General features: G+C 64.2%; 122 protein-coding genes and 2 pseudogenes (1 of these 124 cut by a window edge). 71 read left to right on the top strand and 53 right to left on the bottom strand.

What is annotated here, in order from left to right; all coding sequences use genetic code 11:
* The 5 genes in view from CK227_RS26875 to CK227_RS26855 are tightly spaced (at most 58 nt apart) and all read left to right on the top strand, a layout consistent with a single transcriptional unit that may run on beyond the window.
* Positions 1-13, top strand: the final stretch of a protein-coding gene (locus tag CK227_RS26875) for a branched-chain amino acid ABC transporter permease (protein WP_095774987.1). It extends 1,013 nt beyond the left edge of the window; the window shows 13 of its 1,026 coding nt (coding positions 1,014-1,026); its start codon lies beyond the left edge, outside the window; its stop codon occupies positions 11-13.
* A gap of 13 nt (positions 14-26) precedes the next feature.
* Entirely contained in the window at positions 27-1,043 is a 1,017-nt protein-coding gene (locus CK227_RS26870; RefSeq protein WP_095774986.1) for an alcohol dehydrogenase catalytic domain-containing protein, read from the top strand.
* 12 nt (positions 1,044-1,055) lie between these two features.
* A complete protein-coding gene (locus CK227_RS26865; protein ID WP_095774985.1) occupies positions 1,056-1,844 on the top strand; it encodes an alpha/beta hydrolase in 789 nt (262 codons plus the stop codon).
* A gap of 28 nt (positions 1,845-1,872) precedes the next feature.
* Complete coding sequence (locus tag CK227_RS26860; RefSeq protein ID WP_095774984.1) at positions 1,873-3,093, top strand: acyl-CoA dehydrogenase family protein; 1,221 nt, start codon at positions 1,873-1,875, stop codon at positions 3,091-3,093.
* Between the two features lie 58 nt (positions 3,094-3,151).
* The gene (locus tag CK227_RS26855; RefSeq protein ID WP_245318270.1) at positions 3,152-3,706 is read left to right on the top strand and encodes a flavin reductase family protein; all 555 of its coding nucleotides are present in this window, start codon (positions 3,152-3,154) and stop codon (positions 3,704-3,706) included.
* A gap of 102 nt (positions 3,707-3,808) precedes the next feature.
* On the opposite strand, the gene CK227_RS26850 is transcribed toward CK227_RS26855, so the two are convergent.
* The 6 genes from CK227_RS26850 to CK227_RS26825 form a co-directional block, all read right to left on the bottom strand.
* Positions 3,809-4,558: a ribonuclease activity regulator RraA gene (locus CK227_RS26850; protein WP_095774983.1), complete on the bottom strand. Its 750-nt coding sequence runs from the start codon at positions 4,556-4,558 to the stop codon at positions 3,809-3,811.
* Positions 4,559-4,581: 23 nt separating this feature from the next.
* Entirely contained in the window at positions 4,582-5,745 is a 1,164-nt protein-coding gene (locus CK227_RS26845; protein ID WP_095774982.1) for a mandelate racemase/muconate lactonizing enzyme family protein, read from the bottom strand.
* 26 nt (positions 5,746-5,771) lie between these two features.
* Positions 5,772-6,869 (bottom strand): ABC transporter ATP-binding protein, encoded by a 1,098-nt coding sequence (locus CK227_RS26840; protein ID WP_095774981.1) that lies wholly within the window; start codon positions 6,867-6,869, stop codon positions 5,772-5,774.
* A 10-nt stretch (positions 6,870-6,879) separates the two neighbouring features.
* Positions 6,880-7,770 carry a carbohydrate ABC transporter permease gene (locus tag CK227_RS26835; protein WP_095774980.1) on the bottom strand — a complete coding sequence of 297 codons (891 nt, stop codon included), beginning with the start codon at positions 7,768-7,770 and terminating at the stop codon, positions 6,880-6,882.
* Positions 7,767-8,726 carry a sugar ABC transporter permease gene (locus CK227_RS26830; protein WP_095774979.1) on the bottom strand — a complete coding sequence of 320 codons (960 nt, stop codon included), beginning with the start codon at positions 8,724-8,726 and terminating at the stop codon, positions 7,767-7,769. The genes CK227_RS26835 and CK227_RS26830 overlap by 4 nt, the downstream gene beginning before the upstream one ends.
* 77 nt (positions 8,727-8,803) lie before the next feature.
* Positions 8,804-10,282, bottom strand: coding sequence for a sugar ABC transporter substrate-binding protein (locus CK227_RS26825; RefSeq protein WP_095774978.1), 1,479 nt, complete (start codon positions 10,280-10,282; stop codon positions 8,804-8,806).
* 213 nt (positions 10,283-10,495) lie between these two features.
* Between CK227_RS26825 and CK227_RS26820 the strand changes: the two genes are divergently transcribed.
* The 7 genes from CK227_RS26820 to CK227_RS26790 all read left to right on the top strand — a co-directional run bounded on the left by CK227_RS26820 (position 10,496) and on the right by CK227_RS26790 (position 17,517).
* Positions 10,496-11,206, top strand: coding sequence for a GntR family transcriptional regulator (locus CK227_RS26820; protein ID WP_095775052.1), 711 nt, complete (start codon positions 10,496-10,498; stop codon positions 11,204-11,206).
* Between the two features lie 55 nt (positions 11,207-11,261).
* Positions 11,262-12,428: a mandelate racemase/muconate lactonizing enzyme family protein gene (locus tag CK227_RS26815; RefSeq protein ID WP_095774977.1), complete on the top strand. Its 1,167-nt coding sequence runs from the start codon at positions 11,262-11,264 to the stop codon at positions 12,426-12,428.
* 61 nt (positions 12,429-12,489) lie between these two features.
* Positions 12,490-13,848: a mandelate racemase/muconate lactonizing enzyme family protein gene (locus CK227_RS26810; protein ID WP_095774976.1), complete on the top strand. Its 1,359-nt coding sequence runs from the start codon at positions 12,490-12,492 to the stop codon at positions 13,846-13,848.
* Between the two features lie 104 nt (positions 13,849-13,952).
* Positions 13,953-14,279, top strand: coding sequence for an NIPSNAP family protein (locus tag CK227_RS26805; RefSeq protein WP_095775051.1), 327 nt, complete (start codon positions 13,953-13,955; stop codon positions 14,277-14,279).
* 9 nt (positions 14,280-14,288) lie between these two features.
* Positions 14,289-15,488, top strand: a complete 1,200-nt coding sequence (locus CK227_RS26800; protein ID WP_095774975.1) for a mandelate racemase/muconate lactonizing enzyme family protein — start codon at positions 14,289-14,291, stop codon at positions 15,486-15,488.
* Between the two features lie 112 nt (positions 15,489-15,600).
* The gene (locus CK227_RS26795) at positions 15,601-17,097 is read left to right on the top strand and encodes an aldehyde dehydrogenase family protein (protein ID WP_095774974.1); all 1,497 of its coding nucleotides are present in this window, start codon (positions 15,601-15,603) and stop codon (positions 17,095-17,097) included.
* A gap of 144 nt (positions 17,098-17,241) precedes the next feature.
* Positions 17,242-17,517, top strand: coding sequence for a hypothetical protein (locus CK227_RS26790; RefSeq protein WP_095775050.1), 276 nt, complete (start codon positions 17,242-17,244; stop codon positions 17,515-17,517).
* A gap of 80 nt (positions 17,518-17,597) precedes the next feature.
* Here the strand turns inward: CK227_RS26790 and CK227_RS26785 are convergent, their stop codons facing one another.
* Entirely contained in the window at positions 17,598-18,695 is a 1,098-nt protein-coding gene (locus CK227_RS26785) for a CaiB/BaiF CoA-transferase family protein (protein WP_095774973.1), read from the bottom strand.
* Positions 18,696-18,800: 105 nt separating this feature from the next.
* Here CK227_RS26785 and CK227_RS26780 point away from each other — a divergent pair, with 105 nt between their 5' ends.
* The 4 genes and pseudogenes from CK227_RS26780 to CK227_RS37460 all read left to right on the top strand — a co-directional run.
* Positions 18,801-19,823 carry an LLM class flavin-dependent oxidoreductase gene (locus CK227_RS26780; RefSeq protein WP_095774972.1) on the top strand — a complete coding sequence of 341 codons (1,023 nt, stop codon included), beginning with the start codon at positions 18,801-18,803 and terminating at the stop codon, positions 19,821-19,823.
* A 53-nt stretch (positions 19,824-19,876) separates the two neighbouring features.
* A complete protein-coding gene (locus CK227_RS26775; protein WP_095774971.1) occupies positions 19,877-20,524 on the top strand; it encodes a ThuA domain-containing protein in 648 nt (215 codons plus the stop codon).
* Between the two features lie 62 nt (positions 20,525-20,586).
* Positions 20,587-20,934, top strand: coding sequence for a hypothetical protein (locus tag CK227_RS26770; RefSeq protein WP_095774970.1), 348 nt, complete (start codon positions 20,587-20,589; stop codon positions 20,932-20,934).
* A 324-nt stretch (positions 20,935-21,258) separates the two neighbouring features.
* A pseudogene (locus CK227_RS37460) lies at positions 21,259-21,558 on the top strand (CatB-related O-acetyltransferase); the annotation flags it as partial.
* 66 nt (positions 21,559-21,624) lie between these two features.
* Here the strand turns inward: CK227_RS37460 and CK227_RS26760 are convergent.
* The 5 genes from CK227_RS26760 to CK227_RS26740 all read right to left on the bottom strand — a co-directional run bounded on the left by CK227_RS26760 (position 21,625) and on the right by CK227_RS26740 (position 27,662).
* The gene (locus CK227_RS26760) at positions 21,625-23,652 is read right to left on the bottom strand and encodes an amidase (RefSeq protein WP_095774968.1); all 2,028 of its coding nucleotides are present in this window, start codon (positions 23,650-23,652) and stop codon (positions 21,625-21,627) included.
* 114 nt (positions 23,653-23,766) lie between these two features.
* Positions 23,767-24,852, bottom strand: a complete 1,086-nt coding sequence (locus CK227_RS26755) for a Gfo/Idh/MocA family oxidoreductase (RefSeq protein WP_095774967.1) — start codon at positions 24,850-24,852, stop codon at positions 23,767-23,769.
* Positions 24,853-24,916: 64 nt separating this feature from the next.
* On the bottom strand, positions 24,917-25,681 hold the full coding sequence (locus CK227_RS26750) for an ATP-binding cassette domain-containing protein (protein WP_095774966.1): 765 nt from the start codon (positions 25,679-25,681) through the stop codon (positions 24,917-24,919).
* Complete coding sequence (locus CK227_RS26745) at positions 25,678-26,682, bottom strand: ABC transporter permease (RefSeq protein WP_095774965.1); 1,005 nt, start codon at positions 26,680-26,682, stop codon at positions 25,678-25,680. Before CK227_RS26745 ends, CK227_RS26750 begins: the two co-directional genes overlap by 4 nt.
* On the bottom strand, positions 26,679-27,662 hold the full coding sequence (locus CK227_RS26740; RefSeq protein ID WP_095774964.1) for a substrate-binding domain-containing protein: 984 nt from the start codon (positions 27,660-27,662) through the stop codon (positions 26,679-26,681). The genes CK227_RS26745 and CK227_RS26740 overlap by 4 nt, the downstream gene beginning before the upstream one ends.
* Positions 27,663-28,214: 552 nt before the next feature.
* On the opposite strand from CK227_RS26740, the gene CK227_RS26735 reads away from it, so the two are divergent.
* Positions 28,215-28,415 carry a hypothetical protein gene (locus CK227_RS26735; protein ID WP_095774963.1) on the top strand — a complete coding sequence of 67 codons (201 nt, stop codon included), beginning with the start codon at positions 28,215-28,217 and terminating at the stop codon, positions 28,413-28,415.
* A gap of 70 nt (positions 28,416-28,485) precedes the next feature.
* Here the strand turns inward: CK227_RS26735 and CK227_RS26730 are convergent, their stop codons facing one another.
* The 3 genes from CK227_RS26730 to CK227_RS26715 all read right to left on the bottom strand — a co-directional run bounded on the left by CK227_RS26730 (position 28,486) and on the right by CK227_RS26715 (position 32,095).
* A complete protein-coding gene (locus CK227_RS26730) occupies positions 28,486-29,712 on the bottom strand; it encodes an alpha-D-ribose 1-methylphosphonate 5-triphosphate diphosphatase (RefSeq protein ID WP_095774962.1) in 1,227 nt (408 codons plus the stop codon).
* A 224-nt stretch (positions 29,713-29,936) separates the two neighbouring features.
* Complete coding sequence (locus CK227_RS26725) at positions 29,937-30,914, bottom strand: PfkB family carbohydrate kinase (RefSeq protein WP_245433494.1); 978 nt, start codon at positions 30,912-30,914, stop codon at positions 29,937-29,939.
* 146 nt (positions 30,915-31,060) lie between these two features.
* Positions 31,061-32,095 (bottom strand): class I SAM-dependent methyltransferase, encoded by a 1,035-nt coding sequence (locus CK227_RS26715; RefSeq protein ID WP_095774959.1) that lies wholly within the window; start codon positions 32,093-32,095, stop codon positions 31,061-31,063.
* Positions 32,096-32,413: 318 nt separating this feature from the next.
* On the opposite strand from CK227_RS26715, the gene CK227_RS26710 reads away from it, so the two are divergent.
* Positions 32,414-34,378: an EAL domain-containing protein gene (locus tag CK227_RS26710; protein WP_245318281.1), complete on the top strand. Its 1,965-nt coding sequence runs from the start codon at positions 32,414-32,416 to the stop codon at positions 34,376-34,378.
* A gap of 13 nt (positions 34,379-34,391) precedes the next feature.
* Here CK227_RS26710 and CK227_RS26705 read toward each other — a convergent pair whose 3' ends face one another.
* The 3 genes from CK227_RS26705 to CK227_RS26695 all read right to left on the bottom strand — a co-directional run bounded on the left by CK227_RS26705 (position 34,392) and on the right by CK227_RS26695 (position 36,609).
* Positions 34,392-35,540, bottom strand: coding sequence for an amidohydrolase (locus CK227_RS26705; protein ID WP_095774957.1), 1,149 nt, complete (start codon positions 35,538-35,540; stop codon positions 34,392-34,394).
* Positions 35,541-35,588: 48 nt separating this feature from the next.
* Positions 35,589-36,044, bottom strand: coding sequence for a hypothetical protein (locus CK227_RS26700; RefSeq protein ID WP_095774956.1), 456 nt, complete (start codon positions 36,042-36,044; stop codon positions 35,589-35,591).
* A gap of 121 nt (positions 36,045-36,165) precedes the next feature.
* Positions 36,166-36,609, bottom strand: a complete 444-nt coding sequence (locus CK227_RS26695; protein WP_095774955.1) for an SRPBCC family protein — start codon at positions 36,607-36,609, stop codon at positions 36,166-36,168.
* Positions 36,610-36,905: 296 nt separating this feature from the next.
* Here CK227_RS26695 and CK227_RS26690 point away from each other — a divergent pair, with 296 nt between their 5' ends.
* The 4 genes from CK227_RS26690 to CK227_RS26675 are packed head-to-tail and all read left to right on the top strand — an operon-like array spanning position 36,906 to position 40,764.
* Positions 36,906-37,766 carry a xanthine dehydrogenase family protein subunit M gene (locus CK227_RS26690; RefSeq protein WP_010910806.1) on the top strand — a complete coding sequence of 287 codons (861 nt, stop codon included), beginning with the start codon at positions 36,906-36,908 and terminating at the stop codon, positions 37,764-37,766.
* Positions 37,766-38,242 carry a (2Fe-2S)-binding protein gene (locus tag CK227_RS26685; RefSeq protein ID WP_095200690.1) on the top strand — a complete coding sequence of 159 codons (477 nt, stop codon included), beginning with the start codon at positions 37,766-37,768 and terminating at the stop codon, positions 38,240-38,242. The genes CK227_RS26690 and CK227_RS26685 overlap by 1 nt, the downstream gene beginning before the upstream one ends.
* Before the next feature lie 2 nt (positions 38,243-38,244).
* Entirely contained in the window at positions 38,245-40,509 is a 2,265-nt protein-coding gene (locus tag CK227_RS26680) for a xanthine dehydrogenase family protein molybdopterin-binding subunit (protein WP_095774954.1), read from the top strand.
* Positions 40,510-40,518: 9 nt separating this feature from the next.
* The gene (locus tag CK227_RS26675) at positions 40,519-40,764 is read left to right on the top strand and encodes a MoaD/ThiS family protein (RefSeq protein ID WP_019859698.1); all 246 of its coding nucleotides are present in this window, start codon (positions 40,519-40,521) and stop codon (positions 40,762-40,764) included.
* A gap of 86 nt (positions 40,765-40,850) precedes the next feature.
* Here the strand turns inward: CK227_RS26675 and CK227_RS26670 are convergent, their stop codons facing one another.
* A complete protein-coding gene (locus CK227_RS26670; protein ID WP_179296527.1) occupies positions 40,851-41,156 on the bottom strand; it encodes a helix-turn-helix transcriptional regulator in 306 nt (101 codons plus the stop codon).
* Positions 41,157-41,181: 25 nt separating this feature from the next.
* On the opposite strand from CK227_RS26670, the gene CK227_RS26665 reads away from it, so the two are divergent.
* The 7 genes from CK227_RS26665 to CK227_RS26640 all read left to right on the top strand — a co-directional run bounded on the left by CK227_RS26665 (position 41,182) and on the right by CK227_RS26640 (position 46,739).
* Positions 41,182-41,892: a hypothetical protein gene (locus CK227_RS26665; protein ID WP_245318268.1), complete on the top strand. Its 711-nt coding sequence runs from the start codon at positions 41,182-41,184 to the stop codon at positions 41,890-41,892.
* A 532-nt stretch (positions 41,893-42,424) separates the two neighbouring features.
* The gene (locus CK227_RS26660; protein ID WP_245318266.1) at positions 42,425-43,522 is read left to right on the top strand and encodes a PfkB family carbohydrate kinase; all 1,098 of its coding nucleotides are present in this window, start codon (positions 42,425-42,427) and stop codon (positions 43,520-43,522) included.
* Positions 43,519-44,118, top strand: coding sequence for a 7-cyano-7-deazaguanine synthase (locus CK227_RS26655; RefSeq protein WP_095774952.1), 600 nt, complete (start codon positions 43,519-43,521; stop codon positions 44,116-44,118). Before CK227_RS26660 ends, CK227_RS26655 begins: the two co-directional genes overlap by 4 nt.
* Positions 44,118-44,462, top strand: a complete 345-nt coding sequence (locus CK227_RS36370) for a hypothetical protein (protein WP_143750534.1) — start codon at positions 44,118-44,120, stop codon at positions 44,460-44,462. The genes CK227_RS26655 and CK227_RS36370 overlap by 1 nt, the downstream gene beginning before the upstream one ends.
* Positions 44,459-45,625, top strand: a complete 1,167-nt coding sequence (locus CK227_RS26650; protein WP_095774951.1) for a hypothetical protein — start codon at positions 44,459-44,461, stop codon at positions 45,623-45,625. Before CK227_RS36370 ends, CK227_RS26650 begins: the two co-directional genes overlap by 4 nt.
* A gap of 119 nt (positions 45,626-45,744) precedes the next feature.
* Positions 45,745-46,398: an FRG domain-containing protein gene (locus tag CK227_RS26645; RefSeq protein ID WP_245318264.1), complete on the top strand. Its 654-nt coding sequence runs from the start codon at positions 45,745-45,747 to the stop codon at positions 46,396-46,398.
* A gap of 5 nt (positions 46,399-46,403) precedes the next feature.
* On the top strand, positions 46,404-46,739 hold the full coding sequence (locus tag CK227_RS26640; RefSeq protein WP_095774949.1) for a hypothetical protein: 336 nt from the start codon (positions 46,404-46,406) through the stop codon (positions 46,737-46,739).
* A gap of 61 nt (positions 46,740-46,800) precedes the next feature.
* Here CK227_RS26640 and CK227_RS26635 read toward each other — a convergent pair whose 3' ends face one another.
* Both CK227_RS26635 and CK227_RS26630 read right to left on the bottom strand, forming a co-directional pair.
* Positions 46,801-47,076, bottom strand: coding sequence for a hypothetical protein (locus CK227_RS26635; protein WP_095774948.1), 276 nt, complete (start codon positions 47,074-47,076; stop codon positions 46,801-46,803).
* 68 nt (positions 47,077-47,144) lie between these two features.
* The gene (locus tag CK227_RS26630; RefSeq protein WP_095774947.1) at positions 47,145-48,098 is read right to left on the bottom strand and encodes an ornithine cyclodeaminase family protein; all 954 of its coding nucleotides are present in this window, start codon (positions 48,096-48,098) and stop codon (positions 47,145-47,147) included.
* 201 nt (positions 48,099-48,299) lie between these two features.
* On the opposite strand from CK227_RS26630, the gene CK227_RS26625 reads away from it, so the two are divergent.
* Both CK227_RS26625 and CK227_RS26620 read left to right on the top strand, forming a co-directional pair.
* Complete coding sequence (locus CK227_RS26625) at positions 48,300-48,713, top strand: DOPA 4,5-dioxygenase family protein (protein ID WP_095774946.1); 414 nt, start codon at positions 48,300-48,302, stop codon at positions 48,711-48,713.
* A gap of 81 nt (positions 48,714-48,794) precedes the next feature.
* The gene (locus CK227_RS26620) at positions 48,795-49,628 is read left to right on the top strand and encodes a methyltransferase domain-containing protein (protein WP_245318262.1); all 834 of its coding nucleotides are present in this window, start codon (positions 48,795-48,797) and stop codon (positions 49,626-49,628) included.
* 64 nt (positions 49,629-49,692) lie between these two features.
* Here CK227_RS26620 and CK227_RS26615 read toward each other — a convergent pair whose 3' ends face one another.
* The gene (locus tag CK227_RS26615) at positions 49,693-51,513 is read right to left on the bottom strand and encodes an ABC transporter ATP-binding protein (RefSeq protein WP_095775047.1); all 1,821 of its coding nucleotides are present in this window, start codon (positions 51,511-51,513) and stop codon (positions 49,693-49,695) included.
* A 238-nt stretch (positions 51,514-51,751) separates the two neighbouring features.
* Here CK227_RS26615 and CK227_RS26610 point away from each other — a divergent pair, with 238 nt between their 5' ends.
* The 8 genes from CK227_RS26610 to CK227_RS26575 all read left to right on the top strand — a co-directional run bounded on the left by CK227_RS26610 (position 51,752) and on the right by CK227_RS26575 (position 59,711).
* Complete coding sequence (locus CK227_RS26610) at positions 51,752-53,104, top strand: LLM class flavin-dependent oxidoreductase (protein ID WP_095774944.1); 1,353 nt, start codon at positions 51,752-51,754, stop codon at positions 53,102-53,104.
* Positions 53,105-53,114: 10 nt separating this feature from the next.
* The gene (locus CK227_RS26605) at positions 53,115-53,888 is read left to right on the top strand and encodes a DUF427 domain-containing protein (protein ID WP_095774943.1); all 774 of its coding nucleotides are present in this window, start codon (positions 53,115-53,117) and stop codon (positions 53,886-53,888) included.
* Positions 53,889-53,934: 46 nt separating this feature from the next.
* Positions 53,935-55,587 (top strand): ABC transporter substrate-binding protein, encoded by a 1,653-nt coding sequence (locus CK227_RS26600; RefSeq protein ID WP_095774942.1) that lies wholly within the window; start codon positions 53,935-53,937, stop codon positions 55,585-55,587.
* 14 nt (positions 55,588-55,601) lie between these two features.
* The gene (locus CK227_RS26595) at positions 55,602-56,555 is read left to right on the top strand and encodes an ABC transporter permease (protein WP_095775046.1); all 954 of its coding nucleotides are present in this window, start codon (positions 55,602-55,604) and stop codon (positions 56,553-56,555) included.
* Entirely contained in the window at positions 56,552-57,433 is an 882-nt protein-coding gene (locus tag CK227_RS26590) for an ABC transporter permease (RefSeq protein WP_095774941.1), read from the top strand. Before CK227_RS26595 ends, CK227_RS26590 begins: the two co-directional genes overlap by 4 nt.
* Positions 57,434-57,523: 90 nt before the next feature.
* Positions 57,524-58,282, top strand: a complete 759-nt coding sequence (locus CK227_RS26585; RefSeq protein ID WP_095774940.1) for an SDR family NAD(P)-dependent oxidoreductase — start codon at positions 57,524-57,526, stop codon at positions 58,280-58,282.
* The gene (locus CK227_RS26580; RefSeq protein WP_095774939.1) at positions 58,279-59,214 is read left to right on the top strand and encodes a sigma-70 family RNA polymerase sigma factor; all 936 of its coding nucleotides are present in this window, start codon (positions 58,279-58,281) and stop codon (positions 59,212-59,214) included. Before CK227_RS26585 ends, CK227_RS26580 begins: the two co-directional genes overlap by 4 nt.
* 353 nt (positions 59,215-59,567) lie before the next feature.
* Positions 59,568-59,711: a hypothetical protein gene (locus CK227_RS26575; protein WP_095774938.1), complete on the top strand. Its 144-nt coding sequence runs from the start codon at positions 59,568-59,570 to the stop codon at positions 59,709-59,711.
* A gap of 24 nt (positions 59,712-59,735) precedes the next feature.
* Here CK227_RS26575 and CK227_RS26570 read toward each other — a convergent pair whose 3' ends face one another.
* The 3 genes from CK227_RS26570 to CK227_RS26560 form a co-directional block, all read right to left on the bottom strand.
* Positions 59,736-62,069, bottom strand: coding sequence for a cation:proton antiporter (locus CK227_RS26570; RefSeq protein ID WP_245318260.1), 2,334 nt, complete (start codon positions 62,067-62,069; stop codon positions 59,736-59,738).
* Positions 62,070-62,167: 98 nt separating this feature from the next.
* Positions 62,168-62,860 (bottom strand): DUF2270 domain-containing protein, encoded by a 693-nt coding sequence (locus CK227_RS26565; RefSeq protein ID WP_095774937.1) that lies wholly within the window; start codon positions 62,858-62,860, stop codon positions 62,168-62,170.
* Between the two features lie 82 nt (positions 62,861-62,942).
* Complete coding sequence (locus tag CK227_RS26560) at positions 62,943-64,166, bottom strand: MFS transporter (protein WP_095774936.1); 1,224 nt, start codon at positions 64,164-64,166, stop codon at positions 62,943-62,945.
* Between the two features lie 98 nt (positions 64,167-64,264).
* Between CK227_RS26560 and CK227_RS26555 the strand changes: the two genes are divergently transcribed.
* The 3 genes from CK227_RS26555 (at position 64,265) to CK227_RS26540 (ending at position 67,166) form a co-directional block, all read left to right on the top strand.
* A complete protein-coding gene (locus CK227_RS26555; protein ID WP_095774935.1) occupies positions 64,265-65,173 on the top strand; it encodes a LysR family transcriptional regulator in 909 nt (302 codons plus the stop codon).
* 633 nt (positions 65,174-65,806) lie between these two features.
* Positions 65,807-66,328 carry an Hsp20/alpha crystallin family protein gene (locus CK227_RS26545; RefSeq protein WP_095774933.1) on the top strand — a complete coding sequence of 174 codons (522 nt, stop codon included), beginning with the start codon at positions 65,807-65,809 and terminating at the stop codon, positions 66,326-66,328.
* Positions 66,329-66,449: 121 nt separating this feature from the next.
* Positions 66,450-67,166 (top strand): gamma-glutamylcyclotransferase, encoded by a 717-nt coding sequence (locus CK227_RS26540; protein ID WP_095774932.1) that lies wholly within the window; start codon positions 66,450-66,452, stop codon positions 67,164-67,166.
* Here CK227_RS26540 and CK227_RS26535 read toward each other — a convergent pair.
* Entirely contained in the window at positions 67,163-68,026 is an 864-nt protein-coding gene (locus CK227_RS26535; RefSeq protein WP_095774931.1) for an NAD(P)H-binding protein, read from the bottom strand. The two genes, CK227_RS26540 and CK227_RS26535, sit on opposite strands and share 4 nt — an antisense overlap.
* Positions 68,027-68,126: 100 nt before the next feature.
* On the opposite strand from CK227_RS26535, the gene CK227_RS26530 reads away from it, so the two are divergent.
* The 7 genes from CK227_RS26530 to CK227_RS26500 all read left to right on the top strand — a co-directional run bounded on the left by CK227_RS26530 (position 68,127) and on the right by CK227_RS26500 (position 72,010).
* Entirely contained in the window at positions 68,127-68,450 is a 324-nt protein-coding gene (locus tag CK227_RS26530; protein WP_095774930.1) for a metalloregulator ArsR/SmtB family transcription factor, read from the top strand.
* Complete coding sequence (locus tag CK227_RS26525) at positions 68,447-68,878, top strand: SRPBCC domain-containing protein (protein WP_095774929.1); 432 nt, start codon at positions 68,447-68,449, stop codon at positions 68,876-68,878. The genes CK227_RS26530 and CK227_RS26525 overlap by 4 nt, the downstream gene beginning before the upstream one ends.
* Positions 68,879-69,011: 133 nt before the next feature.
* Positions 69,012-69,404, top strand: a complete 393-nt coding sequence (locus CK227_RS26520) for a VOC family protein (RefSeq protein ID WP_095774928.1) — start codon at positions 69,012-69,014, stop codon at positions 69,402-69,404.
* A 35-nt stretch (positions 69,405-69,439) separates the two neighbouring features.
* Positions 69,440-69,661, top strand: coding sequence for a hypothetical protein (locus tag CK227_RS26515; RefSeq protein ID WP_095774927.1), 222 nt, complete (start codon positions 69,440-69,442; stop codon positions 69,659-69,661).
* Between the two features lie 11 nt (positions 69,662-69,672).
* Positions 69,673-70,101, top strand: a complete 429-nt coding sequence (locus CK227_RS26510) for a DUF1801 domain-containing protein (protein ID WP_095774926.1) — start codon at positions 69,673-69,675, stop codon at positions 70,099-70,101.
* A 33-nt stretch (positions 70,102-70,134) separates the two neighbouring features.
* The gene (locus tag CK227_RS26505) at positions 70,135-70,527 is read left to right on the top strand and encodes a DUF1801 domain-containing protein (RefSeq protein ID WP_095774925.1); all 393 of its coding nucleotides are present in this window, start codon (positions 70,135-70,137) and stop codon (positions 70,525-70,527) included.
* 388 nt (positions 70,528-70,915) lie between these two features.
* Positions 70,916-72,010 carry an acyltransferase family protein gene (locus tag CK227_RS26500; RefSeq protein ID WP_095774924.1) on the top strand — a complete coding sequence of 365 codons (1,095 nt, stop codon included), beginning with the start codon at positions 70,916-70,918 and terminating at the stop codon, positions 72,008-72,010.
* Positions 72,011-72,027: 17 nt separating this feature from the next.
* Here the strand turns inward: CK227_RS26500 and CK227_RS26495 are convergent, their stop codons facing one another.
* From CK227_RS26495 to CK227_RS26475, 5 genes are all read right to left on the bottom strand, one after another.
* Positions 72,028-74,016, bottom strand: a complete 1,989-nt coding sequence (locus tag CK227_RS26495; RefSeq protein WP_095774923.1) for a glycoside hydrolase family 127 protein — start codon at positions 74,014-74,016, stop codon at positions 72,028-72,030.
* Between the two features lie 21 nt (positions 74,017-74,037).
* On the bottom strand, positions 74,038-74,895 hold the full coding sequence (locus CK227_RS26490; RefSeq protein WP_095774922.1) for a carbohydrate ABC transporter permease: 858 nt from the start codon (positions 74,893-74,895) through the stop codon (positions 74,038-74,040).
* Positions 74,895-75,824 (bottom strand): sugar ABC transporter permease, encoded by a 930-nt coding sequence (locus tag CK227_RS26485; protein WP_095774921.1) that lies wholly within the window; start codon positions 75,822-75,824, stop codon positions 74,895-74,897. The genes CK227_RS26490 and CK227_RS26485 overlap by 1 nt, the downstream gene beginning before the upstream one ends.
* 116 nt (positions 75,825-75,940) lie before the next feature.
* Complete coding sequence (locus tag CK227_RS26480; RefSeq protein WP_095774920.1) at positions 75,941-77,188, bottom strand: sugar ABC transporter substrate-binding protein; 1,248 nt, start codon at positions 77,186-77,188, stop codon at positions 75,941-75,943.
* A 64-nt stretch (positions 77,189-77,252) separates the two neighbouring features.
* Positions 77,253-78,296, bottom strand: a complete 1,044-nt coding sequence (locus tag CK227_RS26475; RefSeq protein ID WP_095774919.1) for a LacI family DNA-binding transcriptional regulator — start codon at positions 78,294-78,296, stop codon at positions 77,253-77,255.
* Between the two features lie 610 nt (positions 78,297-78,906).
* Here CK227_RS26475 and CK227_RS26465 point away from each other — a divergent pair.
* Complete coding sequence (locus CK227_RS26465) at positions 78,907-79,131, top strand: DUF6500 family protein (RefSeq protein WP_095774918.1); 225 nt, start codon at positions 78,907-78,909, stop codon at positions 79,129-79,131.
* On the opposite strand, the gene CK227_RS26460 is transcribed toward CK227_RS26465, so the two are convergent.
* Entirely contained in the window at positions 79,132-79,398 is a 267-nt protein-coding gene (locus CK227_RS26460; protein WP_095774917.1) for a DUF1488 domain-containing protein, read from the bottom strand.
* Positions 79,395-79,649: a hypothetical protein gene (locus tag CK227_RS26455; protein ID WP_095774916.1), complete on the bottom strand. Its 255-nt coding sequence runs from the start codon at positions 79,647-79,649 to the stop codon at positions 79,395-79,397. The genes CK227_RS26460 and CK227_RS26455 overlap by 4 nt, the downstream gene beginning before the upstream one ends.
* Before the next feature lie 245 nt (positions 79,650-79,894).
* Here CK227_RS26455 and CK227_RS26450 point away from each other — a divergent pair, with 245 nt between their 5' ends.
* The 5 genes from CK227_RS26450 to CK227_RS26435 all read left to right on the top strand — a co-directional run bounded on the left by CK227_RS26450 (position 79,895) and on the right by CK227_RS26435 (position 83,473).
* On the top strand, positions 79,895-80,209 hold the full coding sequence (locus tag CK227_RS26450; RefSeq protein WP_095774915.1) for a co-chaperone GroES: 315 nt from the start codon (positions 79,895-79,897) through the stop codon (positions 80,207-80,209).
* A 61-nt stretch (positions 80,210-80,270) separates the two neighbouring features.
* The gene (gene groL, locus CK227_RS26445; protein ID WP_095774914.1) at positions 80,271-81,899 is read left to right on the top strand and encodes a chaperonin GroEL; all 1,629 of its coding nucleotides are present in this window, start codon (positions 80,271-80,273) and stop codon (positions 81,897-81,899) included.
* 140 nt (positions 81,900-82,039) lie between these two features.
* Positions 82,040-82,198: a hypothetical protein gene (locus CK227_RS36890; RefSeq protein WP_179296114.1), complete on the top strand. Its 159-nt coding sequence runs from the start codon at positions 82,040-82,042 to the stop codon at positions 82,196-82,198.
* A gap of 286 nt (positions 82,199-82,484) precedes the next feature.
* Positions 82,485-82,799, top strand: coding sequence for a GYD domain-containing protein (locus CK227_RS26440; RefSeq protein ID WP_095774913.1), 315 nt, complete (start codon positions 82,485-82,487; stop codon positions 82,797-82,799).
* 176 nt (positions 82,800-82,975) lie between these two features.
* A complete protein-coding gene (locus tag CK227_RS26435; RefSeq protein ID WP_095774912.1) occupies positions 82,976-83,473 on the top strand; it encodes a GAF domain-containing protein in 498 nt (165 codons plus the stop codon).
* Between the two features lie 27 nt (positions 83,474-83,500).
* Here the strand turns inward: CK227_RS26435 and CK227_RS26430 are convergent, their stop codons facing one another.
* From CK227_RS26430 to CK227_RS26415, 4 genes are all read right to left on the bottom strand, one after another.
* Entirely contained in the window at positions 83,501-83,935 is a 435-nt protein-coding gene (locus CK227_RS26430; protein ID WP_095774911.1) for a group III truncated hemoglobin, read from the bottom strand.
* Positions 83,936-83,960: 25 nt separating this feature from the next.
* On the bottom strand, positions 83,961-84,830 hold the full coding sequence (locus CK227_RS26425) for an SUMF1/EgtB/PvdO family nonheme iron enzyme (RefSeq protein ID WP_095774910.1): 870 nt from the start codon (positions 84,828-84,830) through the stop codon (positions 83,961-83,963).
* A gap of 73 nt (positions 84,831-84,903) precedes the next feature.
* Complete coding sequence (gene nirK, locus CK227_RS26420) at positions 84,904-86,007, bottom strand: copper-containing nitrite reductase (protein ID WP_095775044.1); 1,104 nt, start codon at positions 86,005-86,007, stop codon at positions 84,904-84,906.
* Between the two features lie 285 nt (positions 86,008-86,292).
* Positions 86,293-86,733, bottom strand: a complete 441-nt coding sequence (locus CK227_RS26415; protein WP_095774909.1) for a pseudoazurin — start codon at positions 86,731-86,733, stop codon at positions 86,293-86,295.
* A 153-nt stretch (positions 86,734-86,886) separates the two neighbouring features.
* On the opposite strand from CK227_RS26415, the gene CK227_RS26410 reads away from it, so the two are divergent.
* Positions 86,887-87,582: a Crp/Fnr family transcriptional regulator gene (locus CK227_RS26410; protein WP_095774908.1), complete on the top strand. Its 696-nt coding sequence runs from the start codon at positions 86,887-86,889 to the stop codon at positions 87,580-87,582.
* On the opposite strand, the gene CK227_RS26405 is transcribed toward CK227_RS26410, so the two are convergent.
* The 4 genes from CK227_RS26405 to CK227_RS26390 all read right to left on the bottom strand — a co-directional run bounded on the left by CK227_RS26405 (position 87,533) and on the right by CK227_RS26390 (position 90,607).
* On the bottom strand, positions 87,533-87,784 hold the full coding sequence (locus CK227_RS26405) for a DUF1858 domain-containing protein (protein ID WP_095774907.1): 252 nt from the start codon (positions 87,782-87,784) through the stop codon (positions 87,533-87,535). The two genes, CK227_RS26410 and CK227_RS26405, sit on opposite strands and share 50 nt — an antisense overlap.
* Positions 87,785-87,958: 174 nt before the next feature.
* Positions 87,959-89,020 (bottom strand): YeiH family protein, encoded by a 1,062-nt coding sequence (locus tag CK227_RS26400; RefSeq protein ID WP_095774906.1) that lies wholly within the window; start codon positions 89,018-89,020, stop codon positions 87,959-87,961.
* A gap of 241 nt (positions 89,021-89,261) precedes the next feature.
* Positions 89,262-89,639 (bottom strand): ester cyclase, encoded by a 378-nt coding sequence (locus tag CK227_RS26395; protein ID WP_095790457.1) that lies wholly within the window; start codon positions 89,637-89,639, stop codon positions 89,262-89,264.
* Between the two features lie 74 nt (positions 89,640-89,713).
* The gene (locus tag CK227_RS26390; protein ID WP_095774905.1) at positions 89,714-90,607 is read right to left on the bottom strand and encodes a LysR family transcriptional regulator; all 894 of its coding nucleotides are present in this window, start codon (positions 90,605-90,607) and stop codon (positions 89,714-89,716) included.
* Between the two features lie 152 nt (positions 90,608-90,759).
* Here CK227_RS26390 and CK227_RS26385 point away from each other — a divergent pair, with 152 nt between their 5' ends.
* The 12 genes and pseudogenes from CK227_RS26385 to CK227_RS26330 all read left to right on the top strand — a co-directional run bounded on the left by CK227_RS26385 (position 90,760) and on the right by CK227_RS26330 (position 98,756).
* Positions 90,760-91,155 (top strand): cupin domain-containing protein, encoded by a 396-nt coding sequence (locus CK227_RS26385; protein WP_095774904.1) that lies wholly within the window; start codon positions 90,760-90,762, stop codon positions 91,153-91,155.
* Positions 91,156-91,203: 48 nt separating this feature from the next.
* Entirely contained in the window at positions 91,204-91,542 is a 339-nt protein-coding gene (locus tag CK227_RS26380) for a carboxymuconolactone decarboxylase family protein (protein ID WP_095774903.1), read from the top strand.
* 3 nt (positions 91,543-91,545) lie between these two features.
* Positions 91,546-91,920 (top strand): DUF2255 family protein, encoded by a 375-nt coding sequence (locus tag CK227_RS26375; protein WP_095774902.1) that lies wholly within the window; start codon positions 91,546-91,548, stop codon positions 91,918-91,920.
* A gap of 2 nt (positions 91,921-91,922) precedes the next feature.
* A complete protein-coding gene (locus CK227_RS26370) occupies positions 91,923-92,912 on the top strand; it encodes an aldo/keto reductase (protein WP_095774901.1) in 990 nt (329 codons plus the stop codon).
* Between the two features lie 35 nt (positions 92,913-92,947).
* Positions 92,948-93,043 (top strand): annotated as a pseudogene (locus CK227_RS37455) (oxidoreductase); the annotation flags it as partial.
* Positions 93,044-93,266: 223 nt separating this feature from the next.
* On the top strand, positions 93,267-93,734 hold the full coding sequence (locus CK227_RS26360) for a GNAT family N-acetyltransferase (RefSeq protein ID WP_095774900.1): 468 nt from the start codon (positions 93,267-93,269) through the stop codon (positions 93,732-93,734).
* A 28-nt stretch (positions 93,735-93,762) separates the two neighbouring features.
* Positions 93,763-94,146 (top strand): ACT domain-containing protein, encoded by a 384-nt coding sequence (locus tag CK227_RS26355; protein ID WP_095775042.1) that lies wholly within the window; start codon positions 93,763-93,765, stop codon positions 94,144-94,146.
* 174 nt (positions 94,147-94,320) lie between these two features.
* Entirely contained in the window at positions 94,321-95,754 is a 1,434-nt protein-coding gene (locus CK227_RS26350) for an aldehyde dehydrogenase family protein (protein WP_095775041.1), read from the top strand.
* 269 nt (positions 95,755-96,023) lie between these two features.
* Positions 96,024-96,452, top strand: a complete 429-nt coding sequence (locus CK227_RS26345; protein ID WP_095775040.1) for an MbcA/ParS/Xre antitoxin family protein — start codon at positions 96,024-96,026, stop codon at positions 96,450-96,452.
* Positions 96,446-97,144 (top strand): RES family NAD+ phosphorylase, encoded by a 699-nt coding sequence (locus CK227_RS26340; RefSeq protein ID WP_095774899.1) that lies wholly within the window; start codon positions 96,446-96,448, stop codon positions 97,142-97,144. The genes CK227_RS26345 and CK227_RS26340 overlap by 7 nt, the downstream gene beginning before the upstream one ends.
* Positions 97,145-97,314: 170 nt before the next feature.
* Positions 97,315-97,605 carry a helix-turn-helix domain-containing protein gene (locus CK227_RS26335; protein ID WP_179296526.1) on the top strand — a complete coding sequence of 97 codons (291 nt, stop codon included), beginning with the start codon at positions 97,315-97,317 and terminating at the stop codon, positions 97,603-97,605.
* A gap of 35 nt (positions 97,606-97,640) precedes the next feature.
* Positions 97,641-98,756 carry an alkene reductase gene (locus tag CK227_RS26330; protein ID WP_095774897.1) on the top strand — a complete coding sequence of 372 codons (1,116 nt, stop codon included), beginning with the start codon at positions 97,641-97,643 and terminating at the stop codon, positions 98,754-98,756.
* A gap of 118 nt (positions 98,757-98,874) precedes the next feature.
* Here the strand turns inward: CK227_RS26330 and CK227_RS26325 are convergent, their stop codons facing one another.
* The 7 genes from CK227_RS26325 to CK227_RS26295 form a co-directional block, all read right to left on the bottom strand.
* Positions 98,875-99,633 (bottom strand): amino acid ABC transporter ATP-binding protein, encoded by a 759-nt coding sequence (locus tag CK227_RS26325; RefSeq protein ID WP_095775039.1) that lies wholly within the window; start codon positions 99,631-99,633, stop codon positions 98,875-98,877.
* A gap of 41 nt (positions 99,634-99,674) precedes the next feature.
* Positions 99,675-100,349, bottom strand: coding sequence for an amino acid ABC transporter permease (locus CK227_RS26320; protein ID WP_095774896.1), 675 nt, complete (start codon positions 100,347-100,349; stop codon positions 99,675-99,677).
* Positions 100,346-101,017 carry an amino acid ABC transporter permease gene (locus tag CK227_RS26315; RefSeq protein ID WP_095774895.1) on the bottom strand — a complete coding sequence of 224 codons (672 nt, stop codon included), beginning with the start codon at positions 101,015-101,017 and terminating at the stop codon, positions 100,346-100,348. The genes CK227_RS26320 and CK227_RS26315 overlap by 4 nt, the downstream gene beginning before the upstream one ends.
* Before the next feature lie 106 nt (positions 101,018-101,123).
* Complete coding sequence (locus CK227_RS26310; protein ID WP_095774894.1) at positions 101,124-101,930, bottom strand: ABC transporter substrate-binding protein; 807 nt, start codon at positions 101,928-101,930, stop codon at positions 101,124-101,126.
* Positions 101,931-102,025: 95 nt separating this feature from the next.
* Positions 102,026-103,186, bottom strand: coding sequence for a saccharopine dehydrogenase family protein (locus CK227_RS26305; RefSeq protein ID WP_095774893.1), 1,161 nt, complete (start codon positions 103,184-103,186; stop codon positions 102,026-102,028).
* Positions 103,183-103,683, bottom strand: a complete 501-nt coding sequence (locus CK227_RS26300; RefSeq protein WP_010910740.1) for an Lrp/AsnC family transcriptional regulator — start codon at positions 103,681-103,683, stop codon at positions 103,183-103,185. The genes CK227_RS26305 and CK227_RS26300 overlap by 4 nt, the downstream gene beginning before the upstream one ends.
* A 95-nt stretch (positions 103,684-103,778) precedes the next feature.
* Positions 103,779-104,696: a LysR substrate-binding domain-containing protein gene (locus CK227_RS26295; protein ID WP_095774892.1), complete on the bottom strand. Its 918-nt coding sequence runs from the start codon at positions 104,694-104,696 to the stop codon at positions 103,779-103,781.
* A gap of 125 nt (positions 104,697-104,821) precedes the next feature.
* On the opposite strand from CK227_RS26295, the gene CK227_RS26290 reads away from it, so the two are divergent.
* Positions 104,822-105,016: a hypothetical protein gene (locus CK227_RS26290; protein ID WP_095774891.1), complete on the top strand. Its 195-nt coding sequence runs from the start codon at positions 104,822-104,824 to the stop codon at positions 105,014-105,016.
* A gap of 10 nt (positions 105,017-105,026) precedes the next feature.
* Entirely contained in the window at positions 105,027-105,776 is a 750-nt protein-coding gene (locus CK227_RS26285) for a sulfite exporter TauE/SafE family protein (RefSeq protein WP_095774890.1), read from the top strand.
* 7 nt (positions 105,777-105,783) lie between these two features.
* On the opposite strand, the gene CK227_RS26280 is transcribed toward CK227_RS26285, so the two are convergent.
* From CK227_RS26280 to CK227_RS26265, 4 genes are all read right to left on the bottom strand, one after another.
* On the bottom strand, positions 105,784-106,341 hold the full coding sequence (locus tag CK227_RS26280) for a sugar O-acetyltransferase (RefSeq protein ID WP_095774889.1): 558 nt from the start codon (positions 106,339-106,341) through the stop codon (positions 105,784-105,786).
* A gap of 100 nt (positions 106,342-106,441) precedes the next feature.
* Positions 106,442-106,960 (bottom strand): GNAT family N-acetyltransferase, encoded by a 519-nt coding sequence (locus CK227_RS26275; RefSeq protein ID WP_095774888.1) that lies wholly within the window; start codon positions 106,958-106,960, stop codon positions 106,442-106,444.
* On the bottom strand, positions 106,957-107,232 hold the full coding sequence (locus CK227_RS26270) for a DUF1778 domain-containing protein (protein WP_095774887.1): 276 nt from the start codon (positions 107,230-107,232) through the stop codon (positions 106,957-106,959). Before CK227_RS26270 ends, CK227_RS26275 begins: the two co-directional genes overlap by 4 nt.
* Positions 107,233-107,330: 98 nt before the next feature.
* Positions 107,331-107,780 (bottom strand): universal stress protein, encoded by a 450-nt coding sequence (locus CK227_RS26265; RefSeq protein WP_095774886.1) that lies wholly within the window; start codon positions 107,778-107,780, stop codon positions 107,331-107,333.
* Between the two features lie 271 nt (positions 107,781-108,051).
* Here CK227_RS26265 and CK227_RS26260 point away from each other — a divergent pair, with 271 nt between their 5' ends.
* Positions 108,052-108,633, top strand: a complete 582-nt coding sequence (locus tag CK227_RS26260; protein ID WP_095774885.1) for a histidine phosphatase family protein — start codon at positions 108,052-108,054, stop codon at positions 108,631-108,633.
* Between the two features lie 232 nt (positions 108,634-108,865).
* On the opposite strand, the gene CK227_RS37050 is transcribed toward CK227_RS26260, so the two are convergent.
* A partial coding sequence (locus CK227_RS37050; RefSeq protein ID WP_210421438.1) for a hypothetical protein occupies positions 108,866-109,072 on the bottom strand: 207 nt, incomplete at its 5' end.

The raw sequence follows: 109,072 nt of genomic DNA, 5'->3' as shown, positions 1-109,072 counted from the left end.
TCCGGACCGCTGAGAGGGAGGTTCTTATGAAAGCAGCCATCTTTGATACGGTCGGCAGTCCGCTGCGCGTCGGCACGGTGCCGGACCCGACGCCGGCGCCCGACGAGGTCGTCCTGCGTGTCGCCGCTTGCGGCATCTGCGGCAGCGACCTGCACATCACCGAGGATCCGGTGCCTTTCGGCATCGGCGGAGGCTTCGTTCTCGGTCATGAATTCGCCGGTGACATCATCGCGCTGGGATCACGCGTGGCGGGCCTTGGGGTCGGTGATCGTGTCGCCGTCGTGCCGATGCGCGGCTGCGGGCACTGCCAGGCCTGCAGGCGCGGCGATCCAGGCCGCTGCCCCGACATGGTGCTGATTGGTGGCGGCTATGCGCAATACGCGGCCGTCACCGCGCGCCAGTGCCATGTCTTGCCCGAAGAGGTGGCACTGGAGGACGGCGCGCTGGCCGAGCCGCTCTCGGTCGCGCTGCACTGCATCGTGCGCTCGGGCATGAAACCGGGAGACCGGGTCGTGATCCTGGGTGCCGGACCGATCGGCCTGCTCGTCGCCTTCTGGGCGCGGCGGATGGGGGCGTCGTGCGTGGTCGTGGCCGATATCCACAGCCATCAGCGCGACCGCGCGCTGGCGCTTGGCGCGACCGGGTTCGCGCTATCGGGCAACAGGCTGGCCGAGAACCTTGCCGATCTCTGCGGCGGTGCGCCCGATATCGTCTTCGAATGCGTCGGCAAGCGCGGTCTCATCGACGCGGCGGTCAAGGCGGTCCGGCTGCAGGGCACGGTGGTCGGCGTCGGGCTGTGCATCGGCGGCGACGAATGGGACCCGTTCGTCGCGCTGACCAAGGAAGTAAACCTGCTGTTCTCGGTCTTCTTCCATCAGCGCAACGAGTTCGGCGTCGCCCTCGATGCGCTGCGCGGCGGACCTTTCGCGCCGCAGGCGCTGATCACCGATCGGATCGACCTCTCGCCGGTTCCGCAGGTTTTCGAGAGCCTTCGCCGCCGTACCACGCAGTGCAAAGTGCTGATCCAGCCCGACCTTGTCTGAGGAGGAATAAGAATGACCGTTCAGTTCGAAACGCTCGACTACGATGTCGGCGGCATAAAAACGGTGGTGAAGGCCATCGGCAAGGGCAAGCCCGTGCTGTTCCTGCACGGCGCCTCGACGCTGGAAGGTTTCGACTTTGCAGCAGGTCTCGCCGACCGGTTCCGCGTTCTGTGCCCCAGCCATCCGGGCTTCGGCTTTTCGGGTGCCGCGCCGCATGTGGCTGGGATGTCCGACATGGTTCTACACTATCTGAACCTGCTCGATGCCCTGAAACTGTCGGAAAAACCTCATCTCATCGGCTTTTCCATGGGCGGCTGGATGGCGACGGAGCTGGCCGGCCTTGCCCGCGAGCGCTTCGACAAGGTGGTGCTGGTCGCGCCGGCAGGGCTCAACGATCCCGCGCACCCGGCCACCGATCTGGGCGCGGTCGCGCCGCAGGAACTGCCGGCCTTTCTGTCGCATGACGTCTCGGTGGCGTTGCGCTATTTCCCCGACGGCTCCGACCCGGCCTTTGCGGAGGCCTTCGGCGCCGACCGCGCCCGCGAAGGCGGGACGCTGGGCCGCCTGCTGGCGCCATTCGGCATGGGCCACCCCAATCTGCGCCGCTTCCTGGCGCGCATCACCAATCCGGCACTGGTCGTCTGGGGCACCAAGGACCGTCTGCTGCCGGCCAGCCAGGCGCCACTCTTCGTCGAGGCGCTCCCGGATGCACGCCTGATCCTGGTCGAGGATGCCGGCCATTTCGTCATGCAGGAAAAACCAGAAACGCTGAACAAGATCGGCGACTTCCTCGCCGGCTGATCACAACTCAAACAAGGAGGAGAAAACGATGAACAAACCCATCAAGCATGGCTCATGGGGAACGACCGTCGACCATCGCGACCTGCTGGAGAAGATCGCCGAGATCGGGCCGATCCTGGAAGCCAATGCCGCCGCCGACGAGGAGAGCGGCGAACTGACCCAGGCTACGTTCGAGGCGCTGAAGCCGCTGCGCATGTCGCATATCTTCGCCGCCGAGAGCCTTGGCGGCGCGCAGTTGCCACCCACGCAGGGCCTTGAGCTGATCGAGGCGATCACCTGGCATTCGGGATCGGCGGGCTGGGTTTCGATGGTGCATTGCTGCATCGGCGCGATGTCGGCGGCCTTCCTGCCGGACAGCGCGGTCGCGCGGCTTTTCGCGCCGGGCACCGACAACCGTTTCTCGGGGCAGGGCGCGCCGCTGGGCATGCTGAAGAAGGTCGACGGCGGCTATCGGCTGAACGGCAAGTGGAGCTATGGCAGCGGTTTCAGCCACGCCACCTACAGCCACAGCGCCGCCTTCGTCGATGACGGCACCGGCAAGCCCGCCAAGGACGAGAACGGCAATGTCATCGTCATGTGTGCGCATGCGCCGATTTCCGAGCACAAGCAGCTCGGCAATTGGGACGTGCTGGGCCTCGGCGGCACCGGCTCCATCGACTATGCGGCCGAGGAGGTCTTCATCGCCGACGATCTCGTCTTCCCGATCCTGACCGCGCCGCCGCTGCGCCAGAAGGAGTTCTTCAGCCTCGGTGTCGTGGGCCTCGCCGCCATCGGCCATACCGGCTGGGCTCTCGGTGCCGGCCGGCGGATGCTGGACGAGATCGCCAAATTCGCCCGCTCGAAGTCGGGCCGCGCCGGGCTGATCGGCGAGAGCGAGAAGTTCTGGCACGACTATGGCCGCGCCGAGGCCCGCTATCGTGCCGCCCGCGCCTTTGTCTTCGAAACCTGGCGCGACGTCGAGGCGACGGTCGAGGCCGGCAACAGGATGTCGACGCGGCAGATCAGCCTTGTGCATCTCGCCAAGTCCGAGATTCACGAAGTTGGCGTCGATATCTGCAACTTCGCCTACCGCGCAGGTGGCGGTGCGTCGCTGCGCGCCGGTGTGATCCAGCGCACCTTCCGCGAGATGATGGTGGCGGCCAACCACTTCACGATCGCGCCGTCGATCGTCACCTCGGCCGGCCGCGACATCGGCGGCATGTGGAGCGACCGCGTCTGGCAGTTCTACGACCTGATCGAGAAGAAGTAGTCCGAAGGGCCGGGCGGGTGGACACCGCCCGGCCGCCTTTCCACGCAGCAGAAGAGACATGTCGATGAACGCGCCGCATCCGATGACCAACGCCTTTCGCGAAGCCTTTCGCCGCCATCCGGCGGGCGTCGCCGTGATCACGGCCGACCCCGGCGACAGACCGGTGGCGATGACCGTGTCCTCGCTGATCTCGGTGAGTGCCGCGCCGCCGGTCGTCGCCTTCTCGCTGTCGATGAAATCGACCTCGTCCGAGCCCCTGCTGCGGGCCGAGACCATGGTGATCCACCTGCTCCGCTTCACCGATATCGACCTGGCGCAACTCTGCGCGTCGAGCGGCGCGGAACGCTTCCCGCCCGGGGGCGCCTGGGCGCGGCTGCCCACGGGGGAACCGCGCTATACCGGCGTTTCGACCTGGTTTCGCGCACGCCGGCTCGGCCTGCTGCCGATCGAGGGCGCGACGCTGGTCGCGGCGGAGTTGCTGGAAGGCGAGGTACAGCCGGACGAGGTCCCTCCTGAGGCGCATTCGCTGGTCTATCTCGACCGTCGTTGGCATCGCCTGCACAAGGAACTGGACGGCGTGGCCGAGCTGCTCGATACGTCCCGTTTTCTTTAAGCCCGCCTGTGGGCGAGGCGGGCTCAAAATATCGCTCGACGATATGGCGAGTGGCCATCGCGCTGCCGGAAGGGCTGCCACCCGCCGGGGGTAATCCCTGTGCTACTTCGGATTCCTCAAGCCGTTTGTCTTGCGCCACGCCTCGTACTCTGCGCGGGCGTCGTCATGCAGCGGATAATAGCGTTGCAACGGGGCGCCCTGGAGGAGCTTCTCGCGCGAGAATACTTCCCAATCGTGATGCTTCTTGGCTTCCTCGATGACCTTTGCCGCCATTGCGACAGGAACCACCACGACGCCGTCGTCGTCGGCAACGATGATGTCGCCGGGGATCACCGTGACACCGCCGCAGGCAATCGGAACGTTGACGGCATTGGGATAGATGCTGGTCTGCACATGATAGTTCGGCGTCCAGCCGCGCAGCCATAGCGGCAGGTCGAGCTTCTCGACATTGGGCCTGTCGCGCATGCATCCATCGATGACGATGCCCGCGCCGCCTCTGCCCTTGAAGTAGGTGGACATCATATCGCCGAAGACACCCGAGCTCATGTCGCCGCGCGCGTCGACCACGACCACGTCGCCGTCCTGGGCGTGATAGAGCACATGCCGATGCAGTTGCGTCTCCGGATCGGCATATTCTCCCTCGTTGAAGAGATCCGGCCGCTGCGGCAGGAACTGCAGTGTCAGCGCCGGCCCGACGATCGACTTGCCGTGGTTCTGCGCCACCGGTCCGACCATATGCGGATTGCGGAAGCCCATGTGGCCGAGCGTGCCGGCAACGGTCGCGGCACCGATCTCCCTCAGTCCCGCGATCAGGTCCTTGGGCGGCCGGATGATGTCGGAGGTATGCGTCATGGTGGACTCCGGTTGAAATTGAACTACCAGTTGGTGACAGAACCATCGCGGCGCTTGAGGTGGGGCGCTTCCCAGAAGCGGAAGCTCTGCGCCTGGATCGCCGCCTCATTGACCTCGACGCCGAGCCCCGGCAGATCGCCGACCGGATAGGCGGGGCCGTCGAGTTGCGGTTGCACGGGGAAGAACTCGGAACTGTCGAAACCCAGCTTTCTTTCCGGCACCCTGGTCTCGAGCCAGGCGAAATTGGGGACCGCGGCGGCGAGATGCACGGTCGCGGCCGTGCACACCGGGCCGAGCGGATTGTGCGGCATCAGGTCGACATAGTGCGCCTCGCTCCAGCCAGCGATCTTCATCGCTTCGGTGAGCCCGCCGACATTGCAGACATCGAGTCGGTTGAACTGATGGATGCCGCGCTCGATGTAGGGCAGGAACTGCCACTTGCTGGCAAATTCCTCGCCGATGGCGAACGGGATGTCGGTCATCGTGCGCAGGGATTCGTAGGCTTCCGGGGTTTCGTCGCGTATCGGTTCCTCGAGGAAATCGAGCACGCCGCGGCCGAGCTTGTTGCAGAAGCTCGCCGCCTCGGCCACCGACAGCCGATGATGATAGTCGATGCCGAGGACCGCGTCGTCGCCCAGGGCCTCACGGGCCCTGTTCAGCATCCGCGCGGTCACGCCGATCGACTCGCGCGGCTCGAAGATGTCCTTGCTGCTTTGCCCGGCGGGGAAGAAGCGGATCGCCTGCCAGCCCTGTTCGTACAATTCGCGGGCTCGTTCGATGGCAACATCGCCCTCGGCCTCGTCTCCGGTCGAGGCGAAAGTGGGGACGCGGTCGCGCTGCTTGCCGCCGAGCAATTCGTAGACCGGCACGCCCAGCGCCTTGCCCTTGATGTCGTGAAGCGCGATGTCGATGGCGGAAATCGCCGCCTGCAAAACGCGGCCGCCTTCAAAATACTGGCTGCGATAGGCCTCTTGCCAGATGCGGCCGATCTGCAGGGGATCGCGGCCGATGAGGAATTCGCGATAGTGTTCGACCGCGCCGGTCACGGCCCTCTCGCGGCCGCTCAAGCCACTCTCGCCCCAGCCGAAGATGCCCTGGTCGGTCTCGACCTTCACCAGCATCTGGTTGCGCGTTCCCACCCACACCGGGTAGGGCTTGATCGCAGTGATCTTGAGCTTCGTCGTCATCCACGCCCGCGTCCCAAACGCCTGTCTCAGGCGGCCTCGAGAGCCATTTCAGTTTCGCCGTCGAACAGGTGCATCCGCTCCTGGTCGAACTCGAGCCAGATCTGCTCGTCAGGTTTGACGGCAATGTTGGGGGACACGCTGATGTTGACGATGGCGCCGGAGAGCAGCGCCTGCACGAAGGTGACGTCTCCGGTTGGTTCCACCGTATAGGCCTTGGCCGGGATGGCGCCTGGGACCGCGCTTTTGTGGAGTTTGATCGTCGAGTGTCGCGCACCGAGCACGATCTTCCTGGTGGTCGCACTCTGGGCCTTGCGCGCGTTGCGTCGCGACAGCTGGAGGCTCCAGCCTTCCGCGCTCTTCAGGACGGTGTCGCCGTTTGCCGTCGATGCCTCCAGCGGAATAAGGCTCATCGCCGGGCTGCCGACGAAGCTGGCGACGAACATGTTGGCGGGATGCGCGAAAACCTGCGCCGGCGAATCATATTGCTGCAGATAGCCGCCGTTCATCACAGCCATCCTGTCCGCCATGGTCACGGCCTCGAGCTGGTCGTGCGTCACATAGACGATCGTCGCCTTGAGGTCCTGATGGAACCGCTTGATTTCGGACCGCATCTGCACGCGCAGCTTTGCGTCGAGATTGGAGAGCGGTTCGTCCATCAGGAACACCGCCGGATCTCGAACAAGCGCGCGGCCGAGCGCCACGCGCTGCTGTTGCCCGCCCGAAAGTTCGCGCGGCTTGCGCTCGAGCAACTGCGTCATGTCGAGTACCCGCGCCGCTTCCCGGACCTTCCTGTCGATCTCGGCCCTGGGCAGCTTGCGCATCTGCAGCGGGAAGGCGAGGTTCATGTAGACCGACTTTTGCGGATAGAGCGCGTAGTTCTGGAACACCATTGCGATGTCGCGGTCCTTGGGGTCGAGGTCGTTGACCACCTGGTCGCCGATGACGATGTCGCCCGATGTGATCGGGATCAGCCCGGCGATGAGGTTGAGCGTCGTCGTCTTGCCGCAGCCCGAGGGGCCGACGAGCGCGACGAACTCGCCGTCATTGACCGTCAGCGAAACCTCGTTGACGGCTTTGAAGCCGCCATAGGTCTTGACGAGATCCTTGAGGACCACATGGGCCATCGGCAACTCCCTAGTGCTTGACCGCGCCTTCTGTAAGGGCGCGTACGAAGTATCGTTGCAGGACGAGGAACAGCACCACGACGGGCACGCTCATCATGAAGCTGGCTGCCATCAGGCCTGGAAAGTCCGTCGTGTTTTCCGAGAAGAAGCGCTGGATGCCGACCGGCAGCGTCAACTGCTCGTTCTTGGAGAGGAAGGTGTAGGCGTAGATGTACTCGTTCCAGGCGCCGATGAAGGAATAGATCGCCGTGGCGATGATGCCCGGCGTCGAGAGCGGCATGACGATCAGGATGAAGGCCTGGAACCGCGTTGCCCCGTCGATGCGCGCCGCCTGTTCGAGCTGCACCGGGATGTTGTCGTAGAAGCCCTTGAGCAGCCAGATCGCCAGCGGCAGACCGAAGGTGAGATAGGTGAGAACGAGCGAGCCATGCGTGTTCACCAGCCCGATCGCGCGCATCAGGATGAAGAGCGGCACGAGAAAGATCACCGCCGGGAACATGTTGCGAAGCAAGACGGTGAAGAACAGGAAGTTCCGGCCCGGGAAGGTGAAGCGCGAAAACGCGTAGGCTGCGGGAACCGCCACGATCACCGAAAGGACAGTCGTGGCGGTGGAGACGAAAAGGCTGTTCCAGAAGAAGCGGAGGAAGTCCTGGCCGACACTGTTCTGCGGATCGAGCAGCTTCTGGTAGCTGGCGAGGGTCGGTTGGTCAGGCCACCATTGCGGCGGGAATTGCATCGCGGCGAAGCCGGACTTGATCGAGGTGATCAGCATCCAGGCCATCGGCAACGCTGTGTAAAGCAGCATGAACACGAGGAAGATGCGCCCGCCCCAGCGCCATCCGTCTATGCGCATGCGGCGAGGGGCCTGGCCTCGAGGAGGAGTCTCGGCAATCGTGCTCATGCGCCCCCATCCTTGCGGTCGTTGCCACTTAGCGCGCGGACGTAGAAGTAGCCCAACGTCATCAGGATGATGAACAGCAGCACCGAATAGGCCGATGCCACCCCCCAGCGCTGCCGGCCGAAGGCGAGCTCATAGATGTGGGTGATCCAGATATGCGATGCGTTCGACGGCCCGCCGCCGGTCATGATCCAGGGGATGATGAAGGAGTTGAAGTTGGCGACTGCCAGCAGCAGGATCGTCACTGTCGAGACATTGCTCAAATGCGGGAAGGTGACGTGCCAGAAGCGCTGCCACGCATTGGCTCCGTCGACCTTTGCGGCGCGCAGCAGCTGCTCGGGAACCGTCTGCAGGCCTGCCATCATCATGATCATGGCAAACGGAAATTCGCGCCAGATGTTGACGACGATCAGGGAGGGCAGCACCGTTGAGACGCTGTCGATGAAATTCGGCGGCCGGTCGGCCAATCCGAGGCCGACCAGCACCGCGCCGATGATGCCGAAGTCCGAGTGGTAGATCCACTTCCAGATATAGGAGGCGGCGACCGCGCTGATGACCCAGGGAATGATCAGAATGGCGCGCAGGACACCACGGCCGAAAAAGTCGCGGTGGAGCGCCAGCGCGGCGGCAAACCCCAGGACGAAGGAGATGACGGTGGATCCCACAGTCCAGATCAGCGTGTTCCAGGTGACCTTCCAGAACACCGCGCTGGTGAGGATGGCGGTGTAGTTGTTGAAGCCGATGAAGGTCTTGTCGCGAAGCTGCAGGCCAGGCGGCGTATTAAAGAACGACAGCTCGATCGTGTAGTAGATCGGATAGGCGATGACGACGAGCATCACGGCGATCGCGGGCAGCACGTACGCGTAGTCGGCGCGATGCTCCCAGATCTTGCGCAGCACGCCGGCTCCACCGGGTTGCAATCTTCGGCGAGCCTCGGCCTTGCCGGTCACGATCGTCACTTTGGCGTGCCCTTGTTCTTCGGAACGAACCGGCTGACCCTCGGAGCAGCCGGCCAAGATCGCAGGTCAGGCTCGGACTAGAGTCCGCCCATCAGGTCTCTCACCTTCTTGGCCGCGTCGTCCGCTGCCTGATCGACGGTCATCGCTCCGGTCAGGGCATTCTGCAGCATGTCCGGGATGATGATGTTCATGATCTCGGGAGATTGCGGCAGCGCCGGGAACGGGATGCCGTATGGCAGCATCGAGGTGGTGACATCGAGGAACTTGATCTTGTCCAGGCGCTCCTTCATCCATTTGGTCTTGAAGCCGTTGAGATTGCCCGGGTTCGAGCCGGCATAGGCCATCTTCAGCGACCATTCCGGGCTGGTCCACATGCAGATGATGGCCTTCGCAGCCGGTTCGTCCACCTTGCCGCCCTCGACATATTCGGGCTTCAGTATGTGGATGTTCGAGCCGCCGAACACGACCGCGCGCTTGCCGTCAGGGCCGGTCGGAATAAGGCCGTAGCGCATGTTGTCGATGACGGTCTGCGCCTTGTCCTTGTCGGTGCCGGTCGCCTTCTTCTGCAGGTCGAGCATGACGTTGTAGTCGGACGGGTGCGAGATCATCATGCCGAGCTGGCCGGCGAGGAACAGCGGCTGGTTGTCGGCCTGCTGGTTGGTGAGCGCCGAAACCGGAACCGACTTGTCGCGGACGTACATGTCGTAAGAGGCTTGCAGCGCCGCCTTGCTCTGCGGGCTGTCGAGTTCGATCTGCTGATAGGTCGGGTTCGCCTTGGCTTCGTCGAAGACGCCGCCGCCATAGGCCCACAACTGAGGCATGAAGCGATACGGGGTATTGCCGGCATTCTTGCGCGCCACGAGGCCGTAACCGGCAATGCCGAGCTTGTCGTGGATCTGCTTGGAATATTTGACGACGTCGTCCCAGGTTGCCGGAGCCTTGTCCGGATCGAGGCCCGCGCGCTTGAAGATATCGGCATTCCAGATGAACGCCATCGTTTCATTGTTGGTTGGAATGCCGTAGGTCACGCCATCCCAGGTCACGGCTTTCATGGCGCCGGGCCAGAAATCATCCGTCGAATACCCTACATCCTCGGGCTTGAGCGGCTGCAGATAGCCCTTTGAAGCGAACTCGGTGCCGCCCAGGATTTGCAGGCGGACCGCCATCGGCGCCGCATTGCCAAGGAGCGCCGTGCGGAACTTGTCCAGGAGATCGTTGTAGGTGAGGGCCTGTTCCTCGAGCTGAATGTTCGGATAAGTCTTGCGGAAGGTCTCGAAGAAATCCTTGTAGTACTGGCGCAAGAGATCGGGGTCGCCCTCGAACACGCCCTGATACCAGAAGGTCAGTCGCCCCTTGTAGTCGAGCGGGGTGACCTTGGCGCAATCGGCCGCCGTGTCAAATTCCTGCGTGCCCGCAATGGAGCGCACATATTCCGGCGACCACTTGCTCAAGTCGACCGGCGGAGCAGCCAGAACCGGTGCGGACATCAACGATGCGATTAATGCAGTGGAGACAGTGCCGCGCAGGACGGCACCGCCGAGTGTGAACCTCGTCATAGGTATCCTCCAGGTTTCTCTCCCATGCCGCTCTGCATCGAGGCGAGCGGCTTTATTCGTCGACCGCGGGGACATCTCCTCAAATGTATCCCTTCGAGCGCTTTACACGTTTTCAGATCGCAGATTGGCTGTCAACGCAACAAATCGTACATTGTTTATGGAAATCGTGCGTGATATCGAAAAAGTCGTGTATTCATGGAAGGGGAACCGGCCTTGGCCGAAACGCGGGAATTCAAAGCAGAGCCACCCGAGGGGATCGATCCTCTTGGGGCCTCGAGCGAGGGCGCCTCGCTTTATGAGCTGATCAGGGAGGACATAATCGAGGGCCGGCTCGCCGCCAACGAGCGGCTTGTGGTCACCGATCTGGCCCGGCGTCACGGCACCTCGACCAATCCCGTGCGCGAGGCCCTGCAACTGCTGCGTGGGGAAGGCTTTGTCACCTTTCTCCCCAATCGCGGGGCGCGCGTGCGGCCCATAGACCAGGATTTTGTCCGCGATATCTACGAGATCGGTGTGCTGATCGAGCCGGCCCTGACGCGATGGTTCGTGAGCATGGCCACCGACGAGGACATCGCCGAACTCGAACGTCTTCAAGGTCTGATCGAAGAGAACAACTTCGCCGACACGTTCAGGCACAGCGAGCTGGACACCGCCTTTCACACCGTGATGTACCAGCGGCACTACAACCGCCATGCCGCCGAGCTTTGGTGGAAGCATCGCGAAGTGCTGCGCGCCGTGAGCCGGCGTTTCAATTTCACGCTCGCCCGGCGTGCCGCGATCATTCGCGAGCACCGCGAACTCATCGCGCATGTGAAGGCGGGAAATGCCGACGAGGCAGCCGAACTCATCGCGCGCCATGTCGAGGGCTCCGGGCGGCATGTCCTCGAACACATGCGCGCGCGCAACGCCGCGCGGGCAGGGTAGAGCAATCGGCCCGGAACACCGCTCTTCGGGTCTTCCAGATAAAGGTAGTTGAGAGATGAAAATCACGAGCATTCGGCCGTGGCTGATCAAATCCGATGCTTCTTATTGGGGAGAGTACCTGTTCGTCGAAGTCACGACCGACGAAGGGGTGAGCGGCTGGGGAGAGATCACCACCACGACAAAGCTTGCCAACCGTGCGCTCTGCACGATCCTGCGACTGATCGGCGCCGCCGTGACCGGCGAGGATCCGGCGCGCATAGAGCACCTGTGGCACAAGATTTTTCGCAGCTTCACCTATATGGGCAGCCGCGGCGCCGCCGTCGAATGCGTGAGCGCCATCGACATAGCCCTCTGGGACATCCGTGGCAAAGTCCTCGGCAAGCCGATCTACGAGTTGCTGGGTGGACCGGTGCGCGAGGAAATCGCGCTCTACACCCATCCCAACCAGGCCAAATTCACCAGCAAGGAGGCTGTGGTCCGCGAAATCAGCGACATCGTCGAATCCGGGCACACAGGGCTCAAGTTCGACCCTTTTCCGCATCAGGGCCGCGGCGCCGATGGGCTGTCGCGCGAGCAGCGGGACGGCTATCTCGATGGCAGCATGACCCGCAAGGACGAGCGCGAAGCAGCCGAACTCACGGCTCTGATCCGCGAAACGGCAGGCCCCCACGTCGACATCCTCATCGATGCGCATGGCCGCTTCGACGTCCCCACCGCCATTCGCCTCTGCCGCAGCCTGGAGGAAGCCGGCCAGATCGACTGGTTCGAGGAGCCCTGTCCGCCCGAAAGCCTCAACGCGCTCAAACAGGTTCGTGACAAGGTCAGCGCCCCAATCTCGTGGGGCGAGCGCGGCCATACGAAATGGGATTTCGTGCCGGTGCTCGAGAACAAGCTCGCTGACTACATCATGCCTGACGTCACCTGGACCGGCGGCATTACCGAACTCAAGAAGATTTCCGCCCTGTGCGAAGCCTACTACATCCCGGTCTCGCCGCACGATGCCGCGGGGCCGATCAACGTGGTCGCGGGGGCGCAGGTGATGATGACCGTTCCGAACTTCTACAAGCTCGAAACGTCGGAGTGGAACCTGGGCAAATACGATCACCTCATCGACAGACCGCTCGATGTTTCGAACGGCAGCCTCAAGCTGACGTCGAAGCCTGGTCTCGGTGTCGAGATGAACCGCGACTACCTGCAAGCCCATGAGATCGAGCTGAGCTAGCAAGGCTCAACTTCGGCACGCGCCTGGGGCGACAAGCCCCCGACCAGAACGAGGACAAATCATGCCAAAAACGGGTGGAGCCGGCGAGGCTCTCAATCGGGTCAACACGAATTCCAAGCCATCCGACCTTCGCATCACCGACATGCGGGTGGCCGAAATCGTCGGCGCGCCGTTCACCTCGGCGCTGCTCAAGATCTATACCAACCAGGGCATCGTCGGGCTCGGCGAGGTGCGTGACGGCGCCAGCGCCACCTACGCGCTGATGCTGAAGAGCCGGCTGCTTGGCGAGAACCCTTGCGACATCGATCGCCTGTTTCGCCGCATCAAGCAGTTCGGCGGTCACGGCCGGCAAGGCGGCGGCGTCTCGGCGGTCGAGATCGCGTTGTGGGATCTCGCAGGCAAGGCCTATGGCGTCCCCATCTACCAGATGCTCGGCGGCAAGTTCCGCGATCAGGTGCGCGTCTATTGCGATACCGATGCCGAGAAACCGAGCGGCACCGAAACCGGAAAGCGCCTCAAGCAGCGCATGGACCGCGGTTTCACCTTCCTCAAGATGGACCTGGGCTTGATGCAGATCGCCCATGTCCCGGGCGCCGTGTCCGCGCCCGCCGGCGCGCTCGAAGGATTTCATGCCAATCCGCGCGGCCGTGGCGGCACGCTCGAAGAGCGCAAGGCCCGCAATCTCGCCTACGACGCGCAGAACGTGCAGCACCCGTTCACCGGCCTGCATTTCACCGAAAAGGGGATCGACCTGCTCGAGCAGTACATCCACGAGGTTCGCGAGGTGATCGGATACGAGATCCCGCTCGCCATCGACCATGTCGGCCACATCTCGCTGCAGGACGGCATACGCCTGTCGCGCCGTATCGAGAAATACGTTCCAGCCTGGCTGGAGGATGTGATCCCCTGGCAACACACCGAGCAGTACCGGCAGTTGCAGGGGGCCACCACGGTGCCGATCTGCACCGGCGAGGACATCTATCTCAAGGAGGGCTTCGAGCCGCTGCTCAAGAGCGGCGGCCTTTCCGTCATCCACCCGGACCTGCTTACCAGCGGGGGTATTCTCGAGACCAAGAAGATCGGCGACATGGCGCAGGATCACGGCGTCGCCATGGCCATCCATATGGCCGAAAGCCCGATCGCCGCGATGGCCGCCGCGCATGTCGCCACCGCGACCGAGAACTTCATGGCGCTCGAATACCATTCCGCCGATGTCGACTGGTGGGACGATATCGTCACCGGCCTGCCCAAGCCGCTCGTCAAGGACGGCTTCATCACCGTGCCCGACAGACCGGGGCTGGGCATAGACGATGTGGTCGACGAGGTGATCAGCCAGCATCTGCAGCCCGGTGTCACGGGGATATGGCAATCCACCGAGCATTGGAACAATGAATATAGCTGGGACCGGACCTGGAGTTAGCCCAGACCCCCTGCCATCATTCCCGCCAGGCTCACGGGGCCAACAACCGACCATTCGTGTCGACCTCGCCCAAGGGAGAGGCGAAGAAAGAAACGGACGAAACCATGATCTACGAACTGCGTATCTATGACTGCCTGCCGGGCAGGTTGCCGGCTTTGCTCAAGCGCTTTTCCGACCAAACGCTGGCCATCTGGGAGAGGCATGGCATCCGCCAAGCCGGGTTTTTCACCACGGCGATCGGCGAAAACAGCAATCGCCTCACCTATTTCCTCGCCTGGGAATCGCTGGCCGAGCGTGAGGCGAAATGGTCGGCTTTCGTCACCGATCCGACATGGCACAGGGCCCGGGACGAGTCTGAGCGCGACGGGCAGATCATTGCCAATATCAGCAGCCAGCTGCTCACGCCGACAGCTTTCTCGTCTGTGAACTAGGACTGCGCCATGAAGATCACCGACCTGCGCTGCGCCGTCATCGGGCGGCATCCCATCGTTCGCGTCGTCACTGACGAGGGTCTCTACGGTCTGGGCGAAGTCGAGTTCACAAAGACCTATCTCAAGCCCTTCGTGCTGCATTTCCGCGAGGCGCTGATCGGCGAGGATCCGACCGACGTCGAGCGGGTGATGCTGAAGATCCGCCAGCGCGGCTCGTTCAAGCCCTATGGCGCCGCCGTCTCCGCCATCGAGCACGCCTTGTGGGACATCGCCGGCAAGGCGGCGGGCGTGCCGGTCTACAAGCTGCTCGGCGGCAAGGTGCGCGACAAGGTACGCGTCTACAACGGCTCGATCCGCCGCAAGCGCGCCGGCGACCGGCCGGAGGATTACGCCGCCGACGCCAAATGGATGATGGAGCAGCCGCAGAATTTCTTCATGATCAAGCAGGGAATCTCGTTCCATTCCAACATGAAGGACAGCATCGAGGGCTTCCACTACGGTGTGACGCAGAAGAAGGCCGGCTATCACGGCGCCATGGATCAGGGCGTGATCAGCGAGCGCGGCTTCAATCACATGCTCGACTGCGTGATCGCGATGAAGGAGGTGCTGGGCGACAAGGTCAGCCTGGCGCTCGACTGCGGCCCGGGCTGGATGCTGCCCGATGCGATCAAGTTCGCCCGCGCGGTCGAGAAGTACAATCTGATGTGGCTCGAGGACATGCTGACCGGCGACTATGTGCCATGGGTCAATCCGCAGGCCTATCGCGAGCTGACCACCTCCACATCGACGCCGATCCATACCGGCGAGCAGATCTACCTCAGGCACAATTTCAAGGAACTGATCGAGACGCAGGCGGTGCGGGTGATCGGTCCGGACCCGGCCGATATCGGCGGCATTGCCGAGCTCAAATGGGTTGCCGAGCACGCCTATATGCACTCGATCCTGATGGCGCCGCACGGCACCGCGAACGGCCTGCTCGGCCTCGGCGCGCTGATCAATGTCTGCGCCACCTTGCCGGCAAATTACGTCGCATTCGAATATCCCAGCGCCTCTGACCCGTGGTGGGAGGATCTGGTGATCGGCCTGCCGGCGCAGATCGTCAAGGACAGCATGGTGGACCTGCTGGAAGCGCCGGGCCTGGGGCTCGATATCGACGCCGAAGCGGCCAGGAAGTATCTCAGCGAAGAGGATGCGGGCTTCTTCGACTGAACCATCCTTCTTTCGCTCAACGTCGCCGGCATGCAGCCCAAGCTCCCCTTTCCATGTTGAGGTCGACCGCGCCGGGAGTAATAGTCGCGGCGGAGTTCGTGAGGAGGAAGAGATGACGCTCAACTTCGACCCGAGAGCGAAGGCCACGACGCTCTACCATGGCGAATTCCGGCCGATGTTCGTCGGCGGCAAGTGGGTCGCGGCGCGGTCCGGCGAGGAGATGCAGGCGCTGAACCCGGCGACAGGCGAGGTGCTGGCCACGGTGCCGCGCGGCGGGGCGGCCGATGTCGACGCGGCCGTGGCCGCCGCACGCGCGGCCTTCGAAGGGCCGTGGTCGAAATTCTCGCCCTATGAGCGACAATGCGTGCTGTTGCGCATCGCCGACCTGTTCGAGACGCATTGGGAAGAGCTCAGCGTTTCCGACACGCTCGACATGGGGCTGCCGATCACCCGCACGCTGGCCAACCGGCGCCGTGTCATCGGCATGCTGCGCTTCTATGGCGGCATGGCGACGGCGCTGCATGGCGAGGCGATCGACAACTCGATCCCTGGCGAGATCGTCTCCTTCACGAGGCGCGAGCCGGTCGGCGTCGTCGGCGCGATCATTCCCTGGAACGCGCCGACCGCCGCTTCGATCTGGAAGATCGCGCCGGCGCTGGCCACCGGCTGCACCATCGTGCTGAAGCCCTCGGAGGAGGCGTCGCTGACGCCGTTGCTGATCGCGCGTCTGATGCAGGAAGCCGGCGTGCCCGACGGCGTCGTCAACATCGTCACCGGCACCGGGGCGGAGGCCGGGGCGCGGCTCGCCGAACATCCCGACGTCAACAAGATCGTCTTCACCGGCTCGACGCTGACCGGACAAGCCATCGCGCGGGCGGGAGTGGCCAACCTCAAGCGGGTTTCGCTGGAACTCGGCGGCAAGTCGCCGATCATCGTCTGCCGTGACGCCGATATCGACAAAGCCGTTCCGGTCGCGGCGATGGCGGTGTTCGTGCATTCAGGGCAGATCTGCATCGCCGGTTCGCGGCTGTTCGTGGCGCGCGAAATCCACGACGAGTTCGTGCGCCGCGTCGCGGAATTCGCCGGCAGGCTGCGCATCGGCCATGGCATCGAGGCGGAAACCGAAATCGGGCCGCTGATCAATGCCAGGCAGGCCGGCAAGGTGGAGGGCTATATCAAGGCCGGCAGCGACGAGGGCGCCAAACTGGTCGCCGGCGGCTCGCGGCTGACGGGCGCGCTTTATGACGGCGGCAACTTCATCGCGCCGACCGTCTTCGGTGCAGTGTCGGACAAGATGACCATTGCGCGTGAAGAGATCTTCGGACCGGTCATCTCGGCGATGCCCTTCGACACGCTCGACGAAGCGGTGGCGCGCGCCAATGCGACGCCCTATGGGCTCGCCGCCGGCATCTTCACCACGCATCTCGGCACCGCGCACAAGCTGGCGCGCCGCATCAAGGCCGGCTCGGTCTGGGTCAACATGTACCATGCCATCGACCCGGCGGTGCCGTTCGGCGGCATGAAGATGTCCGGCTATGGACGCGAGGGCGGCATCGAGCATCTGCATGAGTATCTGGAGACCAAGTCTGTCTGGATCCAGACAGACTGACGGGTGTGCGGGGCTGACGCGCTGTGCGGTTCGCTGCGGCGCAGGCAAATCGCGGGACAGGCGAACCGTTGCAGGGGGGAACCTTTGTTCGGCTGGTGATTTTTGCCTATATAGGAGATACGAATGGCCAGGAGGGTGTTGCCGATGACGACGAAACGGGTTGCGATCTGCGCTCTTGCCGTGGCGATGGCCTGTGGCATGTCAATGTCGGCATCCGCCGGGTCCAGACATCGCCATCACCAGGCCGAGCCGGAACGCTACGTTCCCGCCGATGACGATCTCATCGGCTTCCTGTTCGGCGGTCCGCGCTACTACGACCAGCAGCTGTTCACGACAGCGGCGGGCGCCTGTTCCTATCACCGGGTCGGGCCGGATGCGAACGCGTTGAACAAGATCAACGATCATCACTGCGGAAAGTAGCTGGCCGCTTGGCGGTCAGCGCAAGCCAGTGTCAGGCCCGGCAGTCAATGGCAACTCCAGCAGCCTGAAACTGGCTGATTTCAACGGTTTGCAGCGGGACCCGCCAGTTCCGCGCGAATCTCGTCGCCGTGTTCGTCGCGCGCGGGACCTATCGTCGGCGTCTTTTGCGCCCATCCGGAAAAGCGCGGAGCGGCGGCTGCCTGCAGGACGCCGTCCACCGCCAGCCACGAGCCGCGCGCGGCCATGTGCGGATGCTGTGCTGCTTCCCATGGATTGAGCACCGGGGAGACGCAGGCGTCGGAGCCTTCGAACAGGCTTGTCCATTCGTCGCGCGGTTTTGCGGCAAAGATCGCCGCCAGCCGGCTGCCGAGTTCCGGCCAGAGATCACGGTCGAATTGCTTGGAGAATTGCGGATCGGCGGCGAGGCCGAGCCTGTCGAGAAACAGCGTATAGAATTTCGGCTCGAGGCACTGGACGCTGATGAAACCGCCGTCGGCGCTGCGATAGACGCGGCACCAGTGCGGGCCGTCGAGAAGGCTTTGGCCGCGTTCGGCGACGAGCCCGCCGGACTGGCCGAGCCCCATCAGCAGGTTCATCATGTGGGCCGAGCCGTCGACGATGGCCGCGTCGACCACCGTGCCCTGGCCGCCGGCACGCGCGCTCATGATGGCGGCCAGCATGCCGATCACCAGGTAAAGCGCGCCGCCGCCTATGTCGCCGGTGAGCGTCGGCGGCGCCATCGGCGGCTCGCCCGGCAAGGAGGCGTACCACAGCGCGCCGGACACGCCGGTATAATTCAAATCATGCCCGGCGGCGCGGGCGAGGGGACCGCCCTGGCCCCAGCCGGTCATGCGGCCGTAGACCAGGCTTGGATTGGCCGCGAGGCAGGCATCCGGGCCGAGGCCGAGGCGCTCCATGACGCCGGGCCGAAATCCCTCGATCAGGCCCTCGGCGGTGGCGATGAGGCGCATCAGCACAGCGACATCCCCGGCATCCCGGAGATCGAGCGCGATGGAGCGCTTGCCGCGATCGAGCAGCGAGCGTTCGGGCAGGCCCGGCACGGGCGCCTGCTTGCGGTGGACGACGATGACATCGGCGCCGAGATCGGCGAGCAACATGCCGGCGAAAGGCGCCGGCCCGAGCGCCTCGATCTCGACGATTCGCGTCCCTTTCAGCATTCCCCCCTCCACGGCGTTCAGGCCCAGAGTACGGCGCAAGGTGACGGTGTGTAACCCCGCTGTTTTGGCATTGAAGCAAGTGCCGCTCGCATATACTTCAGGGCCATGAAAAAAATCGGTTTTCTGTCATTCGGGCACTGGACGCCCTCGTCGCAATCGCAGGTGCGCTCGGCGTCCGACGCGCTGCTGCAATCCATCGATCTCGCCGTCGCGGCCGAGCAGCTCGGAGCCGACGGCGCCTATTTCCGGGTGCATCATTTCGCCCGCCAGCTCGCTTCGCCGTTCCCGCTGTTGGCTGCTGTGGGCGCCAAGACCAGCCGCATCGAGATCGGCACGGCGGTCATCGACATGCGCTATGAGAATCCGCTCTACATGGCCGAGGATGCCGGTGCCGCCGACATCATCGCCGGCGGGCGGCTGCAGCTTGGCATCAGCCGTGGCTCGCCAGAGCAGGTGATCGATGGCTGGCGCTATTTCGGCTACCAGCCGCAGGAAGGCAAAAGCGACGCCGACATGGCGCGGCATCACGCCGAGGTCTTTCTCGACACGCTGCGCGGCGAGGGGTTCGCGCAACCCAATCCACGGCCGATGTTCCCCAACCCGCCCGGCCTGCTTCGGCTCGAGCCGCATTCGGAAGGTCTGCGCGAGCGTATCTGGTGGGGCGCGGCCACCAACGCCACTTCGGAATGGGCGGCCAAGCTCGGCATGAATCTGCAGAGCTCGACGCTCAAATTCGACGAAAGCGGCAAGCCCTTCCACATCCAGCAGGCCGAACAGATCCGGATCTATCGCGAGGCGTGGAAAGCGGCCGGGCACGCGCGTGAACCACGCGTCTCGGTCAGCCGCAGCATCTTCGCGCTGGTCGACGACCGCGACCGCGCCTATTTCGGCCGCGGCAATGAAAGCCGCGACCAGATCGGTTTCATCGAGGAAAATACGCGAGCGATCTTTGGCCGCAGCTACGCCGCCGAGCCTGACGTGCTGATAAAGGAGCTGGCGCAGGACGAGGCGATCGCCGAGGCCGACACGCTGCTGCTGACCGTACCCAACCAGCTCGGCGTCGACTACAACGCCCACGTCATCGAGGCGATCCTAACCCATGTCGCGCCGGCCCTGGGCTGGCGCTGACGGCCGCGCCATGTAACCATCGATCGCGGTTGGCGATTCAGGAGGTTCACGGCATGGCGAAGAAGGCTTTGATTGCCTGGGGTGGTTGGGAAGGCCACACGCCCGAACGCAGCGCCAACGTCATCCGCGCACTGCTTCAGCGCAACGGGTTCGATGTCACGCTGGGCCAGGGCACGGCGATGTTCGCCGATCCGGAACTGTCTTCCTTCGATCTCATCGTGCCTGCCATCACCATGTCGACGATCGAAAAGGCCGAGCTGCAGAATCTGACCGCCGCGGTTCGCGGGGGAACAGGCCTCGGCGGCTTCCACGGCACGATGGGCGACAGCTTCCGCAACGAGCCCGACTACCAGTTCATGACCGGCGGCCAATGGGTCGCGCACCCCGGCAACATCATCGATTATCAGGTGGTGATCACACAGCCCGACGACCCGATCACCAGAGGCGTCGGTGATTTCGCCTACCGGTCGGAGCAGTATTACTTGCATGTCGACCCCAGCAACGAGGTGCTGGCGACGACCACTTTCAGCGACGCGCATTTTCCGGGCATCGATGGTGTCGTCATGCCGGTGGTCTGGAAGCGAAGGTATGGCGCGGGAAAGGTTTTCTACAGTTCACTTGGGCACACCGCGGACGAGTTCGCGGTGCCGGAAATGGCGCTCATTGTCGAGCGTGGTTTGCTTTGGGCGGCGCGGGGGTAGCGGCACGCGAAATCCCGTGAAAATCTGGGCCGAATTCGCTGGGACATCTACGGAGATATCCAATGAGTGATTTCAACTGGTCCACATCCGAGAAGAAGCTCGCGCGCCATGCCTTCGATACGGCTCTTGAGACGGCCCTCGCAAAGACGATGGCCGAATTCAAAAGCAAGGCCGGTGCGGTGACGCAGCCCTCCGAGATGTGGGAGCTGGAAGACTATTTGCGCGAACGGCGGCGGGACATCGATCGGACGTTCGATTACCGCTATTCCCAGCTTCTCTACGTGTTTGCGCAGCTCATTCGCGCAGGTTATCTCGATGAAAAGCTGCTTGTCGGCTTGTCGCAGGACAAACGAGACGTCATTCAGCGGGACTTGGCCTTTGTGGCGAGTCGCTCGGCCAGCTTTCCGTGACGGCCGGTCAAGACCAACCATGGCTTGGAAAAAATGGGATTTGCAAGAAGACTTCGAACCATGCTCGGTCTTCGACGAGCGCCAAAGCCGGAAAACATACCGCAGCACGCATCGATCGGGCGAAGAACGCTCTTCTACACAAAGCCCAGCAATATTTATGGCTGTGACGAGACCTCACCGCTTGAAATAGGAGCGTTCTGCTCCATTGCGGAGGAGACGCTATTCCTTTGTCGTGCCAATCATCCGACGCACTTTGTCTCGACTTTTCCATTCGAAGTTCACATGACAAATTCGATCGCGGCATATGATGATCTGGTGGTCAACGGGCCGACAAAAATCGGCAACGACGTATGGATTGGTCGACGCGCAATCATCCTGCCGGGAATAACCATTGGAGACGGTGCCGTTGTCGGAGCCGGCTCGGTCGTCACCAAGGACGTGGCGCCCTACGCGGTCGTGGCGGGAAATCCTGCCAGGTTCATCCGGAACAGGTTTACCGATGACCAGATCGCGAGTTTGCTCGCTATACGCTGGTGGGAATGGAGCGACGAGAGGATCAAGGCCGACCTGCCGACCTTCTATGGATCCATTGATGCCTTCATCGCCGCCAACCGCGCATCATAGCCCAACGGCGTCAATCCAGAATCCATGGAACTGCTTTCCGCTTGTGCCGAACGGCACATCATGCCCTCACTCAATTCCTCCCGTGATCACATAGGCGCCGGCGGTGCGTCCATCCTCCAACCGCACCACCACTGTCACGATCGAGCCATAGGAGCCGCGCCAGACGCTGTGGAGGCGCTGATGCTCGGCGGCCGGCACGAGTGCACGCCCGCTGAAGCGCGCCCCGGCCCGCTGCATCGCGACCGGCTCTCCGTTGACATGGACTTTGACGTCGGCGTCTTTGGCTTCGGTTGGCTCAACAGGCAGGTCGAGCGTAACTGTGATATCGTCCTGATCTCCGGACCTGCGCGTCTCAGCAGCGAGCGCGATGGCAAGTCGCGGCGCCGCGCTGCCACCGGCCTTGGCGCTCCGTCCTGAAAACACATCGTCGGTCAGCTCGGGCGTGCGTGGCGGGCTTGTGCGGCGCTGGGTGGCGCGCTCGAAATCGCCGGCCATGCGCAGCAGATTTTCATCGTCATAGGCCTTGCCGGCGAAGGTCAGGCCGACCGGCATGCCGATGTCGGCCATCGTGCCCATCGGCACGGTGACGGTCGGGATGCCGAAATGGCGCCAGACAAGATTGCCGTTGGCGACCCAGGTGCCGTTGCGCCAGGCAAGGTCCGCCGACGCCTCGTTAATGTCGGCGTTGGCCGGGCCGACATCGGCGGCGGCTGGCAGCACCACGGCGTCGATGCCTTGCGCGTCGAGCCAGTCCTCGAAATCGATCCGCCGTGTCGCTTCCAGCCCTTTCAGGCCGTCTTCAAGCGTTGGGATGTCCCTGAAGGGCGTGACGCCGGATTTGGCGCGTTCGACATAGTCCGCCAGGTCGAAGCCGTCCTCATAGCGGTCGGGCAGCGTGCCGGGCGGCTGCGGGAAGATCTTCGGGCCATCGACCGAAGCGAGATCGTGCAGGGCCGGGTCGGCGTTGGCGCGCAGGAAATCGTCCCAGCCCCAGATGCAGAGATCCCAGATTTCGCGGTCGGCGAAATCCGGCGGCACCAGCCCGCGCTCGACCATGGTGCGGGCGCCGGGACGGTCGCGCTCGTAGTTGGAGACGACGGGGAAATCGACTTCGACCACTTCGGCGCCAAGCCGTTCGAGGTCGGCCGCCGCCTGTCCCCACAGGGCGAGCACCGAGGCACGGGTTTCGATCGGTTTATCGGCCTCGCTGTCGCGGCCGATATACATTTTCGGCACGCCGAGCCGCTTGCCTTTCAGTGAGCCTGCAAGCACCAGATCGGCATAGCGCTGCGGCCGCACTTGAGAGCTTTTCGGCAGCGCGACCCAAGGCTGCGCACGCCAGAAATCGCCGCGCGTCTGCGGGTCGTCGGCGACGGTCACGTCGAGCAGTTCGAGCATGTCAGGCATGGTCCGCGTGTGCGGCACCACGACATCCATGGTCGGTACCAATGGCCAGTTGCCGCGCACGGAAATGACGCCGCGCGACGGCGTGTAGGCGACCAGCGCATTGTTGGTGGCCGGCGCCCGGCCGGACGACCAGGTCTCCTCGCCGAGCCCGAAGGCGCAGAAGCTGGCGGCCGTTGCGGTGCCGGACCCGTTGGACGACCCCGAGGCGAAGGCGGCGGTCAGGTAATCGGCATTGTAGGGGCTTTCGGCGCGGCCATAGACGCCGCGCTGCATGCCGCCATTGGCCATCGGTGGCATGTTGGTGAGGCCGATCAGCACCGCGCCGCCGGCGCGCAGCCGGGCGATGGTGAAGGCGTCCTCATTGGCGACCAGGTGCTCGAAGGCCGGCGAGCCGGCGGCGACCGTCAGGCCTTTGACCTTGTAGCTGTCCTTGGCGGTGTAGGGGATGCCGTCGAGCGGCCCGAGCAAGGTATTGTTGCGCCGCCGCTGGTCGGAAGCCGCTGCTTCTTCGAACATGGACGGATTGAGCACGGGGACGGCGTTGAGGCTGACGCCATGCCGGTCGAAATGCGCGATCCGCCTGAGATACGCCGCGACCAGCTCGACGCTGGTGACCGTGCCGTCATCGAGGGCGCGGCGCAGTTGATGGATCGTCGCTTCGACGAGATGAAGGCTGGCATCGGTCATCACGGGTCCCAGGCTGTTATCTGTATGCCATGGATGAGCGAGCCCGCCGGCTTCGGCAAGGGCCAGCAGTCAATCTTTGTCGGAACGTGGTTTTTCCTGCCTTGCCGACAGTGCTCAGGCGTCTCCGCCGCTCTCCTTCATGCGCTCGATGATCGCGGCCATCAGCGCCAGGTCGCGGCGGGAATCGGCGAGGTCGGTCAGCGGCTTGGTGCCCTCGATGATATGCCGATGGAAAATCTCCAACTCGTTGGAGAAAGCATCGCCGTAAAGCGGCCCGAAGCTTTTCGTCACCGGGCCGAATGGGCCGGCTTCGGTGACCTCCAGCCGGGTCGGCAGGCTGCGGATGTAAGGCGTGTCGTAGATGATACGCACGCGCCTGGTGTTGGAGCGCACTTCGATCATGGCGTCGAACAGGCCGAGATCGTCGACCACCGCGTCATAGAGGCAAGCGAAATGGCCGTAGTCGAAGGTGACCGACGTGTTGGCGCCGCCATTGGTGCGGTGCGCGGCAACCACGCCCTTGGGCTCGCCAATGAGCCCGCGCATCGCCGAGATGTGGTGCGAGGACAGCGCCGTCAGCCCGCGATAGGCGCGCACCAGGTCGGCCGGCGCGTCGGTGCCGACAACCTCGCGGATCAGCGCGTCCCGCTCCCTGGCGCCGCGCGCCAGCAGGGCAGGGTCGATGTCGTCGGGGTAGAGGATGTTCTGGCTGTTCTTCAGGAAATGCCGGCCCTCCGAAATCAGGTCGAAGATGCGGACATGGGTGATGTCGGCATGATCAGGCAATTCGTCTCTCGCCTGGAGATAGGCCGGCGCATAGCGGCGCATGTAGCCGACGAACAGGGTCTTCCCGTAGGCCGGCATCAGCGCCAGCAGCTCGTCGATCTCGCGCACCGTGAGACAAGCGGGCTTCTCGAGCAGGATGTGCTTGTCGGCTTGCATGGCGGCGCGCACGAAGCGGCTGTGGGTGTCGTCCGACGACAGCACGAAGACGACGTCGATGTCGGGTGAATTGATCAGCGCCTCGGCCGTGTCGAAGGCTCTCGCGGCATATTCGGATGTGATGAGCGCCACCAGGCTTGGCGAGACGTCGTAGACGCCCGCGATTATCCAGCGGTCGCGCTGGTCAGCCAGAACGGGCAGATGGATCGACTGCGCGACCTCTCCAAGACCCACAAGCCCGACACGAAGTGGCGCCACTCTCAAACTCCCTTGATTTCATTTGCGGCCGAGGCGGCCAACGATCGATTTCACGGTTGGGCGATCACACCGCGCCGGTGACCAGCGCGACCAATTCATTGCCTGACGTCTCGGAGGCACGCACCGTCGCTGCCATCTTTCCCGCCCGCATCACCCAGATCTGGTCGGACAGGCGCCGCACCTGATCGAAATTGTGGCTGACCAGGATGACCGAGACCGACTGTTCACGCAGGCGGCGGATCAACGCCTCGACATTGGCGGTCTCCTGCACGCCAAGCGCTGCCGTCGGTTCGTCCATCACCACCAGCTTGGCGCCGGAGCCGACGGCGCGGCAGATCGAGATCGCCTGCCGCTGGCCGCCAGACAGGCGGCGCACACGCTGGTTGATCGACGGCACGTTGATCGACAGGCGCGACAGCATCGAGCGCGCCTCGCGTTTCATCGCCTTGCGGTCGAGGAAAGCGAAGGGGCCGATGCGGCGCACGAGCTCGCGGTTGAGGAACAGGTTCTGTGCCACCGTCAGTTCGTCGATCAGCGCCAGGTTCTGGTGCACGGTCTCGATGCCGGCCTTGCGTGCCCCGTCCGGGTTGGAGAAGGGATGTTCGCGGCCATCGAAGACGATCGAGCCGGCATCCGGCACATGCACCCCGACCAGGCAGCGGATCAGCGTCGATTTGCCGGCGCCATTGTCGCCGATGACGGCGGTGACTTCGCCGCGGCGCGCCTGGAAGGCGACATCGGTGAAGGCGCGCACGCCGCCGAAATGCTTGCTCAGGCCATTGCAGGCGATGATCGCGTCCGAGGCGGAGGAGGGGCTGACGGCGCTCATTTCTGGTACCGCATGATCAGCGCTGCCAGGACCACGATGGCGCCCACGGCAAGCGGTTGGTAGAAGGCCGAGACGTTGAGCAGCGTCAGCCCGTTGACCAGCGCGGTGAGCATCAGCGCGCCGATGGCCGGGCCCAATATGCTGGCGCGGCCGCCGAACAGGCTGACGCCGCCCAGAACCACCGCTGCCACCGAATTCAGGAGCAGGCTGGTGTTGATCTGCGGCTCGGCCGAGCCGATGCGGGCAACCAGAAGAATGGCTGCGATGCCGGCGCAGAAGCCGGAGATGGTGTAGGCGGCGATCTTGACACGGTTGGTGCGGATGCCGAGCGCGCCGGCGCTTTCGACCTGGCCGCCGGTCGCCAAGAGATGGACGCCGAAGCGCGTGTGGTAGAGCGTGATATGCGCCACAATGACGGCCGCGATCGCTACCCAGACCGGATAGCCGAACGGTCCGAACGAGCCCGAAGCGAGTTTCAGCAGGAAGGTCGAGCCGACCATGGTCGGTTCGCCGCCCGACAGGATCAGGCCAAGCCCGGTGATGCCCGACAGCGTGCCGAGCGTCACCACGAAATCGGGGATCTTGCCTGCGGTGATGATGAGGCCGTTGAGGAAGCCGATGGCGCTGGTGGCGAGCACCGCGAGCACGCAGGCGATGAAGATGCCGTAGCCGGCCGCGTTGAGGAGACCGAGGATGATGGCGCCAAGCATGACGGCCGCCGCCAGCGACAGGTCGATGCCTGACGTCGTGACGACGAAGGTCTGGCCGATCGACAACACGACCAGGATAGCCGCCGCCAGCAGCAGCGCCTGCAGATTGGCGACGCTGAGAAAGACCGGCTGGGCGATGCCGAAGACGATGACGAGACCGACCAGGCCGACGACGGATGCCCAGTCGGCCCAGAAGGAAGGATCCAGGAGGAGAGCCGACAGGGAGGGGCGGCTCTCCTCCGCCGCGCCCGCCGAATGGGCGACGGGCGCGTTGTCCGTGGGATTGCTCACTTCAGCATCTCGCGGAAGGGATCGGGATAATCGCCGCCGGGACGCGGAAAGTTCTTCAGCGAGGCGTCGGCATTGTCCTTGTTGATCAGGAGCACGGGTGCGGGCACGTTGGCGGGCAGTTCCTTGCCCTTGGCGGCCAACGCACAGGCTTCGACACCCATGGCGCCGACGACATAGGGATATTGGGCGACGGTGGCCGTGAGTTCGCCTGCCGCGATCGATTTCAGCGCGTCGACGATGCCGTCGAGGCCGATCACCTTGACGTCCTTGCCCGAGGTCTGCACGGCGCGTTCGACGCCGAGCGCCATGATGTCGTTGGCGGCGAAGAAGCCGGCGAGATCGGGGTGCGCCGCGAGGATGTCGGTGGCGGCGGTCAACGCCTTCTCACGATCCCAGTCGGCGCTCACCATCACCGCCACCTCGAGCTTGCCTTCGACGGCCTGCTTGAAGCCTTTGATGCGGGCATTGGAGCCGACATCGCCGACGATGCCGGCGATCAGCGCCACCTTGGAGCCCTTCGGCACCAGCTTCAGCATTTCCTCGCCGGCCAGCGCGCCGGCGGCGACATTGTCGGTGCCGATATAGGTCGAGACGGCAAAGCCGGCCGCCTTGGCCTGTTCGGGGTCGATGGTCGAATCGATGTTGACGATCGGCTTCTTCTTCTGGGCGACCGGCACCAGCGCCTGGACGAGGTTGGAGACGCTGATCGGGTTGACCAGGTAGCAATCGAAGTCCTGCATGGCCATGGCGGTCAGACGGTCGGCCTGGCCGGTGGCGTCGCCCATATTGGCGGCGGCCTGGACGCTGACATTGACGCCACTGGCTTTGCCTTGCTCCTCGATGCCCTTCTGCATGGTCTGGAAGAAGGGGTTGTCGAGGCCCTTGACGATGGCCGCGACCTTGGCCGCGTCCTCGGCGTGGGCCGAGACAATGGTTGCCAGCAGGCCCGCGCCAAGCGTCAGGCCGTTGAAGATGCGCATTTTTTTCCTCCGCTTCTTGATTGTTGGATGTGTCTTGTCGGCAAGCCCACGAACGTCCGTGGCCGGTGCTGCGAGAGCCATGCTTGCATCGGCAACGCCGCGCGGCCCGCGGCCCGGCGAACGCCAAACGTCTCGCGGACGACGGACCCGGTCGGGACCTTTTCCATGCCAGGCATTTCTCCTCCCAGAGCGCTGACCTAGCCCCATCAGCATTTGCGCATGTTTGATAAAAAATTGACACGCGTCAAGATTTAAAATGGTGCGAAGCGGTTTTGGCTCGTTGGGCCGCTTTCGACAGATTTCCGGAATTGCCGGCTCGGCAGGGGCGGGGCTCTCACCAGGCTCTGTCGGCACCGCCGCCGGCCCGTTTGCCGCCAAGCGGCAATCCATGGGTGCTGCCGTCGCTGTCGCCGCCGAGCAACTGTCAGAAAAATACTGGAGATCAGACATACCAAAACGGCTTGCAAGCGTAAGCTAAAGCTCGCAGAAGTTGTGGAAAAGCATGCCGTTTGAGAAGGCTTTTACCGTCATCCAGCATGAAAGGGGGGAATCATGCCTGACCACAATGCCATGATCCGCACAGCCATCGGACGGCTGCTTTCCGAGAAGACCGGAGTCGCGGTCATTTCGATGAGAGAGAGTATCACCGAGTTGCTGGCATTGACCGGCGCGGCGCACACCATCGAAACCTTGCAGGACATGCTGCTGGAAATGGCCGAGGTGCGCGGCATGACGGTCGTGCTCGACGTTTAGAGCAGTTCACCGTTTCCCGGAAACTGCGAACTGCTCCAACCTTGTTTTGATGCAATTCCCCGGGAAAGCGCTACGCGCTTTCCCGGGCGGCAGCAGGTAGCCGTTCAGCCGCGACCGGGCCAACGCGTTCTGCCTTGCCCGCTGGTGCAAGCGTGCCATCACCGTAGATCATGCGGCCGGCGCGGAAGGTGGCGCGGACGCGTGGCACGGGATGGCGGTCGGCCACCACGAAATCGGCCAGAAGGCCGGGCTCGATGGCGCCGCGATCGGTGAGCCCCAGGGCGTTGGCCGGGTTGGCGCTTGTCAGCGCCGCCGCCGCCGCGAGGCCATTGCCTCGCAGCTCCGCCAGGCCGAGCACGGCCGGCAGGATGGACGCCGGATGGTAGTCGCTGGCCAGCATGTCGAGCAAGCCGGCCTCATAGGCCTGCCGGGCGGAAAGATTGCCGGAATAGGACTCGCCGCGCAGCGCGTTGGGCGCCCCCATGGCGGTATGCATGCCGAGCCTGCGGGCCTCCTGCGCCGCTTCCAGGGTCACCGGGAATTCGCTGAGCGCGGCGCCCAGGCCATGCACCAGTTCGACCTTTTCCAGCGTGTCGTCGTCATGCGAGGCGAGCACGATGCCGGCGGCCCGGGCTCGCGCCGACAGGTCCTGCAGGGCGTTCAGCACATCGCCTTGCCCTTCGCGGCCCGCCATGCGCTTGCCGACGACCTCGGAGGCCGCGGCAACCGACATGCCGCGCTCCTTGGCGATGCGGGCAATGTAGAGCTCGACGTCGCGGTATTGACCCTGTCCGGGCGTGTGGTCCATCAGCGAGATCAGGTGCAGCCTGCCGGCGTCCATCAGCTTCCGCAGCGTGGGAAGCGCCGGGGTGAAGGTCACTTCGAAGCGGGCATGGATGCGGTGGTCGACCAACAGATGGTCCTTCAACCCGGCAATGGTGCCGATGATTTCTGTCGTATGGTCTTCCGAGCGCAGCACGCCGCTGGTGACGCTGGCGCCGATGAAGGAGAGCGCGGCATAGGCGGTGGTGATGCCGCAGGAGGCGAGCTTCTTGTCGAGCTCGGCAATGCCGATCCGCATCGGCACATGCACGCCGATGCGCGGCTCGACTTCCCTCTCCACCATGTCGCCATGCATGTCGATGAAGCCGGGCAGCAGCAGGCGGCCGCCGCCCTCGATGTCGGCGTGCCCGACAGGCTTCTCGCGAATCTCGGCGATCCGGCCGTTCTCGATCCTGACGGCGCCGTTGGGGATGACGCGGTCGCGCAGGACAATTTCGAATTCACTCAGCCACATGTCATGTCTCTTGCAAGGCAGCGATTTCAAGGTGGATTGCGCGGGCGACAAGGTCGGCGACATCGTTGGGATGATGAAGACGCCGATCATGGCGACGATGCGCCGGCTTGCCGACGCCTCGATCACGATCTCTCCAGGACATGTTTTCTAGTTCACTCGAATGCCGGTTTCCATTTGATTTTTATGACATTTTCATGAAAGCCGGCCTTGCCGGAGCCACTAATTCAGCCGGTACGTGATCGTTCCGACAGCCATTCGGCGGTTTGCCGGCTGGCCTGTTCGGCGGAAAGCTCAAGGGTCAGCCCTTGCAGCAGGCCGTGCAGGAAGATCCCCGCAAAGCAGTCGCCGGCGCCGATCGTGTCGGGCACGGAGACCTGCTTCAGCGGCGTGACGTGATTGAGCGCCTCGCCGTCATAGAGCGAGATCGGCAGCATTCCATCGGTCAGCACCAGCGTCCTCAGGCGAGGCCCGGCAATCCTTGATGCCCGCTCCCAGATCGCGTGCGTGTTCTCGCCGGGAAAGTCGGCGCGCGATCCGATGACGATGTCGGCCGGGCGGTGCGAGGTGCTGCGCAGCGGAAACTGCGAGACCACCAGCGGGATCGTCCGCAGCGAGGCGACAAGACCGTCGTCGAGCACCAGGGCGTTGAGATAGGCGGCGTCGCCACTGACAGGCTCCGGTGCGGCGAAGAGAGGGCGCAGCTGGCCGCTGGTGTTCAAAATGGTGCGCTCGCCGTTCGGCTCGAGCAGGATTTCGGTGAACCGGGTTTCGCCGGCCCACATGGTGACGTAGCCGGTGTCGATGCCGCTCGCCCGCAATTCGGCGAGTGCTGCCCGGCCATGGCCGTCGTCCATCAGATTGCTGATCAGCCGGACATCATTGCCGAGCTTCGCCAGCCGGGTGCCGGTGTGGAAGCCGCCGCCGCCAAGCCTGACAACACGATCGGAATAGGTGAGGCGCGCGCCCGAGGCGAGGGGCGAAGACAGCGACCAGACCTGGTCGTGATTGACGTGGCCGACAACGATGACTGTGCCCATGATCCCCTGCGTTCGGTCTTCGGTCGCCAGGCCTGGCGCCAGTGCATCGGCGATGAGGCCGCACGGGCATGCTCTTGGCGCACTATGACCGGGGTCGGCGTCACCGTCGACAAGCGCGTCTTCGTCAAGCGTTCCGGCGTCGGCACGGACGGAGACACCGTCCACGCCATGGCCTTGCGCCTGCCCGACGAACCGCTCAGGGCTTCCCAGAACCGCGATGAGGCGGAAAGCGGCCAGGAGGCGAAGGTCGCCTCTCAGCCAAACACAGCCAACAATTCACGCAGGCATTCCCGGATGCCCGCGCCGCCTGCTTACCCGCGCTTCTCAATCACGGCGTAAAGCACGTTGCGGTTCTCGCCGAAGAACACCTTGGCCTCTACCGCGTTGCGGTCGACGCTGGCGTTGACGATGTTCCACATGTCGACCTCCGAGCGCAGCAGCAGCACCCAGTCCATGAAGGTTTCGCGGTAGCCGGCGTCAGGGGTGCCCTCGGCGTAGTTGGCGAACAGGAATGTGCCGTTCGGCTTCAGCATCTGCAGGCAGGTCTTGGTGAGTTTCACGGCGACATTGTGCTGGAGGTAATCGTAGAGGCCCGAGGCGTAGATGAGGTCGAACTTGCCGAGCTTGTGGCCCCGCGTCAGCACGGTCCGCACCGAGCCGTCGACGGCCTCGACCGCGGTGCCCTGGAAGTCGCGTGCGATCAGCCCCACGCTCTGCGGATCCTGGTCGAGCGCGACCCAGCGCTTGAGACGGCCCTCGGCCAGAGCGACGGAGCGATTGGCCTCGCGCAGATGGCCGGCGGCGATGGCCAGAACCTCGGTTTCGGGTCCGTTCTTGGCCGCCGCCTCGTCGACATAGCGGGTCAGGAGATCGCGCCGTTCGCGTGCTGCCACGCATGACGGAACGTTCTGGGTATGGCTGTAGAGCGCCTTGCCAATCTCCGACGCGTTGGCCACACTCTCGGCAACATGCGGGTCGCAATAGATGTAGTCGAGCAGCTGCGCGTCGCCGGAATAGCCCCTGGGCTTGGTGAAGGACCAGTTCGTCAGCGGATCCTCCAGAAAATACTTCAGGATCGGGTGGTTCTGGGCCACCGGTATCAAGGCCTGCCAGACGTCGGGATGCACCTTGGCCCGCAGCGCGCTGAGCAGCGACAGAAGCCGGCGTACGATCTCGGCGGGATATTTCTGCTGCTCGATCTGCTGCTGTGTGGCGTGGAGGATGAGCGCCAGTTCCGCACGTGCGGTTTCGAACTCTTCGCCGTGATGCTCGAGCTTACCCCGGGGCAGGCTGCCGGCGATAATCTCTGCGGTAATCAGGCTTTGCCCATCGAACACGGTTTGCACACCAGGACTCCTTGGTTAACAGTCAGTTAACTTATTGCGTAGAATGCTCCATTTGCCAACGGCGCTTCGGGCGCATTTTATTGTTATGATTAATTTCCCGCTAACCATCTCAGTTTATTAGCGATATTGCGGATAAGATTCTGGGTCCGAGTTAACGCAAACTTGTCTGGCGCCATCGCATTTTACCGCGTGGCGATCGTGTCGCGTCCCAAGGAGTCGTCCTGCGTGGGGGCAGAAGCTGGAAGAGAGTTCGGAGCGCAAAATCCCCCAACCCGGGGATTTGTGAGCGAACGCGCGTCGTCCAGATCGGCCGATACGGTGGATGTGGAACCGTATGATCCGCGCCAGGAACTGGGGGTGGCGGAACTGCGCATCCTTTACCGCGCCGAAGCCCTGGCGAAGCGAAGGAAAGATGCCAGGCCTGGGCTCTGGATCGCCGTCGTCATCTATGTGCTGTTTTCGGTGTCGGACCTGCTGCTGATACCCGACGTGGCGGCCTACACGATCACGGCGCGCTTCGCGGTCGGATTGACCGCTCTGCTGACCCTGGAAACACAGCTTCGCCGGGGCGTGGCGACGGAGTGGCTCGACGTGACCTGCGCCGCGGCGATCATCTTCGGCTATGTCGGCTGGTTGTTCCCGGCATCCCTGGGCGCCAACAAGGAAACCGTCGCCTACTACATGGTGTTCGGCACCATTTTCATGATGAGTGCCAATCTATTTTTCACGTTCAGCTTCAAGGTGTCGATCATAACGTCGACGATCATATTGTGCATCCTGTACGTGGTGAACTATTTCCTGCCCGCCTCGCTGACATACAAGATGGTGTTCGGGACGTTCTACGTTTCGTGCTTCACCTTCACCTCCTATGTGAACTGGAAGCTGAATGAGGAGCGCTACAACGTCTTCCTGAACGCGCTGGAAGCCAAGATCCAGCACAAGGAGGCCACCGAACGCGGCAAGGCCCTGCTCAGACTGTCGCGGACGGATCCGCTCACCGGCCTGGAAAACCGGCGCGCGATCGACGAGAAGCTGCGCGATTACTGGAGCGACTGGCAAAAGCTTGGCAACGGCTTCGCGGCCATCCTCATCGATGTCGACTTCTTCAAGAAGTTCAATGATTGCTACGGCCACCAGGAAGGCGACCGCTGCCTGATCCATGTCGCCAACGCGCTGAGCGACCTGATCAAGAACTACAATGGCTCGATCGGGCGTTATGGCGGCGAGGAATTCATCGTGCTCGCGCGCATGGACAAGAAGGACCAGGTTGCGGAACTGGCGGAAGCCATTTGCCGCACGGTGGAGACCCTGGCGATCACCCATGAGCTCAGGCGCGACGGCATTTCGATCGTGACGGCGAGCGTTGGCGCTGCCTTCACCAGGGTGCAGGCCGGCGCCAAGCTGGAGAAGATCATCCACGAGGCGGACCGCGCGCTCTATCTGGCAAAGGCCAGCGGCCGCAATTGCGCCAGGCTGTTCGACCCGACCGATCCGCAGAGCAGCGACGAGAGCGAGAACCTCGCGGCGTTGCTGAAGATCGCGATCGGCCAGGGCCTCGTTTCACTCGTCTACCAGCCCATCCAGGATGTCGTGTCGGGCCGCGTGGAAGCGGTGGAGGCGCTGATGCGTCTCAAGATGCTGGACGGAACCCTGGTTCCGCCGAGCCTGTTCATTCCCGTGGCGGAACGCACCGGCGCGATCCTGGAACTCGGCCGCTGGGCCATACGGACGGTGTGCGCCGAGCTGCTGGCGGACGATCACGTCCCTCTCGTCAGTGTCAACGTCTCGCCGATCCAGCTCAAGACGCCTGGCTTCGCCGCGTCCGTCGCGACCATTCTGGGCGAGACGGGCGTGACCGGCAACAGGCTGGCCTTCGAGATCACCGAAGGGCTCGAGATGGAGATGCATTCGGACATCCTGCGCTGCATCAGCGACCTGAAGCTGCTCGGCATCAAGATCTGGCTCGACGATTTCGGCACCGGCTTCGCCGGTCTTTCGTGGCTGCGTCTGATCGATTTCGATACGGTGAAGATCGACCGCTCGTTCCTGCACGACTGCGGCACCCCGAAGGGCATGGCCATGCTGCAGGACATCATCGCGCTGGTGCGCAATCGCGGCCACCAGATCCTGGTCGAAGGCGTGGAAACCGACGAGCAGATCGCGCTGATGCGCGAGTTCGGCATCGACAAGATCCAGGGCTTCCGCGTCGGCCGTCCGGTTCCCGCCGCGAGTTTCCAGGCAAAGCGGGGCGTCCAGAAGCGCCCGTTCCTCAGGTCCGCCTAACCGGCGCGCGCGCTCACCCCAGCAGATTGCGCGCCGTGCGCATGAAGATCCTCGAGCCGATCGGGATCAGGTCGTCGGGAAAATCATAATCCGGATTGTGCAGGGAAGGGTGCCGTTCGCCGGCGCCGAGGAAGAACATCGCCGATCTGGCACTGCGGCCGAACAGGCCGAAATCCTCCGAGGCGCGCATCGGCAGGGCCTCTTGCCCGTGCACGACGCCTTCTTCGTCGAGCGCGCGTTGCAGGTGCTCCACCGCATCCGGCGCGTTGACGCTGGCGACGAAGATCTCGTGGTAATCCCAGCGGGCGGAGAGGCGATGGCGGGCCGCGATCTCGGTCACCAGGGCTTGCGCTCCGGCGCACAGGTCCGCCATGCGCTCGTCGCGGCGGGTGCGCAGCGTCGCCCAGACCTCGGCATGGGCGGGCGCGATGCCGAACACGGCTTCGCCCATCGCGGCATGGGTGACGGTGACCATGGAGAACTCGTCGTCGGCGAAGGTGGCGCGGCCGAGCGCGGGCAGCGCCGGCATCAGCTCCGAGATCGCCGGCATCGGCGAAATGCCGGTCTCGGGCATGGAGGAATGCGCGGTCTTGCCCTCGAGCACGATGCGCATGCCGCGCGAGGCGCAGTTGACCACGCCGGGCTTGAGCCTGACCTCGCCGAACGGCACGCCGGGCAGATTGTGCAGCGAGAAGGCGAAATCCGGCGCGATCTCGCCGTAGCGCGGATCGGCGACGACGCCGGCAGCACCATTGCCGGTCTCTTCCGCCGGCTGGAACATCAGCACGACGCGGCCGCTGGCCGGCCGCTCGCGCCCCAGCTGCCGGCCAAGGGCGGCCAGGATCGCCGTGTGCCCGTCATGGCCGCACATATGCGACTTGCCGGGCACTTGCGAGGCATGCGGCACGCCGGACAGCTCCTCGATCGGCAGCGCGTCGAGTTCGGAGCGGAACAGCACGGTCGGCCCGGCCTTGCCGCTGTCATAGACCGCCGCCACGCCGTGCCCGCCGAGGCCGGTCAGCACCTTGTCCGGCCCGGTGTCGGCGAGGAAGGAGACGACTTCTTTCGCCGTCTTCTCCTCCTCATTGGAGATTTCCGGCTGCCGGTGCAGCTTGCGCCGCCATTCGGTCAGCTCGACGATATCCCGGTTGGTCAGGGCCATGCGTTTGCGCCTCCGTTTGTTCCGATCGGCACAGTGTCGCAAACGCCGCTAGCGTACGCGATTGGGGCAGAGCGCTTTGAACTGGTCCAGCGTGACATCGTATGACGAGGCGCCGGAGCCATCGAGCACCACATTGTCATCGATCGATGTGATCAGGTAGTCCGTCGTCACCTCAGTGCCCTTGTTGCGGCCCTGGAACAGCATGTTGGCGCCATAGAAGGTGGTGAATTTGCCGGTCTTGCAGTTGGCCGTGATCTCGAAGTGCAGCGGCGACTTCATTTCGGCGTCAATGCACTCCTTGGAGAAGTCGTGGCCGTATTCGCGGCAGTAGACACCGGCCTTGTGCCTGTCGTGCTTGGCCAGGATGCTGGCGTGCTCGGAGCCGATGCCTGACCTTTTGACGATGGTGAGTTCCATTCCCACCTTGTTGCCGTAGTAGATGGTTCTGGCTTCGGCGGAAGTGGCCAGCAGCAGGGCGGACAGCACGAGCAGCAGATGTCGCATGGAAAATCCTCCCTTTGGCCCGGAGGATTTCACGCAGGCGATCGCGTGGTCAAGGCCTCGACGCGCAACCGCCGCCGATGGGCATGTCATCGGCGGCGGCGCAGCGCTTTCTGGAGCTGCCTTACTGATTGATCTCGGGCTCGACCAGCTTTGCCAGGTTCCGCAGCGATTCCTGCCAGCCGAGATAGCAGGCCTCGACCGGGATGACGTCGGGGATGCCGGCCTGGGTGATGTCGATTTCGGTGCCGACCGAGACTTTTTTCAGGATCACGGTGACCTGGATCTCGCCGGGCAGGTTGGGGTCGTCGAACCTGTCGGTGTAGCGCAGGCGCTCGCCGGGAACGAGTTCGAGATACTCGCCGCCAAAGGCGTGGCTGCCGCCCGTGGTGAAGTTGCGGAAGGACATCTTGAACGTGCCGCCGACCTTGGCCTCGAACTGATGGACCGTGCAGGTGAAGCCGTTCGGCGGAAGCCACTTCGCCAGCGCGTCGGATTCGATGAAGGCGCGATAGACCTTTTCGGGGCTGGTGGTGAGAACGCGGTGCAAACGTACGGTGCCGGGCATATCCTGTCCTTTCATGATGCCTGTTCGATGTCCCAAGGACGAACGGGGCTTGACCGATCCGACACGAGCTCGCAAATTTTCGAGAACCGGTCGCGGACCCAGCCTATCTCTGCATGTCGTTGTCGCAAAACCGCTGCACGCTTTTGGACGACATGCACTGGCGTAGGCCAATTCAGCCTGATTTGGGACTCGATTTTGCGGCGGCTGGACCAATCGTCGCAAACGACGAACCCGATAGCCATTATGAGGAGAGTGTTTATAACGGTCGCTGAAATCGCGATATCCAAGGGGAGACGATGCGCTACATACGTCCGCTTTCAATCGAAGATGCCGTCGGCCAATTGGCCGGATCGGCTGGCACGGCAGCCATTCTGGCCGGAGGCAGCGACCTGCTGGTGAGAATGAAGGGGGGCTTTGTCGAGCCCGACCTGATCGTCGACATCAAGTCGATCGCCGGCTTGAGCGACATCCGCGAAACCGCGGACGGCTTCAGCATCGGTGCCGCCGTTCCCTGCGCCGTGCTGGGCGAGAATGCCGCCCTGAAAAAGGCATGGCCCGGCGTCGTCGAGGCGGCCAAGCTGATCGGTTCGAAGCAGGTGCAGGGACGCTGCACCATCACGGGCAATCTCTGCAATGCCTCGCCGGCCGCCGACAGCGTGCCGGCGCTGGTGGCCGCGGGTGCCAAAGCGGTGATCGCCGGGCCTTCGGGCAAGCGCACCATTGCCGTCGAGGCCGTGCCGACCGGGCCGGGCAAGACCTCGCTCGCCAAGGGCGAGATCATCGAGGCGATCCTGCTCGACAAGCGCTCGCCGCGTTCGGGCGATGCCTATCTGCGCTTCATTCCGCGCACCGAGATGGACATTGCCGTGGTCAGCGCCGGGGTGAACCTGACGATCGACGAGCATGGCGTCGTCACGGCGGCCCGCGTGGCGCTGGGCGCGGCGGCACCGACGGTGCTGCTGGTCGAAGAGGCCGCCGAGGCGCTTATCGGCAGGAAGCTGGACGAGGCCGCGCTCGAGCGGCTGGCAAAGGTCTGCGCCGGCGCCTGCCGCCCGATCGACGACAAGCGCGGTACCATCGAATTCAGACGCAAAGTCGCGGGTGTGCTGGCCAGGAGAGCCGCAACGACCGCCTACGCACGTGCAGGAGGCAAATAATGGCTGGCATTGCAGTCTCGACGACAATCAACGGCGACATAACAGAATATCTCTGCCAGCCTGACGAGACGCTGCTCGACGTGCTGCGCGACCGGCTCGGCCTGACCGGCGCCAAGGAAGGCTGCGGTACCGGCGACTGCGGCGCCTGCAGCATCATCCTCGACAACCGGCTGGTCTGCTCGTGCCTGGTGCTCGGCGCCGAGGCGGAAGGCCGGCGCATCGAGACCGTCGAAGGCATGGCGCATGGCGACCAGCTGCACACGCTGCAGCAGAAATTCCTCGAGCACGCCGCCCTGCAATGCGGCATCTGCACGCCGGGTTTCCTGATCGCAGCCAAGGACCTGCTCGCCAAAAACCCCGACCCGAGCGAGGAGGAGATCCGCTTCGGGCTCGCCGGGAACCTCTGCCGCTGCACCGGCTATGACAAGATCGTGCGCGCCGTCCAGGACGCCGCACATGTGATGAAGGGAGCCTGAAGATGAATTTCGATCCGCGTTTTTCCGGGCGTAAATTCGCATCCGTCGGCACGCGCCCCATCCGCCCCGACGGCGTCGACAAGGTGACGGGCCGCGCCCGCTACGGCGCCGACTTCAACATGGCCGGCCAGCTGGTCGGCCGCGTGCTGCGCAGCCCGCACGCACACGCGATTATCCGCAAGATCGACATTTCGAAGGCGGAAAAGCTGAGCGGCGTGAAGGCGGTGATCACGGCGAAAGACCTGCCCGACCTCACCGACGGCGATGCCGCCATGTACGACATCCTCGACAATTGCATGGCGCGCACCAAGGCGCTCTATGACGGCCATGCGGTGGCGGCGGTCGCGGCGATAGATGCCCGCACGGCCAGGCAGGCGCTGAAGCTGATCGAGGTCGAGTACGAGATCCTGCCGCATGTCACCGATGTCGACGAGGCGATGCAGCACCACGCCCCGCTGATCAACGACACGATCTTCACCGAAGGGCTGGAGGAAAAGCCGGCAAAGCCCTCCAACGTCACCAAGCGCAGCCAGTTCGGCCATGGCGATGTCCATCAGGGTTTCGGCCAGGCCGATTTCATCGTCGAGCGCTCCTTCAAGACCGAGCAGACGCACCAGGGCTATATCGAGCCGCATGCCTGCGTGGCGAGCGTCTCGTCCGACGGCACCGCCGACCTGTGGGTCTGCACGCAGGGCCATTTCGTCTACCGCCAGCACTGCGCCCAGCTGCTCGGCATGGAAGCCTCGAAGCTGCGCGTCACCTCGTCGGAGATCGGCGGCGGCTTCGGCGGCAAGACCCATGTCTGGGCCGAGCCGGTGGCGCTTGCCTTGTCGCGCAAGGCCGGACGGCCGGTGAAGCTGGTGATGACCCGCGACGAGGTGTTCCGCGCCTCGGGGCCGACCAGCGCCACCTCGATCGACGTCAAGATCGGCGCCCGCAAGGACGGCACCATCACGGCCGCCGAAGCGACGCTGCGCTACAGCGCCGGCCCCTATGCCGGCTCCTGGGCCGAGATCGGCGCCATGACGGCGTTCGCCTGCTACAAGCTCGATAACGTCAAGACGGTCGGCTACGAAGTGCTGGTCAACCGGCCCAAGACCGCGGCCTATCGCGCGCCCTCCGCACCCATGGCGGCCTTCGCGGTGGAAAGTGCCGTCGACGAGCTCGCCAAGGAGCTCGGCATGGACCCGGTCGACTTCCGCATCAAGAACGCCGCGCAGGAAGGCACGCGCTCGTCCTACGGCCCGGTCTACGGCCCGATCGGCATCGGCCCGACGCTGGAAGCGGTGAAGAACCATCCGCACATGAAGGCGCCGCTCAGGAAAAACCAGGGCAGGGGCATGGCCTGCGGCTTCTGGTTCAATTTCGGCGGCCAGACCTGCACCGACCTCAACATCGGCATGGACGGCTCGGTGTCGCTCGCCGTCGGCACGGTGGATGTCGGTGGGTCGCGCGCCTCGCTGTCGCTGGTGGCGGCGGAGGAGCTCGGCATCGCCTATGAGCACGTCAAGGCCATCGTCGCCGACACGTCGAGCCTCGGCTACAACGACATGACCGACGGCAGCCGCGGCACCTTCTCCTCCTCCATGGCGACCATCTCGGCCGCCCGCAACGCGATCAAGATCCTGCGCGAGCGCGCCGCGCAGATGTGGGACATTTCCGTCGACGACGTGGTCTGGGAACAGGGACACGCGGTCGCCAAGGGCGAGAAGCACGGCAATCTCGGCAAACTGTCGCTGAAGGAGATCGCGGCCGAATCCGGCAAGACCGGCGGGCCGATCGCCGGCCACAGCGAGCTCGTCGCCGACGGCGCCGGCGTCTCCTTCGCCACCCATATATGCGACATCGAGGTCGACCCCGAGACCGGCTCGACCCGGGTGATCCGCTACACGGTGGTGCAGGATGCCGGCAAGGCGGTGCACCCGACCTATGTCGAGGGCCAGTACCAGGGCGGTGCGGCGCAAGGCATCGGCTGGGCGCTCAATGAGGAGTATATTTACGGCAAGGACGGAAGGCTGCAGAACGCCGGCTTCCTCGACTACCGCATCCCGGTCTGCTCCGACCTGCCGATGATCGACACGCAGATCCTGGAGATCCCCAACCCCAACCACCCCTATGGCGTGCGCGGCGTCGGCGAAACCTCGATCGTGCCGCCGCTGGCGGCAATCGCCAACGCGGTGTCGAACGCGGCCGGCGTGCGCATGACCCACATCCCGATGTCGCCGCCGCGCATTCTCGCGGCGATCGAGGCGGAACGGGGAGAGTAGGTCCGGCGAATGGTCGAAGTCACCCTCTGGGGCGCGCTCGGCCAGCTCGCCGGCGGCAAGAGCAAGGTCGAGGTCGAGGCCAAGGACATCAGGGAACTGTTCAGGAAACTGGCTGAACAGTATCCCGGGTTCGAGCCATGGATCGATCGCGGGATTGCCGTGGCGATCGACGGGACGATCTATCGGGATACGTGGAGTAAGAAGCTGCCGGAGGGGGCGGAGATTTTTTTGCTGCCGAGGTTGGCTGGGGGGTGATTGGGAACGCCCGACTGCGGTTGTCTGGCATCAAGGGTCTCGATGTCTTGGTTCGGGCCGATAGTCGGCTGCAAAAAATGCATATTCTAGCTCGTGTTTTTATGCATTTTCAGAGCGGCTCTCATCAAATTCGAAAAGCTCTCGGATGACCGAATTGCTGCTAGGATGTCATCTTCAAGCTCCCGATCTGACTGCTTCGGCGTAAGAGGCGATTCAATGAAAGCTTGAATTTTTGGCAGCATTTTCGCAGAAATTGGCACCTTGCTGCGAAGAATCTTGGAAATGTGGCCTTGCTTGACGTGCAGCCGCGCGCCGAGCTGTGCCTGCGTCAGGCCGAGCTCGTGCCGACGATTCTCCATATGTTTGAGAAGTTTAGTATTCTTGCTATGCATATGCATTGCATATATGATGCCTGCTATGATTTCCAGAGCAGCGCAATTCAAGCATTTCTCTCCGGATGATGAGATCATGCCCGGCGTTAGGTACGGGCTCAGCGGGTGGGTACCAACGCCGGCATTCTGGGTGGCGATGGCCGATCTCGAAGGCGACGACGCTGAAGACTACATAAGCCCGAGAGGCGCGCCCTTGGCCGAGGATCTAGCCTTCTGTCTGCTGGGTGGATACGGCGTGAAGATGGAACTCAATCAGGCCGCTTGGGATCACCTTTATGACGCCGGGGTCTTTGCAGCTGATCCGGTGCCATCTCGGGATGAAATTGAACGCCTTTTGAGCATGCCGCTGTCCGTCCACGGACGCCTGCAGAGATATCGCTACCCGAGGCAACGAGCCGGTCGGCTCAACGTCGCCCTCAATTCAATTCGCGATCGGCCTCCCCTGACAGACGACCCGCTGATCTTTCGGAGAGAACTGATGGAGTTGCCAGGAATAGGTCCAAAGACCGCATCCTGGATCGTGCGGAACTGGCTCGGCAGTGATGAGGTCGCTATTCTCGACGTCCATGTTCTGCGCGCAGGCACAGCCATCGGATTGTTCCCGCAAAAGTATCGGCTGCCCCAAGACTACGAGGCACTGGAACGGCGATTTTTGGAATTTGCTCGAATCTTAAAAATTCGTGCATCATTGCTCGATGCAATTATGTGGCGGGAAATGCGAATACTTCACAGCTAGGTATTTATCAGGCCTCGATCTGCCGCGTACTATTCCAAAGGGAGGCTGATTCGATGGCAGGTAAGAGTCCTAAATCTCAGGCGCAACACGGTTCTGAACGAACACCTATCCTCAACGCGAAAAAGCCTGGGTCCGGCAAGGGCGGTGGTGGTGCGTCCGGAGAAGGTAGCGATCCTTGCGACATCCTGATTGAGGCGGACCTTGAAAGCGTCAGAGCCGACGTTCTCGCCACCCTACGGGTTGGTGACGCTCTTCGTGTGGAGATTTTCGAACAGGGTGGCATCCCGAGCGCCGTCTGCCGGACCGCCGATGGTTCACGGGTGGGCTCACTGTCCGCCCTTGAGGGACTTACCCAACTAATCCGCTGTCTCCGCAACGGCGTAGATTATGTGGTTGCGATTACAGAGTTGGAAGCTGGTCGTTGCCGCGTTCGAGGCACTCGCGTTCCATGATCGTAGCCGGAGGCGTTTATCGCGAGGAATGCGTTTGGCCGTATTGGTCCCGCATCTTCGGATCTGCGGGACGTGCAGCCTTGGCCATTTCGGTCCTTTCACCTGACAGCCGTCTTGTGGCCTATGCATGCCGCGGCTGGATTGACGACGTAAGACAGTCAATGCAGCAGTTCGGCGTGACACCGGACTTGACCGAAATCGACGAAGATATCGGGTTTCACTATTTCCATCCGTTATCGGGGGCAGAACTCGTTGGTGCTCCAGAAAGACGAAAGCCGGCGCTCCAAGCCAATGGAGATGTTGTGCTTCGCTTCGGCATGATCGAGGGCGATGCCATCGTGAACGCCAGGCGGGCGATATATGACCCCCAGAATCCTTACGATGTGCTGCGTTTCCGAGAGAATGGTTCAACAGCTGACAGCCTCGCTATCGTATTGAACGAGGTCGAGTTGGAGGCCAGCGTCGGTCTCAAAGGAGAGGAAGGCGCGCGAACTCTGATGTCAAAGACCGGTGCGAGCGTCGTTGTTGCGAAGATGGGGCCGGCCGGTGCGCTGGCGGTCGATGATCGGAGCTGCACCAGCATCCCAGCTTATGCTTCGGGAGCTGTTTTCAAGATTGGCTCAGGGGATATCTTCAGCGCTGTCTTTTCCCACGTTTGGGGAGAATTGCACCAGGACGTCGCTACTGCGGCAAGAGCAGCTTCTCAGGCGGTTGCGAGATACGTGGCTTCGCGAAGCGTCCAGGTCTCGCTGGAAGGGCTCGGCCAGCTTGTTCCCATTGCCCGCACCAACCCTAAAGGGGGCATTTACATCGCAGCACCTTTCTTCACTCTTCCCCAGCGCTGGCTCGTAGAAGAGATCCATCGATGCCTTCATATGCTCGGCGCCAATAGCTTCTCACCAATCCACGATGTCGGATCCCATGGTACGCCGGCCTTCATCGCAAGCGAAGATTTGCGAGGTCTGGAGGAGTGCACGGCTGTACTTGCTGTTGTCGACGGCGAAGATGCCGGAACGCTCTTCGAGGTCGGATATGCTCGCAGCCTTGGAATTCCCGTCGTTGCGTTGGCGGAATCTCCGAGGCCGCAAGGCTTGACGATGCTGGAAGGAACCGGGTGCCATGTGACGGCCGACTTCACCACCGCTGTCTACCAAGCGGTTTGGCAGGCGGCACGATGAAAGCTTTGCTGTTTTCTGGAGGGCTCGATTCATCCGCAATAGCCTGGTGGCTCAAGCCCGATCTCTGCGTAACCATCGACTATGGCCAGCGTTCCGCCGGCGGTGAGATGGCCGCGTCGAGAGCGCTTTGTGAAATCATCGGCCTTAACCATCGCACCATAAAGATCGACCTGTCGGCATTGGGATCTGGGTCGATGGCGGGCAAAGCTGTTGCTGCCGGCGCCTCGGCGTCGGAATTCTGGCCGTATCGGAACCAAATGCTGGTTACCATCGCCGCCATGAAATTGATGCCGGAGGGTGTGAACGAAATCATACTCGGCTCTGTATCAACGGACAGGCATGCTGATGGGAAAGCTCCTTTCCTGAGATCTCTAGATCGGATGATGTCCGTTCAGGAGGGAGGAGTGCGAGTGACTGCGCCGGCTCGAAAGGTGTCGACCGTGACACTGCTAAAGACTTCGGCCTTTCCCTATAGTCTCATCGGCCTGACCTTCTCATGCCACGTTCACGAATTTGCCTGCGGTCAATGCAGCGGCTGCACTAAACATCGTGAATGTGTCGAACGTGCCTATGGCCTTTCTGGCGGGAGAGCCTGATGGCGGGATTTTCGCCAAGACATATTCAAAGAGCACCGGGCGGCGCTGCGCCTACCAAGGTCGGAGACGGTTGCGACCTGGAGTTTCGTCTGGATCTCGTCGGGATCCGCACAGAAGTGACGTCCTGGCTCACAGGTGGGGAGATCCTGACGGTGCGACTTGTGGAAAACGCAACGGCGCGGAGCGTCGTCTGCAGCAACAGCACCGGTGATGTTGCGGGAACATTGGCTGCATTTCGAGGTCTTTCTCAACTGATCGGATGCATGGCCACGGGCGCCGTCTATATTGCTGTCGTCGAGCAATCTTCAGCCACTCGCTGCGCAGTTCAAGTGATCCGCCGATGATCGTCGCGGGTGGAACTTACGGAGAACGTTGCATCTATCCGAACTGGGACCGCATTTTCGGGTCCGGTCTACGGGCTGCTGTCGCTGCCAGTGGTCTTTCGGACAGCGTGACGCTGCACACCTATGTTCCCAACGAGTGGCATGATGATGTCTCGGCGACGCTATTGGCCTTCGGTATCAAGGGAGAAATCAGACCAAGTTCCGGCCCGATCACGTTTAAGTACCTCGACAGTCTTGAGAAATCGCTCATCCCAACACCGCCAGAAAAACTCGAACCGACACTCGACGTCGAAGGAGATGTTGTTCTCCGGTTTGGGATGATGGAGGGCGAGGCCAGGGTTAAAGGTGATCGTGTCGTCTATGATCCTCAATCTTCAGGCACCTTATTCAGCGGCAACGGATCTTCCGCGCATAGGCTCGCAATGGTGATAGCCCAAGCCGAGTTGCTGCGTTTAGTGGCAGGGCTTCGCGGCCAGCATCCGGCGGCGGCTGCTGACATTAAGTTGCTGGATGCCGTCGTTGCGGTACAGGATTCGCCGTCACCTCCACAAATCATCGTGGTGAAGGATGGCTTCGGCGGACTGACTGTTTTTTTGGGCGACGAGCCCAACACTATCCCCAGCTATGCTGCAGAGAGCTATTTCCGGATAGGCGCCGGCGACGTCATCGCGACAGCGTTTGCGCATGCTTGGGGTGAACTCAACATGGAGCCAATCTCTGCCGCTGAGTACGCGGCACGGTCAGTCGCCTATTTTGTCGAGGACGCGCGACTGCCACTTCTACCGCCATCACTTCTCGGCATGCGCACGCGCTCCCGTGATCACGGGCAAAACCTGCGAATTCTGGGGCTCGGCGATTATGAGGTCCAAGCCCTAGTCTTGCGAACCCAGAACTGGATCTGGGAGTTGCAAGGGTCAATTGAACAGGTGGTGCTGCATGTAGACGACCTGGTGTCGAGCCCCCATCCAATTGACCTCGTTATCATAGGCTCCCGGTCGACGCTGACAAAAGTCGAGGAAATCGCGAAGTTGGCTGGAACGCCTGCTGTTGTTTTCTGGCCCGGCGGCAGACGTGAGCAGATCGAACATCTGTTCCCTCGATCCATCATTTCTCGCGACTATGCATCCGCCCTGTATCACGCAATGAGAAGAGCTGTCCCGTGAAGTCGCCGTCAGTCAGAAATCTTGGCCCGCGTCAGACATATCGCCCGTCTTCCGAGGGTATCGATCGACAGAAGCTGGAAGACCTAGTTCGTGAAGCGCAACGGCACTGGATGCGCTTCATGGAGTTCGTTGACCAGAAGACCCACACGCGCTGGGTATTTCGCGGCTGTGGCTCGGACAAGCACAAGTTCATTCCGTCGGTCGGCCGACCTCCAGCTACCTACAACGCGTTGAATGAGGAACGAGTCTTTCGCGCTTTCCAGCGAGCAGCAGTGTCATTCTTGACCACGCCTCTTGTAGGCGACTGGGACTGGCTCGCGGTCGCGCAACATTATGGCCTGCCTACACGTCTCCTCGATTGGTCGTCTAATCCTCTAGTGGCATGCTTCTTCGCGGTTTCAAGCGGTGACCAGAAGGATGATGCCGTGGTGCACGGCTACAGCATCCCCGAAGGCGAGATTGTCGACCCGTCGAAGGATACAAATCCTTTCGAGATCGATCGAGTTCTCTTCCTGGTTCCTAGTAGGTCGGCTTCGCGGATCGTCAATCAGCGGGGCCTCTTCTCCGTTCACAATGAACCAGACAAGCCTTGGATGGCGAAAGGAGTAGAGAGCTTCATGATCCCGGCCAACATGCGCGCCAGGTTCAGACGCCGGTTGTTCAAGCTTGGTATAGACCATAGCCACATCTATCCTGACCTTCCGGGCCTATGCGATACGCTCAAGTGGCGCTACGAGGCGGGCATAGGCATTGGCACGCCGATGATTGGATAACGCGAATGGACAACCAGGAACGTCAACTGAAGCAGCGACGGGTTGCTCAGGCAGTGCAGGATGTGGAGCCGAACGAAACTGAGGCATGGACCGATCTCGCTCTTTTGTCGTCGAATACCCGCGTGGACACGGTAGAGACATTCGAAAGAGAAATCCGGATTGATGGTGACCAGTTCTCGGGTCCAATCACCTGGTACGTTGTCCTTGAGTATGGCGCGCGCGATGGCGACGGTGCCCTCACGACGTCTGAAAGCTTTCCCGGCATTTTCGAGGGGCATTTTGAGGGGGAAACGCCGATTGTGGATCGGATGACCGTCGATACAATGTCGTTCTACGCGTGAGCGTAATCGATAGACTTGGCGCTCACTCCTCCAAAGGCGCGTCGGACGCCGGGTTCAACCCTTAGCGTCGCGTTTGTCGCCTGCGGGCCGCTATTGAGCTGGCCGGTCCGAGCGACTGATCCTGACTTATGTCTCCACCCTCACAGCAAAAACGTCTGCCTCTCCGCAACGTCTTTGTGATCGCGGCAATCCCCACCTCGATCTCTCGCTTGCCCGCCAGCATCGCATCCCCCGCTACACCTTCCAGCATTGAGCGCAACAACTCCGCCTGGCCGACCAGCACCGCGTCCTTCTCAGCCAGCGGAGCGAGCGTGCCCGCTTCCTGGCGCTGGGCCATGCGGTCGTTTTCCGGTTGATGGCAGGCCTTCCAGGTGCCGAGCTCGCGGCCGTTCCCGCGACCTTGCCCTACACCACCCCAGCCGCCTCCGCCCGCATATACGCCAGCCCCGCCACCGCCAAATCCCCCACGGCCATCCCCCGGAACACGAACGCCGTGGCCTCACCCGAGCTCTGCCTTCCCACGAAGTCGCCGCAGACCAGGCCTGTCAGATCGCCGGCGACCAGCGTGGGGTCGACCATGGGTTTGGGCATCTGTTTCTCCTGCTCCAGATCGTCGACGACGATGCGATCGAGGCGGCGCATGGTTGCGGGCAGCCAGGGCAAAGCGAGGTCGGTGATGGCGGTGAAGCTTCCCGGCTTCAGCCAGTTGGCGTCGAGGAACGGTTCGGGTTCGGGCACCAGCGTCACCGTCGACACCACCATGTCGGCGCCCTCCACCGCGGCCCTCGCCGTGTCGCAGGGGATTGCTTGCAGGCCGCGCGACCGCGCCATTTCGCACAGCGCGTCGCGATTGCTCTTGCCGCGGCCGAAGGCGCGGATTTCGCGCAGCGGAAAGAGGTCGGCGAATGCCTCCAAATGGGCGCGCGCTTGCACCCCGCAGCCGATGAAGGCGACGGACGACGCATCATGCCTTGCCATGCGCCGGGCGGCGACGGCGCTGAGGCCCGCCGTGCGTTTGGCCGTCACCCAATTGCCGTCGACCAGGGCCAGCGGCAGGCCGGTCTCGGCGTCGAGCAGGGTGATCAGCGAATTGATCGTGGCCAGGCCGCGCGCGGCGTTGCGCGGGTTCACCACCAGCGACTTGGTGGCCAGCACTGATGGCACTGAGGCGACGCCGAGCGTCGCCATGAAGTAGCGGTCGTCGCCCGGCCACACGGCGGCCTTGGGCGCGCACCAGACTTCGCCCCGCCTCTGGCCGACGATCTGGCGCTCGATCTCGTCGACGATTTCAGGCGTGGAGATCGCCAGGCGATCGAGAACCGCCGACGACAGATAGGGCAGGGTTTCGGCGGTGTTCATCGTGTCATTTTCCCTAAGAAAACCGTCAGACTACACGATGTGCTCGGGGCCGAAAGCCTGGCGGCGCAAGCGGCGTGACGGTTGCCTGGCCGATCAGAACCGCGTCCAGCCATTGCCGGTCTTCCCGGCGGCTGGGGTGGCCTTGCTTAAACCCTTGTTCTTGGGCTGAATGGCGGGACACGCCGCGAGGAGGGCATCGAGATGAGCCAAGACAGTCCACGGCCACTTGCCGAGATCGCCAGCTATCACGCCCATATCTACTTCGACGGGCAGGCCGAGCGGCAGCATGCCGAATGGCTGCGGCTGCGCATCGCCGAGCGGTTCCGCGTGCGCCTCGGCAGTTGGCACGACAAACAAGTCGGCCCGCATGAGCAGGCCATGTACCAGGTCTCCTTCGCAACCGGGATTTTCGGCGCGCTGGTTCCGTGGCTGATGCTGAACCATGGCGGCCTGAGCATCCTCATCCACCCGAACACGAACAATCCCAAGCGCGACCATCTGGTCGATCCGGTCTGGATCGGCCGGCCGCTGGGGGTGCATGGCGAGGTGCTTCCGGACGAGCATGAGGCGGAAGAGGCGCTGGAGCCGAACACCGAGCCGTCGCTGCCGGCGTAGACCGGCGTCGCCTGCTTCGCGGGGCATTGCGTGATGCCGTCGGGTGCGCTTCTATCCCGCGGCGCCATGGGGGGTCATCATTTGTCTGCTGGGAATCAAACGTCCACCGGTCACGAAGCGAGCGAGGCCGGCTGGCTCGATCTTCATTTCGAATCGTCGCGGCCCGAATACGAGGCGGCCTTGCTCGACGCCGGTATCCGCCCGGGCTGGAGCGTGCTCGACGCCGGATGCGGCAGCGGCGGCTTCCTGCCGCTCATCGCCAGGGCCGTCGGCCCATCCGGCTTCATCGCCGCGCTCGACCTCGCGCCTGAAAACATCGGCCGGGTCGAGGCGCTGGTGGGCACGCTGCCCGAGCCGCCGGAAATTGCCACGCATGTCGGCAGCATCCTGTCGCTGCCATTCGCCGACGCATCGTTCGATTGCGTCTGGTCCGGCAATGTCATGCAGTATCTGACGCCGGCCGAATTCGAGCTTGCCGTCGGCGAGGCCAGGCGCGTGCTGAAGCCGCGCGGCATCCTCGCCGTCAAGGATTTCGATTCGACGATCCTGCAGATCCTGCCCATGGACCGGGCCCTGCTGGCGCGCTTCATGGCCGCCAGGCTGCAGGGGTTTCGCGACCGGGGCGTGCTCGGCACCGATTGCGGTTCGACGCTTCCGGCGCGCCTGCGGCAGGCCGGCCTGGAGGTCGTCAGCCGCAAGGGCTGGCTGGTCGAGCGCTGGGCGCCCGCGCCTCGCTTCACGCGCGACTATGTTCGCGACCTGCTGGCCTATTTTGCCAGCGTCGCGCCGGGCTACGCCCTGCCTGACGCCGACCAGGCCTATTGGCGGGAGCTGAAGCAGCGGCCGGATCGCCTGCTCGACGATCCCGACTTCTGCTACCGCGAGTTCTTCGTCATGGCGGTCTGCCGGGCTTAGCGATCGGCGTGAAGCTGCTCAGGTCGCCAGTGCACCGGCTTTATCTGGGCGGATAGGGCCAACCTCAGCCGGCGCGTTTCCAGCAGGCGATAACATGGCCCGATGCGACCTCCCGGGCGACAGGCTCGGCGGCGTGGCAACCGGCGTCGGCCAATGGGCAGCGGCCGGCGAAGGCGCAGCCGCCGGGCGCGGTGGCGGTTTGTGCTTCGGCCATGGTGGTGGCCTCCCCATCATTGGAGGACGCCGCCAGCAGCAACTGCGTGTAGGGATGGTTGGGGCCGGCGAAGATCTGGTCGGAGGAACCGGTCTCGACCAGGCGGCCGCGATAGAGCACGCCGATGCGGTCCGCCATGTAGCGCACGACCCTGAGGTCATGGCTGATGAAGAGATAGGCGGTATCCCCTTTCTTCTGCAGATCGTTGAGCAGGTTGAGCACGGTCGCCTGCACCGAGACGTCGAGCGCCGAGGTCGGCTCGTCCAGCACCACCAGCCTTGGCAGGCCGGCGAAGGCGCGGGCAATGGCCGTGCGCTGGCGCTGGCCGCCGGACAGCGTGCCGGGCTTCTGCCGGGATGTCGTGCGGGCGAGGCGCACCGAGGCCAGCAGGTCGCCGACCCGCTGCGGCACGGCGCGGCGTGGCAGGCCGGCCAGCCGGCGCAGCGGGCGGCCGAGGATGCGGCCGATGCGCTGGCGCGGGTTGAGCGTGCGGTCGGGCGACTGGAACACCATCTGCACGTCGCGCCGTTCGCTGGGCCGGCGCCGCTCGACCAGCGGCGCCACGGCCTTGCCGAACAGGTCGACCGTGCCCGCCGTCGGCGGCTGCAGGCCGGTGACGATGCGGGCCAGCGTCGACTTGCCGGAACCGGACTCGCCGATCAGTCCAAAGGTCTCGCCGCTGGCGATGTCGAGGTCGATGCCGTGCAGCACCGGCTGGCCGTCGAAGGATTGTCTTATGCCCCGGCAAGAGAGGGCGGTTTCGCGCCGCGGCGCGGGCAGGGCGCTTTCCGCTTGCTCCCCGGCCGGCGCGTCGGAGATTATGTCCACGGGGCTCGCATCCTCGGCCAGCCTGCCGTCGCGCTTGGTGCGGTTGAGCGTCGGAATGGCGGCGACCAGCGCCTGCGTGTAGGCATGGCCCGGCTTGTCGAAAACCTCCTCAGCGGCACCGGTTTCGACGATCGAGCCGGCCTGCATCACCGAGACCCGGTCGCAGGAGCGGCGGATCAGGTCGATGTCGTGGCTGATCAGCAGGATGCTGGTGCGGTGCTCGCGGCGCAGATCGTCGAGGATGGCGATGATCTCGGACTGGACGCTGGCGTCGAGCGCCGTCGTCGGCTCGTCCATCACCAGCAGCGCCGGGTCGAGCGCGATCGCAATGGCGATGTTGGCGCGCTGCTGCATGCCGCCTGACAGCTCGTGCGGATAGAGCCGCAGCACGCGTTCGGGATTGGCGACGCGCACGCGGCTCAGAAGTTGCGCGGCGCGCGCAAACGCATCGTCACGATGCATCGGTCGGTGGCGCAGGATCGTCTCGGTGATCTGGCCGCCAATGGTCATGCTCGGGTTCAGCGCCGAGCCCGGATGCTGGTAGACGGCAGCGATGCGGTCGCCGCGCAGCCGGCGCAGCTCGTTGGCGGAGAGGTCGCGGATTTCGCAGTTTTCGAAGGCCAGTCGCGCGGCTTCGACCCGGGCATGCCTGGGCAGATAGCGCAGCACCGCCAGCGCCACCGAGCTCTTGCCCGAACCGGATTCGCCAACCAGGCCGAGCGCTTCGCCCTGGCCGATCTCGAGCGAGATATCGTCGACCGCGCGGTGCCCGGCTCCGCGATAGGAAACGGAGAGGTGCTCGACGTTCAGAACGGACGACAGTGTTGGCAAAACCGAAGACATGGTTGGCAAAACCGAAGACATTGTTGGCAAGACCGAAGACATGGGGACGACCGGAAACCACTTTCTGCGCGCGCCGCGATCAGGGGCAATCGCTTCCGCTTTCATATGGAACAATCTCTATAAAATTACTCGAATTAAGCGCGGGCGCAATCTAACTTTCGCTGACTGGACAATTTTCGGGGCACGGCCACAGGCCGCCGCACTGGCGGTTTTCCGCATCCGCAGGGAAGGAACAGAGATGTCGCACATGATCCTCAGCGCGTTCTTCTTCAATCCGCAGGGCGACCACCGCATAGCATGGCGCCACCCGCGCGCGCCGGGGCGCGAAGTGCTCGATTTCGACTATTATCGCGAGCTGGTGCAGGCGGCCGAGCGGGCACGCATCGACACCATCTTCGTCGCCGACCACGTGTCGATCTGGGATTCGGTCAAGAGCGGCGTCGCGCACTACGCCAATGCCCGTCTCGAACCGCTGACGCTGCTGTCGGCGCTGGCCGCGGTGACCAGCCATATCGGCCTGATCACCACGGCGTCGAGTTCCTACAGCGAGCCCTACAATGTCGCGCGCCTGTTCGCCTCGCTCGACCATATCAGCAAGGGCAGGGCGTCGTGGAACGTCGTCACCTCGGCGATGGACGAGGAGGCGCGCAATTTCGGCCGCGACGGCAATATCGAGCACGCCTTCCGCTATGAGCGCGCCGGCGAATTTCTCGATATCGTCAAGGCGCTGTGGGACAGCTGGGAGGACGAGGCGCTCCTTATCGACAAGGAGACGGGGTTCTTCGCCGATCCCGACAAGGTCCATCCGATCGACCACAAGGGCAAGCACTTCAAGGTGCGCGGGCCGCTCAACGTGTCGCGGCCGCCGCAGGGCCATCCGCTGATCGTCCAGGCCGGCTCGTCCGAGGACGGCAAGAATTTCGCCACCGCCCATGCCGATGCGCATTTCGCCATCTACAGCACCCGGGAAGACGGCATCAAATACCGCCAGGACATCAACGAGCGGCTGGCGCGCCATGGCCGGCGGCCGGAGAGCTTCAAGATCCTGCCCGGCATCCTGCCTGTCGTCGCGGCCTCGGAGGCCGAAGGCCGGGACAAGCAGGAATATCTGCAGACGCTTCTCCCCGACCAGGTCGGCATCGACCTGTTGTCGAGCTGGAGCGGCATCGACCTCTCGGCCTATCCGCCGGACGGGCCGCTGCCGCCGCTGCCGGACGAGAGCACCTTCAATGGCGGGCGCACCTCGCTCAACCGCGTCAAGCAATGGTCGAAGCAGAATCTCAGCCTGCGCGACATCGCCCGCAAACTCGCCAACAGCGGCTCGGTGCCGACGGTCGCCGGCACGCCGAAGCAGATCGCCGACCAGCTCGAGGACTGGTTCATCTCGGGCGCCGCCGACGGCTTCAACCTGATGTTCCCGCTGCTGCCCGAGGACTGGGTGAATTTCGCCGAGCAGGTGGTGTCGGAACTGCAGCGGCGCGGCCTCGTCCCGACCGAATATGCGCCCGGCACATTGCGCGATCGCTTCGGCCTTGCCCGCCCCGCCAACCGCTTCGCCGAGCAGCGCGCCAATCAGCGCGCCGTGTCCTGAGGAGGCAGCCATGACCGCAGCCCCTAATCTCCAGCCGCGCGAAGCGACCGCTCCGCGTCTCGTCAATGTGCTGCACAGCCCCAAGCGTGTGCGCGTCAAGTTCGGCGGCCGCACCATCGCCGACAGCCGCAATGTGCTGGTGCTGCGCTCCAACCATTTCCTGCCGATCTATTTCTTCCCGCCATCCTCGGTCGATGCGTCGGTGCTGAAGCCGTCGCCGCATCGCGAGCCGCACGCCGTCGGCGGCGAGACCGCCTATTGGGACATCGACAGCGGCGACAGGCGCGCCGCCCATGCGGCGTGGTCGTTCACGGCACCCCCGGATGAAAGCCTGGCGCCGCTCGCCGGCCGCATCGCCTTCACCTGGAAGGCGGTCGACCAGTGGTTCGAGGAGGAAGAGGAAGTCTTCGTCCATGCCCGGGATCCCTATGCGCGCATCGATGTGCTGCACAGTTCCAGCCATGTGCAGGTCTGGTTCGACGGCGACATCATCGCCGACAGCCACCGGCCGGTGCTGTTGTTCGAGACCCATCTGCCGACGCGCTTCTATTTGCGCCCGGAGGATGTCCGGCTGGAGCGGCTGACGGCGTCCAACTCGACGACGCGATGTCCCTACAAGGGCATCGCCTCCTACTGGTCGGGCCTTTTGAAGGACGGTTCGGTGCGCCCCGACATTGCCTGGAGCTACCGCGACCCGATCGACGAAATGCCGAGGATCAAGGGGCTGATCGCCTTCTATCCGCAAGCGGTCGACCGCATCCATCTCGACGGCCAGCCGGCCTGACGGCGGCTTTTTTCTCCCCCATCCTCCAATTGACGAGAGACTGACAATGACGAAACGTTCCGACATCGATTTGCTGCGCAACCAGTCGACGCGCGGCCACACCGGCGACATCTGGAATGTCGCGGTCGACGAATATGCGCAGGGCTTCCTCAAGCGCCGCGACCTCCTGAAATACGCGGCACTTCTAGGCCTCACCGGCTTTGCCGCCTCGCATGGCCTGTTCGCACCGGGCGCGGCAGGCGCGGCGACGCCTGGCGGCACGGTCCGTGTCGGGCTCGGCCAGCCGACCAAGGCGATCGATCCCGTCACGATCACCGATCCGGCCAGCATCGGCGTGATCAGCCAGGTCGGCGAGTACCTGATCCTCGACGATCCCAAGGACGGGCTGCAGCCGAAGCTTGCGCTGTCCTGGGAAGCCGACGAGACGGCCAGGCGCTGGACGTTCAAGCTCAGGCCCGGCGTGAAGTTCCACGACGGCCGCACCGTCACCGCCATGGACGTGGCGGCAAGCTTCGAACGGCTGGTCGATCCGGCCAGCGGCTCGTCGGCGCTGTCGGCCTACAAGGGCATTCTCTCCAAGGGCGGCGCCAAGGTCGTCGACGACGAAACCGTCGCCTTCGATCTCGACCAGTCGAACAGCAACTTCCCGTTCTACGTTTCCTCCGACGTCTACAATGCCGTCATCGTGCCGGCCGACTATGCCGGCGATTTCGAGAGGACCTTCAACGGCACGGGTCCCTTCAAGCTGGAGTCCTTCCGCCCCAAGCAGGGCGCGAGCTTCGTGCGCAACCCGGACTATTGGGGTGACAAGGCGCTGCCCGACCGCGTCGAGATCAAGTTCTTCGACGACGAGCAGGCGCAGGTGCTGGCGCTGCAGGCCGGCCAGCTTGACGTCATCCCCTCGACCACGCGGCTTGAGCTGGCGATCGAAGGCAATCCCAATTTCAAGCTGCTCAGCGTGCAGGCCAGCTCGCATGATCCGGCGCATCTGCGGACCGACCAGGCGCCGTTCACCGACAAGCGCGTGCGGCGCGCGCTGGCGCTGACCATCGACCGCGAGGCCGTGGTCAAGGGCCTGCTCAAGGGCCGCGCCGTCGTCGGCAACGACACGCCGTTCGCGCCGATCTTCCCGTCGGCCGATCCGTCCGTGCCGCAGCGCAAGCAGGACATCGCCGAGGCCAAGCGGCTGCTCGGCGAGGCCGGCGTGCCCAACGGCTTCGAGGTGACGCTGACTACCGAACGCGCCTACGACATTCCCGACTATGCCGTGATCATCCAGAACTTCGCCAGGAAGGCCGGCATCGACATCAAGCTCAACGTGCTGCCGCAGGACGCCTATTACGGCTCGGCGACGTTCGGCAGCTCGCCATGGCTGGACTCCAATCTCGGCATCACCGATTTCGGTCATCGCGGTACGCCCGATATCTTCCTCAACGCGACGCTGAAGAGCTCGGGCGCCTGGAACGCGGCGCATTTCAACAGTCCGGACTATGACGCGCTGCTCATCGACTACGGCAAGGCCCGCGACCTGCAGGCGCAACGGTTCGCCGCCGGCAAGATCCAGAATTTGCTGCTCGACGAGACGCCGCTGATCATCAGCTATTTCTCGCAATACAGCCGCATCGTCTCCTCGAAGGTGGAGGGCGTGCGCTTCACCGCGATCTCGCATCTGCTGCTCGACAAGGTGTCGTTCGTGTGAGCGGCATCGCCTCGATGGCGCGGCCGCTCGCGGTACGCGCAGGCTCGCTGCTGTTGACGCTGTGGCTGGTCAGCGCGCTGGTCTTCCTCGCCGGGCAGGTGCTGCCCGGCGATGTCGGCCGCGTCATGCTCGGCCCGTTCGCCGATGCGCAGGCGGTCGCCGAATTGAACCGCAAGCTCGGCACCGACCAACCGATTCTTGCGCAGTACTGGCACTGGTTCAGCCGGGCCATCACGGGCGACTTCGGCGACTCGCTGTCGATGCGCGCGCCGGTGGCGCCGTTCGTCCTGTCGAGCATCAGGAACTCCGCGGCACTGGCCGGCGTCGTGCTGCTGTTCCTGGTGCCGATCGGCATCGGCGCCGGCGTCGTCGCGGGCCTGCGCTCGGGGAGCCTTGCCGACAGGCTGATCGTGCTGACCGGCGTCTCGCTCTCGATCGTGCCCGATTTCGTCTCAGGCCTGCTGTTGCTGATGGTCTTCGGCCTGTGGCTGGCCTGGTTTCCGGTCACCGGTGCCGCGCCCAATGGGGCCGGTTTCTGGACGTCCAGCTACTATCTCATCCTGCCGGCGCTGCCGCTGGTGCTGAACCTGATCGGCTATGTGGCGCGCATGACCAGGGCAGGGGTTATCGAGGCGCGCGGCGCGGACTATACGCGCACCGCGATCCTCAAGGGGCTCAGCCCCTCGCAGGTGCTGTTCAAGCATGTGCTGCGCAACGCGCTGGTGCCGACGGTGGCGGTCATCGCCACGCAAAGCGGCTTCCTGCTTGGCGGGCTGGTGGTGATCGAGGCGCTGTTCGGCATACAGGGTCTCGGCAATTTGGTGCTGAGCGCCGCCAAGGCGCGCGATTTCCCGATGCTCGAGGCCGGCGTGCTGGTGATGGCTGCGATTTTCGTGTCGACGGCCGCGATCGGCGATCTCCTGCAGGCGCTGCTCGACCCGCGCCAGCGCCGGCGCAACGCGCCATGACCGATCTCGCCCAGTCTCCCATGCGCGGTGACATCAGGCTCTCCTGGTTCGGCCGGCTGCGCGGTTTTTTGCCCGATCTGGCGCCGTCGACCGCGATCGGCTCGGTGGTGCTGCTGTTGTGGGTTGCCTGTGCGGTGTTCGGTGCGCGGTTCGCGCCGTTCGATCCCTATGCCGAGGATTTCCTGTCGATGATGACGCCGCCCGACGCGGTGCACTGGTTCGGCACCGATCAGCTCGGGCGCGACGTGCTTTCGCGCATCGTCGTCGGCTCGCGCGACATCCTGCTGGTGGCGCCACTGGCGACGCTGGCGGGCGTGGCCGCCGGCAGCGTCATCGGCCTGGTGCTCGGCACCTTCGGCGGCCTGGTCGATGCGGTCGGCGCACGGCTGCTTGATGCCGTCATGTCGCTGCCCTTCATCGTGCTGGTGACGATGGCGCTGGTGGCGATCGGCCCGTCAAACCTCACCGTCATCGCGGTCATCGGCCTTGCCTATGCGCCGCTAGTGGCGCGCACCGTGCGCACCGCCACGCGCGAACAGCGCGAGCGCGACTATATCAGCGCCGCCCGGCTCGCCGGCGAGGGACGCCTGGCGATCATGTTCCTCGAAATCCTGCCCAATGTGCGGGAAACCATCCTGATCGAATTGATCACCCGGCTCGGCTACGCCTTCTTCTCGATCGCGACGCTGAGCTTCCTCGGCCTCGGCATCCAGCCGCCATCGGCCGATTGGGGGCTGGCGATCGCCGACGGCTACGGCTTCCTCACCGGCGGCAAATGGTGGGTGGTGGTCTTCAACTCGGCCGCGATCATCTCGCTGGTCATGGCCACCAACCTCATCGCGCAAGGCATCGGTGCCTTCGAAAACAGCGACAAGTAGGCGGTAGTCGAACAGGTTGATCGGCGCGGGGCTGACTCTTTTCCCGATGCTCAAACGTCTTTGCTACAGTGAAGCAATGGAGCAGGGTCGATGAGCCTCAAGGACAAGAAAATCGTGGTCACCGGTGGCAGCCGTGGGCTTGGCCTGGGATTGGTCGAAGCGCTGGTCGAGCATGATGCCCAAGTGACGGTCGTCGCGCGTGGCGCCGAAGCGCTGGAGGCGGTCCGCGCGCGGCTCGGGGTCGCCACGATTGCCGCCGACGTCACGGACGAGGACGCGGCCTATCGTATCCTTGGCGAGGTCAGCCCTGACATACTGGTGCTGAATGCTGGCGCCACACCCCGGATGGGGCGGCTGGATCAGCTGAGATGGGAGGATTTCTCCGTCGCCTGGGAGACCGACGTCAAGGCTGGCCTGTACTGGCTGCAGGCGGCGCTGAACCTGCCGCTCAAGCCGGGCAGCCGGGTGCTGGTGGGATCGAGTGGTGCTGCCGTTACCGGATCGCAGATGTCCGGCGGTTATGGCGGCTCCAAGCGCATGCTCTGGTTCATGGCCAAATATGCCAATGGCGTCTCGCAGGAGAAGAAGCTCGGCATTCGCTTCCAGGCGATCCTGCCGCGGCAGATGATTCTCGGTACCGGAACCGGCGACGCCGCGGCAGGCGCCTACGCAGGCTCCATGGGCATCACGCCGGAACAATTCGTCACCCGCTTTGGGGCGCCGATGCCGCCCCGGTCGTTCGGTGACAGGGTGGTTTCGGTGCTGGAAGACCCGCAATATGCCGAGGGCGTCGTCTTCGGCCTCAATGGCGACGCGGGCGTGACCATCATGGAAGGCGCGGCGGCTTGAACGAACGAGAGCCTGGTGTGGACCGCGATCGACGCGAAGGACTGCTTGCCCTTGCCGCCGCGCTGCGGCCAGAGCTGCACCGCTATTGCGCGCGCCTGATGGGCTCCGTCATCGATGGCGAGGATGTGGTGCAAGACACCTTTGCCCGGGCCTTCGTAGCGCTGGACGAACTGTGCGCGGTGCCACAGCTCAGGCCCTGGCTGTTCCGCATTGCCCACAACAGGGCGCTGGACCTGCTGCGCAGCCGCGCAACCCGCGTTGCGGAGCCCATCGAGACGGCGCTTGAAATCGCCGATGACAGCAAAGCCGATGCGGTGGAGACGCTGATGCGAAAGGAGGCAATCGAAACCGCCGTGTCGCGCTTTGCGGAGCTCCCGGTCGTCCAGCGCAGCGTCATCATCTTGAAAGATGTGCTCGATGAGCCCCTGGCTGAGATCGCGGCCCTGCTTGGCATTTCGGTCGATGCTGTGAAAGCGCACCTGTCGCGCGGCCGTGCCCGGCTTCGGGAGATCAACGCCCAGGCCAGCCGGCTTCCCGATGCGCGCATCGCTTCCGCCAAAGTGGTCCGTTACACCGATCTGTTCAACCAGCGCGACTGGGATGGCTTGCGTGCGCTGCTTGCCGATGATGTTAGACTTCAGCAGTCCATGCACCCGTCACGATCAGGTGCGGCCGATGTTGGGATGTTCTTCACGATCTATGCCAAGAGCGAGGGCCTGTGGCTCAAGCCGGCATGGGTCGAAGGCCGCGAGGTGATCGCGGTGTTCGAACATCGGGCGGCCCCGAAGCCAACCCATTTCATGTGGCTGGAGTGGCGGGAAGGGCGCATCAGCTTCATCCGTGACTATCGCTATGTCGGCTATGTTGCCGACGATGCCAGGCTGGTTCTGGCGAGCGACGTCAGGTCTTTCGGTCACGAAATCAAGCTCTGATGTCTTGGGGCTGCGACAACAATCAGGTTCCTGGTCGAGCAGGCCCTGGATGGTGGCTGCAACAGCCGCATAGGGCTTGGGCGGAAAGACGCCGCCATTCGGCATAGCGTCCGCGCCGGCTGTTGCTGGCCCGAGGTGATGATGATCTTGACCGGGCCAGCGGTCGCGCACGATCGGTTCCCGAAGCGTGGAATTCTCCTGACGCAATGGTCGCCTATTCGATCGAATTTCTTTGCAACCCGTTAATTTGGCCATGCTGTTAATAAGCGTCTGCTAATGCATGCCGACCGGAACCGCGTAGCGGTTTGGGATAACGACATGCGCAAAACTGTCTGGTTTGGCGCGGGGTAGCAATGACCAAGAATCTCGGCAACGCACGCTATGTGCCGCCCAAGGACACGAAAGTCTCCTTCTTCAGCAAGGCAGCGCCGGCGCTGTTCCCGCTCGTCGTGGCGGCGTTGGGCTACATGATCGGGCGACAGTTCTTCGGTCTGTAAGTTCCGATAGCTGCGCCGGAATGATCAGGCGTTGATTTCGGCCGCCGCCTCGTTGGCATTGGCGTCGGCCCGCTTGACGCGTTCGCTGGCCAGAAGCACGACCGGGCAGGCGACCGCGGCGAGCACCGCCGTCGCGGTGTCGCCGAAGAACAGCTCCTCGCCCGGCCGTTGGGTGACACCCATCACCACCATCGCGGCGCCTTTGGTCACCTCCCTGGCGATCGCCCTGTCCGCCGTGGCGCGGGTGCGGATCGCGGTGTCGACGGCGACGCCGTAGCGGTCAGCGAGATCGGCGACATCCTTGAGCACGGCTTCCTCCCGGCGGTGCGAGACCGTGCCCGGCCGGCTGCCCTGCCTGGCTTGCGAGACATAGAGCGCCTTGACGCGGGCGCGGTGCGGCCGCGCCAGCGCCAGCGCGAAATCGGCGGCGCGGCGCGCGACCTCGGTGCCGTTGACGGGGACCAGTATCGTCGTTCCGGCGCGCAGCACCGGCATCTTTCCATCGGCCTTGGCGCCGTTCAGCACGAGGCAGAGCGGGCCGTCGAAACCGCTGCTGACGTCCTTCAGCGCGCCGCTGAAGGTGCCTTTGTCGGTCAGCATGTTCTCCAGTCCGACCAGCAGAAGCCCATAGCCCTTGCGGGCTTCGGCGGCGATTGTCTCGGCGCTGGCCTGAAGCTCGGTGCGGGCTGTGAGGTGGACCCTGTCGACAAGCGTGTCCTCGGCCTTGCTGACGGCCCTTGCGCTCCTGGCGGCGCCTTTCTTTACCTCCCTGGACGCCCGTTCCGGGCCTTTGTCGCCGACCTGACCGGCGAGCCTGCCATCCTGGAGATGAAGCAGAGTGGTCGGCATGCCGCTGCCGCCGCCGACCAGGCCTGCAAGGTAGGCGGTGAACTTGCCGACCGGGCTGTCGTCGACCAGCAGCAGCAGGCGCTCCAGCCTGGAAACGAAGCCGCGTTCGTCGAGCAGTTCGCGATCGACGCGCTGCTTCTCGGCATGTCCAACCGGCAGGCGGCCGAGCGCCCAGCGCAGCATGGGCGGCATGGCCAGCGTGGTGATGACGGCCATGGTGACGATCATCGTGAACAGATTGTGGGACAGGATGTTCATCGACAGGCCGATGCTGGCGACGATGACCTCGGTCGAGCCGCGGGCGTTCATGGCGCTGCCGACGGCGGTGGCTTCCTTCAGCGACATGCCGGCCAGCCGGCCGCCGAGGAAGGCGCCGCCGAACTTGCCGATGCTGGCGATGGCGACCAATGCCAGCGTCAGCAGCGCCAGCGTCGGGTCGGTAAGCACGGTGAGGTCGGCCGACAGGCCGGCCATGCCGAAGAACACCGGCATGAACAGCGCGGTGATGAGGCCGCGCAACTGGCTCTCAATGTGGTCGGACAGTATCGGCGATTCACCGACCAGTATGCCGGCGACGAAGGCGCCGAGCACCGTGTGGACGCCGATCAGGTTGGTGATCAGCGCCATGACGCCCATGATGATGAGGATCACCGTGATGACAGCATATTCGCTGCGGAAAGAATCGTTGCTCCAGCGGATTAGCGTGAAGACAAGCCGGCGGCCGATGGTGAAGGAAAACACCATGAACAGCGCCACCTCGGCCACCGTGGTGATGAGCGGCAAGACCTGCAGGCTGCCATTGGTGGCGATGCCGAAGGTCACCGCGATGACCAGCCAGCCGATCGTGTCCTCGATGATGGACGAGGAAATGATGACCTGGCCGAGATTGCGGCGCATGAAGTTCATCTCGCGCACCACCATGGCGACGATCTTGACCGAGGAGATCGACAGCGCCGTGCCGAGGAACAGCCCGGCGACGACGCGCTGCCGCGGGTCGGACAGCAGCGAGTCCGGCAGGAATTGTGCCAGCGCGAAGCCGAAGGCGAAAGGCACGACGACGCCGGTGATCGAGATCGAAAAACAGGCCGCCCCGACGCGGCGCACCAGGCGCAGATCCGTCTCCATGCCGGTCAGGAGCAGGAGAAGCAGGATGCCGAGCTGGGACACCGCATCGATCATGCCCTTCTGCGCCGGATCGCTGGAGAAGATCAGGTGCTGGGCGTCGGGCCATATCCATCCTAACAGCGAGGGCCCGAGCAGGATGCCGCCGATCAGCTGACCCATAATCGCCGGCTGGCCGTAACGCTGGAAGATTTCGCCGAGGCCGCGGCCTACCAGCAGGAGAAGCACGATCTCGGCGACGAACAGGCCCTCGGCCGAGCCGCCCATGCCCGACGCATGTCCGGGCGCCTGGGCGGCGAAGGCGCGGCTTGCCGGTGCCAGGGCAAGGGTGGCCAGCACGAGGGTGGCCGCGAGGCGGCCTGACGTCGTTGCCGGTTGCCGGTTCATGGGTTCCCTCAAACGTCGCGGCGGACTGACCATGACAACGCATGGCCGGCCTTTGCGTTGCAGCCGCCTGTTGCCGGAATTGGAAGTCGATCATCCGGTCAGACGTGGACATCGCCAAAGGCGAGTTCGCCGTCGTCGCCGGCCGCGAACACGACTATGGCAAGCAGCCCAATGTAGAACGCGGCCACCAACGCGACGATGGCGATGCCTGGTATGGGACCAAGGGCGGCGCTGTCGACCGCTTCGCGCAGCGAACCGCCAAAGCCGACCCTGGTGCCGACGGTTTGCAGGCTGGGTGTCGAGATCTTCAATACCCAGGCCAACAGCAGGATGAGGAAAAGGTAAATGTAGTTGCGGCGCAGGCGGCGCACCAGGGCGGCACGTTGCGACAGCAGGAATTTCGGCGCGCGCAGGCCTTCGCCGACGATGAGCAGCCAATCCGAGGCGAAGTCGGGCTGCGGCGAAAAGATCTGCGCGAAATAGTGACGTTCGAACTGGCGCACGCGGGCGCGGTAGAAGTCGAAGAAGCGGTAGCGGCGCGCCTCGATCCACAAAAGCAGCAGGATCAGCAGCATGGCGAACAACAGCACGCCATGATGCGCGCTGGCCGTCGACAGCGAAACCGAGAGCATCGCCGCCACCACGGTGATCGCCCAGTTCGTGGTCCTGTCGAGCCGATCGCGCCAGCCCGCCATGCGCGCGATCTCGGCGCGGTGGAAATGCGACAGCGTGTTCACGCGCTCCGTCGGTGAAAGGACGGGACCCGCGGGCGTCGCCGACGCATCGTTCATGGCATCCTCCGGCAAGGACTAAAACAGTTTGCCGGCAACATAGTTCCCTTGGGCTACTCGGCGTGATTGTAAGAACGCCCGGTCATTCCGGCCCGCCGATCCAGTCGACCACCAGGGCGGTGGCGCCAAAGACTGCGCCGATGGCGCACACGCAGGTCCACCCGCCCCAAGTCCAGGCAGCGCCGGCCAGCAATGAGCCGATGGCGCCGCCGATGAAGAAGATGCCGACGAACAGGCCGTTGAGCCGGCCGCGGGCCTCGGGCTGAAGCAGATTGACGGCACGGCGGCCGAGCGTCTGGTCGCCGGTGACGCCGATGTCGAGCAGCACGGCGCTGAGGCCCATCAGCACCAGCGATTGCCATGACGCTTCGGACTGAGAGGCGCCGGCCCAGGCGGCGAGCGCCATAGCGCCGATCAGCACGAGGTGACAGGCAATGGTGGCGGATCGCGTCCAGCCATGGTCGCCGGCGCGGCCGAACAGCGGCGTGACCACGGCGCCGCCGGCGCCGACAAGCGCGAAGAGCGCAATGCCGCGCTGGCCAAGGCCGAAAGGCGGCTGTGCGAGACGCAAGGCGACCGCCGTCCAGAACAGGCTGAACGCCGCCATCACCAGCGCCGCCGTCAGCGCACGCCGCCGCAGCACCGGCTCGTCGCGCAGCAGCCCGAACAGTGAGGCAATCAGCGCGCCGTAGGACGACTTTGCTTCCGGGCGCCGCTGCGGCAAGGTGAAGGCGAGCACGCCGGTGAGCAGGACGAGCGCGGTAGCACTGAGGCCGTAGAAGGCGCGCCAGCCCCAGGCGTCTGCGATGAGGCTGGCCAGCGGCCGCGCCAGCAGGATGCCGATCATCAGTCCGCTCATGACATCGCCGATGACGCGGCCGGCCTCGCCGGGCGGCGCCATCGAGGCTGCGATCGGCACCAGGATCTGGATCGCCGAGCAGGCGGCACCGAGGACGAACAGGACGACCAGCAGCGAGGCGATGGTGGGTGCGAAGACGGCGACGCCGGCCGCGAGGGCCGCCGTCAGGAGCATGCGCAAGATCAAGGCGCGGTTCTCGGCGAGATCGGCCATCGGCACCAGGAAGAACAGGCCGGCGGCATAGCCGAGCAGCGTGGCCATGGCGACGAGGCCGACGCTGGCGGCGCTGGCGCCGAGCGACGGGCCGATCAGCCCGACCAGCGTCTGCGGCGCGAACAGATTGGTGACGATGATGCCGGTGGAGGCGGCGAAGAGCAGCGTCTGCGGGCCGGTGATGGTGCTGGCGGGCAGCCGCCCGCACAACTGGCCGTCCTTGGTGTCGAGCATGAGGTCCTCAATAAACTTGCATATTGTTTGAGGACTTTATGCCGAAGCATTATCATGCTACAATTCAATCAATTCGATAATGATTATGCGAGATGTGCATGAACATCCATGACCTCGAAGCCTTCATCGCCGTGGTGGAAACCGGCTCGATCGTCGGCGCCTCCGCTAGGCTGAACCTCACCCAGCCGGGCGTCACGCGCCGCATCCAGAATCTGGAGGATGGTCTGGCGACAGCACTTCTCGACCGCCAGTCGAAGCCGCTGAAGCCGACAGCTACGGGGCGCGAGGCCTATGAGCATGGAAGGCGGGTGCTGCGCTCGCTGGACGATCTCAGGGCGGGCGTGTCGCCGCAAGGCGAGGTCAAGGGCGAGTTCCGCCTGGGCGTCATGCCCTATCTCTCCGACGCAGCACTAGCGCTGCCGCTCGACACGCTGCGCGCCGCCTTTCCGCAGCTGACGCTGCGCATCACCTCGGGCTGGTCGCCAAGGCTGGTGGAGCAGGTGGCGCGCAGCGAACTCGACGCCGTGGCGGTGTGCCTCGCCGAAGGCCTGGCGCCGCCGGATGAGCTGGTCTGCGACGATCTCGGCGCACAGTCGGTGCTGCTGGTCGCGTCCCCCGGCCTTGGCGTGCCGAAGCCGGCGACGCTCGCCGACCTGTCGCGCTTTGCCTGGGTGATGAACGAAAACGGCTGCGGGTTCCGCGCCTTCATCCGCCAGAGTTTCGAGGCGGCAAGGCTGCCGTTCCAGGTCGGGGTGGAGGCGCTCAGCGTCGACCTCAGAATGTCGCTGGTGGCGCGCGGCCATGGCATCGGCATCGTCACGCCCGGCGCCTTCGCCGACAGCCGCTGGCGCGACGCCGTCGAGGTCATCGACTGCCCCGACTTCAAGCCGCAAGTGCGCGCCTGGCTGCTGCACCGCCCGCCCGCCGGACGGCTCAGCCGCCCAATCGCGCTGTTCCGAGATGCGCTGATCGACGGGCTGAAGGTGCCGATGCCGCTGGTGTCGTAGCCGGCTGACGACCAAGCGGCTGTACGCCTTCTACCAGTCGCAAGGCGATCGACACCGCCATGGTGCAACGGCAATGCCACAGGGAGGCGACACCCGATGTCGTAGTGCCGAGACTTATCCAGTTCATGGACCAGCTTGGATGGATTTCAGTGCGCTGAGAGGGAGCAAGTCGTTGGCGGCGCAGGCGCTGTCGGCGGCGGCCGCCGGCAACCGCCTTGCGGAAGCCCGACAGCGCTTCGACGCGGGCGTCGCGGACGGCCTTGTGCAAGGCGGCCAGATTGCCCCAGGCGGGCGTACGTGCATTCGACGATCACTTTGCATTACCAGGTCTTGACCCCTCCGCAACGAACCCCAGATCGACCATGCCGCCGCCAGATGGGCCGGTGCAGACGCGGGCGTCAGCTTCATGGGCGGTGACCGTCGAACTCGGGCATCATGTGCCGGAGGCGGTGAGACCCGCGACCGGGCGAGGGCGTTCCCAAAGGTTGAGCGGATCGGACCAGAAGCAGAGCGAAAACAGCAAGCACGGATCAGGCTGGCAGCGATGCCGGCTTCAGACGGCGCATTGTCCTCCGGAGCACAGCCAGTGCATACGAACGTACCAGAAACAGGATCAAGAAAGGAGAAAGTGCAATGACCATTCGTGATCTCATGCCGTGGAGCCGCGACACCAGCCAGTCTGCGACCCTCTTTCGCGAAGGCGATCGGGACCCGTTCATGGGCCTGCATCGCGAGATGAGCCGCCTGGTAGATGACATGTTCCGCGGCTTCGAGTCGCGGCTTCCGTCCATGGGCAGGTTCTCTTTGGCCGGCACCGGTTGGCCCAGCGTGGAAATCTCCGAAACGGACAAGGATATCCGCGTGACAGCCGAGATACCCGGCATGGAGGAGAAGGACATCGAGGTGTTGCTCGATGATGGCGTCCTGACGTTGCGCGGCGAAAAACACTCCGAAACCGACGACAAGGAGCGTCAGTTCTCCGAGCGGTTCTATGGCCGCTTCGAACGTCGCATCCCGATCGGCTTCGAAGTCGCGGAGGACAAGGTCGCCGCCGACTTCCGCAATGGCGTACTGTCCGTGAGCTTGCCGAAGTCCGAGAAGGCGCAGAGCAAGGCTAAGCGCATTCCCATCGGCGGCAAGAGCACCAAGCACTAGAACGGACCTGCCGGGCGTGCGTGCCGCGCACGCCCGGCATTGACTGGCGGGATTTCGCGCCGGTCGCCCTTGAGAATCCCCCAGCCTTCGGCAACATGGCGGCAAGGCTGGGAGCGCAAGGATGAACAAGGCCATTTCCGCCGTACCGCGCAAGGCGCCGATGGCGCTGACCGAGGCGCTGGTGGCGCGGACCATGCGCGTGGTCGCGGATGCCGGGCCGACGCCGGGCATGGTCTATATGACGGACGCCGACTATGCGCGGTTTCGCGACGAGATCCTGGCCTCTGCGCCGCCCGGACCGCTAAAGCTGTTCGCCTATGGCTCGCTGCTGTGGAAGCCGGCAGGCGAGGTCCGGGGTGGCGAGCGCGCGGTGGCGCGGGGCTGGCACCGATCGTTCTGCTTCACGGTGCAGCGCTTTCGCGGCACGCTCGAACAGCCCGGCCTGATGATGGCGCTCGACCGCGGCGGCCAGTGCCAGGGCATGGTGTTCGAAATCGCCGAGCCGGTCGCCGAAAATCTGGAAGCGCTGCTGCGCCGCGAGATGACCATCCTGCCCGCCGTCAACGTGCCGCGCTGGCTGCAGGTCAGCACCGAGGGCGGGGCGAGCCGGGCGCTCGGCTTCGTCGTCGATCCCGCCAATCCGCGCTATGCCGGCAAGCTCGACAAGCCCGCGGTCGCGGCGACGCTGGCCAGGGCCGTCGGCCACTGGGGCTCGGGCGCGCAGTATCTGTTCGAGACGATCCGCCACCTCGACGCCTGCGGCATACGCGACCGCAATCTGTGGCAGTTGCAGGAACTGGTGGCGCAGGAGATCGGCCGCGCCCATGGCGCCATCTAGCCTTCCGCCGGCATTGCGGACGTTGCGCGAGCCAGGAAATCTCGAAAGCTCTCCGGCTGCCTATCCGTGAGCATGGCGAAGTCTCGGGAGACCCCGCCATAGCGGCCCTCGGCGATCGACGCGCACAGCGTCGTGAAGGCCCGCGGCCAGGGTTCGTCGAGGCGCGCCGACGCCGAGGCCAGATATTCGCTGAGGGAGCAGGGGTGATAGCGCAGGGGCCATGCCGTCGCCTCGCCATAGCAGGCGGCGATTTCGTTGAAGCCCAGCGCCCGGCCTCCGGTGATCGTGTAGAGCGCGCGGGATGTGTGAGCCCCAGTCGCCACCGCGGCGACGGCTGCTGCAACATTATCGCGCGAGACCGGTGCAACCAGGCCCTGTCCGGCAGGCAGCACCAATTGTCCCGAGGCGGGCGCAAGCCATGTGTCGAGGATGAAATCACTGTAGAGGCCGCAGCGCAGGATGGTCGAGGGCACGCCGCTGGCGGCCAGCCGGCGCTCGGCGTCGCGATAGGCGGGCGCGTAGTAGAAGGGCGAGTTCTCGCCGATATCGACGATACTGGTGAAGGTGATGTGGCGCACACCCGCCGCCGTCGCGGCCGCGATGGCGTTGGCGTGATGGCGCGTGACCGCATCCGCAGCGCCATCACTTGAAATCAGGACCAGCCTGTCGACGCCGGTGAAGGCTGCTTTGAGCGTCGAGGCATCCTCGTAGTCACCGACGCGTAGTGCTGTTTCCCGAGGCAGGCGCCCTTGCCCCGCCTCGCGCTTGCGGACCAGCGCGGCGACCTCATGGCCTGATGACACCAAGCTCGAGACGACGGCGCGCCCGACATGGCCGGTGGCTCCGGTGACGAGGATCATTCCTGCCGCTCCAATCTACCGCCGCTTCAATCTACCGCTTGACGAACATATATCCCTGTGGTTATACGTCAACCAATAGCCAACGGGTTATCGATCTGACATGCCGGATACCCATGACATGCTCTTCAGGACGCTCGCCGACCCGACCAGGCGGGCGATCTTCGAACGGCTGTGCCGCCAGGGCGAGCAGACGGTGGGGGCGCTGACGAGCCAGTCCGGCGTGTCGCAGCCGGCGGTGTCGAAGCATCTGGGCGTGCTCAAGCAGGCCGGTCTGGTGCGCGACCGCCATGAAGGCCGCCAGACGCACTACAGCGCGCAGCTTGGCGCGCTGGCGCCGCTGATGGACTGGACACGCCAGATGGCCGGGTTTTGGGAGAGCCGGTTCGATGATCTCGAGGATTTGCTCAAAAGGATGGACCAGTGAACGATAGTGCCACTGAAAACCGCACTGTCGTCGTCGAGCGGCAGATTTCCCATCCGCCGGAAAAACTCTGGCGCGCGCTGACACAACCGCATCTGATCGAGGAGTGGCTGATGAAGAACGATTTCAAGCCTGATGTCGGCCACCGCTTCAACATCAGCGCCGATTGGGGCGGCGTGCTCGATTGCGAGGTGCTGGCCGTCGAGCCGAACAAGACGCTGTCCTACACCTGGAACCTCGCGCACCAGGATCCGGCCTTCAATCTGCAAAGCGTGGTGACCTTCACGCTCACCCCGACGCCAACCGGAACGCATCTGCGCATGGAGCAATCCGGCTTCCGGCCGGAGCAGCGGCGCGCCTATGGCGGCGCCAAGATGGGCTGGCCGCAATTCTTCGAGAAGCTGGAGCAGCTTCTCGACCGGACGGATTAGACCCGTTGTTTTGACGCAATTCCGGACGGAAAACCGTTTCACACTTTTCCTGGAATTGCTCCGCCGGCCGATCGAACCCAACCCCTGACTTCACCGGGCGGCACACCGCCAGCAAAACCCATGGAGAAAGACGATGAAGATCAAACTGACCAGCATCTATGTCGACGACCAGGACAAGGCGCTTGCCTTCTACACCGGCGTGCTCGGCCTGACCAAGAAGGCCGATTTCAGCAATGGGCCGTTCCGTTGGCTGACGGTCGCCTCGCCGGACGAGCCCGAGGGCACCGAGCTGCAGCTGGCCCTCAACGACCAGCCGGCCGCCAAAACCTATCAGCAGGCGATGTTCGAGCAGGGCCAACCGGCGGTGATGTTCTTCACCGACGACATCAAGGGCGATCATGAGCGCATCAAGGCGCGCGGCGGCACATTCGCCATGGCGCCGACCGAGGTGACCGGCTCGACCATCGCCAAGCTCAATGACGGCTGCGGCAATCTCATCCAGATCACTCAGCTGGCGCGCTGGTAGCGCGCCTGGTTTCACACGTTTCACAGGAGGTCATTTTGGACTGGAGCACCTGGATCAGGCAGGCGCATCGCTGGCTGTCGATCATCTTCACGGCGACCGTCGTCGCCAATTTCGTCACCATGGCGTTTGGACAGCCGCCCGCCTGGGTGGTTTATTCGCCACTGCCGCCGCTCTTCCTTATGCTGTTCAGCGGCCTTTATATGTTCGTGCTGCCCTATGTCGCGAAAGGACGCAGCGCACAGCGGGCCAACGGATAGGAGGAAGGCGCATGGTCAAGTCGACCCCGGCCAAGGCTGAGCCGAAGCTGCTTTCCGGCGGCAATCCGCAGATCGCCAAGGGTTATGGCGACGCTCCGGTGCAGGCCTATATCGCGGCGATGCCGGGCTGGAAGCGCGAGATGGGCAGGCGGCTCGACGCGCTCATCGGGCGCACCGTGCCCGGCGTGCACAAGGCGGTGAAATGGAACTCGCCGTTCTACGGCATCGAGGGCGAAGGCTGGTTCCTCAGCTTCCATTGCTTCACCAGATACATCAAGGTGACCTTCTTTCGCGGCATGTCGCTGGATCCGGTGCCGCCGGGCGAATCCAAAAGTCGGGACACGCGCTACCTCGACATCCATGAGGACGACGCGTTTGACGAGGCGCAATTCAGCGCCTGGGTGAAGCAGGCCAGCCAATTGCCTGGCGAGCGCATGTGAGCGCATTATTGTCCAAGTCTCGAGGAGAACAGCATGACCGGATCGCAGGAGCGCAAATCCGCCTCCGAACTGATCGACGGCAGGATCACGGAACTCGGCGATTGGCGCGGCGACATGCTTGGCCGGCTGCGCGCGCTTATCCATCAAGCCGATCCCGATGTCGTCGAGACCTGGAAGTGGCGCGGGGTTCCGGTGTGGGAACATGACGGCATGATCTGCACCGGCGAGACCTACAAGAGCATCGTCAAGCTGACCTTCGCCAAGGGCGCGGCGCTGCCCGACCCCACGCGGCTGTTCAACTCCAGCCTCGAAGGCAACACGCGGCGGGCGATCGATTTTCAGAAGGGTGAGGAAGTCGACGAAGAGGCGCTGAAGGCGCTGGTGCGGGCCGCCGTGGCGCTGAATACTTCCAAGGCTCGAAAGTAACTGCGTCATGGGCCGTTATCCAACGGTCGACGTCAGCGCTGCCCCTCACTGTCCTGCCGGACATCTCTCCCCGTAAACGGGGCGAGAGGGCCTGGCCGCAACGCCGGCGCATTTTCTGCAACGCTGGCGATTGGCGAAATAGCCGACAACAGCGTCCCTCGCCCCGTTTACGGGGAGAGGATGCCGGCAGGCAGGTGAGGGGCAGCGCCGACGGTGGAAGTTGTGGCGATTTCGACGCCCACGCGACCATGGGATCTGCCGGAAGGCAGCTGCTGATATCGCCTCGCACCCCCAAAACCAGCCGTGTTTACGATCTGGGAAGCCTGATGGTGCTAGATGTCGCCGGATGATGGCTGGCCGCCTCGGCCGGCCCCCGGATGGATTTGCCATGAACAGCCCGATGCGCATGCCGTGGGTGGACACGGCCAAAGGCCTCTCGATCATCCTCGTGGTCATGATGTACGCGGCCTACAATACGGGCGAGTACACGGGCGGCGTCGGCTTCCTGCACTATGTCATCGGCTTCGCGACGCCGTTCCGCATGCCGGAATTCTTCCTGATCTCCGGCCTGTTCCTGTCGCAGGTGATCGACCGGCCGTGGCGGCGCTACATCGACCGGCGCGTCGTCCACTATCTCTATTTCTACGTGCTGTGGGCGATCATCTCGATCGGGCTGAAGATCGGCATCTTCAGCCGCGATCCCGGCGGCATGCTGCACGATCTGGCAATGGCCGTCGTCCAGCCATACGGCGTGCTGTGGTTCATCTACATGCTGGCGGTGTTCGGCCTTGCCGCCAAGCTCCTTCGGCAGTTCCGCGTGCCCGCCTGGGTCGTCATCCTCATCGCTGCCGGGCTGCAGATGTGGGCGCCGCGTCCCGACAGCTACGCGGTCGAACAGTTCGCGGCCTATTTCGTGTTCTTCTATGTCGGCTTCGTCATGGCGCCGCTGGTGTTCCGCCTCGTCGAATGGACGCAGCCCCGCCCGATGCTGGCCGCCGCCGGCCTGCTCGTGTGGGCGATCGTGAATGGATTGCTCGTCTATTCGCCTGGATATGCCATGCATCCCGTCGGTATGCAGATGGGGCTGGCGGCATGGCCGCCGCTGCATCTCACCCTGGCCGTCGCTGGCGCGGTGGCGCTCTGCGTGCTTGGCGGCTTGCTGTCGACATTCGCCTCGATGGAATGGCTGCGCTGGCTCGGCGAACATTCGCTGGTCGTCTATGTCGCTTTCACCATCCCGATGTCGCTCTTCCGTGGCGCCGCACTGGCAAGCGGCCTGCTGACCGATACCGGCGTGCTTAGCCTGGCGGTGCTGCTGGTCTCGATCATCAGCCCCGTCGTGCTCTACCTCATCATCCAGCGCGTGGGCTTCGGCATGTTCCTGTTCGAGCGGCCGGCCTGGGCGCATATCGACAACAGCGTGCCGCGAGCGGCGCCGAACGCGGCGCTGCCGGCGGCCGCCGCCCAATCAAGCCGGACATAGTCGAGCAGCGGGAAGCCTCAGCCATCCCGCAGCCACACCAGCATCTCGCCGGGTTCGCGGTTGTCCCAGGCGTAATAGGGGATGGCGGTCAGGCGCGTCTCGACGCTGGCCGGCGGCTCACGTCTGTAGAGGCCCTCCTGCCAGCCGTTGCCGGCGTCGGCTCGTGCCGTGGCCGAAAGCGTCACCACGCCGCCCAGCAGTTCGGGCGCCTGATGTGCCTCTATGCTTGCCGTGCGCGGCAGGGTCAGGCGATGCAGCCGGCTGTCATTGTCCGATGCCTCGACGCAGTAGATCAGCGGCCCGCGCGACAGCGCAACGCGGCCGGCATCCTGCCTGACCTCGGGATTGGCGTAGAGCCGCTCGATCGGCATTTCGAGGTCGAGCCGGATACGGTCGCCCTTCTGCCAGCTGCGCCGGATCGCGGCATAGCCGTCGCTGGTCATGTCTTCGAGGTCGACCGCCTCACCATTGATCTGAAGCGTGGCGCTGCTGCTCCATGCCGGGATGCGCAGATGCAGCGTGAACTCCACCGGCGCTTGCGGATCGACCGCGATCTCGACGGCACCGTCCCAGGGATAGCGGCTCGCCTGCGTGAGTTGCACCGGCGTGCCCGCAATGTCGAAGCGGGCGGTGGAGTCGCCATAGAGGTGCACGGCGAGCGCATCGTCCGCCAGGCTGTAGAAATAGCTGCCGATCGAGGCGACCATGCGCCCGACATTGGGCGGGCAGCAGGGGCAGCGGTGCCATTTCCACCTGTTGTGCCGGCCCCGGCTTTCCAGCGGGTTCTCGTAGAAGAACAGCGAGCCGTCGAGCGACAGGCCGGAGATCGAGCCATTGTAGAGCGCGCGCTCCATCATGTCGGCGTAGCGGGCGTTCGGCCCCATGCCGAGCATGCGGCTTGCCCAGAACACCAGGCCGACGGCGGCGCAGGTCTCGGCATAGGCGCTCTCATTGGGCAGGTCGTAATCGCTGGTGAAGCCCTCATTGTGCGCCGACGGGCCGAGCCCGCCGGTGATGTAGAGGTTTTTCGTGGTGAGGTCGTCCCACAGCCGGTCAAGGGCGACGCGCAGGCTATCGTCGCCATATTCGGTGGCGATGTCGGCCATGCCCGAATAGAGGTACATGGCCCGCACCGCGTGGCCGACGACCTTGTCCTGCTCGCGCACCGGCCGGTGCGACTGGCTGTATTCGTAGGTCTTGAAATGATAGGCCCTGGGGTCGGCGCCGCGGGCGCGCGCCTCCTCGTCGAAATAATGCGGCTGCTGGCCGCGCTGGTCGATGAAGTACTTCGCCAGATCCATGTATTTCTGTTCGCCCGTCACCCGCGCCAGCTTGACCAGCGCCAGCTCGATCTCCTCATGGCCGCAATAGCCCTTCTTCTTGCCGGGCTCTGGTCCCAGCACCGAGGCGATGTGGTCGGCGTAGCGGCACATAATGTCGAGCAGCTTGCGCTTGCCCGTCGCCTGGTAGTAGGCGACCGCGCCCTCGATCAGGTGGCCGGCGCAATAGAGCTCGTGGCAGTCGCGCAGGTTGGTCCAGCGCTTGCCGGGCTGGATGCGCTGGTACCAGCTGGAGAGATAGCCGTCCTCCTGCTGCAATTTGCCGTACATGTCGATGACGGCGTCGATCTTCTTCTCCAGCCCGGGGTTCTTGCGCCGGTAGAGCGAATAGGCCGCGGTCTCGATGGTCTTGCCGAGATCGGAATCCCAGAACATCTGCGTCGTCACCGTCGAGCCGGTGAATTCGGCGCCCTGGCGGTCCGCTTCATCGGGCGAGGGCGAATGGAAGGGAATGACGATGCCGGGCGAGGGGCGGTCCGGATCGATCTGCTCCAGCATGCGCGCCTCGACGCAGCGCTCGTAGAGGATGTCGGCGGTGCGGGTCGCCACCGCATCGGCGCGGTCGCCCCAGAAGCCGTGCACATCGACCTGCGGCACCGGCAGCGGCCGGAAGGCGAGTTTCGGCTTTCGCTTCGGGGCGGGGCGGGGGGATGGCGATTCGGTCATGAACTCACTCCATTCAGTCTGTTATTTGACGGCCCCGGCCATCAGGCCGCGGATGTAGAAGCGCTGCAAAGCAAGGAACAGGATCAGGCACGGCACCATCATGACGGTGACGCCCGCCTGCACGGCGCCCCAGTCGATGGCGCCGAAGCGGCCCGACTGCAGTGCCGTCATCATCACCGGCAGCGTGAATTTGGACTGGTCGGTCATCAGCACCAGGGCGGCGAGGAATTCGTTCCAGGCGCCGAGGAAGGCGAACAGCGCGATGGTGACGACGCCCGGCCAGACCAGCGGCAGCATCACCTTCAAAAGCATGGTGGCGTTACCGGCGCCGTCCATGCGCGCCGCCTCCTCGATCTCGCGCGGCACCGCGTCGAAGGCGTTGCGCATCATGAAGATCGAGAACGGCAATTGCAGCGTCACATAGACGCCGACCAGGCCGGTCAGCGTGTTGTGCAGGCCAAGCTTGGTCAGCACCAGGAAGATCGGCGTCAGGATCGACTGGAACGGGATCATGATCGTCGACAGGATGAGGACGAAGAACAGGTCCTTGAACGGAAAACGGAAGCGCGAAAAACCGTAGCCGGCCAGCACGCTGACGATGACCGACAGCAAGACGGTCATCACCGAGACATAGATGCTGTTCTGCGCCGACACCCAGAGCCCGTCGCCGAAGGAGTTCAGCGTGGCATAGTTTTCCAGCGAAAAGCCCGTGGTCGGCCAGGGCGGCAGCGGCGGCAGGCGTGCTTCGGCCGCCGGCTTGAAGGCCGACAGCGCCGTCCAGACGATGGGTGCGACGAACAGCACCGAGGCGATGATGCCGGTGGAGTGCCTGGCGAGGCGGGCGGCAAACTTGCCCCTGGCAGATATCGCCTGCGCCATCAGTCGAGCCCCTCGGGCTTGCGCAACAGCCAGAGCTGGATGAGGCTGAGCGCCACCAGGATGACCAGCAGCACCATGGAGAGTGCCGCGCCATAGCCGAGCTTGAACGACACGAAGGACTGGTTGAAAATCCAGTAGACCGCCGTCAGCGTCTGGTTGCGCGGCCCGCCGCGCAGAATGATGTAGAACTGGTCGAAGGCAAGGATCGAGCCCGCGACCGACAGGATCAGCGCCAGCGCCAGCGTGCGGCGCATCAGCGGCAAGGTGATCGCCCGGAACCGCGCGAACGGTCCGGCGCCGTCAATGACGGCGGCCTCCTGCAGATCCTGCGGGATCGATTGCAGGCCGGTCATCAGGATGATCATGGTGAAGCCGGCGACCTTCCACACCACCATGGCGATGATCGACCAGAAGGCCGGCTGGAAGGTGGCGAGCAGGTTGAACTTCCTGTCGATCAGGCCGAGGTCGTAGGCGGCCGGGCTGAACAGGCCGGAATCGACGTTGAGCAGCCATGACCAGAGCAGGCTCGCCGAGGCGAAACCAACCACCGCCGGCATGAAGAAGAAAGTGCGGTAGAGGTTGGTCAGCGGCCGCGGTTTCTCGATGAAGATCGCCAAGGGAAAGGCGACGGCGAAGATCGCGATGGTGACGACCACCGTGTAGTAGCCGGTGAATTTGAGCGCGTTCCAGAACCTGGTGTCGCGCAGGATCGCCCCGTAATTGTCGAGGCCGACGAAGGCGTGCTCGCCCATCAGCGGCCAGTTGTGCAGCGACATCCACGCCGTCATGCCGAGCGGGATGACGAAGAACACCATGACCAGCGCGACCGCCGGCGCGACATAGATGAGGCCGATCCATTGCCGGCGCCCGGCGCCGACGAGTTTTCGGGCGCGGGCCGGGGCGGTGGTGCTTGCGGTGATGGTGGTCATGCTTTGCCTGTTCTTGCGTCGCATCCAGTTGGCCGCCCTACCTCCCCCTTGTTGGGAGGTAGGGAGCACGCCGGCCGCCCGCCCAGGGAGACAGGCGGGCGGCCGGCAGGCGGCCGCTACTTCTGCGGCGCCTGGTCGATGATCGACTGCATGGTCTCCTGCGCGTTGGCGATGGCGCCATCGACATCGTCGCCGAAGAAGACCTCGTTGATCATCTGCGTCCACGGGCCGTTGGCGGAGTTGATCAGGTCGTTGAACACCACCGAATAGGGGGTCTTGCCCTTGGCCATGGCCTCGGCGGCGACCTGGTAGCGCGGATCGAGATCCTTCAGCGCGTCCTTGGCGATGTCGCCGCGCACCGGCAGGCTGCCATACTTGGCGAGGATGGTCTGGCCTTCCAGCGAATAGGCGAAATCCAGGAACTCCTTCACCACGGCGAGCTTCTTGGTGCCCTTGGTGACGACGAAATTGTCGCCGCCGGCAAAGGACGACCAGCCGCCATCCTTGCCCGGCAGGAAGGTGACGCCGTAATCGACATTGGGATACTGGGTGTTGAGCGCGCCGATGGCGAAGGCGCCGGAGGGCGAGATGCCGATATTGCCGGCGGCGAAGGCGGCAAAGAAGTTGGCGCCGGTGTCGGTCTGCGCGCCTGCCGGCACCAGGTCCTTCTTGACCATCGAGCGGTAGAGATCGATGGCGCCGCGCAATTGCGGGCTGTCCAGCGTCGCCTTGGAGCCGTCTTCGCTGAGGATGTCGCCGCCCGAGGCCCAGATCAGCGGGGTGAAGGTGAAGATGTTGCAGCCGCCGCAATTGCCGGAGAAGTAGAAGCCCTTGATGTTGCCGCCAAGCGCGTTGACCTTCTCGGCGTCGGCGGCGATTTCGGCCCAGTTGGCGGGGCCTTTTTCAGGGTCGAGGCCGGCCTGCTTGAACAGCTTCTTGTTCCAGATCAGCACCGAGGCGTCGGCCGAGAAAGGCAGGCCGTAAATGTGGTCCTTGTAGGTGCCGGTCTTGACGTGCGCGGGCGACAGGCTGGCGAAGTAGGGTAGGGACTTGGCCCAGTCGGTGATGTCCTCCAACTGGCCGGCGGCGGCAAAGGAGGGCGTGTAGATCAGGTCGAGCGACAGCGCGTCGGGTGCCGTGCCGCCGGCGGCGGCGGCGCCATATTTCGGGATGATCTCGGCATTGGGGATGATGTCGAGCTTGATCTGGTCCTTATGCGCCTTGTTATAGGCATCGACGATGCGCGGCATGAAATTCGAGCCGTCGGCGCGCACCCAGATGTTGGCGGTGTCGGCGGCGGCAGCGCCGAGACCACCGCCCAGTACGGCAGCGGCCAGGGCCAGTTTGGCAATCACGTTCCTCATGTTCTCCTCCTCCAAGGGTTGGCCGCGGTGCGCGGCTTGGCGCCGGTCACGCGGCGCTGCGTTTTCAGCCGTCCGGTGGGCGGCCACAGGACTGACGCACCACCAGCCGGCACGGCAGTTTTCGAATGCCCGGCGCGGCGGGCTGACCGCCGACCAGGGAAAGCAGGGTCAGCCCGGCCTCGCGCCCGAGGGCGACCAGGTTCATGTCGACCGAGGTCAGCGGCGGACGCGTCGCTTCGGCGACGATCTCCCAATTGTCGAAGCCGATGACGCCGACATCGCCTGGAACGTCGAGGCCGCGCTCGCGCAAGGCATCGATGACACCGCGCGCGATCTGGTCGTTGCCGCAAAAAACGGCGTCAGGCCGTTCGCTCTTGCCGTCGAACAATTGCGCCACCGCTTCATGCCCCCAGGCTTCCGACCAGGCGCCGAGCAGCGGCGCGGTGACCGGCAGGCCGTTTTCGGCGAGCACGTCGCGATAGGCCTGGGCGCGGGCGTGCACCACGGCAAAGCTCGCCGGCCCGCTGACATGGGCGATGCGCCTGCGGCCAAGCCGGCAGAAATGTTCGACCGCCAGCCGCGCGCCGCCGGCATCGTCCGAGACGAAGGCGACGGCGTCGGGATCGGGCTGGGTGAAGGCATAGATCACCGGGATGCGCAGATTGGCGAGATCGACGGGCAGATGGCGGTCGATGCGCTTGCCGGTGGCGATGATGCCGTCGACGCGCTTGTCGAGCATGGCCTCGACATGCAACTGGCCCAGCCGCGGATCCTCCTCGACATTGCACAGGAACACCGAGACGCCATTGTCGACCAGCGCGTCCGAAATGCCCGACATCAGCGGCAGCGAGAAGCGGCCATAAGTATCGTTGGTGAGCAGGCCGACGGTGAAGGAGCGGCGCCTGAGCAGGCTCTGCGCCAGGCTGTTGGGCCGGAAGCCCAGGCTCCGCGCCGTCTCGCGGATGCGCTCGCGCGTCTCGGCGGTCATGCGCCCCTGGTCGTTGAGCGCCTTCGAGGCCGTGGCGACGCTGACGCCGGCCCGCGCCGCCACGTCACGCAAGGTGACGGGCTTGGGGAAAACCGGAACAGGCTGATCGTCCGATGCCATCGAGAATCCTGAGTTGGGAAAAGGTTTTCTCTTACAGGCCGGAACAAGGCCCGGCCAATGGCCGAGCCCGATCGGAACGGTTTGGAAAAACCTTTTCTCAAGTCGAGGCTAAGCCAGATCGGGAGATCGTTCAAGGGGAAAGTTGACGTCCGTGATCGCTTCGCCGCAAGAGTCTGCCGAAGAGCGACGCCAGGCGACATTTTGCAAAGTACCGACAGAACGGCCGTTGGGCCTTAACGTTTCCGCAAGCATTTCCCCGTTAGTTCGGTTGCCATGGCCTCGTGGCGGAGCGGCTACGCTGGAGACGGCAAATCTCTGAAGCCTCGGTTCGATCCCGAGGCGAGGCCTCCAAAAATCCTACAGCCGAGAATCTGTGCCCGACCTTCTGGCACACTGCGCATGGATCTGCCGCAGATCTGGGCCATCGTCGATGTCTTGACTGGCCAGCCAGGCGTGATCAGGCAAGAGATGATGGTCGGCATGAGCCCGCGCGAGGCCGAGGACATGGTCGTGCAGATGAATGTCGGCGACATCAGGAGAGGGCGGAGCGCAAGGGTTGAACGTTCCGGGGCGGGCCAAGGCCCGCAACACCAAAACAAGAAGGATTCCCGTGAGAGCGAGCCTGAGGCAAAAGATACTGGAGGTCTGCGACCGCAAGATTTCCGAGAAAGGGCCCGCCGTCGGCCTGTCGTTCTACGCGTTTTTCGCCAACAGGAATGACAACCCCGAACTGCTGATGGAAGCAGCGGAATGGTGGATCAGGACCCACCGCCTCGACCATTTCGAAAAAGCCGCGAAGATACGGACGATGATCGAGGACATGGACCTCGGCTGATCAGCCGAAGTCGTCGGATGTCAGCACATACATGCTCTTGCGCGTACGGCCGTAGGCCTTCGACGCAACATCGCGGATGACGCTGCTCTCGGTGTCGAACGTTGCGAGGTAGCCCGCTTCATCGGCGCTGGTTCGCGGCTGGATCTTGCTCATCGCATCGACGGCCACCGAGAAGGAAATCTGGAACATGCCGTCATGGCCGACGAAGCGGATGCGCTTGCCGGCTTCGTCATAGCTGCGGCTGCGGTTGGGGAAGGTCAGGCTCATGTTTTTGCCTCCGTTGCGGCGGCCTTCTTGGTCGCCCGCTTCTTCTTCGGCGTCGGGTTCAGGGCTTCGGCGACGCGATCCGCCTCTTCCTTGGCCAGGCGCAATGTCCTGAGCTTTGCGGTCTTGATCTCCCTGGCCCGCGCCTCGGACATGTACTCGGCGGTTGCCTTGTTGCGCTCCGCCGTCTTCTTCTGCTTGTCGACGAAGCGGGCTTCAGCTTTTTCCATGATCGTCTGATTGCCGTCGGCCATCGCATAAATCTCCTTGGGGCTGGAATCGAGAAAATGAACTTGTCCGATAAATAGGCATCCGACCGGCAAAATTCAATTTTTTGAATTATTTGACCGCCTCCGGATATCACGAAACGGCAGGCCGAAATAATACTTTTCAATATTTAATCGCCCTGCGAATAATTTTTGGCACTCCTATCTATCGAGTGCCAAAGCGCCTATAGGAAGGGCGCGGCCGCCTAAGCCGGCCCCAGAAAGAAGTTTTCATGAAGTTTCGGCCACTCCACGACCGCGTCGTTATCCGGCGCGCCGAAGGCGATACCAAATCCAAGGGCGGCATCATCATTCCCGACAATGCCAAGGAAAAGCCGCAGGAAGGCGAAATCATCGCCGTCGGCCCCGGCGCACGCGACGAAAACGGCGCGCTTGTGCCGCTTGACGTCAAGGCCGGCGATCTGATCCTGTTCGGCAAATGGTCGGGCACCGAGGTCAAGATCGACGGCGAGGACCTTCTGATCATGAAGGAAGCCGACATTATGGGCGTCATCGAGAAGAGCGTCGAAGCCAAGAAGGCCGCCTGACTGGCGCGCCGCGCCTTCCGCGCGGGGTTCGTCCACTCCAAATTCGAACGGGATTGAAAAAATGTCTGCCAAGGAAATCAAATTCGCCACCGACGCGCGTGACCGCATGCTGCGCGGCGTCGAGATCCTCACCAATGCGGTGAAGGTCACGCTCGGCCCCAAGGGCCGCAACGTCATCATCGACAAGGCCTATGGCGCGCCGCGCATCACCAAGGACGGCGTCACCGTCGCCAAGGAAATCGAGCTTGCCGACAAGTTCGAGAACATGGGCGCGCAGATGGTGCGCGAAGTGGCCTCGAAGACCAACGACCTCGCCGGTGACGGCACCACCACCGCCACCTTGCTCGCCGCCTCGATCCTGCGCGAAGGCGCCAAGCTGGTTGCCGCCGGCATGAACCCGATGGACTTGAAGCGCGGCATAGACCAGGCGGTCGCCGCCGTTGTCGTCGAGATCAAGGCCAAGGCCAAGAAGGTCAAGTCGTCGGCCGAGATCGCGCAGGTCGGCACCATCGCCGCCAATGGCGATGCAACCGTCGGCGAGATGATCGCCAAGGCGATGGACAAGGTCGGCAATGACGGCGTCATCACCGTCGAGGAAGCCAAGACCGCCGAAACCGAACTCGATGTCGTCGAGGGCATGCAGTTCGACCGCGGCTATCTCAGCCCGTATTTCGTCACCAATGCCGACAAGATGCGTGTCGAGCTGGAAGAGCCCTATGTGCTCATCCACGAGAAGAAGCTCGGCAATCTGCAGGCGATGCTGCCGATCCTCGAAGCGGTGGTGCAGAGCGGCAGGCCGCTGCTGATCATCTCCGAGGACGTCGAGGGCGAGGCGCTGGCCACGCTGGTCGTCAACAAATTGCGCGGCGGCCTCAAGGTCGCGGCCGTCAAGGCCCCGGGCTTCGGCGATCGCCGCAAGGCGATGCTGGAAGACATTGCGGTGCTGACCGCAGGCCAGATGATTTCCGAGGATCTCGGCATCAAGCTCGACAACGTCACCGTCGAGATGCTCGGCCGCGCCAAGCGCGTGCTGATCGACAAGGACACCACCACGATTGTCGACGGCGCCGGCACCAAGGCCACCATCCAGGCGCGCGTCGCCCAGATCAAGGGCCAGATCGAGGAGACGACCTCCGACTACGACAAGGAAAAGCTGCAGGAGCGGCTGGCCAAGCTGTCGGGCGGCGTTGCCGTCATCCGCGTCGGCGGCGTCACCGAGTCGGAAGTCAAGGAAAAGAAGGACCGCATCGACGACGCGCTGAACGCGACGCGCGCGGCGGTCGAGGAAGGCATCGTGCCCGGCGGCGGCGTCGCCCTGCTGCGTGCAAGGTCGGCACTATCGGGCCTCAACGGCGCCAATGCCGATGTCACCGCCGGCATCTCGATCGTGCTGCGGGCGCTTGAAGCGCCGATCCGCCAGATCGCCGAGAATTCCGGCGTCGAGGGCTCCATCGTCGTCGGCAAGCTCGCCGACAGCAAGGATCACAATCAGGGCTTTGACGCCCAGAACGAGACCTATGTCGACATGATCAAGGCCGGCATCGTCGACCCGGCGAAAGTCGTCCGCACCGCGCTGCAGGACGCCGGCTCGATCGCAGCGCTTCTGATCACCGCCGAAGCGATGATCACCGACATCCCGGCCAAGGATGCGGCACCGGCGGGTGGCGGCGGCGGCATGGGCGGCTACTAAGGATGCAGCCGGCCTTGGAGGGTGGTTCATAGAAGTCACCTTTCAGCCTGACCTGAATCCGCGCCGGCTCCAGGAGCCGGATCTTGCCGCCGGGGGATTTTCTCCCGGCGCGCAGGGCTTCTAGCCCAGGAGATCGATCCATGATCGTGTTCGTGCGGAAGCCACAGACGGTCGTCACGACCGAAACCACCGAGGACAACCGCTTCGACCGCATCCGCAGGATTGCCGCCGACAAGCACAAGAAATCGGATTCCGACACGGCCGCACCACAAAAGGGCGAGCCCAAGCGCCCGATGTAAAGCCGCGCCCGATGCTACTGGCCGTTCAATCTCAGCACCACATCGCGCGTCAATGGCGCGAGCTCGATGCCGTTGGCCGAGCGTGGCCCAGCCAGGCACCTTCCTGTCGGCGCTATCGGCGTGTTCGGTATTGTCATTATATTAGCTTGAGCGCATATTTGCCCGGCAGCGTGCCCTTGGCCGCCAACGCGTCCCAGGGCGCCTGCGATTGTTCCGAAAAATAAATCACTCCGTGCCGCTCGAATTATGGAGCAGCACGAGACAATGACATTTGGAGGAAATACCCATGAAAGTGACTATCTTGGCAAACTATGCGCCTCATGCCGCCAAAGGGTTGATGGAAGGCTCGGACAGGCAGGCTGCGGTCAAGGCGCTTTTTGAAAGCGTTGGCGGCAAGGTGAGCAGCGTGATGTTCACGCGCGGCATCTATGACGTCGTTGTCAATGGCGAGGTGCCGGACCAGTCAGCGGGGATTGGCATGTCCCTTGCGGTGCGAGCGAGCGGCTCGCTGACCGAGATGGTTGTACTGGAAGAACTCGACATGAAGGCGGTGCTCGCGGCCGCCAAGAAGGCAGCCGGCGCGTACAAACCCGCCGGCTGATGGACTTGCCTTCTTGATCACGGCAGCACGGTTCGATGCCGTGCTGCCGAGTGTCGGACAGGGCATCTTCTTGCGACTTTCGCGGCGACTGGAATTCAAGCTAGTATCGTCGCGTGGTCGTTTGGTGCAGAGAGCTTGCGGAAACGCAACCGCGATTCTGAATTGGGAGACAAGCCATGTTCGCGGCCAAGGCCATCGACACCTCGGACAAGGCCGCTTTCTATCGCGACCTCGCCGCTCAGTTGAAAGCGCTGCTCGAAGGCGAGAGCGACTCGATCGCCAATGCCGCCAACACCGCGGCGCTGATCTTCCAGATGGTGCCGGACCTCAACTGGGCCGGCTTCTATTTCCTGGCCTCGGACGAGGAGCTGGTGCTGGGACCCTTCCAGGGCAAGCCGGCCTGCGTGCGCATCGCGGTCGGCAAGGGCGTGTGCGGTACGGCGGTCCAACTCGGCACCTCGATGCTGATCAAGGACGTGCATGATTTCCCGGGCCATATCGCCTGCGACGCCGATTCGCGCTCGGAACTGGTGGTGCTGCTCGAGGACGATGAAGGCGTGTTCGGCGTGCTCGATCTCGACAGCCCGCTGCCCGGCCGCTTCGACAAGGAAGACCAGGCCGGCATCGAGACGCTGGCGGCGATCTATGCGGCCGCGAGTTCGTTCGAGGACTGAGCGCCCGTTCTGTTCCGAGCCGGCTGTCTAGGCGCGATCGCCCAGGCGGAAGAACATCGCCAGCTTCAGGCTCGTCGCGATCCGTTCGGCCCGGTCGACGAACACCGCGGCGATTTCCGGGCCAAAGAGTTCGGCGGCCGTCCGGCTGAACATGGCCAGCCAGATGTCGAAATCGGCCTCGGTCACGTCCCCGAGCTTCAGGTGCGCCGGCACCGGGCGGCCATGATAGTCACCCGTCTTGAGGATGACCGAGCACCAGAAGTCGGTCATCTTCTCGAGATGCGGTTCCCAGTCGCCGGGAATCTCGCGTGCGAAGATCGGTCCGAGACGTTCGTTCTTGCGCAGTCGCGCATAGAATTCGCGAACGAGCCGGCCGATCGCAGCCCGATCGACGCCTGCATGATGCAACGGCTTCTCCGGGGCCGGACGCGCATGATCCGCCAGCGACGATTTCAATGTCATTGCAGAAGCCCTGTTGTTGTCGTGATCAGGAAATGCCCAGCCACCGGATGGCGGCTTGCACGAGATTGAGCCGGTCGCGCACAAGGCGGAATCCCAGATTGTCGGGCGGCGTGCCGACGGCGCAACCGCCGCTTTTCCCGTCCCTGATGAAGTTCGACATATAGGTGCGATGGAAACCTTCCACGACATGAACGCCGCAATAGTCGATCGAGCTTGCAACGCCGGCGCCGTCGGCGGCTTCCGTCGTATGGACGTAACAGGTGGACGTCCACTCCCAGACATTGCCGGCAATGTCGGCCACCCCCTTGGAATTGGGTCCAAATCCGCCCCTGGTTCTCGGCTCGGGGTCGGATTTTCGTCCCAGCGAAGCCTCGGTGCGATATTGGACGAGCCAGCGCTGCGCCGGATTGTTGGGGTCGGTCTCGCCAGCCTCGATGTCACCGCGAAAGCGTTCGCCCGCCGCATAGGCCCATTCCATGTCCGTCGGCAGGCGCCATGCCGATCCGGTCTCGGCCGAGAGCCAGTCGGCATAGGCCTCGGCATCGATATGGCTGACGCCAGTAACCGGAACATTGCCGCTGCCGCGGCCATCGGCCGGCTTGCAGGCGCCGGCCATGACGCAGCGCCGGTAGTCCGAAGCGCTTACCTGGTATTTCATGATCTCGAAAGGCTCCGCCACCGTTGCCCGGACCACGGGAGCACTGACCGGGTGGTTCTGCCTGAGGAATTCGCCTGGCAGCGGATGGGCGAACGATCCGGGCGCGAGGGTGATGAGTTCGGAGCGTATCAGGAGTTCCTGATCCGGTGCCGGGCGCCAGCCGACCGCGCCCGTCGCGCCCAGCGTGAACAGGGCGCAAGCCAGACCTCCGAGAGCCAGGATGGGATTGAGGGGCATTGCAGTTTTCCCGCGTTCGCGGCCCTGCAGGAATGGCGCAAGGCCGCGTCTACCTTAGGACCCGAGGCGGCAATCAGGACGTAATCGCCCTTGGCGCTTCGACCTGCATCATCAGGTCGTCGTCCCAGCTTCCGTCGACCGTGAAATGCGCGGTCGCGCCGAGTTCCACCGCCTCGATCAGATTGTGGTTGACGTAGGCGTAGACGCCCGGCTGCAGGAATGTGTAGAGGGCTGCGCCGGCCGAACCCCCGCGAATGAACCAGGTTTCGAGGTCCTTTGCCGGCGGGTTCGCGAACTTGCCCTGTTCCCACACATGGTCGCCATGTCCACCAATCAGATGCGGACGCGTGTCGCGATTGGCCTGCGAATGGACGATCAGGACAGTCTCGCCGACCTTGGCCTTCATGGCGTTTTCGCCGGTCAGCGATCCCGCCTTGCCGTTGAACACGACATGGGTGGGGATCAAGCCACGCATGACTTTCACCGTGTCATCGTAATTGTCGCCGGCCGAGTCATACTTCTTGAATTTACCCTGCTCGTCGCGGGGAATGTAGAAGTCACTTTCGCCGATGTAATAGATATGGTCATAGCGGACCGACTTGCCCTTGTCGTCCTTGAGCCCGTCACGCGGCAGGATCATGATCGCTCCGTTCATGCCCGAAACGACATGCCAGGGGATCATCGGACCGCCGGGCGCGCAGTGGTAGACGAAGGTCCCCGAGCGCGTCGCCTTGAAGCGCAGCGTCGTCTGCTCGCCGGGATTGACCAGGGTCAGCGCACCGCCGCCGAGCCCGCCGGTGGCGGCATGGAAGTCGATGTTGTGGGCAAGCGTGTTGGTGTCGGGGTTGATCAGCGTGAGCTCGACATAGTCACCCTCATGCACGACCATCAGGGGCCCCGGAATCGAGCCATTGTAGGTCATGGCGTTGAGCTGGGTGCCGTCGGCGTCTATCACCATCGGCTTCTCTTCGATGGTCATCGTGAATTCGACGACCTTGGGACCGCCTTTGGCCACCTGGTCGTGGGCATGGACGAAAGGCGGCGCGACCAATGTCACCTTTTCCCGCGGCAAGCCGGCGACTTCCTTGGCGCTGGCCATGGCCGGCATCGAGCCGACCGTCGCGACGGCCGCAGCCGCAAGAACAGACCCCAACAGTGCTTCGCGTCTCGTAAGCATTTCCCGCTCCTTTTCTGAACCGTTCGATGCCTGGAGAATAAGCCTTTCCACCAGGACTTCTTTGCGCTGGCGCAAATTTGAAATTTAGTTTGCCTTGATCTGGTTCATCTGGGAGGCAACGACGGCTGTTCGGAGACCGGCAATCGCGGGCGAATGGAGATACCCGCCGGGCGCCAAAACGCCGTGGGAGTGACGGTGCCGAAGCCGCCGCCACTCCCACAAGACTTTGCAATTCCAATGTCGAGCGCGGACGAACCTGTCTGTCCGCCCGGCCGTCGGCCTCGATCAGTTCGCCTTCGCCACCTGAGCAAACAGCGTGGGGAACACGGTCTTGGCCTTGCCGACCTGCTTGACGGCCTGCGCCGCGTCGAGATTCACGGGCTTGCCGACCACGATCAGCGCCACCATGCCCATCCCGTAATGCGGGCTGCATTTGACGCCGTAGACGCCTTCCTGCGTCATGGTGACAGTGGTGGTTTCACCCATCTTGCTTTTGATTTCCTGGGCGCCGTCGGGAAGCATTCCCTTGATGGTTTCGACATTATGGGTCTTGTCGCCGGGCACGAACTTGACCGTATCGCCAGGGGCCGCCTTGATGAAATCGGGCTGGAAGACCATGGATCCCTTGTCTCCCTTGGTCAGCAACTGGACGACGTGCTCTTCGGCGTTTGCGACGCCGGCGAGGGCGAGCAGGGCGGCGGCCGCGGCAATCAGGTGGAATTTCATGGTAAAGTCCTTTCTTCGGTGCATCACGGCTCAAACCGTTGCAGCCTTCTAGCCGACAGCACGGACAGGCGATTTGCGCTGGCGCAAACTGGCGGACGAAATATAGACTGGCTGCCGGCGTCATCTGGAACCGTGTGCAGCGAGGGTTTGGGGTTGCCGCTTGACCGATCGATCATCGCGAGGCTTTCGCTGTTCGAGGGCCTGGGGCCCGCGGAGCTGGACAGCATTCTGAGGGATGCCCGGTCCGTGCGGTTTGCCAAGGAAGCCGCGATTTTCGAGCAGGAGGCCGAGGCGCGTTCATTCTACGTGCTGTTGGCGGGACATATTCGCGTGGTGCGGACCACGCCCGACGGGCGCCAGGTGATCGCCCGCTACATCAGTGAGGGCGAAATATTCGGCGTTGCCGCCGCACTCGGCCGGCTGACCTATCCGGCAACCGCGATCGCCGCGGTCGACTGCGTGGTTCTGGTCTGGCCGAATGCCGTGTGGCCGGACCTGTCATCCCGGTTTCCCGTTCTTACCGCGGGAACATTCAAGACGGTCGGCGCGAGGCTGCAGGACACGCAGGCGCGCGTGATGGAACTGGCCACCGAACAGGTCGAGCAACGCGTTGCCAGTGCGCTGCTGCGGCTGGTGAAGCAGACGGGGCGCAAGACCGAGGCCGGCATCGAGATCGACTTCCCGATCTCTCGCCAGGACATCGCCGAGATGACGGGGACGACCTTGCATACGGTGAGCCGGCTGCTGAGCGCCTGGGAGGAACGCGGGATCATCGTCAGCGGCCGCCAGCGTGTCACCATCACCGACGCGCATCGCCTGGTGATGCTGGCGGAGCATCGGGACGGCTGACCGGCCCGCCGGCGACGGCGCGTTCAAGACCTTTCAGGAAATCGGCTTCGTCAATTCGATGATCCCGGCAGGCCTCGGCAATCGAATGGAAGGGAGCGATGTGGCAGCCCACGCAGTGCATCCCGTGCCGGATCAGCACGGCAACGCTTGTTGGCCATCGTCTCATGAGGTCGTCCATGGACATGTTCGGATCGATCCGCATGGGCGTCTCCTTCGTGGTTCTCCCCATACTTCGACCGTAGCAGAGCCGGTTGGTCGGTCGTTGTGCTGGCGCAAGGAAAGAGCGCGTCGGAAACTGGAGTGAGATGCGGCCAGGCAACCCAGCCGACGTCCCTGCGGCCGCCAGCATCCGAATTCTCGCGGGAGGCTTGGCGAGCTAGGCGAACTTCACCAGCATCAGGCTGAAGCCGCCGATGAACAGGAAGGCGCAGAAGGCGAGCGCCAGCGGGCGCAGGCCGCGCGACCGCAGCTGCGAAATGTCGGCCTGCAGACCCATGGCGGCCAGCCCCATGGTCAGCATGATGGTGGTGGCGAGCGCCATGGCCGACTTCACTTCGGCGGGCACGGTGACCAGGCTGTTCAACGCCACGACGGCGACGAAGGCGGCGACGAACCACGGCATGGGCGGCCGTGCCGCCGATTGGTCGCGGCTGCCGCGCCGTGCCATCAGGCCGAGTGCGATGACCATCGGCGCCAGCATGGCAACGCGCGTCAGCTTGGCCACGGTGGCGATCTCGCCGGACTGGGTGCCGTTCTGGAAGCCGGCGCCGATGACCTGCGCCACCTCATGGATGGAGGCGCCGGCCCACAGGCCGAAAGCGTGCTGGTCGAGGCCGAGCGCCGGCGCGAGCAGCGGGAAGCCGAGCATGGCGACGGTGCCGAACAGCGTGATCGAGGCGACGGCATAGGTGACGTCCTCGTCGCGCGCATCGGTGACGATGTTGGTGGCGACGATGGCCGAGGCGCCGCAGATCGAGGTGCCGGCGGCAATCAGCTGCGCCAGCTTGGCGTCGACGCCGATCAGCCGGCCGAGCGTGACGGTGAAGAGGAAGGTGGCGCCAAGCGTCGCCGCGACAATGCCGACACCGCCGGCGCCGATGGAGACGACCTGGCCGAGCGTCAGCTGGAAGCCGAGCAGGACGATGGCGAAGCGCAGCAGGCGCTTTTGCGAGAAGGCAATGCCGGCCTTGGCGTGCGCCGGCGTGCCGAGCACGTTGGAATAGACCATGCCGGCAACGACGGCCAGGATCATCGGGCTGAACAAAGCGAAGCCGGAGACATTGTGCGCCGAGAAGGCGACGGCCGTGATCATCGCCACCAGCACGATGCCGGGGATAATGCCGTTCCACACCGAATCGAGCCGCTTGCGGCCTGCGGCGAGGTCGGCGGAAATCATGCTTTTCGAAATATCGTTCGCGATGTGGGTGGCGGATGACAATGCAATTCTCCAGACATGTATGCCGGAGGAATGCCATTCCTCAAACGATCTTTCCAACGAATTGTTATGGTCAGAATGATCGATTTTTGCGAACGATCGGCAATCGCTGACCAACGTTGGCGCTGCCTCTCATCCGCCTGCCGGCCGTTCGTCTTTTGAAAAGCCAAGCAATTGGCTTTTCGTCCGCTGCGCGGATCAGTCCTCAACTCCCTGTGGAATGGGGAGAGGGGAGCTGGCCTCATCAAAGCTGTGCTTCGATGGCCGCCTTGTCGATCACCGACCAGACGTTCCTGATCCGATCGCTCAGAAATTCATAGAAAACGTTCTCGCTGAACGAGACCTTGCGGCCGTTGATGGGCAGGCCGAAGAAGGTTCCCTTTGGCGTGCAGTTGAACTGCAGGCGGCTGGCTATGAACGGTGGTTGGGCGATCAGCAGCTGGACATCGAAATAGAGATCAGGAATTTCCCGGAAATCCCGCTCCAGCATGGCGCGGTAACCCGACAGGCCGACGCGCTCACTGTTGTAGTGCACCTCGTCATGGACGAAGCGATGCAGCCGCGCCCAATCCTGATTGTTGAGGCAGTCGATATAGCCTCGATAGAGGTCGGTTTCTGTCACCGCGACGGCTCCGGGGTTTCTTCGATCGCGTTCCGGCAGGAAAATAGAACGACCGCGGGCGCAGTCCAGACGTTCTAGCCGCGATAGCGCAGCGCATCGACCAGCAGCGAGAAGGCAGGCGTCGCCTGGCGACGGCTGGGGTAGTAGAGATGGTAGCCAGGGAAGGGCGGGCACCAGTCTGCCAGCACCCGCACCAGCCGGCCGTCGGCCAGATGCGCGCGTACCTGATCCTCCGGCAGGTAGGCAAGGCCAAGGCCGGCCAGCACCGCATTCATGCGCAACCCCGCCGTGTTGAAGATCAGCTGGCCTTCGACGCGCACCTTCAGTTCGCGCCCGGCCTTTTCGAATTCCCAGGCATAGAGCCCGCCATAGGTCGGCAGGCGCAGGTTGATGCAGTTGTGGGTGGTGAGCTCCTGCGGCGTGCGCGGCCTCGGCTGCCGGGCGAAATAAGCAGGCGATCCAACCGCGGCCATGCGCATGTCGGGGCCGATGCGCACCGCGATCATGTCGTGCGCCACCTGTTCGCCAAGCCGCACGCCGGCGTCATAGCGCTCGGCGACGATGTCGGTCAGGCCGTAGTCGACGATGATCTCGACCTTGATGTCGGGATAGTCCGGCATAAGCCGCGCGATCGCCGGCCACAGCACCGCCTCGGCGGCATGCTCGCCGGCAGTGATGCGGATGGTGCCGGCGGGCTTTTCACGCAGGGCGCTGAGCGCGGCGAGCTCGGCCTCGATCTCGTCGAGCCTTGGCCCGACGGAGCGCACCAGGCGCTCGCCGGCCTCGGTGGGCGCCACGCTGCGCGTGGTGCGGGTCAGCAACCGCACGCCCAGCCGCTCCTCCAGCGCGCGCACCGTGTGGCTGAGCGCCGATTGTGAGACGCCGAGCTGTGCCGCCGCCCGCGTGAAGCTTTTTTCGCGCGCGACGGCGAGGAAAGCGGCCAGCTCGTTCAGATTGTCTCGCGGCATTGATGAGTTTTCCTCATAAGTACATGCCGGGTATAGCATCTAATCCAGGCCAATCGCAGGCGCTAAATAGACGCCATCACAATTGGCTGCCCGAACTCGGCGGCCTTGAAGGCCTGGGGCAGCGTGCTGCCTGGCGTCGAGAAGGAGAAACCATGGACATCAAGCGAAGCGGCTCGCAGCCTTCCGCAAATGGTCCAGCCGACTATTTCACCGGCACGGTGCGCATCGACGCACCGTTCAAGGGCAGCGAGCCGGCCCGCGTCGGCGGCGCCACCGTGACTTTCGAACCCGGCGCGCGCACCGCGTGGCACACCCATCCGCTCGGCCAGACGCTGATCGTCATGTCGGGCGCCGGCCTGGTCCAACGTGAGGGCGGCCCGATCGAGCCTATTCGCCCCGGCGACATCGTCTGGTTCGCGGCCGGCGAGAAGCACTGGCATGGCGCGGCACCGACAACAGCGATGACCCACATTGCCATCGCCGAGGCCCTCGAAGGCAAGGTCGTCGACTGGATGGAGCATGTTACCGACGAACAATACGGGGTCTGAGCAAGCATCAGCTTCGCTTGGACCGATGCCGCAACGAAGGAAACCACCATGACCGATAAACCAGTGCCGCACAGGAATCCGTTCTCCGATATCGCGCCCGCGCTCGGCAGATACACCGACGAGGTGCTGTTCGGAGATGTCTGGATACGGCCCGGCCTTTCGCCGCACGACCGCAGCCTCGTCACCGTCGCCAGCCTGATCTCGAACTACCGGATCAACGAAATGCCTTTCCACATGAAGCGGGCACTCGACAATGGCGTCACCCGCGACGAACTCATCGAAACCATCACGCATCTCGCCTTTTACGCCGGATGGCCGGTTGCAAGCACGGCGATCGGCGTCGCCCGCAAGGTTTTCGAACAGGCGGATGCCGAGAAAAAGGAATAGGAAATGCCTTGGTCGAAGGATGAACTCGAGAGGATCGCGGCAACCGACGATCTGCATATTTCGCCTTTGCGCGATGACGGCGTGACCCTGGGCACGCCGACCTGGATCTGGTCGGTCGTCGTCGACGGCGCGCTTTATGTGCGCGGCTACAACGGCCAGCAGTCGCGCTGGTATCAGGCCGCGATCAGGCAGAAGGCCGGACGCATCACGGCTGCCGGCCTGACCCGGGACGTTACCTTCGAAGCAGTCGAGGGAACCGTCAACGCCCGCATTGATGACGCCTACCGCGCGAAATACGCAGCCAGCCCTTATCTCGCACCGATGATCGCGGCGCGCGCCCGCGCCGCCACGGTGCGGATCACACCGAAGGAGAATTGAAGATGCAAAAGCGCACACTTGGAACAAGCGGCCTCGAAGTCTCGGCCATCGGGCTCGGCTGCATGGGGATCAGCCAGTCCTACGGGGCGCCGATGGAGACGCCGGATGCCGTTCGCCTGATCCGCTCCGCGTTCGAGCGCGGCATCACCTTCTTCGACACGGCGGAGGTCTATGGGCCGTTCAAGAACGAGGAGGTCGTCGGCGAGGCGCTGCAGCCGATCCGCGACCAGGTGGTGATCGCCACCAAATTCGGCATCGACATCGCCGGCACGGCCGGACATGAGGGCATGGACAGCCGGCCGCAGCATATTCGCGAGGTCGTCGAAGCCTCGCTCAAGCGGCTGAGGACAGATCGCATCGACCTGCTCTACCAGCACCGCGTCGATCCGGTCGTGCCGATCGAGGATGTGGCGGGCGCGGTGAAGGACTTGATCGGCCAAGGCAAGGTCAAGCATTTCGGCCTCTCCGAAGCCGGCGTGCGCACCATCCGCCGCGCCTATGCGGTGCAGCCGGTCGCCGCCCTGCAAAGCGAATATTCGCTGTGGTGGCGCGAACCCGAGGAGGCGATCCTGCCGGTGCTCGAAGAACTGGGCATCGGCTTCGTGCCCTTCAGCCCGCTGGGCAAGGGTTTCCTGACCGGCGCCATCAATGCCGATACCAGGTTCGACAGCAGCGACTTCCGCAACACCGTGCCGCGTTTCGCGGAAGAGGCGCGCAAGGCGAACCAGGCGCTGGTCGATGCGATCGTCGCCATCGCGGCGCAAAAGAAGGCGACCCCGGCGCAGGTCGCGCTCGCCTGGCTGCTGGCGCAAAAACCCTGGATCGTTCCGATCCCCGGCACGACGAAGCTCAACCGCCTCGAGGAGAACATCGGATCGGCCTCGGTCGCGCTGACGGCGCAGGATCTTGCCGACATCGAAAACGCGGTCTCGGCAATTGCCGTGCAGGGCGAGCGCTATTCGCCGCAACAGGCGGCCAGGATCGACCGCTGAAGCGTGCGCGCGCTCTGTGACCGTGTAGCCATCCGGCGGACTCCTTCAGGACGGTCGAGTTCGCCATGAGTTGGCCCGATGAGGCCGACATCAACGAGATCCTGTTCAGGCCGACGGCGCAAGAGCACTAAGTTCGAAAGTCTGGGCTAATCCCCAAGCCTTGACGCCCCGCGCCTCATGTTCCAGCTTGGCGTCATGTTCGCTCTCGCGCCCACAAACACCCAGCGACGCTGCCGCTCATTGCCGAGCGGCATGCTGAGCGCGCGACGACAAAGGCCGGCAGGATAGATCCGGTTCGTTCGTTTCCAGCCCCGCCGCGACATCGCCGGCGGGGTTTTGCATATCTGGAGCACTGTGATGACAAATTCTTCCATCCGGTTTCGGCCGGCCGAAACCGCTGACGCCGCGACCATCAGGGACATTGTGCGCGCGGCCTATGGCAAATGGGTGCCGGTGATCGGCCGCGAGCCGCTGCCGATGCGCGCCGATTACGGGAAGGCCGTTGCCGAGCATCCGTTCGAGCTTGCCGTCGACGGCGGCCGCATCGTCGGCATGATCGAAACCATGCTGGCCGACGATCATCTGTGGATCGAGAATGTCTGCGTCGCGCCGCCGGCGCAGGGCAGGGGGATCGGCCGGCTGCTGCTGGAGCGGGCCGAGCGGAAGGCGCTCGAAGCAGGCCGCCAGGAGCTGCGCCTGCTGACCAATGGCGCCTTCGAGGCCAATGTGTTGTTGTACAAAAAGCATGGCTATACGATCGAGCGGGAGGAGCCGTTCATGGGCGGCATGACGATCTATATGAGCAAGAAATTGACGCGATAGCGGACAAATCGGAGGCATGGATACGACGATGGCTGCCAAGGTCAAATTGAGGCAACTTCCCGGGCCGTACGCGATCTCGCGGCTCGCTGCGGGCGACGGCATTCCCGGCTGGGCGGACGGGCCGGGCTTCGTCAGCATCACCCGGACCGACGACGAGCTTTCGATCACGTGCCTGCAGGATCGCGTTCCTGGCACGGTCAAGCACGATGGCGACTGGGTCGCCTTCAAATTGCAGGGGCCTTTTGCTTTCGACGAAACCGGCATCGTGCTGTCGGTCATCCGGCCGCTGTCGGAAAACGAGCTGGGCATCTTCCTGGTGTCCACCTTCGACGGCGATCATCTGCTGGTGAAGGCCGGGGATCAGGATGCGGCGCGACGGCATCTGGTCGAGGCAGGTCACACTCTGCTGTAATCCATCCTTGGCCATTGAAAACGGCTGGGTTCTCTGGCCAACGCCTCTGGCTCAATCGCTGGCGCGCTGGCTCAACCATTTCGGGGGTTGTGTTTGACAGCGGCGTTTGTGCATCGTTATTTCTGATCGGATATGACGGCCGGAACGGCCTTGCGGCACCCCAAGGAGAAAACCATGTCACACAATCTGCAGTTCTATATCGACGGTGCGTGGGTCGATCCTGTCGTGCCCAACACGCTCGATGTCATCGATCCGTCGAACGAGGATGTTTTCGCGCGGATCTCGCTGGGTTCCAAGGCCGATGTAGACAAGGCGGTGGCCGCCGCCAGGCGCGCCTTCAATACGTTCGGCTTCACCTCGGTCGAAGAACGCCTCGACATGCTGAACCGCGTCATCGAGGTCTACAAGAAGCGCTCCAGGGACCTGGCGCTCGCCGTGTCGCGCGAAATGGGCGCGCCGCGCCAGATGGCGCTCGACAGCCAGGTTGGCGTCGGGCTGGCGCATCTGGAGAAGATGGCGGAGACGCTGAAGACCTTCCAGTTTCGTCACGTCAAGGGTTCCTCGCTCATCGTCAAGGAACCGATCGGCGTCGTCGGCCTGATCACGCCGTGGAACTGGCCGCTGAACCAGATCACCTGCAAGGTCGGCCCGGCACTTGCCGCCGGCTGCACCATGGTGCTGAAGCCGTCGGAAATCGCGCCGCTCGACGCCATCATCTTCGCCGAGATCATCGATGAGGCCGGCGTGCCGAAGGGCGTGTTCAATCTCGTCAATGGCGACGGCCCCGGCGTCGGCCAGGCGCTGTCCAGCCATCCCGACGTCGACATGATGTCGTTCACCGGCTCGACGCGGGCCGGCATATTGGTGGCCAAGGCCGCCGCCGACACGGTCAAGCGCGTGCACCAGGAACTGGGCGGCAAGTCGGCCAACATCCTGTTCCCGGATGTCGACCTCGCCCGCGCCGTCACCAAGGGTGTCGCCGGCTGCTTCGGCAATAGCGGCCAGTCCTGCAATGCGCCGACCCGCATGTTCGTGCCGCGCGAGCGCCATGACGAGGCCGCCGGTTATGCCAAGGCGGCGGCGGAAAAATTCGTGGTCGGCCCGGCCGACGGCGCCAACACCAAGCTTGGCCCGGTGGTCAGCCAGATGCAGTTCGACAAGATCCAGGACCTGATCCAGGCCGGCATCGACGAGGGGGCGACGCTGGTCGCCGGCGGCCCCGGCCGCCCGGCCGAACTCAACCGCGGCTACTATGTCAGGCCGACGGTGTTCGCCGACGTCACCCACGACATGCGCATCGCGCGCGAGGAAATCTTCGGGCCGGTGCTGGCGATCCTGCCCTACGACACGGTCGAACAGGCGGTCGAGCAGGCCAACGACACCGTCTACGGCCTTGCCTCCTACATCCAGGCCAAGGACATCCAGAAGGCCCGCGACGTGGCGGCACGCATGCGCTCCGGCAATGTCTACATCAACTACCCGGCCTGGGACGCCGGCCTGCCCTTCGGCGGCTACAAGCAATCAGGCAACGGCCGCGAATACGCCGAATACGGGCTCGAGGATTTCCTCGAGATCAAGGGCATCGCCGGGTATGAGGCGGCGGAGTAGGCAGGGCCTTAGCATCGACCTTCCAGGACTTGGGTTCCTCGCCCCCGCAAAGCGGGGGAGAGGTGGCCGCGAAGCGGTCGGAAAGGGGGCTGCGGCGCTGGAAGTTTCTGCTCAATCACCTAGGGCCGCGCCATCCCCCGCTCCGTCTCGGCTTCGCCGATCCACCTCTCCCCCACTTCGTGGGGGCGAGGAACCCAAGTCTGTTAAGGTCTCATCCTTGCCAATTGGCAAATACATGCTATATCTCTGCCAATAGCAGGGTGAGCAACATGCAGCTTCAGTCCATCGTCACGACGCCGGCCGCGGTCGGGTCAGCCATTTCGGAAGAAGAGGCCGGCGCGCTGGCGCGCACCACGGTCAATCTGTTCAAGGCGTGGAACCTCACTGACCTCGAGGCCTGCATCCTGCTCGGCGGCATGTCGGCGCGCACCTGGGCACGTTGGAAGACTGGGGCACGCTGGAAGGAAGGCGGCATCGGCAGGATCGACCGCGACCTGCGCACGCGCATGGCGCATCTGATGGGCATCCACAAGGGGCTGCGCTATCTCTTCACCGAACCGGCGCGCGGCTATGCCTGGATCCGCAAGCCCAATGCCACGTTCGGCGGCCAGTCGGCGCTCGACCTGATGCTGCGCGGCGAAATCTCCGATCTCGCCGCCATGCGCGAATGGCTCGATGCGGAGCGTGGTGCATGGTGAGTGGGCTCGCGGTCCGGCGCCGCGTCCACTGGCCCCAGACGTTTCGCATCATCCGCTCCATCCATCCGCCGATCGACCTGTTCGAGGACATTGCCGATCCGCGCGACTGGGAGGCGCTGGCCGCCGTCGAGGAGAAGACCAACCCGCGCATCCGGCTGGAGATCGGCGATCTCGGCAAGGTCGCGGCGGCAAGACGGGTGTCCGGTCCCGGCGCCAGCTTCGTCATGGCGCCCTTCGTGCATTGTTCGACGCTGCGGCCCGGCCGTTTCTCGGATGGCAGCTACGGCCTCTATTATGCCGGCGACAGCGAGGATGTGGCGCTGGCCGAAACCATCCACCACCATCAGAATTTCATGCGCGCCACCAATGAGGATCCGGGCTGGACGGCGGACTTTCGCGTGCTGATCGGCAGCGTCGACCGCGACCTCGATGACGTCAACGCCGTGCCCGGCGTGCTCGACCCCGACGACTACACCGCCTCGCAGGCGGAGGGGCGGGCGCTGCGGGCGCAAGGCAGCGATGGACTTGTCTGGAACAGCGTGCGCATGCCGGACGGCCAATGCATCGGCATCTTCTGGCCCGACGTCATTCCCGTGCCGGTGCAGGGCCGGCACTACTCCTACCACTGGGACGGCAGCCATGTGGATTTCGTGCGCCAGCACGATACGGGCAAGGTGCTGTCGGTCACCTGACGGGATGGCGGCGCATTCGCCGCGGAGACTGGCGCCCGGCGGCGCTATTTGCGGCTTCGTGCCGTGTCCAGAGACCAACTTGCTCCGATGGCCTTCGAAAATGGCATGGATTTCCTGCCATATCGGCTCTACTCGATCTATATATCGGGTGAGATCGATACGAGGTGAAGATGGACCGCGACATCATATTGAGGGCACTGGCGCATCCGTTTCGACGCGATGTGCTGGCGTGGCTGAAGGAGCCTGAACAGCACTTCGCCGCGCAGGCGCATCCGCTCGAGATGGGTGTCTGCGCCAGCCAGTTCGACCATCGCGGCCTGGCGCAGTCCAGCGTCTCGGCGCATCTGGCGACGCTGGCATCGGCCGACCTCGTGACAACGCGTCGGGTCGGCCAATGGGTGTTCTACAAGCGCAACGAAGAAACCATCGCCGCCTTTCAGGCCGCCTTGTCCGATCTCTGACGATCCTCCCCCCGAATGCATGAAAGGCATTTCTCATGACTACCCTGTTTGATCCCTTGCGGGCCGGCGACCTGACGCTGGCGAACCGCATCGTCATGGCGCCGCTGACGCGCAATCGCTCGCCCAATGCGGTGCCCGGCGACCTCTCGGTGACCTATTACAGCCAGCGCGCCACGGCTGGTCTTATCGTCACCGAAGCCACCGCCATCAGCCATCAGGGCCAGGGCTATGCCAACGTGCCCGGCCTCTATGGCGCGGACCAGCTGGCCGGCTGGAAGCGTGTCACCGACGCCGTCCATAGAGGCGGCGGCAAGATCGTAGTGCAGCTCTGGCATGTCGGGCGCATCTCGCACAACACATTGCAGCCCGGCAGCGGCAAGCCGGTGGCGCCGTCGGCGATCCGCGCAAACTCCAAGACGTTCCTGGTCAAGCCGGATGGCAGCGGCGAGTTCGCCGAGACCTCCGAGCCGCGCGCGCTCGATGCGGCCGAACTCCCCGGCATCGTCGATGATTTCCGCCGCGCCGCCAAGGCGGCGATCGAGGTGGCGGGTTTCGACGGCGTCGAGATCCATGGCGCCAACGGATATCTCATCGACCAGTTCCTGCGTTCGGGCACCAACCATCGCGGCGATGCGTATGGCGGGTCGATCGAGAACCGGACGCGCTTCCTGTTCGAGGTGGTCGACGCGGTCACGGGCGCAGTCGGCGCCGGCAGGACCGGGATCAGGCTGTCGCCGGTGACACCCGCCAACGACACTTCGGATGCCGATCCGCAGCCGCTGTTCAACCATGTGGTGGCGGGCCTGGGCAGCCGTGGCCTTGCCTATATCCACATCGTCGAAGGCGCGACCGGCGGCGCGCGCGACTTCAGCCAGGGCGACCAGCCGTTCGATTACGAAGAACTCAAGGCCGCCTATCACAAGGCCGGCGGCACCGGTGCCTGGCTGGTGAACAATGGCTACGACAAGGAACTGGCCGAAAAGGCCGTCGGGGACGGCTATGCCGACCTGGTCGCGTTCGGCAAGCTGTTCATCGCCAATCCCGACCTGGTCAGCCGGCTGAAGCGCAATGCCGAACTGAACGTCCCCGACAAGGCGACGTTCTACGGCGGCGACGCCAGGGGCTATACGGATTACCCGACGGCGGCCTGAGCCGCCCATCCCAGACGGTTTGCCCTTTCGCCCGCAGCGGAAGGGCAGCCGCTCGCCCGGTACGATGGCCCTAACGGCTTACAGATCGGTTGCACCGCAAAGCCGACGGTCGCCGCCCTCAATGCCTGAGAATCTTGCTCAGGAAGGCGCGGCTGCGGTCGGTCTTGGGGTGTGAGAAGAACTCGTCGGGCGTGCCGCTTTCGACGATGGCGCCAGCATCCATGAACACGACGCGCTGGGCGACCTTGCGGGCAAAGCCCATCTCGTGCGTCACCACCATCATGGTCATGCCTTCCTCGGCGACCGCCACCATGACGTCGAGCACTTCCGAAATCATTTCCGGGTCGAGGGCGGAAGTCGGTTCGTCGAACAGCATGATCTTGGGCCGCATGCCGAGGCAACGCGCGATCGCCACGCGCTGCTGCTGGCCGCCGGAGAGCTGTGCCGGATAGGCGTTGACCTTGTCGGCCAAGCCGACCTTGGCCAGCAGTTCGCGCCCGGCCTGTTCGGCCTCGGCGCGCGGGATCTTGCGGACATGGATGGGGGCCAGCGTGACGTTTTCGAGCGCGGTCTTGTGCGGGTAGAGGTTGAAGGACTGGAAGACGAAACCGATCTCGGTGCGCAGCTGCGTCATGTTGGTGGCGGGGTCGCCGACGCGTTGGCCGTCGACGATGAGGTGGCCGTCCTTGATTGTCTCCAGCCCGTTGATGCAGCGGATCAGCGTGCTCTTGCCCGAACCGCTCGGGCCGCAGACGACGACCACTTCGCGCGGCTCGACGCTGAGCGTGATATCCCTGAGCACGTTGAGCGCGCCGAACCATTTGTTGACGCCGCGAAAGTCGATCATGCCGGTCTTGGTCAGGCCTGGTTGGGTCATGCCCGCTTCGGTCATATTGCTTGGCCCTTTGGGGTTCGATGTCACAGCTGCACCTCGCCATGCGCCGCACCCATGCGGCGTTCTAGCCGGCGGGCCAGCATGATCAGCGGATAGCAGACGATGAAATAGCCGACGCCGACGAGGAAGAAGACCAGCAGACCGTTGGGCACACGCTGCACCACCAGCCAGCCGACGCGGGTGAGGTCGGTCAGGCCGATGGCCGAGACAACGGAAGAATCCTTGATCAAGAGCACATATTGCCCGACCAGCGGCGGCAGCACGATGCGCATCGCCTGCGGCAGCACCACCTGGCGCATGCGCTGCCAGCGCGACAGGCCGGACGCCAGCGCCGCCTCGACCTGACCTGATGGAACCGAGCGGATGCCTGCGGCGACGATCTCGCAGATGAAGCAGGCGGCGAGATTGGTCAGCGCGATGACGCCGGCGGTGAAGGCGTCGAGCTCGATACCGAACTCCGGCAGGATGAAGAAGATCAGGAAGATCTGCACCAGGAACGGCGTGCCGCGGATGAGGTCGACCCAGGCGCCGATGACGCTGGAGAGTAGCCGGCTGCCGCCGGTGCGCAAGATGCCGAGACCGAAGCCGAGCAAGGTGCCGAGCACCAGGCTGATCAGCGACAGCACCACGGTCATGCCGAGGCCGCGCAGGGCCAGCGGATAAGAGCCGGCGAGGCTGACGAATTGCTGCCACATCATGTCCGCGCCCCCGCCGTGCCGAGCCAGCGGCCGGAGAGACCGGCCAGTGCCTTCAGGCCGTAGTAGAGCAGCAAATAGAAGGCGGCGATGGTGAGAAAGCCTTCCGCCGGCATGAAACGATCGGAGGCGAGCAACTGCCCGGCACGCGTCAGCTCGGCGACCGAGATCAGCGACAGAAGCGCGGAATCCTTGACCAGCACGATCGCCTGGCCGAGCAGCGGCGGGATCGTCACCTTGAAGGCTTGCGGCAGGACGACCAGGCGCATGCGCTGCGTGTAGGTCATGCCGGAGGCGACGCTGGCCTCGACTTGGCCGCGCGGGATCGACAGGATGCCGGCGCGAATGATTTCAGCGATATAGGCGCCGCTGTTCAATGACAAAGCGAGGATGCCGACGACGAGTTCCGGCAGCACGAAGCCGAGCCGGGGCAGGCCGAAATAGAGGAAATAGAGCTGCGCCAGCAAGGGCGTGGCGCGCACCGCGTCGATATAGGCCTTGGCCGGCGCGCGAAACAACCAGCCGCGCTGCAAATTCATGGCGCACAGCGCGATGCCGACGAGGAGCGCGCCGACAAAGGAGATCGCCGACAGCCAGACAGTCGTGACCAGGCCCTGTCCGAACAGCGGCAGGTATTCGACGATGGTGCGGAAACTGAAATTTTCGAGCATGAGCGCGGCGGTGTGAGTAGGCAGTAGGCAGTAGGCAGTAGGCAGTAGAAAAGTGCGCCGAATGGCTACTCACTACTCACTACTGCCTACTCACTACTCACCCAATTTAGTGGTCTTTCTTCCAGGCGTCGGAATTGACCCAGTAGTCGAGGTTCTTCTGCAGGCGGCCGTCGATGGTGACCTGGTTGAGGAACAGGTTCATCCAGACCAGCAGGTCCGGCTCGTCATAGCGGGTGGCGAAGGCAAGCGGCTCCTTCGACAAGAGGTCCGGCATGATGGTGAAGGTGCCGGCCGGGTAGGCGGTCGACTGGCCCTTGACCGCCGAGACGTCGTTGACGCCGCAATCGGCCTGACCGTTGTTGACCGCGTCGAGCAGCAGCGGACCACCGCCCTTGTAGCTCTTGATGTCGGCATCGGGGAAGGCGGCCTTGGCTTCCTTCTCGCCGGTGGCGCCGAGCAGCACGGCGATCTTGGTGCCCTTGGCTTTGCAGTCCTCGGTGGTCTTGAATTTGCTGTCGGCCTTGGTGAAGACGGTGCTGCCCGTGTACATGTAAGGCGTGGTGAAGGCGACCTTCATGCCGCGCGCCAGCGTCGGCGTCATGTCGGCGACCAGGAGATCGGCCTTGCCGGACAAGAGCGCCGGGATCAGGCCGTCCCAGTCGAAGTCGAGGAAGGTGATCTTCACACCCATTTCCTTGGCCATCAGTTCGGCGAGTTCGACCGAACTGCCGGTGCGTTCGCCATTGGCGCCGACCAGCGAGAAGGGCGGTCCTTGCGTCTGCACGGCGACGCGCAATTCGCCGCGCTTGGTGATCTCGTCCAGCGTTCCGGCGCTGGCGGCAGCGGTCAGGCCCGCGAGCGCAAGTCCGGCGATGAAAAGTCTTCCGGCGATGAAAAGTCTGGCAATCTTCATCCTGGCATTCCTCCCTGTTGTTGTTTGCCCGCGGATTTCCCTTGGGCTCTTTTTTGAGCGGCGACGCCGTTTGCCGGCGGGCCGTTCGAAAATCCTCAGTCCCAGGCCACCGTCTCGGCAACCTTGATGCCGCGGTTGGCCAATTCGTCGAAGAAGGCTTCGTCGGGCACGTCGAGCAGCGGGTTCAAAAGGCCTGGCGTGGTGATCTCGCGCCGCGCCAGCATCTGCGCCACGATGCTGGCGGGGTAGCCGACGCCGAGGCTCATGCCGAACAGGCCCGACGCCAGGTCGCGCTCGATGATCAAATCGGATGTCACGGTCTTGGCGCGGCCACCTTGGAGGCCGGAAAAGACATTGCGCATCACGCAAAGGTCCTTCTCGCGGGGGCCATATTGCAGTTGCGGGCCGAGCAGCCGGCCGAGGAATTCGCGCGGGCTGCTGGAGGTGCCGGGCACCTTGTCCTCGGAGAGGAAGCCGAGTTCCTTCAGCGGCGCCCAGAAGGCCGACCATCCCGGCCAGCGCAACGTGTAGCGGCCGGAGCGGCGCAGCCCTTTGGCCGCGGGAAGCATCTCGACATAATGCAGCGCATCGCCATTGGGGAAGGCTTCCAGCCGGCCGAGGCCGGCGACCTCGATCTCGTGGATGAAAGCACTGTCGTGCTGGCGGGCTGCGGGCACGGCGACGCGCTTGCCGTCCTCGATCATCACGCTGTCGCGGTTCTGGCTGACCAGGACCATGTCGAAGTTCCAGCTCACCTTGTAGCAAAGCGGCTTGGCCATCGCCTTCGGCTCGGGAATGCCGCCGCAATAGGAATCGATTGATGCGATCGCGTCGAACTGTTTTGCGGCGCGGGCGTAAAGCACGAGGTCGATGCCGGGATCGAGCCCGCATTCGGTCATGATCGATACACCGGCCCGTTCGGCTTCCGGCGCCAGGTCGGCGATGGTCTTGGCATAATTGGTGGTGACCAGGGGCGTGCGGGTCGCGATGGCGGCTTGCACCGCCTCGCGCATCAGCGGCTGCGGCAGCAAATCGATGACGCCGTCGGCGTCCGCCAGCACATCGGCAAGCGCCGGTCCGATTGCACCCTTGGGCATGACGAAACGCACGCGGGAAAGGTCGGTCAGATCAGCCAGCCGGGCCGCGCCATCCGGCGCGGTATCGACGCAGATCACCTCCTCGACACCACTGGCGACGAGATCGGCGATGGCCGCGCGGCCTTGCAGGCCGAGGCCGCCGAGAACCGCTATCCTCATGCCGGCTCCTTGCGGTCGTCCGACCAGCAGCCTTCGGGCAGGCTGACCCATTTGTTGCAGGACGCCATGACGACGAAGGTTTCGCTGCGCACGACCTCGCCCGGCTCGCCGGCGCCCGGGATCAGTTCGCTGGTGACGCGATAGAGATCGGCGACGTCACCGGCCACCGTCACGTCGACGATGATGTCGAAGCGTCCGGTGACCACCGAAGCCGAGTTGACGAATGGCAGTTCGGAAATGCGCTGCGCCAGTTCGCGGGCCCGGCCGCGCCCCTGGGCATTGATGCCGACAATAGCCGAGATCAGTTCCGGCCGCTCGGTGAGGTTCAGCAGGCCGACGATCTTGAGCAAATTGCGGTCGAGCAAATTGCGCAGCCGCGACCGCACCGTCGGCACCGAAATCGCCAAGATCTCGGCAAGGCGGTTGATGCCCGGCTGGGCGTCCTGCGACAGCTGTTTGACCAGCCGCCGATCGGTCAGATCGAGATGTTCCCGCAAAGTGCCCGTCTTTCACAAATGAGATAAATAGATGCGCTTTTCTTTCTTATGTGAAAAGACCCTAGGGGAAATTTCTAATAACAGCAAGGCCCGTATCATTTATGGGCTATGATCATCTCCTGCCCATGCGGGGAGGCGGGATCAAGCGCCGCGGCCAGAAGCGTTGCCTGCGGCGTCAGTTCGTCGAAGCTGCGGGCGCACAAATTGAGCTGGCGGGTCGCCCAGTCGTCGGTCAGCCGCAGGCTGCGCAGCGTGCGAGCCGAATGTCGGGCGGTGCTTTCCGGCACGATGGCGATGCCGGCACCTTGCGCGACCAGCCGGCAGACATTGTCGAGCCCGGGCACGCGGATGCGGATATGCAGATGGCCGCCCAGCCGGGCGGCCTGGCGGGTGACGTGCTCCTGCAGGGCGTGGCCGAGGCCGAGGCCAACGAAGGATTCGCCCAGCATGTCGGCGAGGCTGGCGCTGTGCAGGCCGGCGAGCCCCGGCCAGTTCCGCGCGGCGATCACCACCAGCCGGTCGATGAAGAACGGTTTCTGTTCGAGATGCGCAAGGCCGGCCCAGGTCGCGGCGATGCCGAGATCGGCCGCACCGCTCGCCACCGCCTCGGCGATCTCGTGGCTGGGGCGCTCCTCCAAATCGATGTCGATGCCGGGATGGGCCGCCAGGAAGGCCGGCAAGGTGTCGCGTAAAAGTTCGGCCGTGGCGGCGGTGTTGGCCATCAGCCGCACGCGGGCGCGCAGGCCGCCGGCATAGGCGCCGAGGTCGCCGGTCATCGCCTCGATCTGGTTCTGCACGGCCCGCGCATGGTGCAGCAGCGCCTGGCCGGCGGCAGTCGGCACCACGCCGCGGCGGCGGCGCTCCAGAAGCGGCGCGCCGAGCCGCTCCTCCATGCCCTTGATGCGGGCGCTCGCCGAGGCCAGCGCCAGCCCGGCAAGCTCGGCGCCGTGGGTGATGCTGCCGCGCTCGGCCACCAGCAGGAACAGCCGGAGATCGGTGAGATCGAAGCGCATCTTTTTGCTCCTGCGAGGTACGCGGCGTTGGCTTCAGCCTTCGGCCTGGACGAAGGCTGGCAGCGCAACTTCCACATTGTGCGCGGGCCGGATGTCGGTCAAATCTTTTGCGATGGAGGTTTGCGATGGGCGAAAAAGCGACAGGCCGGCTTGGTATTCTTGAAGGCATGGCGATGGCGCTTGCGATCGCCGTGGCCTCGCTTGCCATGGCGCAGGCGCAGCCTGGCCTGCGCGGATGCGCGACGGCGGTTCCCGCCCGCCATGATGCCGTGCCGGCAAAACCGGATGCCGATGCGGCTGACATGCTGCTGCATGATTGATCCCGTGGGCATGCTGAGCGCCGGCATCATCGCCTGGATCGGCGCCGTTTTCCTCGCCGCCGGTTTCGTCAAGGGGGTCGTCGGCATGGGCCTGCCGACCGTGGCGATGGGCCTGCTGGCGGTGACGATGCCGCCGGCCGAGGCCGCCGCTTTGCTGTTGATCCCGTCGCTGGTCACCAATCTCTGGCAGCTGTTCACCGGCCCCGCCTTCGGCGGCCTGTGCAGGCGGCTGTGGACGATGATGGCCGGCATCATGCTGGGCACCGTCGCCGGGGCAGGGGTGCTCACCGGCGCGCATGCGGGCGCGGCCTCGGCCGGGCTCGGCGCGGCGTTGGTGCTTTACGCCATTCTCGGCCTCCTCAGGCTTGGCTTCACCACGCCGGTGCGCCACGAGGCCTTGATGTCCCCGCTGGTCGGCGTGGCGACCGGGCTGGTCACCGGCGCCACCGGCGTCTTCGTCATTCCGGCGGTGCCCTATCTGCAGTTGCTGCGGCTGGAAAAGGAAGATCTCATCCAGGCGCTCGGCCTGTCCTTCACCGTCTCGACGGCGGCGCTTGCCCTCGGTCTGTTCAGGACAGGGGCTTTCGCGTCGCCGACAGCGCAACTGACGGGGTCGATCCTGGCGCTGCTGCCGGCGCTGGGCGGCATGTTCATCGGCCAGGCGCTGCGCCAGAAGATGAGCGTCGAGACTTTTCGAAAGGTGTTCTTTGTCGGGCTGCTGGCGCTGGGGGTGTATCTCGCGCTGGAGGCGCTGATGTGAGGTGGACTCACTCGGCAATCGACCTGATAACCCGCGCCGGGTTGCCGCCGACGAGCGTGTTCGCGGGAACGTCCCTGGTCACCACCGAGCCCGCCGCGACGACGGAATTTTCGCCGATGGTCACGCCGCCGATGACCGTCGCGCCGGCGGCGATCCAGACATTGCGCTCGATGACGATCGGCCTTGCTGTCGTGAAGGCACGGCGCCGCGACGGTTCGAGCGGATGGCCTGACGTGATGAGGCTGACATTCGGCCCGATCAGCACATCGTCGGCAATGTCGAGCCCGCCAAGATCATAAAACGTGCAGTTCTGATTGATGAAGACATTGCGGCCAACGCGGGTGTCGGCCCCGCCGGTCGCGTAGAAGGGCGGGATCAGCAGGAAGCTGTCGTCGACCTTCCTGCCGATCAGTTCGCTGAACAGGGCGCGGACCTCGTCCGCGTCGTTGAACGTCAACCGGTTGAGACGGGCGGTGATCGCCATCGCCCGTTTGACGTCCGCCAGCATGGCCGCCGATTGCGGCGTTCTCCCGGGGATTACCCTGGTGTGATCCTCATGCGCCATTCGTTGTTTCCCTCCGGCACGGCTAAACGAATAGCTGACGCATGCCGGATTCTGCCTCTAAGGGCCAGGCTTAGCGAACCACCAGCACCGCCGCAGGCGTTCAGAACGCAGCTATCGCCTTGGCGATAACGGCGAAAGGCAGGATCAGGGACAACGGCGCGTCGTCGAGACGGACCGCACCGTAACCCTCATACCAGCGTGCCGCCTGATCCCCTTTGGCATCGATCAGCAAGGCAACGCCGCCGACTTCCTCCGCGACTGCCATACAGCGCTTTCCGGCAGCGAGCAGCAAACCGCCGCCGAGGCCGCGGCCTTGTATCGAACGATCCACTGCGAGCCGACCTAGACGGTAGACCGGCACCTCATAGCGGCCAAGGCCGCGTCTGGCGATGGCCGGCGTCCGGACAAAGTCGATCGAAGCCGGGCTGAGAGAATAGAACCCTAGGATGCGCGAAGGATCTTGCGCCGTCACGGCAACGAAAGTTTTCGCGCCACCGCTTTCATGGTTTTGACGGGCGAAGCGCTGCAAATAGGTGTCGAGGTCCGTGTCGCCGCAGTCGAAGGCGGCACGGTCATGCTGTTTTCCGATCGGCGTTTCCTGCCAGGTAGTGGAGTTCACGCGAGGGTCTGACCGGCCTTGGCGGCGCGGATAAGACGGTTGGTCGGGGAGGGTGGGTTCTCAAGCAGGTCGAGGATACGCAGACTGTCCCGTCCTGATAGCGCAAGATGTTCCGCGCGCTCGATCGTGGCTTGGGCGTCACGCAGTGCCGAACGCGTGACGAACTCGGTCAGGCCGACATTCGACAAGGCCGCCGCACGAGCGATCACAGCTTTCGCTTCGGGCGCAATCCGAAAATCGATTCGACCGTTGTCACTGACGTTGCGCGGCATAGGTATCCCCTTTGCTCATGATAATACGGTACGGATTGAATCCGTACAATATAAATCCTGCCGCGTTGATCTCAAGGGCATGAGCGCCGGCCGATCTATTACCGAACGACCAGAACCGGAATCGCGGTGTAGGACAGCACTTCCGCAGTCTGGCTGCCCAGAAGCAGCTTGCCCAGGCCGCGGCGGCCATGCGAGGCCATCACGATCAGGTCGCAGCCCTGCGCCTGCGACAGTTCCAGGATCGCCTCGGCGGGCCGTTTGTCCTCGACATGCACAAGCTTGGCGGACACGCCCGCTGCATCGGCCGAGGCCTTGCACTTGGCCAGAACCTCCTTGCCATATTTACGCGCCTCTTCCTGGTAGACGACCAGTTCGTCGCCCGCCGCGTAGCCGGCCATCGCGCCGCCCCAGGCCAAGATGGGGAACGGTTCCGAGACGGTGACGAAGGTGACGGCGGCGCCGATGCCTTTTGCCAATGTGAGGCCATGGGCAACGCCCTTGTCGGCCAGTTCCGACCCGTCGGTGGCGATGAGCAGATGTTTGTACATGATGATCTGACCTGTTGTGCAAGGGTTGGCGCCCTTGGGGGCGGGAGCCTTGGTGGCTCCCTGCTGATATAGTTGCGCCGCCGGGCTGCTCACAGGGCCAGCGTCATGTGGATCAGGGCCAGACGAGGGGCGTGCCGCGGCGATCTTCCGGTATCCCTGTTGGCTTTGGCTCGGTTGCGCCCCGACCGCCTGGCGCGATGGTCGCCGGGTCTTTCGCTCCCTTGCGCCGACCGCTACAGCTTTGGCCCGACATCAACGAAGGGCCGAGCGTATGAGCAGCGCGTATCCGCAAATCCATCTGGTCCGGCACGGCGAGACGGCGTGGAGCCTTTCGGGGCAGCATACCGGCCGCACCGACATGCCGCTGACGGTGGCGGGCGAGGCCGCCGCGCGGGGCGTGGCGCAGCGGCTCGCGGGCCTGTCGTTCTCGGCGGTGTGGTCGAGCCCCTCGCAGCGCGCCTACAACACCAGCGTGCTGGCCGGCTTCGGCGGTCAGAGCGTCAGAAACGATGATCTGCAGGAGTGGGACTACGGCGCCTATGAGGGGCGCACCACCAAGGACATCCTGACCGAGCGGCCGGGCTGGAACGTGTTTCGCGACGGTTGCCCGCAAGGCGAGACGGCCGCCGATGTCGGCGCCCGTGCCGACAGGATCATCAGACAGCTTCGCGAAGCTGGCGGCTCGATCCTGATCTTTTCCAGCGCGCATTTCCTGCGCGTGCTCGCCGCCCGCTGGCTCGGCCTGCCGCCGGAAGGCGGCGCGCTGTTCGTGCTCGATACGGCAAGCATCAGCGTGCTCGGCTACGAGCATGATCTCGGCGAGCCGGTCGTGCGCAAATGGAACCTGAAGTAGCGGGCATCGCTGCGGCCCACTTGCGGGAACGCGCATCGCTTCGTCATCCACGGGCGAAGCAAGGAGCGAAGCGACGCGGCGCAGATCCGAGGATCCATGCCGCGACTTCTAGGCGCCGCTACGGTGCAGAATACTGCTCCGCTGCACTCTACGTCGAAGGTCCCGGCATGGATCCTAGGGTCTCCGCGACGGAGCTGCGCTCCTGCTTCGCCCTAGGATTGTTTGAGAAGGATCAGGTAGTCTGGCGGCCGGGACTGCGGCCCATCACAGCCGGCAGTCCCGGCGGCAGGCGACCGTCCCTGGGATCGGGCGAGCACCCGACGTCATCATGGTCCCTGCCGTCTTTGTCCGCCATCGCTTGGAGAGTTGATTGGCCGCTGGCTCGCGCCACGCCCGCAAACAATCCGAAGCCCTTTAAGGATACCACCAGCATGGCCTT

Source organism: Mesorhizobium sp. WSM4308, from assembly GCF_002294905.1.
GTDB lineage: Bacteria > Pseudomonadota > Alphaproteobacteria > Rhizobiales > Rhizobiaceae > Mesorhizobium.
This window is presented reverse-complemented; position numbering and strand designations above follow the sequence as displayed.

What these genes read in the sequence shown, in the direction of transcription:
- CK227_RS26290 (WP_095774891.1), top strand. Translation starts at nt 104,822, where the DNA reads ATGGGCGAAAAAGCGACAGGCCGGCTTGGTATTCTTGAAGGCATGGCG.
- CK227_RS26780 (WP_095774972.1), top strand. Translation starts at nt 18,801, where the DNA reads ATGAAAAAAATCGGTTTTCTGTCATTCGGGCACTGGACGCCCTCGTCG.
- CK227_RS26430 (WP_095774911.1), bottom strand. Translation starts at nt 83,935, where the DNA reads ATGACATTGAAATCGTCGCTGGCGGATCATGCGCGTCCGGCCCCGGAG.
- CK227_RS26555 (WP_095774935.1), top strand. Translation starts at nt 64,265, where the DNA reads ATGAACATCCATGACCTCGAAGCCTTCATCGCCGTGGTGGAAACCGGC.
- CK227_RS26630 (WP_095774947.1), bottom strand. Translation starts at nt 48,098, where the DNA reads ATGAACACCGCCGAAACCCTGCCCTATCTGTCGTCGGCGGTTCTCGAT.
- CK227_RS26815 (WP_095774977.1), top strand. Translation starts at nt 11,262, where the DNA reads ATGAAAATCACGAGCATTCGGCCGTGGCTGATCAAATCCGATGCTTCT.
- CK227_RS26565 (WP_095774937.1), bottom strand. Translation starts at nt 62,860, where the DNA reads ATGAACGATGCGTCGGCGACGCCCGCGGGTCCCGTCCTTTCACCGACG.
- CK227_RS26650 (WP_095774951.1), top strand. Translation starts at nt 44,459, where the DNA reads ATGATCGTCGCGGGTGGAACTTACGGAGAACGTTGCATCTATCCGAAC.
- CK227_RS26870 (WP_095774986.1), top strand. Translation starts at nt 27, where the DNA reads ATGAAAGCAGCCATCTTTGATACGGTCGGCAGTCCGCTGCGCGTCGGC.
- CK227_RS26740 (WP_095774964.1), bottom strand. Translation starts at nt 27,662, where the DNA reads ATGCGCATCTTCAACGGCCTGACGCTTGGCGCGGGCCTGCTGGCAACC.
- CK227_RS26795 (WP_095774974.1), top strand. Translation starts at nt 15,601, where the DNA reads ATGACGCTCAACTTCGACCCGAGAGCGAAGGCCACGACGCTCTACCAT.
- CK227_RS26330 (WP_095774897.1), top strand. Translation starts at nt 97,641, where the DNA reads ATGACTACCCTGTTTGATCCCTTGCGGGCCGGCGACCTGACGCTGGCG.
- CK227_RS26340 (WP_095774899.1), top strand. Translation starts at nt 96,446, where the DNA reads ATGGTGAGTGGGCTCGCGGTCCGGCGCCGCGTCCACTGGCCCCAGACG.
- CK227_RS26455 (WP_095774916.1), bottom strand. Translation starts at nt 79,649, where the DNA reads ATGGCCGACGGCAATCAGACGATCATGGAAAAAGCTGAAGCCCGCTTC.
- CK227_RS26385 (WP_095774904.1), top strand. Translation starts at nt 90,760, where the DNA reads ATGGACATCAAGCGAAGCGGCTCGCAGCCTTCCGCAAATGGTCCAGCC.
- CK227_RS26280 (WP_095774889.1), bottom strand. Translation starts at nt 106,341, where the DNA reads ATGGCGCATGAGGATCACACCAGGGTAATCCCCGGGAGAACGCCGCAA.
- CK227_RS26685 (WP_095200690.1), top strand. Translation starts at nt 37,766, where the DNA reads ATGGCTGGCATTGCAGTCTCGACGACAATCAACGGCGACATAACAGAA.
- CK227_RS26845 (WP_095774982.1), bottom strand. Translation starts at nt 5,745, where the DNA reads ATGACGACGAAGCTCAAGATCACTGCGATCAAGCCCTACCCGGTGTGG.
- CK227_RS26770 (WP_095774970.1), top strand. Translation starts at nt 20,587, where the DNA reads ATGAGTGATTTCAACTGGTCCACATCCGAGAAGAAGCTCGCGCGCCAT.
- CK227_RS26375 (WP_095774902.1), top strand. Translation starts at nt 91,546, where the DNA reads ATGCCTTGGTCGAAGGATGAACTCGAGAGGATCGCGGCAACCGACGAT.
- CK227_RS26860 (WP_095774984.1), top strand. Translation starts at nt 1,873, where the DNA reads ATGAACAAACCCATCAAGCATGGCTCATGGGGAACGACCGTCGACCAT.
- CK227_RS36370 (WP_143750534.1), top strand. Translation starts at nt 44,118, where the DNA reads ATGGCGGGATTTTCGCCAAGACATATTCAAAGAGCACCGGGCGGCGCT.
- CK227_RS26440 (WP_095774913.1), top strand. Translation starts at nt 82,485, where the DNA reads ATGAAAGTGACTATCTTGGCAAACTATGCGCCTCATGCCGCCAAAGGG.
- CK227_RS26800 (WP_095774975.1), top strand. Translation starts at nt 14,289, where the DNA reads ATGAAGATCACCGACCTGCGCTGCGCCGTCATCGGGCGGCATCCCATC.
- CK227_RS26775 (WP_095774971.1), top strand. Translation starts at nt 19,877, where the DNA reads ATGGCGAAGAAGGCTTTGATTGCCTGGGGTGGTTGGGAAGGCCACACG.
- CK227_RS26850 (WP_095774983.1), bottom strand. Translation starts at nt 4,558, where the DNA reads ATGACGCATACCTCCGACATCATCCGGCCGCCCAAGGACCTGATCGCG.
- CK227_RS26595 (WP_095775046.1), top strand. Translation starts at nt 55,602, where the DNA reads ATGGCGCGGCCGCTCGCGGTACGCGCAGGCTCGCTGCTGTTGACGCTG.
- CK227_RS26535 (WP_095774931.1), bottom strand. Translation starts at nt 68,026, where the DNA reads ATGATCCTCGTCACCGGAGCCACCGGCCATGTCGGGCGCGCCGTCGTC.
- CK227_RS26790 (WP_095775050.1), top strand. Translation starts at nt 17,242, where the DNA reads ATGACGACGAAACGGGTTGCGATCTGCGCTCTTGCCGTGGCGATGGCC.
- CK227_RS26675 (WP_019859698.1), top strand. Translation starts at nt 40,519, where the DNA reads ATGGTCGAAGTCACCCTCTGGGGCGCGCTCGGCCAGCTCGCCGGCGGC.
- CK227_RS26295 (WP_095774892.1), bottom strand. Translation starts at nt 104,696, where the DNA reads ATGCGCTTCGATCTCACCGATCTCCGGCTGTTCCTGCTGGTGGCCGAG.
- CK227_RS26810 (WP_095774976.1), top strand. Translation starts at nt 12,490, where the DNA reads ATGCCAAAAACGGGTGGAGCCGGCGAGGCTCTCAATCGGGTCAACACG.
- CK227_RS26590 (WP_095774941.1), top strand. Translation starts at nt 56,552, where the DNA reads ATGACCGATCTCGCCCAGTCTCCCATGCGCGGTGACATCAGGCTCTCC.
- CK227_RS26695 (WP_095774955.1), bottom strand. Translation starts at nt 36,609, where the DNA reads ATGCCCGGCACCGTACGTTTGCACCGCGTTCTCACCACCAGCCCCGAA.
- CK227_RS26785 (WP_095774973.1), bottom strand. Translation starts at nt 18,695, where the DNA reads ATGCTGAAAGGGACGCGAATCGTCGAGATCGAGGCGCTCGGGCCGGCG.
- CK227_RS26560 (WP_095774936.1), bottom strand. Translation starts at nt 64,166, where the DNA reads ATGCTCGACACCAAGGACGGCCAGTTGTGCGGGCGGCTGCCCGCCAGC.
- CK227_RS26865 (WP_095774985.1), top strand. Translation starts at nt 1,056, where the DNA reads ATGACCGTTCAGTTCGAAACGCTCGACTACGATGTCGGCGGCATAAAA.
- CK227_RS26610 (WP_095774944.1), top strand. Translation starts at nt 51,752, where the DNA reads ATGTCGCACATGATCCTCAGCGCGTTCTTCTTCAATCCGCAGGGCGAC.
- CK227_RS26425 (WP_095774910.1), bottom strand. Translation starts at nt 84,830, where the DNA reads ATGCCCCTCAATCCCATCCTGGCTCTCGGAGGTCTGGCTTGCGCCCTG.
- CK227_RS26435 (WP_095774912.1), top strand. Translation starts at nt 82,976, where the DNA reads ATGTTCGCGGCCAAGGCCATCGACACCTCGGACAAGGCCGCTTTCTAT.
- CK227_RS26325 (WP_095775039.1), bottom strand. Translation starts at nt 99,633, where the DNA reads ATGACCCAACCAGGCCTGACCAAGACCGGCATGATCGACTTTCGCGGC.
- nirK (WP_095775044.1), bottom strand. Translation starts at nt 86,007, where the DNA reads ATGCTTACGAGACGCGAAGCACTGTTGGGGTCTGTTCTTGCGGCTGCG.
- CK227_RS26855 (WP_245318270.1), top strand. Translation starts at nt 3,152, where the DNA reads ATGTCGATGAACGCGCCGCATCCGATGACCAACGCCTTTCGCGAAGCC.
- CK227_RS26475 (WP_095774919.1), bottom strand. Translation starts at nt 78,296, where the DNA reads ATGGCATCGGACGATCAGCCTGTTCCGGTTTTCCCCAAGCCCGTCACC.
- CK227_RS26645 (WP_245318264.1), top strand. Translation starts at nt 45,745, where the DNA reads ATGGAGTTCGTTGACCAGAAGACCCACACGCGCTGGGTATTTCGCGGC.
- CK227_RS26460 (WP_095774917.1), bottom strand. Translation starts at nt 79,398, where the DNA reads ATGAGCCTGACCTTCCCCAACCGCAGCCGCAGCTATGACGAAGCCGGC.
- CK227_RS36890 (WP_179296114.1), top strand. Translation starts at nt 82,040, where the DNA reads ATGATCGTGTTCGTGCGGAAGCCACAGACGGTCGTCACGACCGAAACC.
- CK227_RS26415 (WP_095774909.1), bottom strand. Translation starts at nt 86,733, where the DNA reads ATGAAATTCCACCTGATTGCCGCGGCCGCCGCCCTGCTCGCCCTCGCC.
- CK227_RS26305 (WP_095774893.1), bottom strand. Translation starts at nt 103,186, where the DNA reads ATGAGGATAGCGGTTCTCGGCGGCCTCGGCCTGCAAGGCCGCGCGGCC.
- CK227_RS26355 (WP_095775042.1), top strand. Translation starts at nt 93,763, where the DNA reads ATGGCTGCCAAGGTCAAATTGAGGCAACTTCCCGGGCCGTACGCGATC.
- CK227_RS26485 (WP_095774921.1), bottom strand. Translation starts at nt 75,824, where the DNA reads ATGACCACCATCACCGCAAGCACCACCGCCCCGGCCCGCGCCCGAAAA.
- CK227_RS26700 (WP_095774956.1), bottom strand. Translation starts at nt 36,044, where the DNA reads ATGCGACATCTGCTGCTCGTGCTGTCCGCCCTGCTGCTGGCCACTTCC.
- CK227_RS26640 (WP_095774949.1), top strand. Translation starts at nt 46,404, where the DNA reads ATGGACAACCAGGAACGTCAACTGAAGCAGCGACGGGTTGCTCAGGCA.
- CK227_RS26505 (WP_095774925.1), top strand. Translation starts at nt 70,135, where the DNA reads ATGACCGGATCGCAGGAGCGCAAATCCGCCTCCGAACTGATCGACGGC.
- CK227_RS26520 (WP_095774928.1), top strand. Translation starts at nt 69,012, where the DNA reads ATGAAGATCAAACTGACCAGCATCTATGTCGACGACCAGGACAAGGCG.
- CK227_RS26545 (WP_095774933.1), top strand. Translation starts at nt 65,807, where the DNA reads ATGACCATTCGTGATCTCATGCCGTGGAGCCGCGACACCAGCCAGTCT.
- CK227_RS26575 (WP_095774938.1), top strand. Translation starts at nt 59,568, where the DNA reads ATGACCAAGAATCTCGGCAACGCACGCTATGTGCCGCCCAAGGACACG.
- CK227_RS26490 (WP_095774922.1), bottom strand. Translation starts at nt 74,895, where the DNA reads ATGGCGCAGGCGATATCTGCCAGGGGCAAGTTTGCCGCCCGCCTCGCC.
- CK227_RS26585 (WP_095774940.1), top strand. Translation starts at nt 57,524, where the DNA reads ATGAGCCTCAAGGACAAGAAAATCGTGGTCACCGGTGGCAGCCGTGGG.
- CK227_RS26735 (WP_095774963.1), top strand. Translation starts at nt 28,215, where the DNA reads ATGCCTGACCACAATGCCATGATCCGCACAGCCATCGGACGGCTGCTT.
- CK227_RS26495 (WP_095774923.1), bottom strand. Translation starts at nt 74,016, where the DNA reads ATGACCGAATCGCCATCCCCCCGCCCCGCCCCGAAGCGAAAGCCGAAA.
- CK227_RS26600 (WP_095774942.1), top strand. Translation starts at nt 53,935, where the DNA reads ATGACGAAACGTTCCGACATCGATTTGCTGCGCAACCAGTCGACGCGC.
- CK227_RS26670 (WP_179296527.1), bottom strand. Translation starts at nt 41,156, where the DNA reads ATGCATAGCAAGAATACTAAACTTCTCAAACATATGGAGAATCGTCGG.
- CK227_RS26320 (WP_095774896.1), bottom strand. Translation starts at nt 100,349, where the DNA reads ATGATGTGGCAGCAATTCGTCAGCCTCGCCGGCTCTTATCCGCTGGCC.
- CK227_RS26805 (WP_095775051.1), top strand. Translation starts at nt 13,953, where the DNA reads ATGATCTACGAACTGCGTATCTATGACTGCCTGCCGGGCAGGTTGCCG.
- CK227_RS26480 (WP_095774920.1), bottom strand. Translation starts at nt 77,188, where the DNA reads ATGAGGAACGTGATTGCCAAACTGGCCCTGGCCGCTGCCGTACTGGGC.
- CK227_RS26510 (WP_095774926.1), top strand. Translation starts at nt 69,673, where the DNA reads ATGGTCAAGTCGACCCCGGCCAAGGCTGAGCCGAAGCTGCTTTCCGGC.
- CK227_RS26335 (WP_179296526.1), top strand. Translation starts at nt 97,315, where the DNA reads ATGGACCGCGACATCATATTGAGGGCACTGGCGCATCCGTTTCGACGC.
- CK227_RS26450 (WP_095774915.1), top strand. Translation starts at nt 79,895, where the DNA reads ATGAAGTTTCGGCCACTCCACGACCGCGTCGTTATCCGGCGCGCCGAA.
- CK227_RS26370 (WP_095774901.1), top strand. Translation starts at nt 91,923, where the DNA reads ATGCAAAAGCGCACACTTGGAACAAGCGGCCTCGAAGTCTCGGCCATC.
- CK227_RS26500 (WP_095774924.1), top strand. Translation starts at nt 70,916, where the DNA reads ATGAACAGCCCGATGCGCATGCCGTGGGTGGACACGGCCAAAGGCCTC.
- CK227_RS26405 (WP_095774907.1), bottom strand. Translation starts at nt 87,784, where the DNA reads ATGCGGATCGATCCGAACATGTCCATGGACGACCTCATGAGACGATGG.
- CK227_RS26665 (WP_245318268.1), top strand. Translation starts at nt 41,182, where the DNA reads ATGATTTCCAGAGCAGCGCAATTCAAGCATTTCTCTCCGGATGATGAG.
- CK227_RS26390 (WP_095774905.1), bottom strand. Translation starts at nt 90,607, where the DNA reads ATGCCGCGAGACAATCTGAACGAGCTGGCCGCTTTCCTCGCCGTCGCG.
- CK227_RS26690 (WP_010910806.1), top strand. Translation starts at nt 36,906, where the DNA reads ATGCGCTACATACGTCCGCTTTCAATCGAAGATGCCGTCGGCCAATTG.
- CK227_RS26315 (WP_095774895.1), bottom strand. Translation starts at nt 101,017, where the DNA reads ATGCTCGAAAATTTCAGTTTCCGCACCATCGTCGAATACCTGCCGCTG.
- CK227_RS26680 (WP_095774954.1), top strand. Translation starts at nt 38,245, where the DNA reads ATGAATTTCGATCCGCGTTTTTCCGGGCGTAAATTCGCATCCGTCGGC.
- CK227_RS26615 (WP_095775047.1), bottom strand. Translation starts at nt 51,513, where the DNA reads ATGTCTTCGGTTTTGCCAACACTGTCGTCCGTTCTGAACGTCGAGCAC.
- CK227_RS26760 (WP_095774968.1), bottom strand. Translation starts at nt 23,652, where the DNA reads ATGACCGATGCCAGCCTTCATCTCGTCGAAGCGACGATCCATCAACTG.
- CK227_RS26350 (WP_095775041.1), top strand. Translation starts at nt 94,321, where the DNA reads ATGTCACACAATCTGCAGTTCTATATCGACGGTGCGTGGGTCGATCCT.
- CK227_RS26570 (WP_245318260.1), bottom strand. Translation starts at nt 62,069, where the DNA reads ATGAACCGGCAACCGGCAACGACGTCAGGCCGCCTCGCGGCCACCCTC.
- CK227_RS26730 (WP_095774962.1), bottom strand. Translation starts at nt 29,712, where the DNA reads ATGTGGCTGAGTGAATTCGAAATTGTCCTGCGCGACCGCGTCATCCCC.
- CK227_RS26270 (WP_095774887.1), bottom strand. Translation starts at nt 107,232, where the DNA reads ATGCCGCGCAACGTCAGTGACAACGGTCGAATCGATTTTCGGATTGCG.
- CK227_RS26285 (WP_095774890.1), top strand. Translation starts at nt 105,027, where the DNA reads ATGCTGAGCGCCGGCATCATCGCCTGGATCGGCGCCGTTTTCCTCGCC.
- CK227_RS26835 (WP_095774980.1), bottom strand. Translation starts at nt 7,770, where the DNA reads ATGAGCACGATTGCCGAGACTCCTCCTCGAGGCCAGGCCCCTCGCCGC.
- CK227_RS26605 (WP_095774943.1), top strand. Translation starts at nt 53,115, where the DNA reads ATGACCGCAGCCCCTAATCTCCAGCCGCGCGAAGCGACCGCTCCGCGT.
- groL (WP_095774914.1), top strand. Translation starts at nt 80,271, where the DNA reads ATGTCTGCCAAGGAAATCAAATTCGCCACCGACGCGCGTGACCGCATG.
- CK227_RS26540 (WP_095774932.1), top strand. Translation starts at nt 66,450, where the DNA reads ATGAACAAGGCCATTTCCGCCGTACCGCGCAAGGCGCCGATGGCGCTG.
- CK227_RS26750 (WP_095774966.1), bottom strand. Translation starts at nt 25,681, where the DNA reads ATGAGCGCCGTCAGCCCCTCCTCCGCCTCGGACGCGATCATCGCCTGC.
- CK227_RS26705 (WP_095774957.1), bottom strand. Translation starts at nt 35,540, where the DNA reads ATGGCCCTGACCAACCGGGATATCGTCGAGCTGACCGAATGGCGGCGC.
- CK227_RS26310 (WP_095774894.1), bottom strand. Translation starts at nt 101,930, where the DNA reads ATGAAGATTGCCAGACTTTTCATCGCCGGAAGACTTTTCATCGCCGGA.
- CK227_RS26380 (WP_095774903.1), top strand. Translation starts at nt 91,204, where the DNA reads ATGACCGATAAACCAGTGCCGCACAGGAATCCGTTCTCCGATATCGCG.
- CK227_RS26825 (WP_095774978.1), bottom strand. Translation starts at nt 10,282, where the DNA reads ATGACGAGGTTCACACTCGGCGGTGCCGTCCTGCGCGGCACTGTCTCC.
- CK227_RS26530 (WP_095774930.1), top strand. Translation starts at nt 68,127, where the DNA reads ATGCCGGATACCCATGACATGCTCTTCAGGACGCTCGCCGACCCGACC.
- CK227_RS26260 (WP_095774885.1), top strand. Translation starts at nt 108,052, where the DNA reads ATGAGCAGCGCGTATCCGCAAATCCATCTGGTCCGGCACGGCGAGACG.
- CK227_RS26655 (WP_095774952.1), top strand. Translation starts at nt 43,519, where the DNA reads ATGAAAGCTTTGCTGTTTTCTGGAGGGCTCGATTCATCCGCAATAGCC.
- CK227_RS26840 (WP_095774981.1), bottom strand. Translation starts at nt 6,869, where the DNA reads ATGGCCCATGTGGTCCTCAAGGATCTCGTCAAGACCTATGGCGGCTTC.
- CK227_RS26265 (WP_095774886.1), bottom strand. Translation starts at nt 107,780, where the DNA reads ATGTACAAACATCTGCTCATCGCCACCGACGGGTCGGAACTGGCCGAC.
- CK227_RS26635 (WP_095774948.1), bottom strand. Translation starts at nt 47,076, where the DNA reads ATGGCCCAGCGCCAGGAAGCGGGCACGCTCGCTCCGCTGGCTGAGAAG.
- CK227_RS26345 (WP_095775040.1), top strand. Translation starts at nt 96,024, where the DNA reads ATGCAGCTTCAGTCCATCGTCACGACGCCGGCCGCGGTCGGGTCAGCC.
- CK227_RS26625 (WP_095774946.1), top strand. Translation starts at nt 48,300, where the DNA reads ATGAGCCAAGACAGTCCACGGCCACTTGCCGAGATCGCCAGCTATCAC.